The 115,343-nt window shown below is 38.8% G+C and carries 103 protein-coding genes, 1 tRNA gene, 2 pseudogenes and 1 riboswitch (2 of these 107 cut by a window edge); of the genes and pseudogenes, 97 read left to right on the forward strand and 9 right to left on the reverse strand.

From position 1 onward, the window contains the following. Both J0J36_RS01685 and recU read right to left on the reverse strand, forming a co-directional pair. Positions 1–800 carry the start of a transglycosylase domain-containing protein gene (locus tag J0J36_RS01685; RefSeq protein ID WP_019292634.1) on the reverse strand. Its footprint begins 1,285 nt before the window's first position, so the window shows 800 of its 2,085 coding nt (coding positions 1–800); its start codon is at positions 798–800; the stop codon falls past the left edge of the window. A gap of 31 nt (positions 801–831) precedes the next feature. Continuing rightward, positions 832–1,482, reverse strand: a complete 651-nt coding sequence (gene recU, locus J0J36_RS01690; RefSeq protein ID WP_019292633.1) for a Holliday junction resolvase RecU — start codon at positions 1,480–1,482, stop codon at positions 832–834. 271 nt (positions 1,483–1,753) lie between these two features. Between recU and J0J36_RS01695 the strand changes: the two genes are divergently transcribed. The 28 genes from J0J36_RS01695 (at position 1,754) to J0J36_RS01830 (ending at position 30,942) form a co-directional block, all read left to right on the forward strand. Further along, complete coding sequence (locus J0J36_RS01695) at positions 1,754–2,281, forward strand: SLOG family protein (RefSeq protein ID WP_029343522.1); 528 nt, start codon at positions 1,754–1,756, stop codon at positions 2,279–2,281. A 136-nt stretch (positions 2,282–2,417) separates the two neighbouring features. Further along, positions 2,418–2,810 carry a transcriptional regulator Spx gene (gene spx, locus J0J36_RS01700; protein WP_003133982.1) on the forward strand — a complete coding sequence of 131 codons (393 nt, stop codon included), beginning with the start codon at positions 2,418–2,420 and terminating at the stop codon, positions 2,808–2,810. Between the two features lie 23 nt (positions 2,811–2,833). Then, positions 2,834–3,115 (forward strand): UPF0223 family protein, encoded by a 282-nt coding sequence (locus J0J36_RS01705; protein ID WP_019292631.1) that lies wholly within the window; start codon positions 2,834–2,836, stop codon positions 3,113–3,115. Further along, on the forward strand, positions 3,081–3,869 hold the full coding sequence (locus J0J36_RS01710) for an inositol monophosphatase family protein (RefSeq protein ID WP_153924526.1): 789 nt from the start codon (positions 3,081–3,083) through the stop codon (positions 3,867–3,869). Before J0J36_RS01705 ends, J0J36_RS01710 begins: the two co-directional genes overlap by 35 nt. Positions 3,870–3,941: 72 nt before the next feature. Continuing rightward, on the forward strand, positions 3,942–5,225 hold the full coding sequence (murA, locus tag J0J36_RS01715; RefSeq protein ID WP_019292629.1) for a UDP-N-acetylglucosamine 1-carboxyvinyltransferase: 1,284 nt from the start codon (positions 3,942–3,944) through the stop codon (positions 5,223–5,225). Beyond that, positions 5,218–5,403 (forward strand): DNA-directed RNA polymerase subunit beta, encoded by a 186-nt coding sequence (locus J0J36_RS01720; protein ID WP_019292628.1) that lies wholly within the window; start codon positions 5,218–5,220, stop codon positions 5,401–5,403. Before murA ends, J0J36_RS01720 begins: the two co-directional genes overlap by 8 nt. 153 nt (positions 5,404–5,556) lie before the next feature. Next, positions 5,557–6,840 carry a trigger factor gene (gene tig, locus J0J36_RS01725; protein WP_019292627.1) on the forward strand — a complete coding sequence of 428 codons (1,284 nt, stop codon included), beginning with the start codon at positions 5,557–5,559 and terminating at the stop codon, positions 6,838–6,840. 155 nt (positions 6,841–6,995) lie between these two features. After that, positions 6,996–7,328, forward strand: coding sequence for a helix-turn-helix transcriptional regulator (locus tag J0J36_RS01730; protein WP_019294159.1), 333 nt, complete (start codon positions 6,996–6,998; stop codon positions 7,326–7,328). After that, the gene (locus tag J0J36_RS01735) at positions 7,325–8,002 is read left to right on the forward strand and encodes a type 1 glutamine amidotransferase domain-containing protein (RefSeq protein WP_019292625.1); all 678 of its coding nucleotides are present in this window, start codon (positions 7,325–7,327) and stop codon (positions 8,000–8,002) included. The genes J0J36_RS01730 and J0J36_RS01735 overlap by 4 nt, the downstream gene beginning before the upstream one ends. Further along, on the forward strand, positions 8,002–8,922 hold the full coding sequence (locus J0J36_RS01740) for an NAD-dependent epimerase/dehydratase family protein (RefSeq protein WP_206886739.1): 921 nt from the start codon (positions 8,002–8,004) through the stop codon (positions 8,920–8,922). Before J0J36_RS01735 ends, J0J36_RS01740 begins: the two co-directional genes overlap by 1 nt. Before the next feature lie 97 nt (positions 8,923–9,019). Then, positions 9,020–9,709 (forward strand): HAD family hydrolase, encoded by a 690-nt coding sequence (locus tag J0J36_RS01745; protein ID WP_019292623.1) that lies wholly within the window; start codon positions 9,020–9,022, stop codon positions 9,707–9,709. A gap of 51 nt (positions 9,710–9,760) precedes the next feature. Then, positions 9,761–9,832: transfer RNA gene (locus J0J36_RS01750), tRNA-Arg, on the forward strand. 186 nt (positions 9,833–10,018) lie between these two features. Next, positions 10,019–10,951, forward strand: a complete 933-nt coding sequence (gene rnz / locus J0J36_RS01755; protein WP_019335939.1) for a ribonuclease Z — start codon at positions 10,019–10,021, stop codon at positions 10,949–10,951. Next, on the forward strand, positions 10,932–11,579 hold the full coding sequence (locus J0J36_RS01760; protein WP_019335938.1) for an SDR family oxidoreductase: 648 nt from the start codon (positions 10,932–10,934) through the stop codon (positions 11,577–11,579). Before rnz ends, J0J36_RS01760 begins: the two co-directional genes overlap by 20 nt. A 32-nt stretch (positions 11,580–11,611) precedes the next feature. Beyond that, positions 11,612–13,846 (forward strand): single-stranded-DNA-specific exonuclease RecJ, encoded by a 2,235-nt coding sequence (gene recJ / locus J0J36_RS01765; protein ID WP_019335937.1) that lies wholly within the window; start codon positions 11,612–11,614, stop codon positions 13,844–13,846. Then, a complete protein-coding gene (locus tag J0J36_RS01770; RefSeq protein ID WP_003134000.1) occupies positions 13,836–14,348 on the forward strand; it encodes an adenine phosphoribosyltransferase in 513 nt (170 codons plus the stop codon). The genes recJ and J0J36_RS01770 overlap by 11 nt, the downstream gene beginning before the upstream one ends. A gap of 125 nt (positions 14,349–14,473) precedes the next feature. Further along, the gene (gene rpoE / locus J0J36_RS01775) at positions 14,474–15,034 is read left to right on the forward strand and encodes a DNA-directed RNA polymerase subunit delta (RefSeq protein WP_003134001.1); all 561 of its coding nucleotides are present in this window, start codon (positions 14,474–14,476) and stop codon (positions 15,032–15,034) included. 105 nt (positions 15,035–15,139) lie between these two features. Continuing rightward, on the forward strand, positions 15,140–16,855 hold the full coding sequence (gene mltG / locus J0J36_RS01780; protein WP_019335936.1) for an endolytic transglycosylase MltG: 1,716 nt from the start codon (positions 15,140–15,142) through the stop codon (positions 16,853–16,855). A gap of 24 nt (positions 16,856–16,879) precedes the next feature. Continuing rightward, the gene (greA, locus tag J0J36_RS01785) at positions 16,880–17,353 is read left to right on the forward strand and encodes a transcription elongation factor GreA (RefSeq protein ID WP_019292667.1); all 474 of its coding nucleotides are present in this window, start codon (positions 16,880–16,882) and stop codon (positions 17,351–17,353) included. A 119-nt stretch (positions 17,354–17,472) separates the two neighbouring features. Further along, the gene (locus J0J36_RS01790; RefSeq protein WP_019292666.1) at positions 17,473–17,925 is read left to right on the forward strand and encodes a CtsR family transcriptional regulator; all 453 of its coding nucleotides are present in this window, start codon (positions 17,473–17,475) and stop codon (positions 17,923–17,925) included. Next, positions 17,915–20,365, forward strand: a complete 2,451-nt coding sequence (locus J0J36_RS01795; RefSeq protein WP_029343521.1) for an ATP-dependent Clp protease ATP-binding subunit — start codon at positions 17,915–17,917, stop codon at positions 20,363–20,365. The genes J0J36_RS01790 and J0J36_RS01795 overlap by 11 nt, the downstream gene beginning before the upstream one ends. Before the next feature lie 122 nt (positions 20,366–20,487). Beyond that, on the forward strand, positions 20,488–21,045 hold the full coding sequence (gene hpf, locus J0J36_RS01800) for a ribosome hibernation-promoting factor, HPF/YfiA family (protein ID WP_003134010.1): 558 nt from the start codon (positions 20,488–20,490) through the stop codon (positions 21,043–21,045). 247 nt (positions 21,046–21,292) lie between these two features. After that, positions 21,293–23,626 carry a formate C-acetyltransferase gene (gene pflB, locus J0J36_RS01805; RefSeq protein ID WP_019292664.1) on the forward strand — a complete coding sequence of 778 codons (2,334 nt, stop codon included), beginning with the start codon at positions 21,293–21,295 and terminating at the stop codon, positions 23,624–23,626. A 238-nt stretch (positions 23,627–23,864) separates the two neighbouring features. Beyond that, entirely contained in the window at positions 23,865–24,470 is a 606-nt protein-coding gene (coaE, locus tag J0J36_RS01810) for a dephospho-CoA kinase (RefSeq protein WP_019292663.1), read from the forward strand. A 46-nt stretch (positions 24,471–24,516) separates the two neighbouring features. Then, complete coding sequence (locus J0J36_RS01815) at positions 24,517–25,707, forward strand: multidrug efflux MFS transporter (RefSeq protein WP_061413650.1); 1,191 nt, start codon at positions 24,517–24,519, stop codon at positions 25,705–25,707. Then, complete coding sequence (gene rpmG, locus J0J36_RS01820; protein ID WP_014024306.1) at positions 25,704–25,850, forward strand: 50S ribosomal protein L33; 147 nt, start codon at positions 25,704–25,706, stop codon at positions 25,848–25,850. The genes J0J36_RS01815 and rpmG overlap by 4 nt, the downstream gene beginning before the upstream one ends. 132 nt (positions 25,851–25,982) lie before the next feature. Beyond that, positions 25,983–27,206 (forward strand): FtsW/RodA/SpoVE family cell cycle protein, encoded by a 1,224-nt coding sequence (locus J0J36_RS01825; protein ID WP_019294148.1) that lies wholly within the window; start codon positions 25,983–25,985, stop codon positions 27,204–27,206. Positions 27,207–27,522: 316 nt separating this feature from the next. Next, positions 27,523–30,942: a pyruvate carboxylase gene (locus J0J36_RS01830; RefSeq protein ID WP_019292660.1), complete on the forward strand. Its 3,420-nt coding sequence runs from the start codon at positions 27,523–27,525 to the stop codon at positions 30,940–30,942. A gap of 45 nt (positions 30,943–30,987) precedes the next feature. Here the strand turns inward: J0J36_RS01830 and J0J36_RS01835 are convergent, their stop codons facing one another. Beyond that, a complete protein-coding gene (locus J0J36_RS01835) occupies positions 30,988–31,587 on the reverse strand; it encodes an ATP-dependent Clp protease proteolytic subunit (protein ID WP_003134020.1) in 600 nt (199 codons plus the stop codon). Between the two features lie 179 nt (positions 31,588–31,766). Between J0J36_RS01835 and J0J36_RS01840 the strand changes: the two are divergent. The 7 genes and pseudogenes from J0J36_RS01840 (at position 31,767) to J0J36_RS01870 (ending at position 36,428) form a co-directional block, all read left to right on the forward strand. Next, a pseudogene (locus J0J36_RS01840) lies at positions 31,767–32,174 on the forward strand (VOC family protein). Between the two features lie 29 nt (positions 32,175–32,203). Then, complete coding sequence (locus J0J36_RS01845) at positions 32,204–32,734, forward strand: hypothetical protein (protein ID WP_019292658.1); 531 nt, start codon at positions 32,204–32,206, stop codon at positions 32,732–32,734. Between the two features lie 161 nt (positions 32,735–32,895). Continuing rightward, complete coding sequence (gene spx, locus J0J36_RS01850) at positions 32,896–33,294, forward strand: transcriptional regulator Spx (RefSeq protein WP_003134024.1); 399 nt, start codon at positions 32,896–32,898, stop codon at positions 33,292–33,294. Between the two features lie 135 nt (positions 33,295–33,429). Beyond that, positions 33,430–34,203 carry a TatD family hydrolase gene (locus J0J36_RS01855; RefSeq protein WP_019294145.1) on the forward strand — a complete coding sequence of 258 codons (774 nt, stop codon included), beginning with the start codon at positions 33,430–33,432 and terminating at the stop codon, positions 34,201–34,203. Next, positions 34,200–34,745 carry a ribonuclease M5 gene (gene rnmV, locus J0J36_RS01860; protein ID WP_019292656.1) on the forward strand — a complete coding sequence of 182 codons (546 nt, stop codon included), beginning with the start codon at positions 34,200–34,202 and terminating at the stop codon, positions 34,743–34,745. Before J0J36_RS01855 ends, rnmV begins: the two co-directional genes overlap by 4 nt. Continuing rightward, positions 34,742–35,665 (forward strand): ABC transporter ATP-binding protein, encoded by a 924-nt coding sequence (locus J0J36_RS01865; RefSeq protein ID WP_019292655.1) that lies wholly within the window; start codon positions 34,742–34,744, stop codon positions 35,663–35,665. The genes rnmV and J0J36_RS01865 overlap by 4 nt, the downstream gene beginning before the upstream one ends. Beyond that, on the forward strand, positions 35,658–36,428 hold the full coding sequence (locus J0J36_RS01870; protein WP_019292654.1) for an ABC transporter permease: 771 nt from the start codon (positions 35,658–35,660) through the stop codon (positions 36,426–36,428). Before J0J36_RS01865 ends, J0J36_RS01870 begins: the two co-directional genes overlap by 8 nt. Positions 36,429–36,485: 57 nt before the next feature. Here J0J36_RS01870 and J0J36_RS01875 read toward each other — a convergent pair whose 3' ends face one another. Both J0J36_RS01875 and J0J36_RS01880 read right to left on the reverse strand, forming a co-directional pair. After that, positions 36,486–37,457, reverse strand: a complete 972-nt coding sequence (locus tag J0J36_RS01875; protein WP_019292431.1) for a LacI family DNA-binding transcriptional regulator — start codon at positions 37,455–37,457, stop codon at positions 36,486–36,488. Continuing rightward, positions 37,457–38,872 (reverse strand): sucrose-6-phosphate hydrolase, encoded by a 1,416-nt coding sequence (locus J0J36_RS01880; protein WP_019292430.1) that lies wholly within the window; start codon positions 38,870–38,872, stop codon positions 37,457–37,459. The genes J0J36_RS01875 and J0J36_RS01880 overlap by 1 nt, the downstream gene beginning before the upstream one ends. Positions 38,873–39,054: 182 nt before the next feature. Here J0J36_RS01880 and J0J36_RS01885 point away from each other — a divergent pair, with 182 nt between their 5' ends. The 4 genes from J0J36_RS01885 to J0J36_RS01900 all read left to right on the forward strand — a co-directional run bounded on the left by J0J36_RS01885 (position 39,055) and on the right by J0J36_RS01900 (position 43,531). After that, positions 39,055–40,992: a sucrose-specific PTS transporter subunit IIBC gene (locus J0J36_RS01885; protein ID WP_019292429.1), complete on the forward strand. Its 1,938-nt coding sequence runs from the start codon at positions 39,055–39,057 to the stop codon at positions 40,990–40,992. A 16-nt stretch (positions 40,993–41,008) separates the two neighbouring features. After that, positions 41,009–41,884 carry a fructokinase ScrK gene (gene scrK, locus J0J36_RS01890; RefSeq protein WP_029346182.1) on the forward strand — a complete coding sequence of 292 codons (876 nt, stop codon included), beginning with the start codon at positions 41,009–41,011 and terminating at the stop codon, positions 41,882–41,884. A 174-nt stretch (positions 41,885–42,058) separates the two neighbouring features. Next, positions 42,059–42,949: a 16S rRNA (adenine(1518)-N(6)/adenine(1519)-N(6))-dimethyltransferase RsmA gene (gene rsmA, locus J0J36_RS01895; protein ID WP_206886740.1), complete on the forward strand. Its 891-nt coding sequence runs from the start codon at positions 42,059–42,061 to the stop codon at positions 42,947–42,949. After that, a complete protein-coding gene (locus J0J36_RS01900) occupies positions 42,950–43,531 on the forward strand; it encodes a uracil-DNA glycosylase family protein (RefSeq protein WP_019292426.1) in 582 nt (193 codons plus the stop codon). A gap of 97 nt (positions 43,532–43,628) precedes the next feature. Here J0J36_RS01900 and J0J36_RS01905 read toward each other — a convergent pair whose 3' ends face one another. Further along, positions 43,629–44,075 (reverse strand): GNAT family N-acetyltransferase, encoded by a 447-nt coding sequence (locus tag J0J36_RS01905; RefSeq protein ID WP_040086628.1) that lies wholly within the window; start codon positions 44,073–44,075, stop codon positions 43,629–43,631. A gap of 109 nt (positions 44,076–44,184) precedes the next feature. Between J0J36_RS01905 and J0J36_RS01910 the strand changes: the two genes are divergently transcribed. The 8 genes from J0J36_RS01910 to yjeM all read left to right on the forward strand — a co-directional run bounded on the left by J0J36_RS01910 (position 44,185) and on the right by yjeM (position 54,155). Further along, the gene (locus tag J0J36_RS01910) at positions 44,185–45,306 is read left to right on the forward strand and encodes an AI-2E family transporter (protein WP_019292424.1); all 1,122 of its coding nucleotides are present in this window, start codon (positions 44,185–44,187) and stop codon (positions 45,304–45,306) included. A gap of 45 nt (positions 45,307–45,351) precedes the next feature. Further along, entirely contained in the window at positions 45,352–46,680 is a 1,329-nt protein-coding gene (locus J0J36_RS01915) for a hemolysin family protein (protein WP_004259258.1), read from the forward strand. A 112-nt stretch (positions 46,681–46,792) separates the two neighbouring features. Next, positions 46,793–48,253 (forward strand): DHA2 family efflux MFS transporter permease subunit, encoded by a 1,461-nt coding sequence (locus J0J36_RS01920; protein WP_153924532.1) that lies wholly within the window; start codon positions 46,793–46,795, stop codon positions 48,251–48,253. 66 nt (positions 48,254–48,319) lie between these two features. Next, on the forward strand, positions 48,320–49,114 hold the full coding sequence (pflA, locus tag J0J36_RS01925) for a pyruvate formate-lyase-activating protein (protein WP_019292422.1): 795 nt from the start codon (positions 48,320–48,322) through the stop codon (positions 49,112–49,114). A gap of 145 nt (positions 49,115–49,259) precedes the next feature. After that, positions 49,260–50,204: a manganese-dependent inorganic pyrophosphatase gene (locus tag J0J36_RS01930; RefSeq protein WP_014024319.1), complete on the forward strand. Its 945-nt coding sequence runs from the start codon at positions 49,260–49,262 to the stop codon at positions 50,202–50,204. Further along, complete coding sequence (locus tag J0J36_RS01935) at positions 50,204–50,968, forward strand: DUF1803 domain-containing protein (protein WP_019292421.1); 765 nt, start codon at positions 50,204–50,206, stop codon at positions 50,966–50,968. Before J0J36_RS01930 ends, J0J36_RS01935 begins: the two co-directional genes overlap by 1 nt. Before the next feature lie 2 nt (positions 50,969–50,970). Continuing rightward, complete coding sequence (gene pepT / locus J0J36_RS01940; RefSeq protein WP_019292420.1) at positions 50,971–52,212, forward strand: peptidase T; 1,242 nt, start codon at positions 50,971–50,973, stop codon at positions 52,210–52,212. A gap of 341 nt (positions 52,213–52,553) precedes the next feature. Next, positions 52,554–54,155, forward strand: coding sequence for a glutamate/gamma-aminobutyrate family transporter YjeM (gene yjeM / locus J0J36_RS01945; RefSeq protein WP_019292419.1), 1,602 nt, complete (start codon positions 52,554–52,556; stop codon positions 54,153–54,155). Between the two features lie 61 nt (positions 54,156–54,216). On the opposite strand, the gene J0J36_RS01950 is transcribed toward yjeM, so the two are convergent. Together J0J36_RS01950 and J0J36_RS01955 are read right to left on the reverse strand one after the other, a co-directional pair. Continuing rightward, on the reverse strand, positions 54,217–55,668 hold the full coding sequence (locus tag J0J36_RS01950; RefSeq protein ID WP_153924535.1) for a UDP-N-acetylmuramoyl-L-alanyl-D-glutamate--L-lysine ligase: 1,452 nt from the start codon (positions 55,666–55,668) through the stop codon (positions 54,217–54,219). Between the two features lie 193 nt (positions 55,669–55,861). Next, positions 55,862–56,740: a helix-turn-helix domain-containing protein gene (locus J0J36_RS01955; protein WP_019292417.1), complete on the reverse strand. Its 879-nt coding sequence runs from the start codon at positions 56,738–56,740 to the stop codon at positions 55,862–55,864. 281 nt (positions 56,741–57,021) lie between these two features. Between J0J36_RS01955 and J0J36_RS01960 the strand changes: the two genes are divergently transcribed. The 7 genes from J0J36_RS01960 to rpoC all read left to right on the forward strand — a co-directional run bounded on the left by J0J36_RS01960 (position 57,022) and on the right by rpoC (position 70,043). Continuing rightward, positions 57,022–57,522, forward strand: coding sequence for a hypothetical protein (locus J0J36_RS01960; RefSeq protein ID WP_019292416.1), 501 nt, complete (start codon positions 57,022–57,024; stop codon positions 57,520–57,522). Positions 57,523–57,530: 8 nt separating this feature from the next. Next, the gene (locus J0J36_RS01965; protein WP_019292415.1) at positions 57,531–58,085 is read left to right on the forward strand and encodes a hypothetical protein; all 555 of its coding nucleotides are present in this window, start codon (positions 57,531–57,533) and stop codon (positions 58,083–58,085) included. A gap of 113 nt (positions 58,086–58,198) precedes the next feature. Then, positions 58,199–59,917, forward strand: coding sequence for a polysaccharide biosynthesis protein (locus J0J36_RS01970; RefSeq protein WP_019292414.1), 1,719 nt, complete (start codon positions 58,199–58,201; stop codon positions 59,915–59,917). A 96-nt stretch (positions 59,918–60,013) separates the two neighbouring features. Continuing rightward, positions 60,014–61,897: a M13-type metalloendopeptidase gene (locus tag J0J36_RS01975; RefSeq protein ID WP_019292413.1), complete on the forward strand. Its 1,884-nt coding sequence runs from the start codon at positions 60,014–60,016 to the stop codon at positions 61,895–61,897. Next, positions 61,891–62,202 carry an MGMT family protein gene (locus tag J0J36_RS01980; protein WP_019292412.1) on the forward strand — a complete coding sequence of 104 codons (312 nt, stop codon included), beginning with the start codon at positions 61,891–61,893 and terminating at the stop codon, positions 62,200–62,202. Before J0J36_RS01975 ends, J0J36_RS01980 begins: the two co-directional genes overlap by 7 nt. Before the next feature lie 283 nt (positions 62,203–62,485). Beyond that, entirely contained in the window at positions 62,486–66,076 is a 3,591-nt protein-coding gene (gene rpoB, locus J0J36_RS01985; RefSeq protein WP_040086615.1) for a DNA-directed RNA polymerase subunit beta, read from the forward strand. Between the two features lie 319 nt (positions 66,077–66,395). Next, on the forward strand, positions 66,396–70,043 hold the full coding sequence (rpoC, locus tag J0J36_RS01990) for a DNA-directed RNA polymerase subunit beta' (RefSeq protein ID WP_019292410.1): 3,648 nt from the start codon (positions 66,396–66,398) through the stop codon (positions 70,041–70,043). 92 nt (positions 70,044–70,135) lie between these two features. Here rpoC and J0J36_RS01995 read toward each other — a convergent pair whose 3' ends face one another. Further along, positions 70,136–71,044, reverse strand: coding sequence for a diacylglycerol kinase family protein (locus J0J36_RS01995; RefSeq protein ID WP_019292409.1), 909 nt, complete (start codon positions 71,042–71,044; stop codon positions 70,136–70,138). A 246-nt stretch (positions 71,045–71,290) separates the two neighbouring features. Here J0J36_RS01995 and J0J36_RS02000 point away from each other — a divergent pair, with 246 nt between their 5' ends. From J0J36_RS02000 to J0J36_RS02210, 43 genes and pseudogenes are all read left to right on the forward strand, one after another. Beyond that, a complete protein-coding gene (locus J0J36_RS02000; protein ID WP_019292408.1) occupies positions 71,291–71,974 on the forward strand; it encodes an adaptor protein MecA in 684 nt (227 codons plus the stop codon). Between the two features lie 3 nt (positions 71,975–71,977). Then, positions 71,978–73,234, forward strand: coding sequence for a glycosyltransferase family 4 protein (locus J0J36_RS02005; RefSeq protein WP_019292407.1), 1,257 nt, complete (start codon positions 71,978–71,980; stop codon positions 73,232–73,234). A gap of 77 nt (positions 73,235–73,311) precedes the next feature. Continuing rightward, positions 73,312–74,082: a Fe-S cluster assembly ATPase SufC gene (sufC, locus tag J0J36_RS02010; protein WP_019292406.1), complete on the forward strand. Its 771-nt coding sequence runs from the start codon at positions 73,312–73,314 to the stop codon at positions 74,080–74,082. Positions 74,083–74,153: 71 nt separating this feature from the next. Continuing rightward, on the forward strand, positions 74,154–75,410 hold the full coding sequence (gene sufD / locus J0J36_RS02015) for a Fe-S cluster assembly protein SufD (protein WP_019292405.1): 1,257 nt from the start codon (positions 74,154–74,156) through the stop codon (positions 75,408–75,410). Beyond that, positions 75,410–76,621 (forward strand): cysteine desulfurase, encoded by a 1,212-nt coding sequence (locus J0J36_RS02020; protein WP_019292404.1) that lies wholly within the window; start codon positions 75,410–75,412, stop codon positions 76,619–76,621. The genes sufD and J0J36_RS02020 overlap by 1 nt, the downstream gene beginning before the upstream one ends. Positions 76,622–76,643: 22 nt before the next feature. Continuing rightward, entirely contained in the window at positions 76,644–77,099 is a 456-nt protein-coding gene (gene sufU, locus J0J36_RS02025; protein WP_019292403.1) for a Fe-S cluster assembly sulfur transfer protein SufU, read from the forward strand. A 24-nt stretch (positions 77,100–77,123) separates the two neighbouring features. Then, positions 77,124–78,521: a Fe-S cluster assembly protein SufB gene (sufB, locus tag J0J36_RS02030; protein WP_004259194.1), complete on the forward strand. Its 1,398-nt coding sequence runs from the start codon at positions 77,124–77,126 to the stop codon at positions 78,519–78,521. A gap of 219 nt (positions 78,522–78,740) precedes the next feature. Beyond that, a complete protein-coding gene (locus J0J36_RS02035; RefSeq protein ID WP_019292099.1) occupies positions 78,741–79,385 on the forward strand; it encodes a CPBP family intramembrane glutamic endopeptidase in 645 nt (214 codons plus the stop codon). A 146-nt stretch (positions 79,386–79,531) separates the two neighbouring features. Beyond that, complete coding sequence (locus tag J0J36_RS02040; protein ID WP_206886741.1) at positions 79,532–81,088, forward strand: ABC-F family ATP-binding cassette domain-containing protein; 1,557 nt, start codon at positions 79,532–79,534, stop codon at positions 81,086–81,088. Positions 81,089–81,253: 165 nt separating this feature from the next. Next, positions 81,254–82,429 carry an SLC13 family permease gene (locus J0J36_RS02045; RefSeq protein ID WP_153924539.1) on the forward strand — a complete coding sequence of 392 codons (1,176 nt, stop codon included), beginning with the start codon at positions 81,254–81,256 and terminating at the stop codon, positions 82,427–82,429. Positions 82,430–82,486: 57 nt separating this feature from the next. Continuing rightward, a pseudogene (locus tag J0J36_RS02050) lies at positions 82,487–83,132 on the forward strand (helix-hairpin-helix domain-containing protein). 19 nt (positions 83,133–83,151) lie between these two features. Further along, positions 83,152–85,362, forward strand: a complete 2,211-nt coding sequence (locus J0J36_RS02055) for a DNA internalization-related competence protein ComEC/Rec2 (protein WP_153924542.1) — start codon at positions 83,152–83,154, stop codon at positions 85,360–85,362. 154 nt (positions 85,363–85,516) lie between these two features. Next, a complete protein-coding gene (locus J0J36_RS02060; protein WP_029343492.1) occupies positions 85,517–86,293 on the forward strand; it encodes an alpha/beta hydrolase family protein in 777 nt (258 codons plus the stop codon). A gap of 195 nt (positions 86,294–86,488) precedes the next feature. Continuing rightward, entirely contained in the window at positions 86,489–86,704 is a 216-nt protein-coding gene (locus J0J36_RS02065) for a F0F1 ATP synthase subunit C (RefSeq protein ID WP_003135074.1), read from the forward strand. A gap of 54 nt (positions 86,705–86,758) precedes the next feature. Then, positions 86,759–87,472: a F0F1 ATP synthase subunit A gene (gene atpB, locus J0J36_RS02070; protein WP_004259176.1), complete on the forward strand. Its 714-nt coding sequence runs from the start codon at positions 86,759–86,761 to the stop codon at positions 87,470–87,472. Between the two features lie 13 nt (positions 87,473–87,485). Next, positions 87,486–87,992 (forward strand): F0F1 ATP synthase subunit B, encoded by a 507-nt coding sequence (gene atpF, locus J0J36_RS02075; RefSeq protein WP_004259173.1) that lies wholly within the window; start codon positions 87,486–87,488, stop codon positions 87,990–87,992. A 14-nt stretch (positions 87,993–88,006) separates the two neighbouring features. Then, positions 88,007–88,534: a F0F1 ATP synthase subunit delta gene (locus J0J36_RS02080; protein ID WP_153924545.1), complete on the forward strand. Its 528-nt coding sequence runs from the start codon at positions 88,007–88,009 to the stop codon at positions 88,532–88,534. Positions 88,535–88,599: 65 nt separating this feature from the next. After that, a complete protein-coding gene (gene atpA / locus J0J36_RS02085) occupies positions 88,600–90,108 on the forward strand; it encodes a F0F1 ATP synthase subunit alpha (protein ID WP_004259170.1) in 1,509 nt (502 codons plus the stop codon). 11 nt (positions 90,109–90,119) lie between these two features. Then, positions 90,120–91,001, forward strand: coding sequence for a F0F1 ATP synthase subunit gamma (locus tag J0J36_RS02090; protein ID WP_019292092.1), 882 nt, complete (start codon positions 90,120–90,122; stop codon positions 90,999–91,001). Between the two features lie 59 nt (positions 91,002–91,060). Continuing rightward, positions 91,061–92,470, forward strand: a complete 1,410-nt coding sequence (gene atpD, locus J0J36_RS02095; protein WP_004259151.1) for a F0F1 ATP synthase subunit beta — start codon at positions 91,061–91,063, stop codon at positions 92,468–92,470. A 17-nt stretch (positions 92,471–92,487) separates the two neighbouring features. Then, the gene (locus J0J36_RS02100; RefSeq protein ID WP_019292091.1) at positions 92,488–92,913 is read left to right on the forward strand and encodes a F0F1 ATP synthase subunit epsilon; all 426 of its coding nucleotides are present in this window, start codon (positions 92,488–92,490) and stop codon (positions 92,911–92,913) included. 184 nt (positions 92,914–93,097) lie between these two features. Beyond that, positions 93,098–93,769, forward strand: a complete 672-nt coding sequence (locus tag J0J36_RS02105; RefSeq protein WP_019292090.1) for a hypothetical protein — start codon at positions 93,098–93,100, stop codon at positions 93,767–93,769. A gap of 31 nt (positions 93,770–93,800) precedes the next feature. After that, positions 93,801–94,622 carry a hypothetical protein gene (locus tag J0J36_RS02110; protein ID WP_153924550.1) on the forward strand — a complete coding sequence of 274 codons (822 nt, stop codon included), beginning with the start codon at positions 93,801–93,803 and terminating at the stop codon, positions 94,620–94,622. An 88-nt stretch (positions 94,623–94,710) separates the two neighbouring features. After that, the gene (locus tag J0J36_RS02115; protein WP_019335710.1) at positions 94,711–95,628 is read left to right on the forward strand and encodes an NAD(P)-binding domain-containing protein; all 918 of its coding nucleotides are present in this window, start codon (positions 94,711–94,713) and stop codon (positions 95,626–95,628) included. A gap of 111 nt (positions 95,629–95,739) precedes the next feature. Continuing rightward, positions 95,740–96,444, forward strand: coding sequence for a histidine phosphatase family protein (locus J0J36_RS02120; protein ID WP_019292087.1), 705 nt, complete (start codon positions 95,740–95,742; stop codon positions 96,442–96,444). Continuing rightward, positions 96,428–97,213 carry a M15 family metallopeptidase gene (locus J0J36_RS02125; RefSeq protein WP_153924553.1) on the forward strand — a complete coding sequence of 262 codons (786 nt, stop codon included), beginning with the start codon at positions 96,428–96,430 and terminating at the stop codon, positions 97,211–97,213. Before J0J36_RS02120 ends, J0J36_RS02125 begins: the two co-directional genes overlap by 17 nt. Positions 97,214–97,244: 31 nt before the next feature. Then, entirely contained in the window at positions 97,245–97,649 is a 405-nt protein-coding gene (locus J0J36_RS02130; protein WP_019293617.1) for a hypothetical protein, read from the forward strand. Between the two features lie 139 nt (positions 97,650–97,788). After that, positions 97,789–98,826, forward strand: coding sequence for a heat-inducible transcriptional repressor HrcA (gene hrcA / locus J0J36_RS02135; protein WP_017368864.1), 1,038 nt, complete (start codon positions 97,789–97,791; stop codon positions 98,824–98,826). Between the two features lie 3 nt (positions 98,827–98,829). Further along, positions 98,830–99,402, forward strand: a complete 573-nt coding sequence (gene grpE / locus J0J36_RS02140; RefSeq protein WP_255566827.1) for a nucleotide exchange factor GrpE — start codon at positions 98,830–98,832, stop codon at positions 99,400–99,402. 77 nt (positions 99,403–99,479) lie between these two features. Then, entirely contained in the window at positions 99,480–101,306 is a 1,827-nt protein-coding gene (gene dnaK, locus J0J36_RS02145) for a molecular chaperone DnaK (protein ID WP_004259123.1), read from the forward strand. A 148-nt stretch (positions 101,307–101,454) separates the two neighbouring features. Next, positions 101,455–101,853 carry a Spx/MgsR family RNA polymerase-binding regulatory protein gene (locus tag J0J36_RS02150; RefSeq protein WP_019292082.1) on the forward strand — a complete coding sequence of 133 codons (399 nt, stop codon included), beginning with the start codon at positions 101,455–101,457 and terminating at the stop codon, positions 101,851–101,853. A 208-nt stretch (positions 101,854–102,061) separates the two neighbouring features. Further along, positions 102,062–102,763, forward strand: a complete 702-nt coding sequence (locus tag J0J36_RS02155; RefSeq protein WP_019292081.1) for a DeoR/GlpR family DNA-binding transcription regulator — start codon at positions 102,062–102,064, stop codon at positions 102,761–102,763. Continuing rightward, positions 102,760–103,686: a 1-phosphofructokinase gene (gene pfkB, locus J0J36_RS02160; RefSeq protein WP_153924558.1), complete on the forward strand. Its 927-nt coding sequence runs from the start codon at positions 102,760–102,762 to the stop codon at positions 103,684–103,686. The genes J0J36_RS02155 and pfkB overlap by 4 nt, the downstream gene beginning before the upstream one ends. Before the next feature lie 14 nt (positions 103,687–103,700). After that, a complete protein-coding gene (locus J0J36_RS02165; protein WP_019292079.1) occupies positions 103,701–105,605 on the forward strand; it encodes a fructose-specific PTS transporter subunit EIIC in 1,905 nt (634 codons plus the stop codon). Between the two features lie 111 nt (positions 105,606–105,716). Beyond that, on the forward strand, positions 105,717–105,959 hold the full coding sequence (locus J0J36_RS02170; RefSeq protein WP_003135050.1) for a type B 50S ribosomal protein L31: 243 nt from the start codon (positions 105,717–105,719) through the stop codon (positions 105,957–105,959). Positions 105,960–106,175: 216 nt separating this feature from the next. Beyond that, positions 106,176–106,727 carry a DUF177 domain-containing protein gene (locus J0J36_RS02175; RefSeq protein WP_153924561.1) on the forward strand — a complete coding sequence of 184 codons (552 nt, stop codon included), beginning with the start codon at positions 106,176–106,178 and terminating at the stop codon, positions 106,725–106,727. A gap of 101 nt (positions 106,728–106,828) precedes the next feature. Next, on the forward strand, positions 106,829–107,524 hold the full coding sequence (locus J0J36_RS02180) for a response regulator transcription factor (protein ID WP_019292077.1): 696 nt from the start codon (positions 106,829–106,831) through the stop codon (positions 107,522–107,524). Positions 107,525–107,611: 87 nt separating this feature from the next. Beyond that, on the forward strand, positions 107,612–109,102 hold the full coding sequence (locus tag J0J36_RS02185) for a HAMP domain-containing histidine kinase (RefSeq protein WP_019293246.1): 1,491 nt from the start codon (positions 107,612–107,614) through the stop codon (positions 109,100–109,102). 139 nt (positions 109,103–109,241) lie between these two features. After that, positions 109,242–109,409: riboswitch (Lysine riboswitch) on the forward strand. A gap of 88 nt (positions 109,410–109,497) precedes the next feature. After that, the gene (locus J0J36_RS02190; protein WP_019292075.1) at positions 109,498–111,069 is read left to right on the forward strand and encodes an ABC transporter permease subunit; all 1,572 of its coding nucleotides are present in this window, start codon (positions 109,498–109,500) and stop codon (positions 111,067–111,069) included. Continuing rightward, complete coding sequence (locus tag J0J36_RS02195) at positions 111,070–111,807, forward strand: amino acid ABC transporter ATP-binding protein (RefSeq protein WP_019292074.1); 738 nt, start codon at positions 111,070–111,072, stop codon at positions 111,805–111,807. Positions 111,808–111,946: 139 nt separating this feature from the next. Beyond that, the gene (murD, locus tag J0J36_RS02200) at positions 111,947–113,308 is read left to right on the forward strand and encodes a UDP-N-acetylmuramoyl-L-alanine--D-glutamate ligase (protein ID WP_019292073.1); all 1,362 of its coding nucleotides are present in this window, start codon (positions 111,947–111,949) and stop codon (positions 113,306–113,308) included. A 1-nt stretch (position 113,309) separates the two neighbouring features. After that, positions 113,310–114,404 carry an undecaprenyldiphospho-muramoylpentapeptide beta-N-acetylglucosaminyltransferase gene (gene murG / locus J0J36_RS02205; protein ID WP_153924564.1) on the forward strand — a complete coding sequence of 365 codons (1,095 nt, stop codon included), beginning with the start codon at positions 113,310–113,312 and terminating at the stop codon, positions 114,402–114,404. Next, a protein-coding gene (locus tag J0J36_RS02210; protein WP_019292071.1) for a cell division protein FtsQ/DivIB crosses the window boundary here: on the forward strand, positions 114,404–115,343 show its 5' portion. The gene runs 98 nt beyond the window's last position; 940 of the gene's 1,038 nt are visible here — the first part of the coding sequence; its start codon is at positions 114,404–114,406; its stop codon lies beyond the right edge, outside the window. Before murG ends, J0J36_RS02210 begins: the two co-directional genes overlap by 1 nt.

Raw genomic sequence — 115,343 nt, forward strand, 5'->3', positions numbered from 1 at the left:
TGAAGACCATCATCGATTGGTGTATTGATGGCTTCATCTCTTTGTTTCTCAGTGATTTTACCATTGCGGTACATCGCATTGATTACCAAATCGCGACGATATTTCGCAGCTTCTGGGTTTTTATAAGGATTATAAGTATTTGGTGCTTGTGGCATACCCGCAAGTAGGGCTAACTGTGCGATAGACAAGTCTGTTAACGGTTTATTATAGTAAGCTTGAGAAGCTGTCCCCATACCGTAATAACCATTCGCCATATTGACTTTATTGACATAAGCAGTAAAGATTTGCTCTTTTGACCATTTTTGGTCCAGCTGTAAGGCAAGCCAAGCTTCTTGAATTTTGACTTTCATGTTTTGGTCAGCTGAGTCAGTAGAGAAGAAAGACAGTTTAATCAACTGCATATCTAAGGTAGAACCACCTTGCATATGTCCACCACGTAAGTTATTGACTAAAGAACCAGCAATACGTATTGGGTCAACACCACGTGTATTGAAAAAGCGGCGGTCCTCAATCGAGGTTACAGCATTAACAAGCATGACAGGTATATTATCAGTCTGTACTAAATCACGTTGTTCCGCACCAAGAGTAGCAATTACTTTCTCATCCTTGTCATAAACGACCGTTGATGGGGGTGACTCTAATTTGCTCATATCTAATTTCGGCGCATCTTTTGCGTAATAAATAAAGAGCGCACCAGCAGCAACAAAAGTCAGAATAATTGTTGAAAAAATCAGAATTAAAGCCCATTTCAATGTTGAAATGAGAGATCTTTTAACTGCAGTGTTTTTATTTCGATTCATTTTTGATTTTTTTCGTTTGTTAGTAGGAATTTTAATTCACCTCGCAAAGTTGATTAACGATATCCAAGTAAGGGATTCTAGGAATCTGATTTGATGGGATTTGATAAGCATGTTGCTTAATATAATCAAGAGGAATAGACTTTAAGCCTTTTTTTTCTTGATAAAAACGAATCAAATTCTCAGATGGCAAGTAGTAAGTTTCGTCCAAAGAGGCAAAGTGTAAGAGCACAAAGGCAATGCCTTTTTGTTCAAGGACTTTGGACATATGGACGATTTGATGCTCATGAAAATTTTTCAGAGGAAAACTTGTCTTCTGATGGGTTTCCTTAGCTTCAAAATCAATATATCTTCCCTGATAGACGCCAGAATAATCTGTAGTTGAAGCCTGTCTAAAGTAGGCTTCGGTAATTTTAGCACGGCTACGTTGGGGATAGTCAACCTTTACAATTTGGATAGGAGTGGGTTTTTTATGAATCACAGCGATATCATGTGCAAGATAATAATCATTAGTCGCATTGATCTCTGCTTCAAAGTTCATACCACGTTTACCAAATTTTACTGCCGATTTAGATTTTACCATATTCGGAGTACTTTTCGCAGCGTTATGCACCACTTTTTTCTCTGTTTGTTTTCCTGAAAAATTTTTTATTTGTTTATTTAATCCTTGAGGATATTTTAGCATGTGTGTTTTTCCATATATTAAATTGTTACTTCTATTGTATAATGTAATTATAGCAAATTATTTGTCTTTTGGATTATTACAGTTAAAATGGTATTTTATTGTAGAGTTTGTGGCTAGTTTTTTTACTTTCAAATTTTAATAACAGCTATAAAAATAGCTCCTTTATTTTTCTTAAGTCGTATAAAAAGTATAAACGAGGAGAAAAGATGTTTTTTGATAATCAAGAAAAGAAAAAATATGATGTCTTATATTGTGCAAGGAAGGACCCGTTATGAAAACATTGCTTATTACAGGTTACACAGCTTTTGATTTAGGGATTTTTGATGAGAAGGATATCAAAATCAAAATTATCAAAAAAGCCTTTAAAAGAAGATTGGAAGCGTATCTGGACAAAGGATTGAAATGGGTTATTTTCACGGGTAATTTAGGCTTTGAATATTGGGCATTACAAGTTTCTAAAGAATTACAAACAGAATACGAGTTCCATATTGCAAGTATTTTTCCCTTTGAAACGCAGGGAAAAAACTGGAACGAGGCGAATCAAGCAAAATTGCGTGAATTTAAAGATGTAGATTATGTTAAATATGCTTACGAAGATTACGAAAATCCAAGTCAATTTCGTCAGTATAACGATTTTTTGCTCGAAAATTCAGATGGTTCTTTAGTTTTATATGACGAAGAAAACGAAACTAAGCTCCATTTTATTACGGATAAGATGCAAAAGACATCAAATTATAATATGGAATTGATTAGATTTGAAGATTTACAAGAAATTTGTGACGATATGAACAATATGTAACATAGACACAAATTCTTACACAATAGTAAAAAAACGCACTTTTTTTAATCTGTAATTTTTGGTATAATAAGTAACAAATAATAGCGCTGCTCAAGTTTAATAATTGGTTACAGCCTAGATAGAATGGGGAAAGAAAGTGGTTGATTTATACTTATCGCCTTCATGTACTAGTTGCCGTAAGGCACGTGCATGGTTGGACAAACACAGTGTCCCTTATACGGAGCACAACATTTTGACACAGCCGATGACAAATGATGACTTACGTAAAATTTTGTCAAAAACAGAAAACGGAACGGAAGATATTATTTCAATTCGGTCAAAAATATTTCAAAAGCTTGCTTTGGATCTTGATGAGTTGACCATTAACGAGTTGATTAATCTTGTAACAGAGTATCCAAACCTTTTACGTCGTCCGATTATCACAGATGATCGTTTGTTACAAATTGGTTTTAATGAAGACGAGATTCGTGCTTTCTTACCTCGTCATTATCGTCGTGCGGAAATGAAACGTGCCGTAAACGACTTCTAAATGAATAAGGGAGAGTGGAAATAATGAAAGCTAATTATCAATATCCACTTGATTTAAGTTGGAGTACTGCTGAAATGACTGCAGTGCTCTCTTTTTTCAATCAAGTGGAAAATTTTTATGAGAGTAAAGTGGACAAAGAAGAATTCTTGGAGGCTTATAAAACATTCAAGAAAATTGTACCTTCCAAGATGCAAGAAAAACAGCTGGGGCGAGAATTCGAAGAAAGCAGTGGTTATTCGCTTTATCGTGCCGTCAAGGAGGTACAAGCGAGTGAAAGACAATTTGTTCGCTTTGAAAAAGCTTAAACAAGCAAAAACTTGGGTGAGAGAAGCCGGTGCTTTTCTTCGTGATAATATTCATCAAACTTTGGAAGTTTCGCAAAAAAGTAATTTTAGTGATTTGGTGACAAATTTTGATCAGCGGGTTCAAGAAATCATCATTGAAGAAATTATGAAGAATTATCCTGAGGATAAAATTTTAGCCGAAGAAGCCGGACGAAATACAGCAGCTTTTGACCGTAGTCAAGACAATTTTTGGGTTTTAGATCCTATTGATGGTACGATAAATTTCGTGGTGCAGCAGGATAACTTTGCTGTGATGCTGGCTTATTATGAAAAAGGGCAGCCCCAATTTGGATTAATTCTTGATGTAATGGCGGACAAACTTTATTGGAATAACCCGCAAGAAGTATATTGCAACGATAGAAAACTTTCCTATAAACCGCAAGCATTTGAAAAAAGTCTGCTTTCAATCAATTCAATGATTTATCGTAAAAACTTATATAAACTAACGGACTTTAGTTTAACTACTTTAGGAGTAAGGATGTTAGGTAGCGCAGGAATGGCCTATGCGGACCTTCTTGAAGGAAAAACTGTCGCTTATTTTAGCCTTTTACAACCTTGGGATTATGCCGCAGGAGGTATTTTGACCGAAAAGCTCGGTTTTGTGACCAAAACCTTTGAGGGAGCAAAACCCAATCTTATAGACCGTCAGTACGTTTATAGCCTGCCTGCACATTTAGTTGAACAACTAATACAAAGGACAGACATAATCCTGTAAAGTTGACGAAAAGATTCATTGTGCTATAATTTAGGGTGTCTTTCAGAATAAAGAAATTATAGGAATGTATAAATGGATAAAATAATTGTCAAGGGTGGAAATACCCGCCTTAAAGGAACTGTAGAAATTGAAGGAGCAAAAAATGCTGTTTTGCCTTTGCTTGCAGCGACACTTTTGCCAAGCGAGGGAGAAATTATTCTTCGTAATGTTCCTATCTTGAGCGATGTTTACATGATGAACAATTTAGTGGATCATCTTGGAGTTGACTTAGAGTTTTCAGAAGAAAGCAAGACGGTTCACGCACAAGCAGCTTCTAAAGTAAAAACAAAAGCACCCTACGAATTTGTAAGCAAAATGCGTGCCTCTATCGTTGTAATGGGTCCAATTTTAGCTCGAAACGGGCATGCTCGTGTCTCAATGCCCGGAGGTTGCTCAATTGGTTCGCGTCCTATCGATCTCCACTTGCGTGGCTTTGAATTGATGGGGGCGGAAATTACTCAAGAAGCGGGTTACATTGAAGCTAAGGCTGAAAAGCTACGTGGTGCACATATCTATTTGGACTTCCCATCAGTAGGTGCCACACAAAACTTGATGATGGCTGCAACTCTAGCAGAAGGAACAACAACTTTAGAAAATGCAGCACGCGAGCCTGAAATTGTTGACCTTGCAAATTGGCTCAATAAGATGGGTGCAAATGTCAAAGGTGCTGGTACAGATACAATTATTATCAAAGGTGTTGAAAAAATGCATGGAGCTAACCACGCAGTTGTACAAGACCGTATCGAAGCTGGAACCTTCATGGTAGCAGCGGCAATGACACAAGGCGATGTGTTAATCAAAGATGCGGTTCGTGAGCACAACCGTCCCTTAATTTCTAAATTGATTGAGATGGGTGTGGAGTTTGTCCAAGAAGATGAAGGACTTCGTGTTCTAGGTCCTGAAATCTTAAAAGCAACAAATGTAAAAACTTTACCACATCCTGGTTTCCCAACAGACATGCAATCGCAAATGACTGCGGCTCAAGCTATCGCTAAGGGTGAATCAACAATGATTGAAACGGTTTTTGAAAATCGTTTCCAACATTTAGAAGAAATGCGTCGTATGGGCTTAACGGTCGATATTACACGTAACACAGCCATCATCCAAGGCACACGAAAATTACAAGGTGCACAAGTTAAATCAACAGATTTACGTGCAAGTGCAGCATTAATTTTGCTTGGTATGGTTGCGCAAGGTCAAACTACAGTACGTAAATTAAGTCACCTTGATCGTGGTTATTACCGCTTCCATGAAAAATTAAAATCACTTGGAGCAGATATTGAACGTGTTCCAGAACTTGAGGAAATTGATGATTAAAAAAACGATTAAAGTATTAGGCGTTCGCCTTTCATTAGTCTTTTTAGTTCTTGTACTTGTCCTTATAGCAGGTGCAGCGGGCTTGATGTTAGGCTATGGTGTGCTAGGCGGCGGACAAGCGTCCCGTGTTTTTAGTGGCGACCTATGGCAAGAAGTCATACAACGTTTAAATCCATAAAAGTTTGCTTTTGCAAGCTTTTTTTTTGACTTAAACTCAAAGAAAAGCGCGAAAAATAATTGTTCAAAAAGTTGAATTCACTCAGTTTTTATGCTATTCTAGAAAGGTATGAAATTTCTGAGCTCAAGGCTCATAAATAAGGAGAAATAATTAATGACTGCAAGTTTTGAAAAAACTGGTGTTAACACTGGTACACTCTCATTTTCAATCGACCAAGAAACAATCAAAAACGGTCTTGACAAAGCTTTCAATAAAGTAAAAGGTAATATCTCAGTGCCTGGTTTCCGTAAAGGTAAAATCAGCCGTCAAATGTTTAACCGCATGTATGGTGAAGAAGCTCTTTTCGAAGAAGCTTTGAATGCCGTATTGCCAACTGCTTATGATGCAGCTGTAAAAGAAGCAGGTATCGAACCTGTTGCTCAACCAAAAATTGATGTCACTAAAATGGAAAAAGGTTCTGACTGGGAATTGACAGCTGAAGTAACTGTTAAACCTGAAGTAGAACTTGGTGACTACAAAAACTTGGAAGTTTCAGTAGAAGCAACTAAAGATGTTGCTGATGAAGAAGTTGAAGCACGTTTGACACAAGAACAAAACAACCTTGCTGAATTAACTGTTAAAGAAGGTAAAGCTGAAAACGGAGATACAGTAGTTATCGACTTTGTTGGTTCTATCGATGGTGTTGAATTTGAAGGCGGAAAAGGTGCGAACCACAGTTTAGAACTTGGTTCAGGGCAATTTATTCCTGGTTTTGAAGAACAACTTGTTGGCACTTCAGCTGGCGAAGAAATCGATGTGAAAGTGACTTTCCCAGAAGACTACCAAGCTACAGATCTTGCAGGTAAAGAAGCAGTTTTCGCAACTAAAGTTAACGAAGTTAAAGCAAAAGAAGTTCCAGAACTTGATGATGAATTAGCAAAAGATATTGACGAAGAAGTTGAAACTTTGGATGAGCTCAAAGCTAAATTCCGTAAAGAACTTGAAGATGCTAAAGCTGAAGCTTATAACGATGCTGTTGAAACTGCAGCTATCGAAACAGCTGTAGCAAATGCTGAAATCAAAGAAATTCCTGAAGAAATGATTCACGAAGAAGTTCACCGCGCAATGAACGAATTCCTTGGTGGAATGCAACAACAAGGTATCTCTCCAGAAATGTACTTCCAAATCACAGGTACTACTGAAGAGCAATTGCACGAACAATACCAAGAAGATGCTGGTAAACGTGTGCGTACAAACCTTGTTATTGAAGCAATTGCTAAAGCAGAAAACTTCGAAACTACAGATGAAGAAGTTAAAGCTGAGATTGCTGACTTGGCTGCACAATATAACATGCCTGTTGAACAAGTTGAAAAACTTCTTCCAGTTGACATGCTCCAACACGATATCGCAATGAAGAAAGCTGTTGAAGCAATTACAGATTCAGTTAAAGTTAAATAATTGTTTTATATAAAAATAAAAACTCATAGCCTTTGGTGCTGTGAGTTTTTTTATTTTCTTAAAAAAAAAACGAATAGGTTGTCAATCCAATTTTTTGACAGTAAGGTTAGATAATGGTTTAATGGTTTAAAAACATAAACTAATAAGGAGTAATAATGAAATTTGAACATTTAAAACATGAACTAAGTGAAGTCAGCGACTTTTTAATTGCCTTAGGTGATGAAAAGAGACAAGCAATTATTATTAAGTTACTGGAGAAGAGTGATTGCAAAGGCATACAAGTTGGAGATTTAATCGAAGCAACAGGCTTATCGCGCCCCGCTATTTCACATCATTTGAAAATCTTAAGACAAGCAAAGATAGTTAATTATCGTTCAGAAGGAACAAGAAACTTTTACTATCTTGAACATGATACATCAGAAATTATGAAATTACAACATTTTCTGGATGAAGTAACAAGGATAATGAAAGGAAAGCAAGAAAAATGAATAAAGTTTTGATTGTCGAAACAAATATTAAGCGTTATAAGAATACCAATGAAGCGACAGGGCTTTGGCTGGGCGAGAGTGCAGAATTTGTTGATGAACTCCAAAAACATGGTATTGCTTATGACTTTGTTAGCCCAAATGGTGGCTATGTTCCACTTGACCCACGGAGTATGAAGTATATGGATGAAGCCATTTGGAACATTTATGAGCGGCAAGACTTTGTCGAAAGAGCTTTAAAAAAGACTTTGAAACCTGAGGAAGTAATCTCGCAAGACTATCGTGCCATATATTTCACAGGTGGCCACGGTGTGATGTGGGACTTTCCAGATAATCCAGAAATAAAAGGTATCGCCCAAGCTATTTATGCGCATGGTGGTTATCTCACTTCCGTTTGTCATGGTATCGCCGGTTTACTTAATCTTAAGAACCAAGAAGGTCAATACATCATTTCAGGGAAAAAGATAACGGGTTTTACAACAGCTGAAGAAGTTCTTGCAGGCAAGAAAAAAATCGTTCCTTTTCTCAATGAAGAGGTAGCCAAAAGCCGTGGGGCAACATGGTGCAAAAAAAGATTCTATAAAGATTTTGCCCTCCAAGATGGGCAACTTATCACGGGACAAAATCCGTTTTCTGTAAGGTCAGTCGCTAAAATGCTTATAAAGGAGATTGCATAATGCAAACAATACTAGGAAGTAATGGACAGATTGGTCAAGAGCTGGCCAAGGAACTTTTTAAAAAATATACAAAAGATATTAGGCTTGTGAGTAGAAAACCACGTAAAGTAAACCCAACAGATAGCTTGTTTTCGGCTGATTTACTGAAGGCTGAGGAAGCGCATGCAGCGATTGCTGGCAGTGAGATTGTTTATTTTACAGCCGGTTTACCGATGAATTCTGAGCTTTGGGAAGAACAATTTCCTCTGATGATGAAAAATGTCATTGACGCTTGTAAGCTGCACCAAAGTAAATTGGTTTTCTTTGATAATACCTATATGTACCCTAAAAATGCGGAAATACAATATGAAGACACTAAATTTGAACCGACGGGAAGAAAATCCACGGTACGTGCCCGATTAGCAGAAATGATAATTGAGGAGATAGAGCACCATTCGCTCGAAGCTGTAATCTGCCGCGCGCCGGAGTTTTATGGCCCAGGTCAGACGCAGAGTATAACAAATACAATGGTCTTCAATGCAATTAAAGAGAATAGAAAAATAAAAATTCCCTTGAGTGCTACTCGTTTGAGAACCTTGATTTGGACACCCGATGCTAGCCTTGCAATGGCTCTCATAGGGAATGATGCGGATGCTTATGGTCAAACTTGGCATTTGCCATGCGCACCAAGCTTGACTTATCAGGACATCATTACACTTTCAGAAGAAATCACAGGAAAAAAACTTCAATACACAATAATTAAGATGTGGCAATTCAAATTGGCGGCCCTTTTCAGTCAAAAAGCGAAAGAATTGCAAGAGCTTCTTCCGCGTTATGCAGAGGACAATGTATTTAATTCAGACAAGTTTAAAAAACATTTTCCAGAGTTTGAAGTAACAAGCTTTGAAGCAGGTGTAAAACAGGTGCTTTTAGAGAAATAGCCTTATGAAAAACTTCCTGATGGATCGTCTTAATTCATTTGATATCCAGAAGGCAAAATGATAAACTTTTAAAGAAAGAGGAAAGGGATTGAGAAGTATGAAAGAGATAAAAAATATTATTTTTGACTGGGACAATACACTCTTTCCTTTTAAAAAATATTGGGAAACAGCACACCGGAAAGTTTTTTTGGACTTGATTGATTTTCAGGATGAATTTTCTATAGATGATTTTATGGCAAAGTATCGTGAAGTGGATGAGCAACTCTGGCCTTTAGTTCACGAAGGGAAAATGACGATTGAGCAGCTGCGCGAAGAGCGTGTGCGCCAGGTCTTGGATTACTACGCAATTCACTATAAAGAAAACTTTGTGCGCCTGTTCTTTGACATTTTTTTGACAGCTTTACTTGAAGAGATAGAAGTTGATCAGAATTTATTATCTAAAATGCTAGAACTCTCTCAAAATTATAATATTGCTATTTTAAGCAATGGGGAGAGTGGAGAGCAAAGAGAAAAAATTAAACGTTTTGGCTTTGAAAATCTGTTTCCAGTTTATATTTCGGCCGAAACTGGCTTAACCAAACCTGATCAAGCAGCTTTTTATAATATTTTAGATAAGGAAGGCTTCGATCGTGAAGCAACACTTATGGTTGGAGATCTCCTTGAACATGACATTCTTCCAGCACAAAAACTTGGTTTAGCCACTGCTTACATAGGACATGACGATAAGGAAATCGCAGATAAAACCTATGAAAGCATCGAAGATTTCCTTGAAGATTTTTTGAAATAAAGAAACTTGAAATTTCCTTTGTTTTCCTGTAAAATGATAGAGTTATCAGTGCCGTCTGTAGTGTAATGGATATCACGCAAGATTCCGGTTCTTGCGATGGGGGTTCGATTCCCTCCAGACGGATAAATTTTTTATTTTGAGCGCTGTAAGACATTGTGAGAAGCACAATGTTTTTTACATTTTGATATTCTCTTTTCTGACTTAATGAACAGGTGGAAACTATGAGAGACAAGCATCAAAGTAGAAAATGTTTTTTATTTGATTCCAATAATGGATAGGAAAGAACATAATTAGAATATTGAGGAAGATATGGATATTCAATTTTTAGGGACGGGCGCGGGCCAGCCATCACGAACGCGAAAAACACAGGCTATCGCTTTGAAGTTACTCGATGAACGTAACGAAATATGGCTATTCGATTGTGGCGAAGCGACCCAACATCAAATTTTAGAAACATCAATTAAACCAAGAAAAATCACCAAGATTTTTATTACACATTTGCATGGCGATCATATTTTTGGTCTACCGGGTTTTCTATCTAGTCGTTCTTTCCAAGGTTCAAGTAAAGATGAGGAACATACGGACTTGGAATTATATGGACCAAAAGGTCTGAAAGACTTTGTGATGACGGCTCTGCGCATGTCGGGATCGCGTCTTGGATACAAGATTCACTTTCATGAAATTGAAACGCCTGGTAAGATATTTGAAGATCAAACCTTTGAAGTATATGCTGATACCTTAGATCATACAATTTTTTGTCTCGGCTATCGTGTAGTCGAAAAAGATCGTCCTGGAGAACTAGATGCAGCGGCTTTGAAGGCATCAGGTCTACCTTTCGGTCCCCTCTTTGGCAAAATAAAGAATGGTGAAACAGTAGAGCATGATGGGAAAGTTTTTCATCCAGAGGACTATATTGGCGCAGACAAGCAGGGGAAAGTTGTCACTATTCTTGGAGATACCCGACGTACACCAAGCGCTGTTCGTTTAGCGGTTGGGGCAGATCTTTTAGTTCATGAAGCAACTTATGAAGCAAAAGAGGCAAAAATGGCCCGCCGACACGGACATTCGACCTCAAAACAAGCAGCAGATGTTGCTCAGGAAGCTGGCGTAAAACGTTTGGTGCTCACGCATATTAGTGCACGCTATGTTGGCCCACTTGTGGCTCAGCTTGCGCAAGAAGCACGATCTGTTCATCCTAATTCGTATGTGGCAAAAGATTTTTATGAAGAAAAAGTTGAGTAAAAAGAATATTGTAATTACAGGAGCTAGCGGTGATATTGCACAAGCACTTGTTCAGCGTTTAGAGGATCATAACCTTATCTTGATCAGTCGCTCGCTTCCTCAGCCAGTCATGCCTGAAAAAGTAGATATTCTCATTAATAATGCAGGTTTTGGAGAGTTTACAGAGTTAAGTAACTTAACGGATGAGCAAATTGATGAAATGTTTAAGGTTAATACGTTAGATCTGATTAAGCGGACGCGTGATTTGCAACCACAGTTGCAAGTAATTAATATTGCATCCATAGCAGGAAAGTTACCTACAGCGAAATCGACCGTATATGCAGCTTCCAAAGCCGCTGTTCTCGCTTTTTCTGATGCTTTACGTTTAGAAAAACCAGATCTTATCGTGACAACAGTCAATACAGGGCCGGTCCGCACAAAATTTCACAAAGACAATATGGACTATTTGGAAAAAGTGGGCGAAAATGTGGTCAGTGCAGAATATGTTGCGGATAAGATTGAGCAGGTTTTAGGGAAAAATAAAAGAGAATTGAACTTACCTGTCCAGCTGGCTTTCGTTGCGAAAGTTCGTGCACTTTTCCCAAGTCTTGTAGATAATATAGGAAATAGGTTTTTTAATTATAAATAAATCTTCAAATAAGCAGTCGAAGTGGAGGAAACTTGATTAAATCAAAATATATATGGAAGTTAACTGAGTCAGACTTACCGGATGAGTTTCTTAAGTTAAGTAAAAAATATAAATTAGATACACTGGCAGCGCAAATTTTGTGGCAACGCGGCATAAGGGCAGAAGAGGAGATTCAAGCTTACTTGAATCCTGATCTTCAGCAATTACATGATCCGTTTTTGTTGCACGATATGGAAAAAGCCGTTCAAAGAATTTTGACTGCAATTGAAAATGGGCAAAATATCTTAATATACGGTGATTATGATGCGGATGGTATGACGGCAAGCTCCGTCATGAAATCAGCTTTAGATGAATTAGGAGCGGAAGTTCAGGTCTATCTTCCTAACCGCTTTACGGATGGTTACGGGCCAAATCTTGATGTCTATAAATATTTCATTCAAAATGAAGATATTGATTTGATTATAACTGTGGATAATGGTGTGGCTGGTCATGAAGCCATCGCCTATGCACAAAGTCAAAATGTTGATGTTATTGTAACTGACCATCACAGCATGCCAGAAGTACTGCCAGAAGCTTTTGCAATTGTACATCCTGAACACCCAGAATCAAACTATCCTTTTAAGTATTTGGCTGGAGTAGGAGTAGCTTTTAAAGTCGCAACAGCTCTTTTAGACTATATTCCTTCAGATATGCTTGATTTGGTGGCAATCGGAACAATTGCGGATATGGTTAGTCTTACTGATGAAAATCGTATTTTGGTGAGTCATGGACTAAAAGTATTAGCGAATACTGAGCGTGCAGGCTTGATGGAACTCATGCGTCTCTCAGGAACTGATTTTGAAAAGGTGAATGAGGAAACGATTGGTTTTCAAATTGCCCCTCGTTTGAATGCTCTGGGGCGCTTAGATGACCCAAACCCAGCGATTGAACTATTAACAGGCTGGGATGAAGAAGTGGCTGCCGAAATTGCGCAGATGATTGATGAAAAAAATAGCGAGCGTAAAGTAATCGTAGAAAATATCTTCAATCAAGCCCTCACAATGATAACGGACGAGCCCATACAAATTCTGCATCATAAGGATTGGCATAAAGGTGTTTTAGGTATCGTTGCCGGACGTTTACTTGAGCAATTTCACAAACCTATTATTATGTTGGCAGAAGAAGAGGGAGTTCTTCGAGGATCAGCACGTTCGATTGAAAATTTTAATATATTTGAAGCACTCAACGAACACCGTGAACTTTTTATGGCTTTTGGTGGCCACAAACAGGCTGCTGGGATGACTTTTGCTTTGGAGAATGTTGAAGCAATCAAGCAAGTGATGCTCGACTTTATTCAAGAAAACGATATCGATATGTCAGAAAAAAGTTCACTAGAAGTTCAGGGCAGTTTGCAGTTTGACGAGATTAGTTTAGAAACGATTAGAAGTTTAGAAAAGTTATCTCCTTATGGTATGGACAATCCGAAGCCTCATTTTCTCCTTACGGATTATCAGGTTGAGCAGGCACGTAGTATGGGAAAAGACAATAGTCATCTCAAACTTAAATTAGTACAAAATGGACAAGCTTTAGACGCGGTTTACTTTGGGCATGGAGCTGAAAGCCTAGAATTTGAACAAAGTGATACAGAACTTGTCGGTACCTTGTCTAGCAACACTTGGAATGGTACAACAACTGTTCAGCTTATGGTGGCTGATGCTAGAGTAAATGGTGTTGAGCTTCTGGATATTCGAAGTCGACAAGTTGAATTGCCTAAAAATACAATACGTTTTGTCCATAATGAAGTGAAAAATGGTACAATAGAAGAAGTGCTTATTATTGAGGAAGCCCCAACTGATAAGGAAGCCTTATCTGCTTTGACGGAATTAATACATGAGCAGGAATTTGAATTGATTTATTTCAAAAATACAATCAAGAAAAATTATTATTTGACGGGAGCGGGGACGCGTGAGCAGTTTGCGCGCTTCTATAAAGCAATTTATCAGTATCCTGAGTTTGATATACGTTTTAAATTGAAAGACTTAGCAAATTATTTGAAGATACCCGATATTTTACTGATAAAGATGATTCAAATATTTGAAGAACTGAATTTTGTCACTATTGACAATGGCATGATGAGTGTGAATAAAGCCGCCGAAAAGCGTGATATTTCTGAAAGTAATATTTACCAAGAGCTTCAAGAAATTGTTGCTTTTCAAGAACTTTTCGCCTTATCCCCTGTCAAAGAAATTTATAAAAAATTAAAAGAGGAAGATGCACATGCAACTTAAAGATTACATTGCAACGATTGAAAATTACCCAACAGAAGGTATCGTTTTCCGCGATATCTCACCACTTATGGCTGATGGAAATGCCTACAACTATGCAGTTACTGAAATTGTGCAATATGCACGCGATAAAGAAATTGATGTAATTGTTGGCCCAGAAGCGCGTGGATTCATCGTTGGATGTCCTGTTGCTTTTGCACTTGGTGTTGGTTTTGCGCCTGTGCGTAAACCAGGAAAATTACCGCGCGAAGTTATTTCAGCAGACTATGAAAAAGAGTATGGTACAGATACATTGACAATGCATGCTGACTCTATTAAGCCAGGACAACGTGTTCTGATTGTAGATGATCTCTTGGCAACAGGTGGAACAGTAAAAGCTACTATTGAGATGATTGAGCGTTTGGGTGGTATCGTTGTTGGGTGTGCCTTCTTTATTGAACTTGATGACCTTAAAGGGCGTGAAAAACTCGGTAACTATGATTATAAGGTATTGATGCATTATTAATTTCATCCTACCAAGCAAGACGGAAAACGACATATAATGAAACAGTTTAAATCCGTTTACATATTGACAATGAAGCGAATTTAATATAATATAGAAAAAGAAAATCTGAAAGAGAGCAAAAAAGTTTGAAAATTGAAGCATTAGAAGGACAAAATATCGAAGAACTTTCAATGATTGAAGTTGCTCATGCAATTTTGGAACAAAATGGTAAGGAAATGGCTTTTGCAGAAATCTTGAACGCCGTTCAAGACTACTTGAAAAAGTCGGACAATGAAATCAAAGCCACAATTGCACGTTTTTACACAGAAATGAATACAGATGGAAGCTTTATTCCATTAGGAAATAACATTTGGGCACTGCGCTCATGGTACGCGATCGACGAAATCGATGAGGAAGTAATTGCTCTTGATGAAATTGACGACGAAGAAGAAAAAACAACTAAAAAACGTACAAAAGTTAATGCATTCGGTATCGAAGATGAAGTGGATCCTGAAGATGAACACATCGACAAAGGAAACGATGCAGATGACATGACTTATGATGATGAGAATCCAGATGATGAAAAAGATGAGGTTCAAGCTTATGATGCTGAACTTGCTGAAGTTGAACTGGATAACGTGGATGAAGACGTTGAACTCGATGAAGAGGACGACGATGATGATGACAGCGACTCAGAAGAGAATTAAAATCTAAAAGAGTGAGGTCCCTGACCTCGCTTTTGTGAATATTACCCAACAAACTTACGCTTCACTATTTAAAAAAAGAGGGTGGCGTGATAAGGAGGATTAACCTTGGTAGAAAAAGATACGGAGAAGTTTTCGAGAGAAAGTTTCAAAGATAAAATCTTGCGTGAACTTGAAGAAGGAAATCGAGCCAACACGGATGGGACTTTTGAAAACTATGCCCGTGAATCCAACAAAGAACTTTCTTCAACCCCGAGTAGACATACTCGGCGAGAACGTGCTGATTTTTCGGATATTCAACGTCCAACACCATTTAAGTTGACAGAAGAACTGGAAAATCCAGAAGTAGAGGAACAAGCTAAAATTTCCGAAGATGTAGAATTTCCTGAAAAAGCTGTTTCTGATCAAGTGGAAACAGAAGCATCAGCACATGAAGAACGTCCAGACTTTGCAAGTGTTCGCGAGCAAATGCTCCAAGCGAGCCAAGGACAAAGTTATTCACGACTTAGACGCAAGACAAAAGAGTCTGATAAAGAAGTTGTTGATGAATATGAGCGACCTGAAGCACAAGCAAGTGATGCTGCAGAGTCTCTTGCCGAAGAGACGACTCACAGACAAAGAAGTCGTCGTGCAGCAGTAAAATCGGATGCGGAAGCTGAAGAAATGCAGCCCAAGTCGAAAGCGAAAAAATCGAAGAAGAAAGTTTCTTCTGGAAAGATTATTGCTGTTATCGTAGCTGTTTTAATTCTGGCTGCGGCAGGGACTGGTTTTTACGGTTATAATTTCATCAAAGAAGGTGTACAACCGCTCAATACTGCAAATACAACCAAACGCGCCATTAACATTCCAGCGGGAGCAAGCAGTAAACAAATCGGAGATATCTTACAACGAGAAGGTATTATCAAAAATGGTATGGTTTTCCAATACTATACTAAATTTAAAAATTTCAGTGGCTTTAAGAGCGGCTACTACAACTTGGCGCCTAGCATGAACTTGTCGGATATTGCAAGTCTTTTGGAGCAAGGAGGAACCGAACATCCTGTGGAACCAACTCTGGGCAAAATTTTGATTCCTGAAGGTTATACATTGGAACAAATTGCTCAAGCTGTTACAGTGAATTCTGCGGATAAAGATGAAAAAACACCTTTTACTAAAGATGAGTTTATGAAGACTGTACAGGATCAAGCGTTCATCGAAAAAATGAAAGAGAAGTTTCCAAAACTTCTTGCAAGCTTACCAAGTAAAGACAGTGGTGTGAAGTATCAACTTGAAGGTTACCTCTTCCCAGCAACTTATGAGTATACGAAAAAGACAACTGTTGAAAGCTTAATTGAGACCATGCTTTCAACAACTAATACACAGCTGGAACCTTTGTATGAACAAATACAAGCGAACGGACTTACGGTCAATGAAACCTTGAGTTTGGCTGCCATTGTCGAAAAAGAAGCGAATAGCGATGATGATCGCCGTAACGTTGCACAGGTCTTCTTTAACCGTAAAGATTTAGGGATGACGATGGATTCTAATACAGGAATCTTTTATGCTGAAGGTAAGCTAGGTAAGGATACGTCGCTTGATCAGCAAGCTGCAATTAATACACAATTAGACTCACCTTTCAATACTTACTTGTATCCAGGTTTTGGTCCTGGACCAATCGTGAGTCCAAGCTTGTCGTCAATCAAAGCAGTGCTTAACCCGACTGCGAATGATTATCTTTATTTCGTAGCAGACGTTGAAGGTAAGATTTACTTTGCGCAAACACTTGAAGAACAAAACATCAATGTTCAAAAGTATGTCAATGATGCGATTGCGTCGGGTAATTAATTAGAAATTTAAAAAGGATAAAAAATGGTAGAAAAAACTTTCCCCATGACCAAAGAAGGTCTGGAAAAATTAGAACAAGAATTAGATAACCTTAAATTGGTTAAACGCCCTGAAGTTATTGAACGCATCAAAATTGCACGTAGCTACGGTGACCTTTCAGAAAACTCAGAATACGAAGCAGCAAAAGATGAACAAGCCTTTATTGAAGGTCGTATCTCAACTGTGGAAACAATGATTCGTTATGCTGAAATCGTAGACAATGCTAATATTGACAAAAATGAAGTTGCTCTTGGTAAATCAGTTGTTTTCCAAGAAGTTGGAGATGACGAAGAAGAAGAGTACGAAATCGTCGGTACTGCTGAAGCAGATCCATTTTCAGGCAAAATTTCAAATGAATCTCCAATCGCTCAAGCCTTGATTGGCCGTAAAGTTGGCGATGTTGTGAAAATTCCGTTGCCTATGGGTGAAATCGAAGTTAAGATTGTTGATGTCAAATAAAATAAAAAAATCTGCTTTTAGCGGATTTTTTTATTTTAGAGACGTTTCAGCCACTATTTTTGGTAAAAAATTAAAATTTTCGATATAATAGTCAATAAAGGTCAAAGATTGGAGGTTCTATGTCTGCCCAAAATACTTCAGATATTATCGAAGCTTATTTGCGAAAACTGCTAGAAGAGGCACGTGAGATTGAGATTAAACGTGCAGATTTAGCCAGTCAATTTGACGTGGTTCCTTCGCAAATTAACTATGTGATTAAAACCCGTTTCACCCCATCTAAAGGCTTTGATGTTGAGTCGAAGCGTGGTGGTGGCGGCTATATCAAAATATTCAAATACCATTATTCGGCAAAGCATGAATTCTTGCTTGATTTAGCACAGAAGTTGCCTGCCAACTTGACCGAAAGTATGGCACAAGATGTCTTGCAACTTTTATTTGATGAAAACATTTTGACTGAACGAGAAGGAAATCTTCTCCTTTTGCTTTTAGCTGATAGTGATATTTCTAACAGTTGTCGAGCACAAATGATGATAAAAATACTACAGAGATTGGATCGTGATGATGAAATTTAATGAAAAGGACTTTACACCACAAGTCGTAAAAGTGCTTGAGAAGTCTGTCGACTATGCGCACAAGTTTAACTACGCGTGGGTTGAAAGCTCGCACCTATTGGCTGCCTTGGCTGAGGTCCCGGCTTCATTGGCATTTACGCTACTTAATTCAGAAAAGATTGATTTGGAAGAAATGTTAATCGACATCGAAGATTTTTCAAGTCAAGTGAAGACAAAAAAATCAGAAATAAAGCTTAGTCCAAGAGTCGAAACGATTATTGAGCAAGCACGAGCACTAGCTCAAAATAATGATAAAAACCGCATCGGAACCGAGCATCTCTTATATATGCTGTTGGCAAATGAAGCCAGCTTTGCAGGACAACTTTTACGTGAGCAAGACATCAATATCGTTAACCTCCGCAAAAAGCTAGAGCAAAAAGCATATCTACGTGTACCAGAGCGCCGTAAAGCGGTGACACCAGCTTCGAAAAGAAACCTGTCGGGGAAAGTGTCCGAAACAACGACGACACCTACTTTAGACACGGTATCAACAGATTTGACAAAAGCAGCCCGTGAAGGCAAGCTTGATCCCATGATTGGAAGAGAGCGTGAAGTTGAACGTCTTATCCACATTTTGAGCCGGCGAACAAAAAATAATCCCGTTCTTGTTGGTGAGCCAGGTGTTGGTAAGTCAGCGATTATTGAAGGCTTTGCGACACGTGTGGCTGCAGGAAATGTTCCTGTAGGTTTACGTGGTAGCCGCATTATGGCTTTAAATATGGCGATGGTCGTAGCGGGGACAAAATTCCGTGGTGAATTTGAAGATCGTTTAACGGCTATTGTTGATGAAGTGACACACGATAAAGATGTTATCGTCTTTATCGATGAACTGCATACAATCATTGGGGCTGGTGGCGGCATGGACTCGGTCAACGATGCCTCAAACATTTTAAAACCAGCATTAGCACGGGGCGAGTTCCAACTCATCGGTGCTACCACTTATCAAGAATATCAAAAATATATTGAAAAAGATGAAGCCCTAGAACGCCGTTTTGCCCGTGTCAATGTCGAAGAACCCTCAGAAGAGGAAACGGTTGCGATTTTACAAGGTTTGAAAGAAAAATTTGAGGCTTACCATATAGTCAAATTTGAAGAAGGGGCTTTGGAGCGTGCTGTCAGCTTGAGTAATCGCTATATGCCCAGTCGTCGTCTCCCAGACAAAGCTATTGATCTTCTTGATGAAGCAGCAGCCAAAGTTAAAATCACGAGTAAAACAAATTATACCAAGTTAGACGAGTTAAAAGCAGAATTAAAAGCGGAAGAACTGAGATTACAAAAAGCAGTTGTTGCTCTTGATATTGTTGAAGCGCAAGGGATTGAAAAAGATATTGAAAAATTAACGCACAAGATTGATAATTTTACAGTATCGGAAAATGATAATCCTTTGGTGGAGGAAAGCGATGTTTATGCTGTCGTTTCTAACCTTACAGGAATCCCACTCCAACAGATGACGAAGACAGAAAGTGAACGTCTGATTAACTTAGAAAAAGAGTTACATAAACGTGTGGTTGGACAGGAAGAAGCGATTTCTGCTGTTTCTCGTGCCATTAGACGTGCACGTTCAGGGATTGCCGATACGAGACGTCCTTTGGGCTCATTTATGTTCCTTGGTCCGACAGGAGTTGGGAAGACAGAGCTTGCTAAGGCTTTAGCGGAAAGTGTTTTTGGCAGTGAAGAAAATATGATTCGTGTAGACATGAGTGAATTTATGGAAAAATTCTCGACATCGCGTCTTATTGGAGCACCTCCTGGATATGTAGGTTACGATGAAGGTGGGCAATTGACAGAGCAAGTCCGTAATAAGCCTTATTCTGTTATTCTCCTTGATGAAGTCGAAAAGGCCCACCCTGATATTTTCAATATCATGTTACAAATTTTGGATGATGGTTTCGTTACAGATACCAAAGGACGTAAAGTTGATTTCAGAAATACGATCATCATTATGACATCTAACTTGGGTGCAACGGCTATTCGTGATGATAAAACGGTTGGTTTTGGGGCTAAATCAATTTCAACGGATTATCCAGCTATGAAAGCAAGAATCATGGAAGAGCTGAAGAAACAGTACCGTCCAGAATTTCTCAATCGTATCGATGAAACTATCGTTTTCCATTCACTGACAGAAAAAGAGATTGAACAAGTCGTGAAAATCATGAGTAAATCTCTTGTATCGCGTTTGAAAGATCAAAATATCAAAGTAAAATTTACACCTGCTGCTTTGAAAGTTATTGCTGATAAAGGATTTGATCCTGAATACGGTGCCCGCCCATTGCGTAAAGCTCTGCAACGTGAGGTTGAAGACACGCTCAGTGAACAATTGCTTGCCGGCGAAATTCATCCAGGGGATACGATTTCGATTGGTTCTTCTAATAAAAAGATTAGAATAAGTGTTATTGATTGACTTGTAAGCGATTATATATTATAATTAAATTAGAAATAAAGAAAGGACGGTTCTTAAAACTTGACTGTCCAGCGCCTGCAAAACAGTGAAGGTTCAATACAAGAGCCGTTAAGGTAGACTCTATGATCAAATATAATATCCGTGGTGAAAATTTTGAGTTAACAGATTCAATCCGCTCATATGTTGAAGATAAGGTTGGAAAACTTGAAAAATACTTTAACGATGGTCATGAAGTAACAGCCTATGTAAATCTTAAAGTTTACTCCGACAAACGTTACAAAGCAGAAGTTACAGTTCCTGCTAAAAATGTAACTTTGCGTGCAGAAGATACAGCAGCTGACATGTATGCAGCTATTGACTTTGTTGAAGAAAAACTAGAACGTCAAATTCGCAAGTATAAAACACGTGTAAACCGTAAATCTAAGATTAATGTTCCTACCGGACAAGCTTTCGGAGACGAGTTTGCACCACTTGATGAAGCTGAAGAAGTAAATGAAGATCAAGTAAAGATTGTTCGTACAAAACATGTTTCCTTGAAACCAATGGATGCTGAAGAAGCAGTCCTTCAAATGGACATGTTAGGACATGATTTCTATATCTTTACAGATGCAGATACAGACAGTACTAATGTCGTTTACCGCCGTGAAGATGGCAACATTGGTTTAATCGAAACCAAATAAGATTTAAGTACAGAAACTGTATCAAGAAAAAAGTCAAGCAAAAAAGCTTGGCTTTTTTTGTTATCTCTGTACTTCTGTGACATTTTGCATCTGTAATCGTTTACCATAAATATAACAGTTTAACTTAAAATTCAAACTGTACTAGTAAAGAAAGTGCAAACATTCCCATATATCCCTTGAAATTAGTAAACTGTATGATATAATAAAAGCGTAATCTGAAACAGAAAGACCAAAGGAGATTTTCTACATGAAAACAGAAACTAAAGAAATCTTTGAGCAAGCCTGGGAAGGTTTCAAAGGATCAGACTGGCAAGATAAAGCAAGCGTTACGCGCTTTGTTCAAGCCAACTACAAACCTTATGATGGAGACGAAAGTTTCCTCGAAGGACCAACAGAACGTACGCTTAAAGTAAAAGATATTATCGAAACAACAAAAGCGCACTATGAAGAAGTAGGATTCCCATTCGATACTGATCGTGTGACTTCTATTCACAAAATTCCTGCTGGTTACATCGATCCTGAAAACAAAGATCTCGAATTAATCTACGGTATGCAAAACAGCGAACTTTTCCGTTTGAACTTCATGCCAAAAGGTGGTCTTCGTGTAGCAGAAAAAATCTTGACAGAACACGGACTCAGCGTTGATCCTGAATTGCACGAAGTGTTGGATACAACAATGACTTCTGTAAATGATGGTATCTTCCGTGCTTATACATCAGCTATCCGTAAAGCACGTCACGCACACACAGTAACTGGTTTGCCAGATGCTTATTCACGTGGACGTATCATCGGTGTTTACGCACGTCTTGCACTTTACGGTGCAGACTACTTGATGAAAGAAAAAGCACGCGAATGGGATGCAATCACTGAAATCACAGAAGAAACTATCCGTCTTAAAGAAGAAATCAATATGCAATACCAAGCACTTGATCAAGTTGCTAAATTTGGTGATCTTTATGGACTTGACGTTCGTCGCCCAGCCCTGAACACTAAAGAAGCTATCCAATGGATCAACATTGCTTACATGGCTGTATGTCGTGTTATCAATGGTGCGGCTACATCACTTGGACGTGTGCCAATCGTTCTTGATATCTTTGCTGAACGTGACCTTGAACGTGGTACTTTCACTGAACAAGAAATTCAAGAATTCGTTGATGATTTCGTATTGAAACTTCGTACAATGAAATTCGCGCGTGCTGCTGCTTATGATGAACTTTACTCTGGTGACCCAACATTCATCACAACATCAATGGCAGGTATGGGTAATGACGGTCGTCACCGTGTTACAAAAATGGACTACCGTTTCCTTAACACATTGGATACAATCGGTAACGCTCCAGAACCAAACTTGACAGTACTTTGGTCTGATAAATTACCGCATGCCTTCAAACGTTATGCAATGTCAATGTCTCATAAACACTCTTCTATTCAATATGAAGGTGTAGAAACAATGGCTAAAGAAGGCTACGGCGAAATGTCTTGTATCTCATGTTGTGTATCACCACTTGACCCAGAAAATGAAAACGAACGTCACAACCTCCAATACTTCGGAGCGCGTGTTAACGTTCTGAAAGCGATGCTTACTGGTTTGAACGGTGGATATGACGATGTTCATAAAGACTACAAAGTGTTCGACATCGAACCTGTAACTGACGAAATTCTTGACTATGATACAGTTATGGAAAACTTTGACAAATCATTGACTTGGTTGACTGATACTTATGTGGATGCAATGAACATCATCCACTATATGACTGATAAATACAACTATGAAGCTGTACAAATGGCCTTCTTGCCAACACGTGTTCGTGCGAACATGGGCTTCGGTATCTGTGGTTTCGCCAATACAGTTGACTCACTTTCAGCAATCAAATATGCGAAAGTTAAAACTATTCGTGATGAAAACGGCTACATCTATGACTACGAAGTTGAAGGCGACTTCCCACGTTACGGTGAAGATGATGACCGTGTAGACGATATCGCTAAACTTTTGATGAAGATGTACTACGAAAAACTCGCTTCACACAAACTTTACAAAAATGCTGAAGCTACAGTTTCACTCTTGACAATCACTTCAAACGTGGCTTACTCTAAACAAACAGGTAACTCACCAGTTCATAAAGGTGTATTCCTCAATGAAGATGGTTCAGTGAACAAATCTAAAGTAGAATTCTTCTCACCGGGTGCTAACCCATCAAACAAAGCGCGCGGTGGATGGCTCCAAAACTTGAACTCTTTGGCGAAACTTGAATTTGCTCATGCAAATGACGGTATCTCATTGACAACTCAAGTTTCTCCACGTGCACTTGGTAAAACACGTGACGAACAAGTAGATAACTTGGTTCAAATCCTTGACGGTTACTTCGGACAAGGTGGACAACACGTTAACCTTAACGTTATGGACCTTAAAGATGTTTACAGCAAAATTATGGCTGGCGAAGACGTTATCGTACGTATCTCTGGTTACTGTGTAAACACTAAATACCTCACACCAGAACAAAAACAAGAATTGACTGAACGTGTGTTCCACGAAGTTCTTTCACAAGATGATGATGAAGTAATGCACACATCAAACATTTAATATCTATTGAAATGTAGAAACAATCTCTCCTTTGGGAAGGTTGTTTTTTGCTTATTTATATAAATTAAGCAAATTCTGTTTTTTTTTTAACGATAATACTTACTTTCTGCAGTGGAAGAGGTAGTGAATGGACAATTACAACAGTCCGAAGCCCTTTCTGGACTGGAAAAATATCGTTTTTGCTTCATGGGGGCGTAATTACTGAATATCGTATCATGAGTTGTGCTATAATAAAGCTATGAAGAAAGTAATCGGTTTGACAGGTGGAATAGCTTCTGGGAAATCAACGGCGGTTGATTTTTTGCGTTCTCAGGGCTATCCGATCATTGATGCGGATCAAGTGGTTCGTGAATTACAAGCCCCAGGTGGCTCCTTATATCAGTCGATTCTACAAGAATTTGGCCCTGCCTACTTTGATGAGAAAGGACTTTTGGTTCGGCGAAAGTTGGGCGACTTAATTTTCTCAAATGATGAAGCGCGAGAAAAACTAGCTTTGCTCCAAAATCATATTATTCGCCAAGAACTCTATAAGAGACGTGAAGCACTTTTGAAGGATGATAAGGTTCAAAAGGCCATAATTATGGATATTCCCTTACTCATCGAACAGGCTTATGATGGTTTTGATGAAATATGGTTAGTCGCTGTTCCAGAAAGCATCCAAATTGAGCGTATCATGAGTCGGGATAATATGACAAAAGAAGAGGCAGAAGCGCGTATCAAAGCTCAAATGCCTTTGTCAGAAAAGAAGAAGTATGCCACACGTATTATTGACAGTTCAGGAACAATTCCTGAAACTTATGAAAAAATCACAGAACTGTTAAAAGCAGTAGAAAAGAGGGATTAAAACGAGTAAATCAACAAAAAACAGAAAAGTTAATTGGAAACAAAATTTGTGGATCACATGGATTGGCTGTTTTATTGTGGGCTCATCTTTTTCACTGGTGATGCCATTTTTGCCCCTTTATATTCAAAGCCTAGGAGTGACAGGTTCTAATGTAGAGCTGTTTTCTGGTATTGCTTTTGCTTCGACAGCTTTGGTCTCAGGCTTAGTTGCTCCTATGTGGGGAAAATTAGCGGACAAATACGGCCGGAAACCCATGATGGTCAGAGCTTCTTTTGCCATGACCTTTACCATGTCTGCGATTGCTTTTTCTCATCATATGGGTGGCTATTGGTGGCTCTTGCTCATGCGCAGTCTTATGGGCTTCTTTTCAGGATTTATTCCCAACTCGACAGCAATGATCGCTTCTCAAGCACCGAAAGAACGTTCAGGTTATGCCCTGGGCGTCTTATCCACTGCAATGATTACGGGAACTTTGATTGGCCCTTCTATCGGTGGTTTATTGGCACAATGGTTTGGGATGGCGAATGTCTTCCTTATCGTTGGGAGTCTGCTAGCTCTTGCAACAATTCTGACTGTCTTTTTTGTTCATGAAAACTTTGAACCTGTAACGAAAGATAATATGTTATCTACAAAGGAAATTGTCAATCGTGTAAGTAACAAGCATATCCTTTTTGGCTTACTTATTACCAGCTTCATTATCCAAGTCACCACACAATCAATAGAACCATTTGTGACCCTTTACATCAAAACATTGACTACAAATACAAATAACTTAATGTTTATCTCAGGTCTTATTGTATCTGCAGTTGGCTTATCTGCAATGATGTCTTCTAGTACATTGGGTAAATTAGGAGACAAATATGGCGCACATCGACTGATTTTAATCGGTTTAGCTTTTAGTTTCGCTATGTATTTACCGATGGCTTTTGTAGAAACCCCTCTTCAATTAGGAATCTTAAGATTTATGCTGGGGTTCGGCACGGGTGCTCTGATGCCTTCCGTCAATTCCCTTTTGGCTAAAATCACCCCTAAGGAAGGTGTGTCACGGATCTTCGCCTATAACCAAATGTTTTCTAACTTTGGTGTTGTTGTAGGTCCGATCGTTGGATCAGCAATTGCAGGTTGGGTTTCCTATCGGATGGCGTTTATTGTGACAAGTCTTTTCGTAGTTGTTAATTTCTTTTGGTCCTTGGCTAATTTCCGGAAATATTTAAGAAAACGGAGCATCGTAGAATGAGAGTGAAAATAACTTTAGCTTGCACAAGTTGTAAGAGTAAAAATTATATTAGCAGTAAGAATAAAAGCAGCAACCCTGATAAAGTCGAAACGATGAAGTTTTGTCCAAAAGAGCGCATGGTTACATTACACCGAGAAGTTTAAGTGCTATGAAGTATTTTTCATTCTAGAAAAACCATTTATTTTTAAAATAATTGCACATCTGTAAAAATGAAACTGAAAAAATGGTATAATAAAAAATGTTAAAAAATAATAGAAATGAAATGATAACATAAAATGAATGATGGATTGAAGAAAGCAAACTTCCTGAACTATTCTATTTTGATTCCCTACCTGATAATGTCAGCTGTAGGTATCGTGATGGTTTTTTCAGCAACAGTCCCATATCAGCTGGCGAAGGGACTTTCACCTTATAAAATGGCAATCAACCAAGGCGCGTTCATGTTGCTGAGTTTTGTTGCTATTGCAGTGATTTATCGGATGAAACTCCGAGCTCTTAAGAGTAAAAAAATGATTGGCTGGGTTTTATTTCTTTTGATCTCAGCCATGATTTATTCGCGTGTCGGTCCAAATACTTCTGCAAATGGCGCACACGGCTGGATTCCCATCCCAGGTGTGGGAACGATTCAACCTGCTGAATATGCAAAATTTTTCGTTGTGTGGTATCTGGCTTCTGTCTTTTCCGAAAAGCAGGATGAAATATATGAAAAAGATATCGCAGCAATTTTCAAAGGGAAAACCATTTGGCAAAAACTATTTGGTGGATGGCGCTCTGCGATTCTCGTAATGTTAGGGATTTTGGTTATCATGCCAGACTTGGGTAATGCTTCTATTATGGCGATGATTACAGGAGTAATGATTGCTTCGAGTGGAATCTCTTGGCGTTGGTTTAGTGGCTATGGCAAGATAATTTTGGGAGCTATGGTTGCCTTTATTGCCTACCTTTATGCCGTAGGTGGCGATGTTATCCCGGGACACTATGTCAATGCACGTTTTAAGGCAATGGTTAATCCTTTCGGAGGCTTGTCAACATATGGTCACCAAATGGCCAACTCCTATTACGCCGTAAGTAATGGCGGATGGTTTGGTCGTGGACTCGGAAACTCTATTGAGAAAAACGGTTTTCTACCTGAAGCGCACACGGACTTTATCTTCTCGATTGTCATTGAGGAGCTGGGTCTAATCGGAGGGATTCTTGTTCTCGGCGTATTGTTCTTTATGATTGTTCGTATCTTAATGGTCGGTATCCGTGCAAAAAGTGCGTTTAATTCGATGATCTGTATCGGTATTGGTTCTACCCTTTTGATTTCAGTATTTATCAATATTGGGGGAGCCTTTGGAATTATTCCGGAAACAGGGGTAACATTCCCATTCCTATCGCAAGGAGGATCATCATTCCTTGTGTTGTCTTTGGGGATTGCTTTCGTACTCAACATTTCGGCAGATGAAAAACGTAGAGAAGTCAGAGAGCTTTCAAGTACATATGCTAGAAATGTTTAATATTAAATGCTAAAGTTAAGAAAAAGCTAATCAAATTAGCTTTTTTTATAAAGTTTGTATGTTGTGAAAATTCATAATTTGGTTGCTGATGCTTTCTAATACTCAATGCCTCTATCTTGCTAAAGCAAGAAGAGCCAAACGCAAACTCTTATGGAGATTTGCTAGAGTCTTACTACTTCCTTCGCAAAAAATGTTTTTACTGCGTCAGGTCGTAATACTCATGCCTCTATCTTGCTAAAGCAAGAAGGAAATTGAATTATAAGGTATCGTCAACCATATTACACAACATATTTAGGAAATAAAGATAGGAGATTGTATGAAAAAACTGCTCGTTGCCAACCGTGGTGAAATTGCCATTCGTGTTTTTCGTGCCTGTAATGAACTGGGTTTGTCCACTGTAGCCATCTATGCAAAAGAAGATGAGTACTCGGTACACCGTTTCAAAGCAGACGAAGCATACTTAGTCGGACAAGGTAAAAAACCGATAGATGCTTACCTTGATGCGGATGATATTATTCGTATTGCTCTAGATGCAGGAGCAGATGCAATTCACCCAGGATATGGTTTACTTTCTGAAAACTTAGAATTTGCGACTAAGGTCCGTGAAGCTGGCTTAGTTTTTGTAGGGCCAGATTTAGAACATTTGGATATTTTTGGCGACAAGATTAAAGCCAAGAAAGCAGCGGATTTAGCGCAAATTCAGGGTATACCAGGAACTGATGGCGCTGTTGACTTAGATGGGGCTCTTGCCTTTGCTGAAACATACGGTTATCCTGTCATGATAAAAGCAGCACTCGGTGGTGGTGGACGTGGAATGCGTGTTGCTCGCAATGACGAAGAGATGCGTGACGGTTATGCGCGTGCCAAGTCTGAAGCACAAACAGCTTTTGGTTCAGCAGAAATTTACGTTGAAAAATATATTGAAAATCCAAAACATATCGAAGTACAGATTTTGGGAGATACACATGGCAATATTGTTCATCTTCATGAGCGAGATTGTTCTGTGCAACGCCGTAATCAAAAAGTCATCGAAATTGCACCAGCTGTAGGCTTAGAACCAGAATTTAGAAATGAAATCTGTCAAGCAGCTGTCCAACTTTGCCAAGCTGTGGGTTATGTTAATGCAGGGACAGTTGAGTTTTTAGTTAAAGATAACCAATTTTACTTTATTGAAGTTAACCCACGGGTCCAAGTAGAACATACGATTACGGAGATGATTACTGGTGTAGATATTGTTACAGCACAAATTCTTATTGCTCAAGGCCAGGATTTGCATCAAGATATCAAAATTCCTGCACAGGATGAAATTCCATGTCTAGGTGCAGCCATCCAGTGCCGTATCACGACTGAAGATCCCGAAAATAATTTCCTTCCAGATACAGGAAAAATTAACACATACCGCTCACCAGGCGGATTTGGTGTACGTCTTGATGTAGGTAATGCTTATGCAGGATATGAAGTGACGCCTTATTTCGATAGTCTTTTAGTCAAGGTTTGTACTCATGCGACAGATTTTGAAGAGGCGGTGCATAAGATGCAGCGTGTCTTGCGTGAATTCCGCATTCGTGGGGTAAAAACGAATATTCCGTTTTTGGAAAACGTTATTGAGGACGAGCAGTTTACCAGTGGTCAAGCAACGACAACCTTTATTGACAATACACCGCAACTCTTCAAGTTTTCTCGCAAACGTAATCGCGGTACAAAAATCTTGAAATATATTTCGAATATTACCGTGAATGGATTCCCAGGGATTGACAAAACAGAGAAGCGTTATTTTGAACCTGCTCGTCAACCTGAAATTGAGCTTCTCCAGAAAACAACAACAAAGAATATCCTTGATCAAGAAGGTGCTGCAGCCGTAGTAGACTTTGTTAAAGGTTCACATGAAGTTTTGCTCACAGATACAACTTTTCGGGATGCACACCAAAGTCTTTTAGCCACACGCTTGCGTCTACAAGATATGAAGGGGATTGCAACCTCTGTAGATCAAGGTCTTTCTGACCTATTCTCTGTAGAGATGTGGGGCGGGGCAACTTTCGATGTCGCCTACCGTTTCTTAAATGAATCACCTTGGTATCGCTTAAGAAAATTGCGTGAACAGATGCCCAATACACTTTTCCAAATGCTGTTCCGCGGCTCAAATGCAGTAGGTTATCAAAATTATCCTGATAATGTTATTCAGGAGTTTATTCAAAAAGCAGCAGCTGAGGGAATCGATGTTTTCCGTATTTTTGACAGTCTTAACTGGCTGCCGCAAATGGAAAAATCTATCCAAACTGTACGTGACACGGGTAAAATTGCTGAAGCAACGATTTGTTATACTGGCGATATCTTAGATAAAACACGTCAAAAATATGACTTGAAGTATTATAAAGACCTAGCTAAAGAATTGGAAGCTAGCGGTGCTCATATTCTTGCAATTAAGGATATGGCTGGTCTTCTGAAGCCACAAGCTGCCTATGTACTGATAACAGCACTGAAAGAAACAGTTGATTTGCCGATTCATTTGCATACACATGATACGGCAGGTAATGGTATTATTACCTATTCAGGTGCGATTAAGGCAGGTGTAGATATCGTCGATGTGGCGACCGCATCACTTGCTGGTGGCACATCGCAGCCTTCTATGCAGTCACTCTATTATGCCTTGGAGCATGGTGGACGTCATGCGGCTTTGAATATTGCTAACGCGGAACAAATTGACCATTATTGGGAAGATACGCGTCGTTATTATGCACCTTTTGAAGCTGGAATTACGAGCCCGCAAACAGAAGTTTACAGACATGAGATGCCAGGGGGACAATATACCAATCTTAAAGCACAATCTGCTGCAGTTGGCTTAGATGCTCGTTTTGATGAAGTCAAAGCTATGTATAGCAAAGTGAACATGATGTTTGGTGACATTATTAAAGTGACTCCAAGTTCGAAAGTTGTGGGTGACATGGCACTCTTTATGGTGCAAAATGATCTCACAGAAGAAGATGTTTATGCAAAAGGCGCAGAATTAAACTTCCCAGAGTCAGTTGTTTCCTTCTTCCAAGGAGATTTAGGTCAACCTGTAGGTGGTTTCCCAGAGAAACTTCAATCGCTGGTTCTCAAAGGTAAACAAGCGTTAACAGATCGTCCCGGTCTTCACGCGCCAGCCGTTGACTTTGCACAAGTGGAAAAGGAACTCTCAGACATATTAGGTTACCCAGCTGAAGAACATGAAGTTTTAAGCTACATTATGTACCCACAAGTCTTCTTGGATTATCAAAAAATGCAAGATGCTTTTGGCTCAGTAACCTTGCTTGATACGGAAACCTTCCTCCATGGTATGCGTATGGGTGAGCAAATCGAGGTGCAGATTGAGAAAGGTAAAACTCTGATTATTCGTCTTGATGAGATTGGTGAGCCAGATGTTTTAGGAAATCGTGTGCTCTTCTTTAACCTTAATGGTCAAAGACGTGAAATTAGTGTAAATGATCAATCGATCAAAACACAAATTGTTGCGAAGCGTAAGGCTGACAGCACCGATCCACAACAAATTGGTGCAACCATGCCGGGATCTGTTTTGGATATCCTAGTGAAAAAAGGAGATCAGGTCAAAAAAGGACAAGCACTGATGGTTACAGAAGCAATGAAGATGGAGACGACCATCGAAGCACCGTTTGATGCTACGATTGAAGAAATTCATGCCGTAGCAGGAGAAGCGATTCAGACGAAAGATCTTCTTATCGAACTACGTGAGCAATAAAAGAAAAACGTTCAACTCTTAGGTTGAACGTTTTTTTGTTTTACTTTACTTTAAGCTGTTGGCTTCCATGATTTCGTCAATGAAACCATAATCCAATGTTTCTTGGGCTGTCATCCAGTTGTCACGTTCTGCATCAGCATGTACTTTTTCCATAGACTGACCAGAGTTTTCGGCCAAAATCTTTTCTAAAGTACGACGTGTTTTGAGCAAGTGTTCTGCTGCGATAGCCATATCGGTTTGTTGTGTACCACCACCAGTACCGCCCATAGGTTGGTGGATCATGTATTCAGCATGCGGCAACATGAAACGTTTGCCTTTTGTACCACTAGAAGCAATGATTGTACCCATAGATGCAGCAATACCCATAACAATTGTTTGAACGTCAGATTTGATGAAGTTCATAGTATCAACAATTGCAAGTCCAGCAGAAACAGAACCACCAGGTGTGTTAATGTAGAGGTAAATATCCTTTGTGCTGTCTTGGGCATCCAAGAAGAGGAGTTGTGCGATGATTGAGTTGGCCATACCATCCTCAACTTGGCCTGTCAACATGATGATACGGTCTTTCAGTAGACGGCTATAAATGTCATATGCGCGTTCACCACGGCTTGATTGCTCGATGACAGTAGGTACTAAATATCCCATAGATAAGTCTCCTTTTTCAATGTTTTATTCTATTATAAATCAAAGGTCAAAAAAGGTCAAAAAATAAGTACGATTAAAAAGGAGGAAATGAAGATATCTTTTCAAAAGTAAAATGTTTCAAAGAAAGGAACACTTTTATCTGTCGGAGTATATTATAATAGAGTCAAGGAGATAAAAAGATGAAAGTTGAACATATCGGAATTTGGGTAAGAGACTTAGGGAAGATGAGGCATTTTTATTAAACCTTTTTTTCTGCAAGGGCGGGTCAGCAATATCACAACTCTAAAACAGGCTTTACTTCATATTTTATGAGTTTTGAAGAAGGGGCACGTGTAGAGCTCATGCATCGTGCAGATATTGAAAAGATAATGCCTGAAGGTCTGGGTTTTGCTCATCTTGCTTTACAGGTGGGAGATGAAGCCGAGGTAGACAAGCGGGCTCAAGAATTTTTAGAACAAGGTTTTGAAGTTTTATCTGGACCACGGAGAACTGGCGATGGCTATTATGAAGCCGTTATTCTCGATCCTGAGGGAAATAAGATCGAAATAACAGCTTGGCTATATAAATTCTGGAGAAATGAGTTTTAAAACATTAGTCATTTTGTTATAATAATAGTATGAATTCAGAACTTATTATTTCTATGATTATTGCTATGATTGCGGGTGCTTGGCTTTTTATTGCGGGCATGTATATCTACAAACGTTTTGACGAAAATCGCTATAAGAAGCGCTTAGCCATTGAGAAACTCTTACGCGAAATTGAAGTCAGAAACACCTTGAATCAAAAAATTATCGAAATCTTGAACCGTCCGATTATTGGAGATGATGAAGAAATCGTTAATCCCCGTAGTGATGTAAAAGTGCCGTTTTACGACTATAATTTTTTGAAAAATTATACTTCAATGTATAATTTGTACATCCCCGCTTATTTCTTAAGTACTTTCTTTAAAAATCTATCCCACCATTTGGCTGTTTTCGAAGATGAACAAGATTTGAAAAATGGCGGCTATATTTTCAAAGAAGCACGTCCTATTTTTGAAAATTTTTCGGTCGAAATTACGGAAGATATTGAGAATAAGAAAAAAGAACTGGAAGAAGCAAAGAACATTTATCCATCTATGTTAAAACGCCAGTATTATAACATTTAAATACTTTTTTTAATCTGTCCAATAGGACAGATTTTTTTAGAATAAAAAGGGAAAGGGTCTTTTTTTTGTCTGTCAATTGTGCTATAATAGCAAATGCTAATACCGCTAGGTATTATAAATAAGATCATGGATTGTTCCATATTAATATAAAGGAGAGAGGGATGCTTACTATTTATACGGCCCCATCTTGTACGAGTTGTAAAAAAGCTAAAACTTGGCTTACTTATCACAATATTCCATTTCAAGAACGTAACCTCATTGGCGACCCACTTTCAGCAGAAGAAATTAGTCGTATTCTTGAAAAGTGTGATGATGGTGTGGAAGGGCTTATTTCTAGCCGTAATCGCTTTGTGAAGACCTTAGGCGTTGATTTTGAAGACTTGTCGCTTTCAGCAGCCATCAAAATCATTTCAGAAAATCCGCAAATCATGCGCCGTCCAATCATTATGGATGAAAAACGTCTACATGTGGGATACAACGAAGAAGAAATCCGTGCTTTTTTACCGCGTACAGTACGTATTTTAGAAAATGGCGGCGCTCGTTTGCGCAATGCCATCTAAAAGCAAATGCAATTATTATAAACACCCCGAGCGGGTGTTTTTTGCTGCATGCTTTTAGTAAAGGAAAATTTTCTTTTTAAAATAGAGCGGTTTTTCTAAGATAAGATTTGCTTTATTTTGGGTTATAATAGAAGAATGGATATTTTTGACACGCACACACACCTCAATTCAGATGAATTTATTGGTAGAGAAAAGGAAATTATTACTCAGGCACATGAGCTAGGGGTTCATCGCATGAATATTGTCGGAGTGGATCGTAAAACAAATGATTGGGCGATAAAGCTTGCTACAGAACATGAAGAATGCTATGCTACGATTGGTTGGCATCCAGATGAATGTGGAAGCTTTGATCAAGCTGCAGAGCAGTATCTGCTGGAAAATTTGCAAAAAAATAAGGTGCTTGCAGTGGGCGAAATTGGCTTAGATTATCATTGGATGGTCGAATCAAAAGAACTGCAAGAACAAAGTTTTCGGCGCCAAATTCAAATTTCAAAAGAAGCAGATGTTCCTTTTGTGGTACACACACGTGATGCTTTAGCTGATACTTATGAAATTATAAAGTCTGAGGGCGTTGGCTCTCGTGGAGGAATCATGCACAGCTTTTCTGGTACCTATGAAGAGGCCCGACAGTTTCTGGAGCTTGGTCTAATGCTTTCTTTCTCAGGTGTTGTGACATTTAAAAAGGCTCTTGATGTCCAAGAAGCAGCTACAAAGCTTCCTTTAGATCGCATACTTGTGGAAACTGATGCCCCTTATCTTTCACCAATGCCTTATCGCGGTAAGGAAAATCAGCCAGGCTACACACGTTATACAGCAGAGAAAATTGCGGAACTTCGTGGACTTAGCTTGGAAGAAGTGGCTGAGCAAACCTATGCAAATGCACTGAAAGTTTTTGGTTTGACCTCATGAAAGAAAAAATCGAAAAAGTTATCGTCGTTGAAGGGCGAGATGACACAAGAAACCTGAAGCGCTTTTATGATCTGGATACCTATGAAACTGGTGGAAGTAGTATAGACGCGACTGATATCGAGCGGTTAAAGGTCCTCCAAGAGAAACGAGGGCTTGTTGTTTTTACTGATCCAGATTTTCAAGGGGAACGCATCCGTAAGATTATTATGCAAGCTATTCCTGAGGCGCAGCATGCCTTTTTGAAACGTGAAGAAGCACGACCTAAAGGTAAAGGTTCTCTCGGAGTAGAACATGCCAAGTATGAAGATTTGCAAAAAGCTTTGGGACACTTGACAGGAGGCGCGAATATCGAGCCGACTGTGGTTCAAGCAGATCTTATTAACTTTGGTCTTGTCCTCCGCTCTGATAGTCGCCAACGTCGGGAATATCTCTGTGAAGAACTCCGCATAGGTTATGCTAATGGCAAGCAAATCCTCAAAAGACTTAACATGTTTGGGATTGAGCTTCAACAAATAGAAGAAATAATGAAGGGCTATAAATGAAAAAAGCACTTGAAATAAAAAACTTAAGAAAAGTATATGATTCCGGTACGGAAGCCTTAAAAGGTATTGATTTAGCAGTTGAAGAAGGAGATTTTTATGCCTTGCTTGGTCCTAATGGGGCAGGGAAATCAACTACTATCGGTATTATTACTTCACTCGTGAATAAAACGTCTGGAACAGTTAAAGTCTTTGACTATGATATTGATAAAAATCTAGTGCAGGCTAAGCAACAACTCGGACTTGTGCCCCAAGAGTTTAACTTTAATCAGTTTGAAACGGTTCAACAAATCTTAGTCAATCAAGCCGGATACTATGGTGTTCCTCGTAAGGAAGCGCTCAAACGCTCAGAAAAGTATCTCACACAGTTGGAACTTTGGGAAAAGCGTAATGACCGTGCAGGACGTCTTTCTGGTGGGATGAAACGTCGTTTGATGATTGCGCGTGCCTTGATGCATGAGCCTAAGCTCTTGATTTTGGATGAGCCAACAGCGGGTGTTGATATTGATGTGCGCCGCTCAATGTGGGAATTTCTCGCACAACTCAATGCTTCAGGTACAACAATTATTCTGACGACACACTATTTGGAAGAAGCAGAAATGCTTTGCCGAAATATTGGAATTATCCAATCTGGACAAGTAATTGAAGATACAAGTATGAAAAACTTACTATCGAAATTACAGTCGGAAACATTTATTCTCGATATTAAAGCGGAAGGGCAAGCACCAGAGCTTATTGGATATGAGATGAAATTGGTGGATTCCCAGACCTTGGAGCTTAAGATTGAACGCAACCAGGGCATCAATGTTGCTTTTGAGCAACTAACTGCACAAGGTGTTCAGGTCCTCTCCATGCGCAATAAATCAAACCGTCTAGAAGAGCTTTTTGTTAAGCTTACTCATGAGGAGGGAAAAAATGTTTAAACTCTACTGGACTGCAGGAAAATCTCTTGCTATCAAGGAAGTCACACGTTTTATGCGTATTTGGGTGCAAACTCTTGTGCCACCAGTGATTACGACCACACTTTATTTTATTATCTTTGGTAAAATGATTGGTTCACGAATCGGTGATATGCATGGTTTTTCTTATATGCAATTTATCGTGCCCGGACTTATCATGATGTCTGTTATTACTAGCTCTTATGCGAACGTTTCTTCGAGTTTCTTTTCGCAAAAATTTCAAAAAAATATTGAAGAATTACTCGTCGCTCCAGTGCCTACACATGTGATTATTTTAGGCTTTGTGGCCGGCGGAAGTCTTCGAGGTATTTTCGTTGGGACGTTAGTGACTATCATTTCGTTGCTTTTTGTTCCTTTAGTTGTGAAGTCTTGGCTCGTAATTATTGTAACTCTGTTGTTGACGGCTTTCCTCTTTTCCTTGGCTGGGCTTCTTAATGGTGTCTTTGCGCGTTCTTTTGATGATGTTTCGATCGTGCCAACATTTGTCTTACAACCTTTGACTTATCTCGGTGGTGTCTTCTATGCTATCTCTATGTTACCCCCAATTTGGCAGGACATTTCGAAAGTCAACCCGATCGTATATATGATTTCAGGTTTCCGTTATGGCTTTTTAGGTGTGCAAGATGTTGCCCTGTGGATTAGCTTGCTTGTGCTACTTGGTTTTGTCATTGCTCTCTATGCCGTTTGCTATTACTTTATTGAACGTGGTCGTGGTTTGAGATCTTGAAAGTAAGATAAAGAAAGTTAGAATAAAAAAGCGAAAACCGATTGGTTTTCGCTTTTTTTATTCTTCTTCGAAAGGCTTTCGTCCTTGATGTAAAGTTATAGGAAGTTTATATGAGTTTTCGACTGTTTCTCCTTGGATTTTACGAATAACTAAGTCGACTAAAAGCTCCGCCAAATCTGTAATGGGTTGCTTCACTGTCGTCAAGTCTGGATGATATTCCCTGATAAACTCTGTGCCGTCAAAGCCAATGATACTTATATCTTTGTTCATTGCCGCCGCTAGATTTTTCACAAGAAGTGCTGTTAAGTCATCTGTGCAGAAAATCCCGTCAAAGTCAGATTTTTTTAAAATTCTCTTGATTTCTTCTTTTTTATTCAGAAAAGTTAAACTTGTTGGGATTTTAATCACATGAGGTTCTAAGTCATGCTTTTTCATCACAGAGAGATAGCCTTCGCGTCTGAGGCGCGTGGGCGAATTAGTATTGTCACTGCCGGTAAAAATAGCAATTTTTTTGTTCCCGTTTTTTATCAAAGTTTCTGTTGCTAAACGACCGCCTTGCAAATTATCTGAACTAACGATAGTAGTTTGTGCAGTGAGGATGCGGTCAAAAGATACGATAGGTGCGTGGATTGCAGTATAATCGTTAGTACTTAAATTATGACTTCCATAAATGATGCCATCCACTTGGTTAGAAAGAAGTAAAGTTAAATAATCTCTTTCTTTCCTTTCGTCGTGCTCAGTTGTTGCCAGCATGGCTTTATAACCTCTTCGAAAGAGCGCCTGTTCAATTTTTTCGATTAATTCTGCATAGAATACATTCTGGATATTAGGAAAAACGAGTCCAATTAATTTTAAAGATTTCCCTTGTAAAGAGCGGGCTGCAGCATTTGGGACATAATGTAAGTCACGCATTGCGGCCTCAACCTTAGCAATAGTTGTGTCGCTTAAGTACCCTTTGTTATTAATCACACGCGAAGCGGTTGTCAAACTTACACCCGCTTTTTTTGCAACATCTTCAAGTTTAACCACTAATTCAGTTCCCACATTTTAATATTTATCGGTTTTTCACTTTGTATAAAATACTGTTCTTTGTTAGGAAATACACGCCCCGATAAGACTTTCTCTCCATCATTAATAAAAATTTCAAAAATAGATTTATCTATAAATAGATTAACTTTTTCTATTTTAACATTTACTGTCCTTTTTTCATAATTTCTTTTAACCGTGAAACAATCATTTTCCTTGTCAATATGGATTTCCAGTGCACTTTCATGAGAAGCGTTTGCCATGATATTCAAATGGTGTGATTCTTCAGACTTGAGGTCAATTTCCATTTCAAAAACATTATGAGTCGAAATCAGCTCTTCTTTGAGTAAAAACTCTTTTTTCTTTTTGCGTAGAGTTTTCATTTCATCTACAGGAGTTTGATAAAGCTTTCCGTCTTTAACACTTAGTTTTTTGACCATAGACAAGGCGCCTTGCACGCCAAACTGATCTGTCGGATAAGTTGTATCTGGTAAACCTAACCAAGAAATAGCATAAGCAGAGCCGTCAGGAGCATTAAAAGCCTGTGTGGCATAACAGTCAAAGCCATAATCAAGATTTTCTATCCTATTGTCGCCCATTAACCGGACTTCTTTATCAACAGAAAAAGAATCGGCAATAAGATAGGTATTGGGATAAATATTGCCATAAGAGCAGATTGATTGATCCAAGCCTTGGGGGCAGAAGATGAGGACCGGTGTGTTATTTATAAAGATAAGATTGGGACATTCGATCATATAGCCCATCTTTTCTGAAGTAAAATTCAAAAATCCTAAGTCCTCCCAAGCTGTTAATTGCTCATTTTTAGAGCGATAAATCTTTATTTTTCCTTCTTCGGCGACAGATTGTGCACCAATCAGCATATAGTGTTTCTTTTGGTGTTGAAAAATTTGTGGATCTCGAAAGTGATCAGTTGTTTCTGAGAAATTGGGATAGATTATAGGCTCTGGCAACTTTTCTAGCTGATTTTCTTTATCCAACTTAGCACCAAGTTGATAAGGTATGCGTGTCCAATCCTCTTTACGATGATTTCCTGTGTACATGATAAAAAGTGCATCATCAAGAGGAAAAGCAGAACCAGAAAAAGCACCAGCGTTCTCAAATTTCGTATCAGGGTAGAGAATGAGTCCTGATTTTTCAAAGTGCACCAAATCTGTAGAAGTCAAATGTACCCATGACTTCAAACCATGCACAGCGCCAAATGGAAAATGTTGGTAAAAGAGATGCCATTTGCCATTAAAAAATGAAAAACCATTGGGGTCATTGAGAAGACCGGTTTCTGGCTCAATATGAAAAGTTGAGTGCCAAGGGGATTGAGCAACACGTTCGCGTAAGGTCTTTAATTCATCCTCAGAATAGCTTTCATAAGCACGGTATCGTTCAGTGGTAGTCCATGTCATTTCTTGTATTTCCTTATCGTCATATTTTATTTTTATGATAAACGTTTTTCATGTAAAAGTCAATTTATAGACTTGATTATTTTAAGTAATGTTTTATTTTATGTTAAACGCTTGACATATTTTTTGTAAAGTGATTAAATGTGTTATGTAAGCGACACCAAAATAAATTTTAGGAGAAAACTATGAACCACAAACAAGTTGCTGAACGGATTATTTCTGCTGTGGGAGAAGAGAATATTCAAGCAGCAGCACATTGCGCAACCCGCTTGCGCCTTGTACTGAAAGACAGCTCATTGATTCATCAAGAAGCCTTAGACAATGACCCAGATCTCAAAGGAACTTTTGAGACGGCGGGACAATATCAAATCATTGTGGGACCTGGTGATGTCAATAAAGTCTATGAGGAATTTGTCAAACTTACAGGAGTAAAAGAGGCGTCGACAGCTGATTTAAAAGAGATTGTAAACAGCCAAAGCAAACCAAATCCTGTGATGGCATTAGTCAAACTTCTTTCAGATATCTTTGTTCCTTTGATTCCCGCTCTTGTTGCAGGTGGTTTATTGATGGCACTCAATAACGCTCTTACCGCTGAGAATCTTTTTGCAGCAAAATCAGTTGTTGAAATGTTTCCAGCTTGGAAAGGATTTGCAGATATTGTCAATGCTATGAGTGCAGCACCATTTGCCTTTATGCCTGTTCTTATAGGATTTTCGGCTACCAAACGTTTCGGAGGAAATCCCTATCTTGGTGCTGTTATCGGGATGATAATGGTGATGCCATCGCTTGTCAATGGTTATGCGGTGGCCACAGCTATTGCAAACAATGAAATGACCTACTGGAATATATTTGGTTTAAATGTTGCTCAGGCAGGTTATCAAGGTCAAGTACTTCCTGTTATTGGGGTATCTTTTGTCCTTGCAAAGCTGGAAAACTTTTTCCATAAACATTTGAACAACGCAGTTGACTTCACTTTCACACCATTGCTTTCGGTAATTATTACAGGATTTCTCACTTTTACCATAATTGGTCCTGCACTTCGTTTTGTATCAAATGGTTTAACAGATGGCTTGGTTGGCCTTTATGACACCTTAGGTGCCTTAGGGATGTTCATATTTGGCGGCTTTTACTCACTGATTGTTTTGACAGGTTTACACCAAAGCTTTTCAGCAATTGAAACCATGCTTATCACTAACTATCAGCATTCGGGTATTGGTGGGGACTTTATTTTTCCGGTTGCAGCCGCAGCCAACATGGCACAAGCAGGTGCAACCTTCGCGATCTTCTTCCTGACAAAAAATATTAAAACAAAGGCGCTCGCAGCTCCAGCTGGTTTTTCCGCCCTTTTAGGGATAACTGAGCCTGCCCTCTTTGGGATCAACCTAAAACTTAAATATCCATTCTTTATTGCACTTGGTGCTTCCGCTGTTGGTTCATTATTTATGGGGCTTTTCCATGTGCTGGGTGTAAGCTTAGGCTCTGCCGGTTTGATTGGGTTTATCTCCATTAAAGCAGGCTACAATCTGCAGTTTATGTTCGCTATTTTGATTAGCTTTATCCTTGCATTCATCGTTACTTTGATTTACGGACGACAAGTTGAAAACAAAAAAATTGAGAAGCCTCAGGTAGAGAATCCAATTTCTGAAATGCAAGATATAGAAAACTCTGAAAAGGAAGCAATTTTCGTACCAATCAATGGCACAGCTTTTCCACTCTCGCAGGTCAATGATCCTGTCTTCTCCACAGAAAAAATGGGCAAAGGTGTCGCTATCCAACCTGCAGATGATCATGTCTTTGCGCCAGCAGATGGAGAAATTGTGATTGCTTACGAAACGGGTCATGCCTATGGGATGAAAACCGAAAGTGGAGCAGAAATCTTGATTCACATTGGTATTGATACGGTCACGTTGAAGGGCAAAGGCTTTAGCCAAAATGTGAAGGCAGGCCAAAAAGTTAAAAAAGGAGACTTGCTTGGAACATTTAACAGAAAGACTATCAAGGAAGCTGGGTTGGAGGATATGGTAATGATGATGATTACAAATTCGTCTGATTATAACGATATTTTAGTGTTAAAGGAATATGCAGAAGTAGTAAAACAGGAAAAAATTCTTTCATTAATTTGAAGAAAGGGAGTAGAAGTTGACAATGTATTATGGATCTATAGAAGCTGGTGGGACAAAGTTTGTGCTCGCCGTTGCGGATGATCAGTTCGAGCTTGTAGATAAAATTAGAATATCTACCACAACACCCGAGGAAACAATTGCTGCTACAGTGGATTACTTTAAATCAAAAAATGTTGTGGCAATTGGCTTGGGATCATTTGGTCCCATTGATATTAATATCAAGAGTAAAACTTACGGCTATATTACATCAACACCGAAGGCAGGTTGGGCAAATACGGATTTGGTTGGGCTTTTAGAAGAGGCACTTCATGTTCCTATAGCTTTTACTACTGACGTAAATGCATCGGCTTATGGTGAAATGATGAATACTGCTCTTGAAAATCTAGTCTACTTTACTATTGGTACAGGGATTGGCGGTGGCGCTATTCAAGGCGGTCACTTTATTGGTGCTACAAGCCATGCTGAAATGGGCCATCAAATGGTTAAACGCCATCCAAACGATCTTTATTTTAAAGGTATTTGTCCGTTTCATGGTGATTGTTTGGAAGGACTGGCTTCAGGTCCAAGTCTTGAGGCCAGAACAGGGATTTCGGGTGAAGAACTTCCTGCAGACAGTCTTGAGTGGGAAATCTTGGCCTACTATATCGCGCAAGGCGTGCTTAATGCAACTTTAACATTAGCACCTGATGCTATTATACTAGGCGGTGGGATTATGGAGCAGCCCAATATGCTCGCACATGTTCAAAAAGAATTTGTGAAACTTCTGAATCATTACGTTGCTCTCCCATGTCCGATAGATGAATATTTGCGACTGCCGAGTGTTTCGGAAAATGGCTCCGCAACCCTTGGGAACTTTGCTTTAGGTAAAGCAGCCTTAGAGCTTGTGGAGTGAGATGTTGGGCTTTCTCTAAATAGTATTCGTGGCTCACAAGCTAAAGTTAAGGAGAAAAAGTATGTTTTGCTTAGCTTATTTGCATTTACGGCTATAAAAAGATAAAACGGAAATTCTTTGATTTCTGTTTTTTCTTTAAAAGCAGTTCGTCGGCTTTTCTGCTATAATAAAGCTATGACAACTTCAAATATAGATCGTATCTCAAATGTCATTCGCACACAGGATATTCTTCGTCGGCATGACTTTAACTTTAAGAAAAAATTTGGTCAAAACTTTTTGACGGACCATAATATTTTGACAAAAATTACGGCAACTGCTGAACTTTCAGAACAAGTAAACGTGATTGAGATTGGACCAGGTATTGGTTCACTCACGCAGTATTTACTTGAAGAGGCAGCAGAAGTAATGGCTTTTGAAATTGACAAAACTTTGATTCCAATTTTGGAAGAAACTTTGGCGCCGTATGATAACTTTCAACTTGTAAATGCTGATGTTTTGAAAGTTGATATGCGTGAGCACATCAAGAATTTCAAAAATCCTGACTTGCCTATAAAAGTCGTAGCAAATCTTCCTTATTACATTACAACACCAATTCTCATGCACTTGATTGAATCTAAGATTCCCTTTACTGAGTTTGTAGTGATGATGCAAAAAGAGGTTGCGGATCGTATTGTGGCTAAACCAAGCACAAAGGCTTACGGCTCGCTTTCGATAGCGGTGCAATATTATATGGAAGCACAAGTCGCTTTCACTGTGCCGCGCACAGTTTTTGTTCCAGCGCCTAATGTAGATTCAGCTATATTGAAGATGACACGCCGCGAGCAGCCTTTGGTTGCTGTGAAGGATGAAGATTTCTTCTTTAAAACCATGCACTCAACCTTTGTTCACCGTCGTAAAACCTTGATGAACAACTTACAATCTGCTTTTGGTAAGGATAAAAAACCAGAAATAACTGAACTTTTGGCCCAGGCGGATATTTCGCCTACCATTCGTGCCGAAGCACTTTCAATACCAGAATTCGCACGATTAGCCGATGCTCTACTTCCTCTCAAAGAAGGAGAATAAATGGATAAGCTGTCAAAAATTTTTCAAGCTATAAAAGAAGATCCGCAAAATACTTTGTATACTGCACAAGGTATTGCCCCGCTCTACTCCGTACACCATGAAGCAAAAATCCTTATTGTAGGTCAAGCACCAGGAATTCGAGCACAGGAGAGCCGTCTTTTTTGGAACGATCCTTCTGGGGATCGTCTTCGTGAATGGCTAGGGATTTCTTATGAAGAATTTTACAGCTCATCTAAGCTCGCCATCTTGCCTATGGACTTTTACTTTCCAGGTAAAGGAAAATCTGGTGACTTACCACCCCGCAAAGGCTTTGCGGAAAAATGGCATCCTTTATTGATTAAAGAAATGCCGCAGTTGGAGCTTATTGTCCTCATTGGTTCTTACGCGATTCCTTACTATCTTAATGTGCCGAAGAAAACACGTATTACTGATGTTGTGCGTGATTTTGAGAATTATCTACCGGAATATTTTCCACTTGTGCATCCTTCACCACGTAATAATATTTGGTTGCGGAAAAATCCATGGTTTGAGGCACAGGTCTTGCCGGAGCTAAAAATAAGAGTAAAAAACCTCCTTGCTTGAAGCAAGGAGGTTTAGTTTTGTTTAAGGAAGAGTTAATATAATGCATATAAATAAAGGAAAGCGCTCTCCAACGGTGAATAGGTGAGCGCTTATTTTTTTATTTAATTTCAAAAAACATGGTAACATGCTCGATTCCAGCTTCTGTAAAGGTTTCGCCTTGCGCTTGAAAGTCGAATTTTTCATAGAGGCCTTTGGCGCTAAGTTGTGCATGCAAAGTTAAAAGAGTAATTCCTGCTTGATTGCAAAAATCAAGAAGACTTTGTAAGAGGACATTTGCATAACCTTTGCCACGTTCCTCTTTTAGAACGGCCATTCGTTGGACCACAGCGTGTTTCTTATCTTCGCTATCCACCAAAAGACGAACAGTCGCTAAGGCTTTACCATTTTCGTAACCTACAAAGTGCACGGAATGTGCCTCATCAATAGGACTGCCAACTTCTAAATCAAAAGGAACACCTTGCTCCTTTACAAAAACAGTGTTACGAATACGTAATGCATCACAGTATATTTCCGACATGGTGTCACGGGTTTGCTTGATTTGCATAAATTTCCTCCCGAAATCTTGAATTTGCGTAAAAATCTTATTTCAATTATAATATAAATAGCTTTAAAAAAAAAGAAAGGGCTTCGTTTGCCCTTATTAGTAGGATATTATGTTTAAAAACAGTAAATTATTTTTTTGGACAGTAGAAATTTTAGCAGCGACCCTGCTTATTTTTATGCTCATGCAACTGGAATTTCTCTTCCAACCGGTCAAAACTCTTTTGGCCCTGCTCTTTATTCCCTTCATCATCGCGGGTTTTCTTTACTACATCTTCAAACCTGTAGTGACTTATATGGAAACCCGTTGGAAAATTAAACGTTTCTTTGCGATTTTGATTGTTTTGATTACTTTGCTTGGACTTGTGGTTTGGAGTATTGCATCCATCATCCCTAATGTAGTTTCGCAGTTAAGTAGCTTGATTGATGCCAGTACGAAAGCATTTCCTGAGTTTCGTCATTGGATTGAATCTTTACAAAATGATCCACGTTTTGCTCACATTTACCGTCAGCTGGACATTAATGGCATGATTAGTAATATTAATTTATCTTATACTGATATTCTGAATAATTTGCTTAAAAATTTAACGGACAGTGTTGGAAGCATCGTAAGTATCATTTCCTCTGTGGTTATGGTTGCTATCTTAGTTCCTATCCTACTTTACTATATGCTAAAAGATGGTGAAAAATTGCTTCCTTCTTTAAAACGTACAATTTTTCGTGAAGATCCACTTGGTTTTGTTGAGCTCCTCGAGAAGATGAATGCGACAATTTCTCGTTATATTTCGGGCGTGGCTTTGGATTCGCTCTTGGTTTTCATCTTTGTCTTTGTAGGTTACATGTTGTTCGGTATTCCTTACGCCTTCTTGTTTGCCAGCTTTTCGGCTATTACCAACTTAATTCCTTATGCAGGACCCTATATCGGAGTTTTGCCGGTAATTTTTACTTTGGCATTTACTCAACCTTGGACAGCTGTACTCGCTGTCGCTTATGTTTTAATCCTGCAACAGATTGACGGGAACCTTGTTTATCCTAAAATCGTTGGGAATGCTGTACGCGTTCACCCTGTGACGGTTATGGTTTTGATGTTGGTTTCAGGAAGTTTATATGGGATTCTAGGTATGATTATTGCCGTACCTGTCTACTCATTAGTTAAAGAAATTGTGAAGTTCCTTGCTGGCTTATGGCATAATCATCGTGAGCAAGAAAAGAAAAAAATATTTCAAAACGATTAAACTATGATATAATAGTTTTCATATTACTAAAAAATAGGAGTAAAAATGGCACACCCTGACCCCGAGAGCACCTCGATAATTTTACAGATTTTATTACTTGTTTTTCTTACTGCTTTGAATGCATTCTTCTCAGCAAGTGAGATGGCACTCGTTTCTCTATCGCGATCGCGTGTAGAGCAAAAGGCGAGTGAAGGCGATGAGCAGTATCAATATTTGCTTAGTGTAATCGATAATCCGACACACTTCCTGTCCACCGTTCAAGTTGGGATTACCTTCTTGAATATCGTAGCGGGGGCAAGTTTGGCTGATACATTAGCTGCACAGCTGGCACCGTTGTTTGGTGATACAAGCTTTGCCCAAACCTTAAGTAAAATCATTATCTTGGTTATTTTGACTTTCTTTACGATTGTATTTGGTGAGCTTTTCCCTAAACGTATCGCTCAGGCTCTTAAAGAAAAAGCAGCTTTGAAAATGGTTCGTCCCTTGATGGCGATTGGTGTAGTTTTAAAACCTTTCATTTGGTTGTTGACCATTACGATTAATGGGCTGGCAAGAATTTTCCCAATCAAGTTTGACAGCAGTGATGATGACATGACACGTGATGAGATTGAGTATCTCGTGCACACGGATGAAACGGCCTTAGATGATTCTGAACGTGAAATGATTACAGGTGTTTTCAGTCTTGATGAACTTGTAGCACGTGAAATTATGGTTCCACGTACGGATGCCTTCATGATTGATATCAATGATGATCCGCGTGAAAATATTGAGAAAATGCTCAGCGAGTCATACTCTCGTGTGCCTGTTTATGATGATGATAAAGACAACATCTTAGGGATTATTCACACCAAACGTATCTTAGCTCGAGGCTTTGCTGACGGTTTTGATAACATTGATTTCCGTGAGATGTTGCAAGAACCACTCTTTGTTCCTGAAACAGTCTTTGTGGATGACTTGATGCTCCAGATGCGTAACACCCAAAATCAAATGGCTATTTTGCTGAATGAATATGGGGGCGTTGAAGGTATCGTCACACTTGAAGATTTGATTGAAGAAATCGTCGGAGAGATTGAAGACGAAACGGATATTGCAGAAGCAGAAGTTCATAAGATCGGTGAGAACATGTATGTGGTTCAAGGTAAAATGACCATCAATGACTTTAATGACGAGTTTGGCACACATTTGGTCAACAAGGATGTAGACACAATGGCTGGTTTCTTCCTCTCAGAAACAGGACAAATTCCAGAAAAAGGACAACAAGTGATGTGTAAGATTGACAACTTAGAAGATCATTTCTCACTCACAAGTCTGGAAGTAGATGGAAATCGTATATTAAAACTTCGTGTGGAGTTCGATGTAGAGCTTCCTGAATAAAAGTAAAAGATAGATTAAAATTAATCTATCTTTTTATTTTACTGTCCTGACTTTCTGAAAAAAACTATGATAAAATGTAAAAGAAATGAAGATATAGAACAGAGGAGGGAATATGAAAAGAAAAGAACATTTGGCTATTGTTATAGCTATTTTTATTGCAACATTTATGACATCTGTTGAGGTTACGATTGTGACCACAGCTATGCCAACCATCATTTCTCAGTTGAAAGGACTAGAACTCCAAAGCTGGGTATTTGCTATTTATTTACTTATTTCGGCTATTGCAACACCAATCTATGGAAAACTTGCGGATAATCTGGGGCGAAAAAATATTTTTATCTTTGGACTTGTCTCTTTTGTGATTGGTTCGATACTTTGTGGTATTGCCCCCAACATGCTGTTCCTCATTATTTTTCGAGCGATTCAAGGTCTCGGTGCAGGAGCTGTGATGCCTTTAACCTTCACAATTATTGCTGATTTATTTGATTTTGAAGAGCGTGCAAAAATTATGGCGTTGAATAATACAGCTTGGGCGATTTCGGCTTTAGTAGGCCCGTTGCTTGGCGGATGGATTGTTGATACGTTGGGCTGGCACTGGGTTTTCTTCATCAATGTGCCCTTGGGATTGATCACACTTTTACTTACAATTTTTGGTTATAAGGATGTACACGAAAAAACAGCAAAACAACCGATGGACTGGGCAGGTATTGTCTCTCTATCTGTACTTTTAGTTTCATTATTACTGATGTTTCAAGAAATGTCAGCTTCCACAATCAATTGGCTATTAGAAGTTGTGCTCCTCTTCTTGATTGTTGCGGCCAGCATCATTTTTATTCGTACAGAGAAAAAAGCAGTCGATCCTTTATTTAATTTAGAAATGTTTAAAACAAGGACTTTCAGTATTCAGATTATTATTTCAATGCTTTTAAGTGGCTGCTTGATTGCTTTCAATATTTATTTTCCTATTTGGCTACAAGCCATTTACCGCGTTCCAGCCTTTGTTGCAGGTCTTGCATTAACACCTACATCATTGTTTTGGATGGTAACCAGTTTCTTTGTTGGTTTTCTTTTACGACGTTTTGCGCCGAAGAGACTTTATGCCGTTTTAGTGGGTATTCTTATCCTTGTCTACATTCCCTTGGTTCTTTCAAGTGTTGCTTTCCCAATCGAAGGTTTTTACATTATTTCTGCTTTTACAGGAAGTGTGATGGGGGTTATACTTTCAACAACGACACTTTTGGCACAAAAAATGGTTCCTGCTGAAATGGTTGGTCAAGCAAGTTCTCTCGTTGTGCTAGGACGAACTTTGGGTCAGGCAATGATGACCGGGATATTGGGGCTAGCTTTTTCCTTAGGTATCAATGCGGGGCTCAGTAAATTTCCAGAAGTCAGCTTTAAGAATGTCAACGAATTTATTAGTACAGCTTCCAACGTAGTCGTTCCCGAGAAAATTCATGGTCAATTAGAACAAATCGTTCTTGGAGCTTTGCATAATATTTTCTTCTTGGCCTTGCTTCTCTGCGTGATTACTTTTGTGGTTAACCTGTTTGATGATGGAAAATTAAGAGCCTAGAAAAGGATTTGATAATAAGAGAGATTTGAGGTATGATAAAAGCATACTGAAGAAGAGGAAAAGCTTATGACTGATACATATATTGAAGAAGCCAAAAAAGTAACCGGCCTGATTCACTCTACCGAATCCTTTGGATCTGTAGATGGTCCAGGAGTACGTTTCATTGTTTTTATGCAAGGTTGTCAAATGCGCTGCAAATATTGTCATAACCCAGATACTTGGGCGTTGAAAAACGAAAAAGCAACGACACGTACGGTAGAAGATGTGATGGACGAAGCACTTCGTTTCCGTGGTTTTTGGGGCGAAAAAGGAGGTATCACTGTATCTGGTGGGGAAGCCATGTTGCAAATTGACTTCGTCATCGCTCTTTTCCAATACGCTAAAAGTTTGGGTATCCATACCACATTAGACACTTCAGCACGGCCATTTAGAACGGATGAATATATCACCTCTCGTATTGATGAACTTCTTGAAGTCACAGATCTTGTCTTGCTGGACTTGAAAGAAATTGATTCAAAACGTCACAAGGCCTTGACGGGACACCCTAATGAAAATATTTTAGAATTTGCCCGCTACCTTTCTGACAAGGGGCAAGCCATGTGGATCCGTCACGTGCTTGTACCAGGTGAAACGGATATTGATGAAGATTTAGAAAAGCTAGGGGAATTTGTTAAAACCTTGGATAATGTTCTGAAATTTGAAATCTTACCTTATCATACGATGGGGGAATTCAAATGGCGCGAACTAGGCTGGAAATATCCACTTGCTGGTGTTAAACCGCCGACAAAAGAACGTGTGTCCAATGCAAAATCAATCATGGGTACAGAAACTTATCAAGAATATTTAGAGAGAATTAGATAAAACTTGAAGGCCGCATTTGGCTTTCAAGTTTTTTCGGTGCCAAGATTAAGGCAAGAACACTTCCAGTAATAGATTGAAAGCGTGCGTAAATCCTCTTTTTTTGATATAATGAAGCGAATATAAATATATAAATGAGGTAAAAGAAATGTCAGATAAAATTTTTGTCTTTGGTCATCAAAAACCAGATACAGACGCAATCGCATCATCTTATGGTTTCTCATATTTGAGCAACCATCGTCCAGTTGGCGCTTTGAATACAGAGTGTGTTGCATTAGGTACACCTAATGAAGAAACGCAATTTGCGTTGGACTATTTTGGTGTAGAAGCACCACGTGTTGTAACATCAGCAGCAGCTGAAGGCGTGGATACAGTTATCTTGACGGATCACAATGAGTTCCAACAATCAATCGCAGATATTGCTTCATTAAATATCTTTGGTGTGGTGGACCACCACCGTGTGGCTAACTTCAATACTGCTTCTCCTTTGTTCATGACAATTGAACCTGTTGGCTCAGCTTCTTCAATTGTTTACCGCAAATTCCTTGAAGCGGGTGTTGAGATTCCCCGTGAAGTAGCAGGTCTCTTGCTTTCAGGTTTGATTTCAGATACCTTGCTTTTGAAATCACCAACAACACATGCAACTGACCATAAAGTTGCAGAAGAATTGGCAAAAATTGCTGGTGTTGATCTCCAAGAATATGGTATGGCTATGCTTAAAGCTGGCACAAACTTGGACAACAAGTCAGCAGATGAACTCATTGATATTGATGCAAAAACATTTGAACTTAATGGCAGTCGTATCCGTATCGCTCAGGTAAATACAGTTGAAATTCAAGATGTACTTTCACGCTTACACGATGTCAAAGTAGCCATCAAGAAAGCAATGGAAGTTGAACATTATGATGACTTTGTCTTCATGATTACAGATATCGTAAATTCTAACTCAGAAATTGTCGAAATCGGTAGCCACAAAGATAAAGTTGAAGCAGCTTTCCACTTTACGTTAGAAGACGACCATGCTTTCTTAGCTGGTGCCGTTTCACGTAAAAAGCAAGTTGTACCACAACTTACTGAAGAGTTTAACAAATAATGCCTATTCGCGTTTTTAATGAAAATAGGCTGACTTGTCAGCCTTTTTTCTTAAAACTGATTAATTACCTGCACGTGCATGAAGAGGTAACCTTACGCCAAATTCATAAAGTTTTTGAACAAGAGAAAAACTTAGATCGCCAGCTTGATAGCTTTATTGCTGCTGGTTTTATCTGGCGCAAGGATAAACGTTATGGCAATAATTTTAAAGTTTTTACTGATGCTGACTTTGATCTTTCTTCAAAAACAATGCCTGTAGCTGTTAATATCTATGAGAAACCATTTTTTGTGGCAGTTGGAAGTCAAGTGGAGCAGAGACTGGAGCAGTCTATTGTCCAGCAAAAACTTCAAAATAAAACCAATACAATCACGCTACATTTTTCAAGTCGGTATGATTTGACCACAGATAGCTTATTTAACTATTTTTACAAGGTGGCGCATCACTTACCGCTTACAATACTTGAACAAGAAGTATATCAGCTTATGGGCGATGTTGATCCAGAGTATGCTCTGAAATACATGACCAGTTTTTTGCTCAAATTTACGCGTAAAGATATTGTCAAAGCACGTCCAGATATTTTCATCAGAGCCTTAGAAAAATATGGCTACATCTCCGCAGTAGGTGAACGAGAGTTTACGTCAAATCTTGCGTTTGACGATACACTTCAACTTGAAGAAATTCATTATGATTCTCCTCAAGACTTCATCTCTGCCCAAATCCAACAAACAAAGGTATTAAAGAACTTCATTTCCATAGGAGGATAAAAATGAAATACGAAAAATTGTTACCCCGTTTCCTTGATTATGTTAAAGTAAACACACGTTCAGATGAAAATTCAACAACTGTACCATCTGTTCCTGCTCTTGTTGATTTTGCTCATAAAATGGCAGATGAGATGCGCGAAATTGGTATTCAAGATGTACACTATCTTGAATCAAACGGTTATGTTGTAGGGACTATCCCAGCAACTACAGACAAAAATGTCCGTAAAATCGGTCTGATTTCTCACATGGATACAGCAGACTTTAATGCAGAAGGTATCAATCCGCAAATTCTTGAAAACTATGATGGAGAGTCTGTGATTAAACTTGGTGATTCTGGTTTCAGTCTTGATCCAGCAGAATTCCCAAACTTGAAAAACTACAAAGGTCAAACTTTGATTCATACAGATGGTACAACACTTTTGGGTGCTGATGACAAGTCGGGGATTGCTGAAATCATGACTTTGGCTGATTATTTAATCAATATCAATCCTGATTTTGAACATGGTGAAATCCGTATTGGTTTTGGTCCAGACGAAGAAATCGGTACAGGGGCTGACCGTTTTGATGTTGAAGATTTCAATGTTGACTTTGCTTATACAGTTGACGGTGGACCCCTTGGTGAATTGGAATATGAAACATTCTCAGCTGCCGGTGCTGTTTTAGAGTTTCAAGGTAAAAATGTTCACCCAGGTACAGCCAAAAATACAATGGTTAACGCTTTGCAATTAGCAATGGATTACCATGCGCAATTGCCAGAATTTGATCGTCCCGAAAAAACAGAAGGTCGTGAAGGTTTCTTCCACCTTTTGAAATTAGACGGAACTGTCGAAGAAGCACGCGCACAATATATTATTCGTGACCATGCAGAAGATAAATTTAATGAGCGCAAAGCCTTGATGCAAGAAATTGCTGATAAAATGAATGCTGAACTTGGCTCTGAACGCGTAAAAGCCACAATCAAAGATCAATATTACAACATGGCTCAAGTTATTGAGAAAGACATGTCAATCATTGATTTAGCCGAAGAAGCAATGAAAAACTTGGATATCGAGCCAAAAATCGAACCTGTTCGCGGTGGGACAGATGGTTCTAAGATTTCATTTATGGGCTTGCCAACACCGAACATCTTTGCTGGTGGTGAAAACATGCACGGTCGTTTTGAGTTTGTAAGCTTACAAACTATGGAAAAAGCAGTAGATGTACTGCTCGAAATGCTTAAACTCAATAATAAAGTTGAAAAATAAAGCATAATAAGCTAAAATAGTTCTTAAGGTTGGGAGGAATAGCTTTCCAACAGTGATTTTTTCGAGAGAATTTACTTTTCTTAATTAAATAAACCAATAAACAAGTCGCCTTTGGGCGACCTGTTTTAGGTTTTTCTTAGAATTGTCGCACAATTATAACGAATTCTAGTTATGATTGTTCTATTCTATCTTTTGTAAAAGACAATATAATTCACTGTTGAGAGTTCTGGTCAAACTTCCCACTCGCCTTTACTTATGGTAATTATACAAGTACTTTAAGTTACTTGATTTACAAATATTTTCAATCAGTCAATCTGATTATAAAAAAAGGAGGACATTTGATGTCTGATAAAGCAAAAGGGAAACTTTCTCTTGTCGGCTTATGCCTGATGATCTTCACATCAGTATATGGATTTAACAACATCCCACGTGCATTCTACATGATGGGTTATGCTGCAATTCCATGGTATATCGTGGGTGGATTATTCTTCTTCCTGCCCTTTGCCTTCATGGTAACTGAACTTGGTTCAGCTTTCAAAGAAGAAAAAGGTGGGATCTATTCTTGGATGGAGAAAGCAGTTGGTCCAACTTTCGCCTTCGTCGGAACATTTATGTGGTACGCTTCATATTTGGTATGGATGGTCAACGTTTCAAATGGTATCATGGTACCAATCACAAACATGATTTTTGGTAACTCGCTTCATGTGCCAGATCCATGGATTCTCTCAATCATTGCTATGATTTGGGTTGCTGCAATCACTTTCTTTGCACTTCGTGGTTTGGATGCAGTCAAAAAATTCGCTACACTTGGTGGTATTGCTGTTCTTTCATTGAATGCGATTCTCTTGATTTGCGCACTCTTAGTCCTTATTCTTAATGGACATCCAACAACGCCAATTACTGCTGAAGCTTTTGTAACCAGCCTTAATCCTAACTTCAATAACAGTTCTGCAATTGGCTTTATTGCCTTCATGGTATTTGCTATCTTTGCTTATGGTGGTGTTGAAGCAGTTGGTGGTTTGGTTGATGAAACAGACCAACCTGAGAAAAATTTCCCTCGTGGTGTTGTAACGTCAGCGCTTATCATTGCAATCGGTTATTCTGTAATGATTCTCTGTGTTGGTTTCTTCATGAATTACCAAACAGGCGGTGCATTTTACGAAGGCGTAAAAGCTGGAACAATTAACCTTGGTAATGCAGGTTATGTAACAATGCAATACCTTGGTGAAGCGCTTGGTGCTGCTTTTGGTATGAGTCATTCAGGTGCGGTAGTTATCGGTTCAATTCTTGCCCGTTACATGGGTCTTGCAATGTTGCTTTCATTAATGGGTGCTTTCTTTACATTGATCTACAGCCCAGTTAAACAAATTATTTCTGGTACACCAGATAAACTTTGGCCTGGTCGCTATGGACAACTTGATAAAGAATCAGGTATGCCAAAATTTGCGATGGTTATCCAATTCGTAATTGTCTTTGTTATCATCTTGCTGAACATGCTCATCAACCTTGGTGGTGGTGCAGAAGCAGCGGCGAAATTCTTTGCAATCTTGACAAACATGGCCAACGTTGCGATGACATTGCCTTACCTCTTTATCGTTATTGCCTATGCAAAATTCAAACTCAATGATAATATTGAAAAACCATTTACGCTTTATAAATCTAAAGGTGTAGCGATGGCGGCTGTAACGGTAACATTTCTTGTTGTTGCTTTTGCAAATGCCTTCACAGTAATCCAACCTATCACAGATTACTTTGCTTTGCCAGTTGCTGAACGCTCTGCAGTCCTTGGAGATACAATCCAAACAGTCGTATCAATGATTGCTGGTCCAGTTATCTTTGGTTTGGTAGCCTTCTTTATGATGAATCGCTACAAAAAACGTTACCCTGCAGAATATGCCTCATTAACAGAACTTTCTGAAGATGAATTACATAATGCTAAATAAAAAATAGCAGCTTAGGCTGCTTTTTTTTATTCCAAAACATAAAATGCCGATGAGGCAATTTTTAAATAAATTTTTCTGCTACGGCTCTATCACCAGGATAAGGTTCACGTTTATCATTGACTAACTGGAACTTGTCTGCACCCTTTCCAGCAATAATAACAGCATCATTTTGATCTGTCACACGTTGAATGGCTTGTTTTATTGCCTCTGCACGATCTGCTTCAAAATCACAGGAGCGTGAAACATAACTTGCAATTTCATCAGCAATGGCTTTAGGATCTTCGTGGTTAGGATCATCTTGAGTGAGAATGACTTCTAAGCGTTCGTGTGCTTCGATAACTTGGCCAAAATCCTTACGACGACTTTCACCTTTATTACCCGTAGCTCCTAAAACCAAGACGATTTTACCGTTATGATGAGGTTCAACAACAGACACTAAGTTTTGCAAACTAATACCGTTATGGGCGTAATCAACATAAATTCTTGCACCATTTTTTGTAGTTAACATCTCCATGCGTCCAGGTACTACGGCTTTTGCTAAGCCGTTTTTAATTTGTTCGATTGTGGCTCCTAGATGTTGGGTTGCTAAAGCTGTTGCTAAGGCGTTTTCTTGGTTAAATTTTCCAAGTAAACGAATGTCAAAATGGTCAGCTATTTTACCACTTGTTGTAAAATCGTGTGCATGAGATTCGATGATTTGATTGTCAGATTTTTCACCGTAAAAATCATGCGGGATTTTAAGATCTGCTAACTCTTGCTTAATTACATTAAAATGGGTCATTTCACTGTTGGCTACAAAGTAACCGGAATGATGTAAAAGTTGTCGCTTGCAGTAAAAATAATCTTCAAGTGTAGGATGTTCGACAGGTCCGATGTGATCGGGAGAGATATTAAGGAAGACACCAACATCGAAGTTAATAGCATAGACACGTTCAGTTTTATAAGCTTGTGAGCTTACTTCCATCACAAGGTGTGTCATTCCATTATCCGCAGCTTGGCGCATCATTTTGAGTAAGTCAAGACTTTCGGGTGTAGTTAACTCAGATTTGAAGAAATTTTTCCCATCAAGAGTTGTTTCTGCTGTAGAAAGTAAGGCTGTTTTTTGTCCGTTCATTTCATCTAAGATTGATTTAGCGAAGTAAGCAGAAGTTGTTTTTCCTTTTGTTCCGGTCAAAGCTAATATTTGGAGTTCATTTTGTGGATAATCATAAAATGATTGAGCTAAGAGACTCATTGCACGCTTCACATTTGAAACAATGATTGCAGGTATTTCCACTTCATAATCTATTTCAGAAATGTAGAAAGGTGCTGCTATGTTTTCTAGATATTCTGCTTTAAAATTTAGACCTTTCGCAAAAAATAGGGTTGATGCAGAAGTGTTTCGGCTATCATAGCTTAATTGATCGAAGGTGAAATCTTCTTCCCAGTTATAGTAATATTCCTTTTTAAAGACAATTTCGTGAAAGTTTTCGTCTTTTTTCAGAATTTCTAAAACATCTTGTATTTTGAGCATGGGTTTTTCTGCCTCCTTTATTTATACCATTTAACTCCGGAAGAGAGCTAAATTATAAGGCACTTCACTTAAATGTGGATAGGTGCTTTTTTCTTATTCGTAGGCTTAATTATACCATTTTCACTTATATTTTTGTAACTTGATAATCGCTTTATGTTTCGTGAACAAGAGAGGATAGTGCTATAGGAAGCGTTTATCTTGTTTTTACCACAGTCTCTAAGCTTTTAATTTCCTGTTCAAGTTTCAGAGCAATTTGATAGGATTCACATCGTTCAAAAATATATTGACATTTTTTCATTGTTTCTATAGCGCTCGTATCTCCAAAAACCACTTCAAAATGCGCTTTTTGATATATGAAATTTACTCTTTCAAAAAGATCGATTTCTGGAATGTTTAAAGAAGCAATAAAATCAAGTAACTCTTCTGCTAAATATTTCTGTCTATTTTTAATAAAAATCTCGAGGAAGATTATTCCAGTTTTTATTTGAGCTTTTTGGGTAAGAGGATGAATGTTTCTGCATCGTGCTGTTTTGAGTATTTTATGGCTAAACTTTGATAAGGTACCTAAGTCTAGAAATCCAGCTATGTCACTCAACAAATCAAATTCATATTCGCCCCATATTTTGATGTTAATTAAGTAGTGTTTAATGACAGTAAGACTTTTAGAAGAGAGGTGATAATGGGGATCTATCTGCTTCATGGTTGCCTCTAAGCGAAATTTATCCAAGTTTAATCTTTGAGTGGAAGATGAGCTTTGTATAAGTGATTTTTCATATTTTTGGATAATTTTTTGAAGATGGAGCGTATTACTGTTTAGATGAGCCATATCACGTTCTTCAAACCAGTCCAAAGGATTGAGTTGGGTATTAAGATGATGGAAAAATTCGTGAGGTGCTACATTTATATTATTCAAGAGATAGAGCAAAACAATGCAAGAAACATAACTGCGTCCATTTTCAAAATTAGAAAGTTGGGAAGTGGAGATGCAGTCCTTCGCCGCTTCCTTAAGGGCGAAATTTTTAGAGGTACGAAAATAACGATATATTTCTCCGATGGGCAGTGTTTTTTTCATAAAAGACTCCTATATTTTTAATATCTTTATGCTTTGAAACTGTGGTAAAAGAGCAAGAAAAAGCTTGTTTATGGCAATTTTTCTATTAACTAAGTCGACAAAGAACTGTCAATATATAGTAATTTAAGCCTAAGTTATAACTGTCTTTAGCTGTAATGTTGTTATAGACTAACTATAAGCGATATAAATGGGTAGGGTTAATCAAGTACTTCAAGTATTATTCGTATCTTTGCTGAAAAATTCACACATAAAAAAATCATAACCACAGAAAGGAAAATTTAATGAAAAAACAAACTAAAAAAGGGATAGTTGGTATGATTGCACTCACTCTCTTATTTTCGACAGTTGGGCCGTCTGTGACAGGGCTAGTACAAGCGAATGATATTCAACTAAATCAACAACAAAGTGAAAATTGGAATTCGCTTGAACAGATTACATTTGACGAGTCTGACTTGGCTTTTTTACAACAAAAAGAAAAAGAATTGATGGCAAGTCAAAACGTGCCATTATTGGCACCGCGTGCTTTTTCTATCCGAATGGTCGGAAGGAATTTGGAAGGCTTGTGGCATCGTTCAGCAGGGATGCGCAGGGCTTTAACTGCGGTAGGGTTTGGTTGGACACAAATTAAGGCTATCGCGCGTGGCGTATATGTCTATAGCTATAGAGTCATTGCGGCTAAAATAGCAACAGTTGCAGCTTGGAACTGGGCCGTTGGCGCTGTTATTGGTGTTTCAGCAGGAGCAGCCATCTATACAATGGGAAATTTCCGACTTTTTTATTAATCATCCTTATGAATAAAAATAACCAAACTTATATTTTTAGCGCTCTGGTTTTCCTTGGTGGTAGTTTTCTCATCTTTGTTTCAGAGGAAAGTGTATTCACGGATTTTGATTCACTTTTAGGGTTTCTTGCGGTAATTCAGAGCAGTTTCATTCTGAATTACATTGGTATATTCATCTTCCAAAACGTGGCATTCATGGAAAGAACAGTGGAGCTGAGCTATTACAAAAAACAACTGCCAAAAATTCAGGCTCTTTCTTACCTGATGGCCCTATCTTGTTTTACTGTAGCTTCGTCCATGGATTTAACCGTAGTCTTGGCAATAGTCTTCTTAATGATGACGAATACGGTAATCCGGGCTTATTTTATCAGTATACGCATGTTAAAGTTAATGTATATCCAACGACAGATAAAGGAGTATTTTTTTAGAGGACTTCTGGGCTTAGCTTTTATCCTGCTTATAACTTATTTTAATTTTTATACCGTGACATTTTTTTCTGTGCTACTTTTATGTCAAACGTTCTGGAATTTCAAGTTAATTATATCTCACGGTTCTAGTAAATAAAGGAACTAAACTTATCCATCTAGAATTTGTAGTTCGAAATAGAACTTATTTTGTCCAAGGAGTGTTATAAACTTTTATTGTCAAAAATCCCTACTTCATGGTAAAATAGAAAAATGAATAGTACAGAAATGACTGATAATCTCAGCATGGAAGAAAAGCTCCAGCAAATGGATGCGGAAACCAAGCGTAAAGAGATTCGAGACAATAAAGCAGCACAGCAGGATACAATGATGCGCGGGACCTTGTGGTTTACTTTAGCGGATATTTTATCACGTCTTCTGGGTGCGATTTACATCATTCCGTGGTTTGCGTGGATGGGAGAACACAATAATGAAGCCAATGCCCTTTTCTCAATGGGGTATAATATTTATGCGCTCTTTCTCTTGATTTCAACTGCAGGTCTTCCTGTAGCTATTGCGCGTGAGGTAGCCCATTATAATGCGATGGGAGATGAAAATCTAAGCAATCGTTTAGTTCGTCATATCTTTATTTTTATGGTTGGGCTTGGTATTGTAGCAGCTGGTGTGATGTATATCGGTGCACCAGCATTAGCAGCTATGTCAGGTGGAGGAGAAAACCTAACAGAGGTGATGCGCTCGCTTTCGCTCGCCATTCTAATTTTCCCGGCCATGTCAGTCATTCGAGGATATTTCCAAGGGCTTAATGATATGAAGCCGATAGCTTTGAGCCAAATTTATGAACAGGTTGTCCGTGTAATTTGGATGTTAGTATTTACGTTTATGATTATGAAGCTTGGCTTCTCAGGTGGAGATTGGACACAAGCAGTTGTCCAATCCACAACAGCAGCCTTTATCGGTATGTTGGGCTCATGTGCTGTCTTGCTCTGGTATTTGATCAAAAACAATATGCTTGGCAAGATTATTAACCCAGGCCCAAGTATTACAAAAATTAGTGCTTGGCGCCTGCTTTCACAAACCATCTATCAAGCTATCCCGTTTGTCGTTATTGGCTCAGCTATTCAAATTTTTAAAATTGTGGACCAAGCGACCTTTGTTACGGTCATGCGGTGGGTATCTGACTATAGTGATACACAGCTTTTAGTTTTCTTCTCATACTTTTCTGCTAATACCGACAAGTTGACAATGATTCTCATTGGTGAAGCGATGACTTTAGGAGCTGTGGCTCTGCCACTTATTGCCTCTAACTTTGTTAAGAAGAATTATAAAGAAACAGCGCATTTGATTTCTTACGATTTTCAACTGTTTGTGGCCTTTATGTTGCCTGCGGTCCTAGGCATGACAATTTTAGCTGCACCAATCTATACACTGTTTTATGGTTCAGTAAATAGCTTGCAGCTTGCACTGTTTATCTGGGCTGTCCTCCAAAGCTTCTTGCTGGCTTTGTACACGATGGTTGCCCCAATCTTGCAAGCTTTGCATTATTCTAAAGTAGCGATGCGTTACTTCATTATTACTTTAGTGATCAAATTGATTTTGCAAGTGCCGTCAATTATGATTTTCCACTCTTATGGTCCGCTTGTGGCAACGACTATTGCTTTTGGATATGGCACATGGATTATTATTCGCAAGATTCATGAAGTTACGGGTTTCCGAGTTAAAAGTACTTTGAAAGGAATTATTGGAATCTCAATTATTACGGCTATTATGGCCGTTGTGACTCTGGTTCTTTATGGGTTGATTTCGTTGATTTTGATGCCACTTTCTCCAGGTCATTTCAAAGCCTTGCTCGTGATAGCTGTAGCTGGTGGCGGTGGATTCTTCACCTACATTTATATTGCAGCCAAAGCTGGCTTACTTGAAAAATTAATGGGGAGCCGAGGCACAAGACTTCGTCAAAAACTTCATATTTAAAAAAAATAAATAAAGCGAATTTCAGAATGCAGAGCTGTTCGGAAGTTTGCTTTTTCTTTTATGTTATAATATAAAAAACGTTTTCAGGAGGTTATAATGACACGAATACAAGATGATTTATTTGCAACAGTAAATGCCGAATGGCTTGAACAGGTACAGATACCAGCTGATAAACCTCGTATCTCTGCTTTTGACGAATTGGTATTGGAAAATGAAAAAAACTTAACAGCCGATTTGCAGCGCATGTCTGTGGAACTTCCAGAAGATAATCCTGAACTGCTAGAGGCTATAAAGTTTTACAATAAGGCAGGAGATTGGAAAAGTCGTAACAAAAACGATTTCTCTGCCGTTATTAGAGAGATGGATAAGGTAACAAATCTTAACTCATTCGAGGATTTTCGTACGCATTTACTTGATTTGATTTTTCATTCTCAAGCCCCATTACCTTTCTCAATCAGCGTTGATGCAGATATGAAAGATGCAGTGCACCACTCTCTGGGCTTCACTGGTCCTGGACTTATTTTGCCTGATACTACTTACTATGAGGAAAGTCATCCTCGTAAAGCTGAACTTTTGAGTTTTTGGCAGGAAAACTCCAAGGAAATATTAGAGCATTTTGGACAAAAAGATGCCCAAGAAATCGCGGCTAAAGCAGTGGCTTTTGATGGCCTTTTGGTGGAATCAGCAAATACTGCGGAAGAGTGGGCTAAATATGCGGAGCTTTATAATCCGGTTCCTTTTAAGGAGTTTGTAGGACATTTTAAAAATATAGATTTTGACTCATTTATTAAGGGCTTGGTTAGCACTGAACCGGAGAAAATCGTTGTCTTTGAAAGTCGTTTTTATGACTCTTTTGACCATATCATCAACGAAGAAAATTGGCCTTTAATTAAAGCGTGGATGTTGGTGAAAATCGCGCGTAAGGCAACTGGCTTACTTTCAGATGAATTACGACTTTTAGGGTCTGCATATGGACGTTTTTTATCGAATGTATCAGAGGCAAGGAGTCAAGAAAAACATCAGCTCGATATAACGGAGAGTTATTTCAGTCAAGTGATTGGCCTTTATTACGGTCTAAAATATTTTGGAGAAGAAGCTAAATCAGACGTTAAGCACATGACTTCTGAGATGATTAAAGTTTATCAAGAACGCTTAGATAAAAATGAATGGCTCAGTCGTGCAACGATTGATAAGGCTATTGAAAAATTGAGTGCAATTACTGTGTTCATAGGCTACCCGGACAAACTTCCAGAAATATATAGTCGTTTTAAAGTTGGAAATGGGAGTCTCTACGAAGATGCCTGTCATTTTGATGAATTGCTCACTGCACGTCACTATGAAAAATTTAGTGAAGAAGTTGATAAGAGCTTGTGGCATATGCCGGCTCATATGGTTAATGCTTATTATAGTCCCGACAGCAATACGATTGTTTTTCCGGCAGCTATCTTACAGGCACCTTTCTACAGTCTTGAACAGTCAGCTAGTCAAAATTACGGTGGTATTGGTGCAGTAATTGCCCATGAAATTTCACATGCTTTTGACAATAATGGAGCACAGTTTGACAAGTATGGCAATCTCAATAAATGGTGGACAGACGAAGACTATGAAGCTTTTGAGAAGAAACAAGAAGAAATGATTGCAGCTTTTGATGGACGAGCAACTGAAGCTGGTCCAGCAAACGGCAAGTTGATTGTTTCGGAAAATATTGCCGACCAAGGAGGAATCACGGCAGCGATGACTGCTGCGCAAAAAGAAGAGGATGTTAATCTTACAGATTTCTTTAGCCAATGGGGGAAAATTTGGCGTATGAAAGCCAGCATGGAATTCCAGCAAATGCTTCTTTCAATGGATGTTCATGCCCCAGCAAAATTGCGCGCCAATATTCCACCGACAAACTTAGAAGAATTTTATCAGACTTTTGAGGTGCAAGAAAGCGACGGGATGTATCGCGCGCCTGAGCAACGTGTGAAAATATGGTAAAGGACTTTGAAGACCTTAAGCCGGAAACGCAGCGGATACTTAAAGAAATCAAAGCGGTACCCTATGGACAAGTGAGTTCATACAGAGATATTGCACTACGGGCAGGCCTTATAAATGGTGCGCGGCAAGTTGCCAGAGCGCTTCACGGTCTATCGGAAAGCCATCACTTACCTTGGTGGCGAATCATCAGATCAGATGGCACTATAGGGATGCACGGTGAAGGGCGTCTAGAACAAATTCGTTTGTTAAAATTAGAAGGTGTTGAGGTGACGGATAGAGGTAAAGTTAAGCTGAAAGAAAAGTAATTCAAGGGCATTTAGACCTTGTAAAGACAGTCGATAAATGATATAATATAGGGTAATGGTTTGTCGACAAATTCTGTGGGAAATATTGTCCCCACGGGTTTTGTAAGCAACGAAACGTCAAGTTTTCGTTGCTTTTTTGCCGTTTCTGAACTGTAAAAAATCTAAAAAGTAATGAAAAAGACAAACTACTGACTTTTCAGAATTTTTCATAAGAAACTTAAAATCGACAAATCTTGTATAACACATCCAGAAAAACTGGAAAAATAGAATGAGGAGAATCAACTTGGCAGGACATGACGTAAAATACGGTAAACACCGTACAAGACGCAGTTTTTCACGAATCAAAGAAGTAATTGGTTTGCCGAACTTGATCGAAGTTCAAACAGCAAGTTATCAAAACTTCCTTGACGAAGGTTTGGCTAACGTCTTCAAAGAAATGTTTCCAATTGACAACTTTGCGGGCACAATGGAGCTTGAATTTGTTGGATATGAAATGAAAGCCCCTAAATACACTGTGGATGAAGCCCGTGCTCACGATGCAAACTATTCTGCACCGATTCATGTGACTTTCCGCCTTGTAAATAAAGAAACAGGCGAATTGAAAACACAAGAAGTTTTCTTCGGTGATTTCCCACTTATGACTGAAATGGGTACATTCATCAACAACGGTTCTGAACGTTTGATCGTCAGCCAGTTGGTACGTAGCCCGGGTTCATACTTCCACCTTAAAACAGATAAAAATGGTTTGGAATCTTATGGTCATACAACTATTCCTAACCGTGGTGCGTGGTTTGAATTAGATACAGACGCTAAAGGTGTTGGTTATGTACGTATTGACCGTACACGTAAGTTAACATTTACAACAATGTTGCGTGCTCTTGGTTTTGGTAGTGACGATGAAATCCTTGAACTTATGGGACCAAGTGAACTCCTCAATACAACATTGGGCAAAGACGTTCACAAAAACCCATCAGACACACGTGTTGAAGAAGCACTTAAAGACATCTATGACCGCCTCCGTCCTGGTGAACCTAAAACAGCGGACAGCTCTCGTGGACTTTTAATTGCACGTTTCTTCGACCCACGTCGTTACGACTTTGCACCTGTAGGTCGTTATAAATTTAATAAAAAGCTTGCGCTTAAAAACCGTATTCTCGGTTTGACTTTGGCAGAGCCAATCGTTGATCCTGAAACAGGAGAAATTCTCGTTGAATCTGATACTCTTGTAACACGTGATGTTTTAGATTCTATCGAAAACCTTTTGGATAATGGTCTCAATACAACAGTTTATCAACCATCTGACGATGCTGTTATTCCTGAGCCAATTGAACTTCAAACATTGAAAGTTTACTCTCCAAAAGATCCAGAACGTGTCGTGACATTGATTTCTAATGGTCAAATTCCTGCAGAAAATCGTGTGTTGATGCCAGCTGATGTGATTGCTAACATCAACTACTGGTTAGGTCTTTCTGAAGGTATTGGTAAAGTAGACGATATTGACCACTTAGGAAACCGTCGTATCCGTTCAGTTGGTGAATTGCTTCAAAACCAAGTCCGTATCGGTCTTTCACGTATGGAACGTGTTATCCGTGAACGTATGTCATCTTCTGAAAATGAAAATATGACACCTCAAGGATTGATTAACATCCGTCCTGTAACTGCTGCAATCAAAGAATTCTTTGGTTCTTCACAGTTGTCACAATTTATGGACCAACACAATCCTTTGTCAGAGCTTTCACACAAACGTCGTTTCTCTGCCTTAGGTCCTGGTGGTATCTCACGTGACCGTGCTTCATATGAAGTACGTGACGTTCACTACACTCACTATGGCCGTATGTGTCCGATTGAAACACCTGAGGGTCCAAATATCGGGTTGATCAATAACTTGTCTTCTTATGCCAAAATCAATGAATATGGTTTCATCATGTCACCATACCGTCGTATTGATCGTGCAACGGGAACAGTTACGGATGAAGTAGAGTATTTAACAGCTGACGAAGAGGACAACTACACTGTTGCCCAAGCTAACTCACCATTGACTGATGACAACAAATTTGTCAACGAAACAGTAATGGCCCGTCACGTTGGTAACAATATTGAAGTTGATGCTTCAACTGCAGACTATATGGACGTTTCTCCTAAACAGGTTATCGCCGTAGCAGCTGCTTGTATTCCTTTCTTGGAAAACGATGACTCCAACCGTGCCCTTATGGGTGCCAACATGCAACGTCAAGCCGTTCCATTGATTGATCCACATGCACCTTGGATTGGTACAGGTATGGAACATCAAACAGCACGTGATTCAGGTGCTGCTGTGATCGCTAAACATGATGGTACCGTTGAATATGTAGATGCTGACGAAATCCGTGTACGTCGAACATCAGGTGAACTTGATATCTATAACATTATGAAGTACCGTCGTTCAAACTCAGGAACTTCATATAACCAACGTCCACTTGCTGAACTTGGTGATAAAGTTGAAGCCGGCGACATCATTGGTGATGGACCATCAATGGAAAATGGGGAAATGGCGCTTGGCCAAAACCCACTCGTTGCTTATATGACTTGGGAAGGTTATAACTTCGAGGATGCCATTATCATGTCTGAACGTTTGATTAAAGATGACGTTTATACATCTATTGCTATCGAAGAGTATGAATCAGAAACACGCGATACAAAGCTTGGCCCTGAAGAAATTACACGCGAAATTCCAAATATTGGTGATGAAGCCCTCAAAAACTTGGACGAAGACGGTATTATCCGTATTGGTGCTGAGGTTGAAGATGGGGACTTGCTCGTTGGTAAAGTAACACCAAAAGGTGAAACTGATCCTACACCTGAAGAACGTCTTCTTCGTGCTATCTTTGGTGAAAAAGCACGTGAAGTTCGTGATACATCACTCCGTGTTCCTCACGGTGGTGGCGGTATCGTTCACGATGTACGTGTATTCACACGTGAAAATGGTGATGAATTGCCATCAGGTGTGAACAAGTTGGTTCGTGTCTTCATCTCACAAAAACGTAAAATCCACGTTGGGGATAAGATGGCCGGACGTCACGGTAACAAAGGTGTCGTTTCAAATATCGTTCCTGTAGAGGATATGCCTTACTTGCCAGATGGTACACCAATCGATATCATGTTGAATCCATTGGGTGTCCCTTCTCGTATGAATATCGGACAAGTTATGGAACTTCACTTAGGTATGGCTGCACGTACATTGGGTATTCACATTGCATCACCGGTCTTCGATGGTGCAAGTGATGAAGATATCTGGAATACCGTTAAGGAAGCTGGAATGGCTGATGATGCCAAAACAGTACTTTATGATGGACGTACAGGTGAAGCTTTTGATAACCGTATCTCTGTCGGTGTCATGTACATGATCAAACTTCACCACATGGTTGATGATAAACTTCACGCACGTAGTGTTGGTCCTTACTCACTCGTTACACAACAACCGCTCGGTGGTAAAGCGCAGTTCGGTGGACAACGTTTCGGGGAAATGGAAGTTTGGGCCCTTGAAGCTTATGGTGCGGCAAATGTTCTCCAAGAAATTTTGACTTACAAGTCAGATGATGTTATTGGACGTACACGTGCTTATGAAGCTATCGTTAAGGGTGAACGTATTCCTAAACCAGGTCTTCCTGAATCATTCCGTGTCCTTGTAAAAGAATTGCAAGCACTTGGTATGGATCTTAAAGTCCTTGATGGTGAGAAAAATGTCCTTGACCTTCGTGAACTTGATGATGAAATCGAAGTTCGTCAAGAAAATATTGACATTACGCCAGAAATGCTTGAAGCTCAGGAGCAAATTGTTACTGAAGCAGTGGAAACTGAACAAGCATTGATTAGCGAAGCAAAAGAAGAAAAATAATTGTTCTTTTCTGTGAACAAGAAGTTTATTAGGAATAAGAAATAGCTTTTCGTAATAAATTTAAGATAAAAACCTTTTAAGGTAAACCGCTGTGCAAGTGTGCTAGGCGGTAATGTAGAACTGTATTTGGATGGATAACTTCTATTTTAAAAATAAGTCCTACATTGCTGCCTATCACATGAGCTTTGATCCGTTAGATTGAAGATTTTCGGGCAAGATTGTGTTTTAAAAGATACAGCTAGCGGTCTTCACAGTAATGTTTGTCAAGAGCCAAACATTCAACAGAAAAGAAATAAATACAAAGAAAGTGGAGAAAACATTGGTCGATGTAAATAAATTTGAGAGCATGCGAATTGGTATCGCATCTCCACAAAAAATTCGTTACTGGTCATTTGGTGAAGTCAAAAAACCAGAAACCATCAACTATCGTACGCAAAAACCTGAACGCGAAGGTCTCTTCGATGAGCGTATCTTTGGTCCACAAAAGGACTGGGAATGTGCTTGTGGTAAGCTTAAAGGCGTTTTCTACAAAAACCAAGTCTGCGAACTCTGTGGTGTTCAAGTAACGACAGCTAAATCACGTCGTGAACGTATGGGGCACATCGAGTTGGCAGCACCAACTTCACACATCTGGTATTTCAAAGGGATTCCATCACGTATGGGGCTTGCACTTGATATGAGCCCACGTGCTCTTGAAGAAGTTATTTACTTCGCAAGTTATGTCGTTATTGATCCTAAGGAAACAGATCTTGAAAAGAAACAACTTTTGACAGAGCGTGAATATCGTGAACAACTTTTGAAAAATGGTTTTGGTTCATTTGTTGCGAAAATGGGTGCTGAAGCTATCCAAGATTTGCTTAACGATGTTGATATTGATGCAGAAGTTGCTGAACTTAAAGAAGAATTGAAAAATGTTAGCGGACAACGTCGTGTTAAAATCATTCGTCGTTTAGACGTATTAACAGCCTTCAAAAAATCTGGTAACAAATTAGCTTGGATGGTACTTAATGTGCTTCCAGTTATTCCACCAGATCTTCGTCCAATGGTTCAATTGGATGGTGGACGTTTTGCCACATCTGATTTGAATGACCTTTATCGTCGTGTTATCAACCGTAACAATCGTTTGAAACGTTTGATGGAGCTTAATGCCCCTAATATTATCGTCCAAAATGAAAAACGTATGTTGCAAGAAGCTGTTGATACATTGATTGACAACGGTCGTCGTGGTCGTCCAATCACAGGTGCCGGTAATCGTCCACTTAAATCTCTCAGCCATATGCTGAAAGGTAAACAAGGGCGTTTCCGTCAAAACTTGTTGGGTAAACGTGTTGACTACTCAGGTCGTTCAGTTATTGCAGTTGGTCCAACACTTAAAATGTACCAATGTGGTGTCCCACGTGAAATGGCTATCGAACTCTTCAAACCATTCGTAATGTCCGAATTGGTTAAACGTGAAATGGCTGCCAACATCCGTGCGGCTAAACGTAAAGTTGAACGCCAAGATGCTGAAGTTTGGGATGTCCTTGAAGAAGTTGTTAAAGAACACCCTGTTCTTCTTAACCGCGCACCGACGCTTCACCGCTTAGGTATTCAAGCGTTCGAGCCAGTACTTATTGATGGACGTGCAATGCGTTTGCACCCGCTGGCTTGTGAAGCCTACAATGCCGACTTTGACGGTGACCAAATGGCGATTCACGTGCCATTGTCAGAAGAAGCGCAAGCCGAAGCACGTTTGCTTATGCTTGCTGCTGAACACATCCTTAACCCTAAAGATGGTAAACCAGTCGTTACACCTTCTCAAGATATGGTCTTGGGTAACTACTACTTGACAATGGAAGCAAAAGGACGTGAAGGAGAAGGTATGATCTTCTCTAATCCTGAAGAAGTTGAAATTGCAATGCGTAACGGATATGTCCACTTGCATACACGTATCGGTATTGCAACACAATCAATGAATAAACCTTGGACAGAATTCCAAAAAGGTAAAATCTTGATTACAACTGTCGGTAAAGTAATGTTCAACTCAATTATGCCTGAAGGAAATGAAATTTATCCAGAAGGTATGCCTTACTTGAATGAAAATACCGATGAGAACATCACAACTCAAACGGACGACCGTTTCTTCATGGAACCTGGTGAAGATATCCATAAACGTTTAGCTGAAATTGATACAGTATTGCCATTCAAGAAAAAACACTTGGGTAATATTATCGCTGAAGTCTTCAAACGTTACCGCACAACAACAACTTCTGAGTTCCTTGACTTGCTCAAGAACTTAGGTTACCACCAATCAACATTGGCTGGTTTAACAGTTGGTATTGCGGATATCCCAGTGGTTCCTGAAAAAGCAGAAATCATTGGTGCTGCACACAAACGTGTAGAACAAATCACTAAACAATTCCGTCGTGGTTTGATTACTGATGATGAGCGCTACAATGCGGTTACTGATGTTTGGCGTGGTGCAAAAGATACACTTGAAAAACGCTTGATTGAAGAACAAGATTTGACTAACCCGATCGTTATGATGATGGACTCTGGTGCCCGTGGTAACATTTCCAACTTCTCACAATTGGCCGGTATGCGTGGTTTGATGGCTGCTCCTAATGGTCGTATCATGGAATTGCCTATCATTTCTAACTTCCGTGAAGGTCTTTCTGTCTTGGAAATGTTCTTCTCAACTCACGGTGCGCGTAAAGGTATGACCGATACAGCCCTTAAGACTGCCGATTCTGGTTATCTTACACGTCGTTTGGTTGACGTTGCTCAAGATGTTATCATCCGTGAAGTGGATTGTGGTACAGATCGTGGACTCTTGATTTCTGATATTGCCACTGGTAAAGAAATGGTAGAACCGTTGGTTGAACGTCTCGAAGGACGTTACACACGTAAAACAGTTGTACATCCAGAAACTGGTGAAGTAATTATTGGCGATGATCAATTGATTACAGAAGATATCGCGAAGCAAATCGTTGCTGCAGGTATCAAAGAAGTTACAATCCGTTCAGTATTTACATGTAAAACACCACATGGTGTATGTAAACACTGTTACGGTAAAAACTTGGCAACAGGTGAAGCCGTTGAAGTTGGTGAAGCTGTTGGTACAATCGCCGCTCAATCAATCGGTGAACCTGGTACACAGTTGACAATGCGTACATTCCACACGGGTGGTGTTGCGTCAAGCTCAGATATCACTCAAGGTTTGCCTCGTGTACAAGAAATCTTTGAAGCACGTAACCCTAAAGGGGAAGCAATCATTACCGAAGTTACTGGTACGGTTGAATCTATTGTGGAAGATGCTGCGACACGTACACGTGAAATCACAGTCAAAGGTAAAACAGATACACGTTCATACACAGTATCAATGGCTGATGTGCTCATGGTTGAAGAAGGTGAATTTATCCACCGTGGTCACCAATTGATCCAAGGTTCAATTGAACCTAAGCACTTGCTCCAAGTACGTGATGCTTTATCCGTTGAAACTTACTTGCTCGGTGAAGTTCAAAAAACTTACCGTTCACAAGGGGTTGAAATCGGGGATAAACACATCGAGGTTATGGTTCGCCAAATGCTTCGTAAAGTCCGTGTAATGGATACTGGTGATGTGGATATCTTGCCTGGTGGACTTATGGATATTTCTGACTTTGAAAAAATCAATGAAGAAGCCCTCCTTTCTGGTAAAACACCAGCGACAGCACGACCTGTTCTTATGGGGATTACCAAAGCATCATTGGAAACAAATTCATTCTTGTCTGCTGCATCCTTCCAAGAAACAACACGTGTCTTGACCGATGCTGCAATCCATGGTAAAGAAGACCACTTACTTGGTCTTAAGGAAAATGTCATTATCGGTAAGATTATTCCTGCCGGTACAGGTATGTTCCGTTACCGTAATCTTGAGCCATTGTCAGATTTGTCAAATGCTCCTGAGGTCACTGTTTCAGAAACTGAAATTGAAGAAGTAAAATAAAATAAAAAATAGCGATGATTATATCGCTATTTTTTTGTAAAAGAAAAACGGAAGATGAACTCTTATTGAAAAGATAGTCTTCCGTTTTATTATTAACAAATAATCTTTCTTTTTTCAGAAGTTAGAGTCAAAGTGTCATTGGCTTGGATAGTAAAAGACTCTCCATCGATTTGAACGGGTTGAACGGACTGCGATGTTACTGCAGCTGCTGTGGAAACACTATGATGGAAAAGGTTATTGTCTAAATGTTTTCCCTTAAGCAGACTAGGAATTAACGAAAATATTTTCGGGATACTATATCTGTCCAACTCAACCAAATGAATTTCTTGGCTGAGATTAGTCGCTTCAGGTGCAATTTGAATACCACCGCCAAAATAGGGATGCTTAGTAAAGGTCAAGAGAAAGGCATTATCAAACTTAAAAGCATTTTTCATGTTATAAACGCTAAGCTCAAACGGTTTTTTGCTAAATAAAACATGAAGGGCGGTCAGAAAGTAAGAAAGCCTTCCTAACTTGAGTGCATTAAGTATGCTTTTCATACGTCCACTGTTAGTTGCTTTGACAATGGCTGCATCTAAACCGATTCCTACATTATTGAGCGCGTAGCCAGAAAACGATTGCGATTTATAATGGATAACATAAAAGTCTTTGGTCTTATCTTGGCGAATATTTTCGAAGGCTTGGATAGGATCAAAAGAAAGCCCCAAACTGCGGGCAAAATCATTACCTGAACCAGAAGGAATGTAACCAAAGGACAGATTATCAGGTAAAGCATTGAGAGCCAAAGAAATGGTACCATCACCACCTAAGATGACAAGCCGGTCTTCTGCTGATTTCTCTTCCAAGATTTTTTGGATAAAAGCTGCTTCTTGCCCAGTATGTTCGGTCGCAAAGAGTTTGTAAGAGAGGCCCTCTTTTTCGAGATAGGGCAATAAAAGTTTCAATGAACGCTCCCCTTTGCGTGAACCGGCATTGGGATTGGCAAGAATGTAATAAATCATAGAACTATTTTATCAAAAAAATATATTTTAGAGGTAAATAACATAACAATTTCCAATGATACAAAAAATTTCGTAAGAGTAACAAAGTAAAAAAAGAAAGTTTTCGAGTGAATGGCAAAAAACGCGAACAGCCTTTTATATGTTATAATTAGAAGAAACAGTTAAATATAATTAAAAATATTTCTGCAATGAAAACTAAAAGTTATGGTTCTCATGCAGGTTAATGAAGAATAATAGGTTAAAAATATGCAATATGAAGAAATAAACGAAAAAACGATAAAGATTAGCCTAACCTTTCAAGATTTGGTTGATCATGATGTCAAACTCTCTGATTTTTTTACGAACCAGTCAATGGTTGAAAATCTTTTTTATGAATTAGTAGAAGAACTAGGACTTGAGGAAAGGTTCTCATCAGGACTTTTAACTTTCCAAATTCAACCTTTCCCTAAAGGGGTGAATATTATTGTTACTGAAGAAAATATTGATATTGATCCCAATAATCTCCCTGATGATCCCGAAGAATTTGAGCAGCTTATGACGGATTTCTTTGGACGTGTGGAAGATTTAAAACAAAATGGCGGAACAATGGCAGATACAAGTACAACTGAAACAAAAGAAACAAAAGTAGAAAATAAACCAGATCCAGATTTTGTCTTCTATTCTCTAGAATTTGAAAACATGTCTCAACTTTTGACAGCAGTAAAAAATGTTAAAATTGATGCAGAGGAATCTGAACTTTATAGCTATGAAGATAAGTTTTATTTGATTATTTTGGACAATCAAAAGTCAAAAGGAAAGACAGCAGTAAGTTCGATGCGTGCCCGAATGTTAGAATACGGACAGGAAACAATCAACAGTCGCGAAACACTACAAGAATACGGCGAGATACTAATCAATACACGTGCTTTGGAAGTTCTCTCAAAAATTTAAGATATGATAGATACCATAAAAGAAATCCCGATTAAGGGGATTCCCTTCACAGTAGAGTTCTTCATTGTGCTCTTCGTGACATTTGGAATGTCCTTGATTTTCACCCCATTAATGACCTTTGTTTCACGCCGAATTGGAGCTGTAGATAAGCCTAACAAGCGACGTGTCAATACTAAAATAATGCCCTCGGCAGGGGGACTAGCTATTTTTGCATCCTTTGCAATTGCGACACTTTTTATCCTCCCGATGATCGTTTACCCACAACTTCCCCTAATGAGCCCCAAACAGTTGGCGGAAGGAATTAAGCCTCATTTTGTGACTTATATCAACTACATTGCACCTTTTATTGTAGCAGGTGGTATTGTTGTCCTTACGGGATTGATTGATGACATCAAAGAAATCTCCCCTAAGATGAAGATGGCTGGGTTGCTTCTCGCTGCTTCAATCACATGGTTTTTTACCCATGCACGCTTTGACAATCTTAAAATTCCTTTCGGTGGTCCTTTTCTTGAGTTTCCCGCTTGGTTATCCTTTATTTTTACCGTTTTTTGGATTGTGTCGATTACAAATGCGGTTAATCTGATCGATGGCCTAGATGGTTTAGCCAGTGGTGTCTCCGTGATTTCACTCTTTACCATGGGGATTGTGTCTTACTTCTTTTTACCAGGTTCAAGTATCTTCTTGCCTATTACCATTTTTACCTTAGTTGCCGCCATTATGGGCTTCTTCCCATATAACTATCATCCAGCGATTATCTATCTAGGAGATACTGGTGCACTGTTTTTGGGATTTATGATATCGGTTGTGTCCCTGCAAGGTTTAAAGAATGCAACGGCAGTAGCTGTTCTAACACCACTTTTGATTTTAGGTGTTCCATTAACAGATACAATCGTGGCAATGGTGCGGCGAAAACTGAATAATCAAAGAATTTCTAGTGCGGATAAAATGCACCTGCACCACCGTTTGATGTACATTGGCTTCACTCATCGAGGCGCTGTATTAGTTATTTATGGCATAGCTGGAATTTTTGCCTTTATTTCCTTGATCCTACAAGTTTCCAGCCGGATCGGTGGTATATTCTTAATTATTGCTTTGCTGCTTGGACTGGGGCTGTTTATTGACTTGGTCGGTATACTTGGCAAAGACCGTCAACCTTTCCTCAATGTTTTGAGGTTCATTGGCAGTTCGGAGTATCGAGAGCAAGTTATAAGTAAGAAACATAAAAGAAAATATAAACACGACAAAACAGAACGGAAATGAGCTTTTCGTCTGTTTTTTTTGTTATAATGGAGGGTGAAGTGTAAAAGATATTTTACTTATGAATTGAAGGAGTTAGAATGGCAACTTTAGAAATTAAAAATCTTCATGTGAGCATTGAAGACAAAGAAATCCTTAAAGGTGTAAACCTCACTATTAATACCAATGAAGTACATGCAATCATGGGTCCAAACGGTACAGGGAAATCAACCTTGTCAGCAGCAATTATGGGAAATCCAAGTTACACAGTCACTGAAGGAGAAATTCTATTTGACGGTGAAAATGTCCTTGAATTAGAAGTCGATGAACGCGCTCGCCTTGGATTATTCCTTGCGATGCAGTACCCTTCTGAAATTCCAGGAATTACAAACGCTGAATTTATGCGTGCAGCCATTAATGCTAAACGTGCAGAAGATGACAAAATTTCTGTTATGGATTTCATTAAAAAATTGGATAAAAATATGGAATTACTTAACATGAAAGAAGAGATGGCAGAGCGTTACCTCAATGAAGGCTTCTCTGGTGGGGAGAAGAAACGTAATGAAATCCTCCAACTCTTGATGTTAGAACCAACTTTTGCTATTTTGGATGAAATTGACTCTGGGCTTGACATCGATGCGCTTAAAGTAGTCTCAAAAGGCGTGAACGCTATGCGTGGCGATAATTTTGGTGCCCTTATCATCACCCACTATCAACGTTTACTCGACTATATTACCCCAGATGTCGTTCACATCATGATGGAAGGCCGCGTTGTTATGACAGGCGGAGCCGAACTTGCGAAACGTCTTGAAAAAGAAGGATATGCTAAAATCTCTGAAGAATTAGGGATTGAATATAAGGAAGAAGCATAGGTTGAGGTCGTATGAGGTGTTAAGGGACAGAAAGTCATACATCACCAAATACATCATGGAGATACAATTAAATGAATGAAAAAATAAAAAATTTCTCGCTCATGCATGCTGAACCAAACTGGTTATCAGAGCTTCGTCAAACCGCCTTTGAGGCTATGACAGGGTTAGAGATGCCCAATATTGAGCGTGTGAAATTCAATCGTTGGGGCTTGGATAATACAGAAATAGGGGATTCTGAGCCAAGTGGAAACGTTCCAAGCTTTACAGAATTACCAAATCACCCACTTTTGGTACAAGTAGGCAGCCAAAATGTTATGGAGCAAATGCGTCCAGATTTGGCTGAAAAAGGTGTTGTTTTCACTGATTTTGCTTCAGCGATGGAAGAAATTCCTGAGATAGTCGAAACTTATTTCGGCAAAGCTGTGAGTTATACAGAAGATCGTTTAGCAGCAAGCAATGTTGCCAGTTTCAACTCTGGCGCGGTTCTTTATATTCCGGACAATGTTGAAATTGACGTGCCTGTAGAAGCAAAGTTCTATCAGGATTCTGAGTCAGATTTGCCTTTCAATAAACACATCTTAATTATTGCTGGTCGTAACAGTAAGCTTGATTATTTGGAACGTTTGGAAAGTATCGGTGATGGCAACGTTAAGGTCACAGGTAATCTTTCTATCGAAGTTATTGCCCTTGAAGGTGCGCAAGTGAAATTTGCGGCTATTGACCGTTTAGGAGAACATGTCACAGCTTATATCAGTCGTCGCGGGCATTTAGCAAATAATGCTACAATTGATTGGTCTATCGGAACAATGAATGATGGCAATGTTATTTGTGATTTTGACAGCGATTTAAAAGGTGATGGAAGCCACTCACAAATCAAAGTTGTTGGATTATCTATGGGTAAACAAATCCAAGGGATTGATACTCGTGTGACAAACTTTGGCCGTAATTCAGTAGGGCATATCTTGCAACATGGTGTTATTCTTGATCGAGGCACATTAACTTTTAATGGAATTGGTCAAATCATGCGCGGGGCTAAAGGGGCGGATGCGCAACAAGAAAGCCGAGTATTGATGCTTTCAGACCGTGCTCGTAGTGATGCCAATCCTATTTTGCTCATTGAGGAAAATGACGTAACTGCAGGACACGCAGCTTCTATTGGTCAGGTTGATCCTGAGGATATGTACTACCTTATGAGTCGAGGCTTAGATGAAACAACAGCCAAACGTCTTGTTATTCGAGGTTTCCTCGGTGCAGTTGTAACTGAAATTCCAATTAAAGCCGTTCGTGATGAATTTATCTCAATTATCGAGAGAAAGTTGGCAATCTAATGATTGACTTAACAAAAGACTTTAAAATTCTTAATCAAAAAGTTAATGACGAACCATTAGTCTACTTGGACAATGCAGCCACCACCCAAAAGCCACAGCAGGTGTTGGATGTTTTGACAAACTATTATGAGCATGATAATGCCAATGTTCATCGCGGGGTTCATACGCTTGCAGAGCGTGCAACTGCAGATTATGAGGCAGCACGTGAAAAGGTTCGAAAGTTTATTCATGCTGCGTCTACGAAAGAAGTATTGTTCACTCGTGGAACAACAACGAGTTTAAACTGGGTCTCAAAATTTGCGGAGCAAACCTTAACAGCAGGTGATGAGATTATTATTTCCGTTGCGGAGCACCACTCAAACTTTGTCCCTTGGCAACAAGTTGCTGAAAAAACGGGAGCAATTCTAAAAATTGTCTATCTGAAAGACGGTGCTTTAGACGTTGATGACTTAAAAGAAAAACTGACGACCAGAACAAAATTTGTAAGCTTAACACATGCCTCAAATGTCCTAGGTTCAATCACTCCGATTAAGGAAATTGCTGAGTTAGTTCATCATCACGGTGCCTATTTTGTCGTTGATGGTGCGCAGTCTGTTCCGCATATGAAAATTAATGTCCAAGAGTTGGATGTAGATTTCTTTGCTTTTTCGGGGCATAAAATGTGTGGTCCAACAGGAATTGGTGTTCTTTATGGAAAAGAGACTTTGCTTAATCAAATGAATCCTATCGAATTTGGTGGAGAAATGATTGACTTCGTTTATGAAAGTCACTCGACATGGACGGAGTTGCCATGGAAGTTTGAAGCGGGCACACCAAATATTGCGGGAGCTATCGCACTCGGGGCAGCTATTGACTACCTTGAAGCAATAGGAATGGACAATATTCATCGGTATGAGCAAGAGCTTGTAGCTTATGTGATGCCTAAACTAAAAGCGATTGAAGGTTTGGAAGTTTATGGTCCAGAAGCTGTTGAAGAGCGCAGTGGTGTGATTGCCTTTAATATCCGAGGACTCCATCCTCACGATTTGGCGACAGCTTTGGATATGGAAGGTGTGGCTGTACGTGCTGGGCATCATTGCGCACAGCCTTTGCTTAATTATCTTGGTCAAGCGTCAACAGCACGCGCAAGTTTTTATATTTATAATACAAAAGCAGACTGCGATAAACTGGTGGATGCTCTTTTGAAGACAAAAGAGTTTTTCGGCTTATAGTATTCAAAAACGGAGAAAAAGAATGGCACTTTCAAAATTAGATAATTTATACCGTGCAGTAATTCTTGATCACTCTTCTGCGCCACGCCATGCAGGTGAATTACAACAGGCTTGTGTTGTTGATTTAAATAATCCAACCTGTGGAGATGTCATTCGCTTGACTGTTGCGTTTACAGAAGATAAGATTAGCGATATTGCCTTTAGCGGGCACGGTTGTACAATTTCAACAGCATCTGCCTCAATGATGACGGAAGCTGTGATTGGCAAGACAAAAGCCGAAGCTTTGGAATTGGCAAAGATTTTTTCAGAAATGGTGACAGGACACGTTGAAGAAGCGCAGGAGCGTTTAGGAGATGCACAATTCCTTGCAGGAGTGTCGAAATTTCCGCAGCGAGTAAAATGTTCAACGTTAGCCTGGAATGCCTTGAAAAAAGCGATTGAGACAGATGGTACCGCGACTGTATCTGAATCTCACTAAAATGCAAATAAAGAGAGGAAAATAATGACAGAAGAAGTTCCAGTATTAGAAGAATATAAATTTGGTTTTCATGATAATGCTGAATTAGTCATGTCTACAGGAACAGGTCTGACAGAAGATGTGATACGTACAATGTCGGCCGCAAAAGAAGAACCAGAATGGATGCTGGATTTCCGCCTCAAGTCCTTCGAAGCCTTCAAAAAATTAGATCTCCCAGAATGGGGGCCTGATTTATCAGACATTGATTTTGATGATGTGGTGTATTACCAAAAACCCACCGATAAACCTGCCCGTACTTGGGAAGAAGTTCCTGATGAAATTAAGGAAACCTTTGAAAAAATTGGTATCCCAGAAGCAGAGCGTGCTTACCTAGCAGGAGCATCAGCACAGTATGAGTCAGAAGTTGTTTATCACAACATGAAGGAAGAATTTGAAAAACTTGGTATCGTCTTTACCGATACCGATTCTGCTCTGAAAGAATATCCGGAGCTTTTCAAAAAATACTTTGCAAAGCTCGTGCCACCAACAGACAATAAATTAGCTGCTTTGAATTCAGCAGTTTGGTCTGGAGGAAGTTTCGTTTATGTGCCTAAAGGTGTAAAATGTGAAATTCCAATCCAAGCCTATTTCCGTATTAATAACGAAAAGTCTGGTCAGTTTGAACGTACTTTAATCATTGTTGATGAGGGTGCTTCTATCCAATATGTGGAAGGTTGTACTGCACCAACATATTCATCAGCCAGCTTACATGCTGCTGTTGTTGAAATCTTCTGTGAAGAAGGTGGATATATGCGTTATTCAACCATTCAAAACTGGTCAGATAATGTCTATAACTTGGTAACAAAACGAGCTAAAGCAGAGGCAAATGCAACTGTGGAATGGATTGATGGTAACTTAGGCTCACGAGTCTCTATGAAGTATCCAGCTGTCTATTTAGACGGTCCTGGGGCACGTGGTACAATGCTTTCAATCGCCTTTGCTAACGCAAATCAAGAGCAAGATACAGGTGCCAAAATGATTCATAATGCACCAAATACAAGCTCATCGATTATTTCTAAATCCATTTCTAAATCTGGTGGAGCTGTAAATTATCGTGGACAAGTAACCTTCAACAAAAATTCTGCACATTCTAAATCACATATTGAATGTGACACGATTATTATGGATGATATTTCAAAATCAGATACAATTCCATTTAATGAGATTCATAACTCACAAGTTGCCTTGGAACATGAAGCCAAAGTATCTAAAATCTCAGAAGAACAGTTATACTATTTGATGAGCCGTGGTTTAACAGAAAAAGAAGCCACAGATATGATTGTGATGGGCTTTATTGAACCCTTTACTAAAGAACTCCCAATGGAGTATGCAGTAGAACTCAACCGATTGATTTCTTACAGCATGGAGGGTTCAATCGGATAAAGAAAAAGCACAGCTTTTTCCCGATTGAAACAGCTCTCAGACATCTTGTCTGAAACAATCTCAATATCAAACTAAAAACTCCTTATATAAGGAGTTTTTTTAGAATTGTTATATAATTTCAACACAAAAACATCTTATCTCAATAAAAATATATTGACAAACGATAATTAATCTTATAAAATAAGTCCATCAATATTTATGAAAATTAGGAGTAGAACTATGGAAGTAAAAAGCAAAGAGATAATAAAAGCACTCATTGGCTTCGGCCTTCTTTATATCGGATTTTATCTTATGGGATCTGTAAATTTACATATCGGTCTTTTTCAAGAGTTGACATTGTTAGTATTTAGCCTTTTAGCTGCTGCTCTTATCTTTAAAAACTCCGCACTGGAATGGTTTAGAAAGCCAGAAGGTAAGTATCTTAAAATAATTATTCTTTGCTTTTTTGCAAATGTTATTTGGTCATTTATTGGTGGAGCTTTGGTGCAGATAATCTTTGGCTTAGCCGGAAATCATGGCAACGAGGCCATTGGAAATCTAGCGCTCCTACCTTTTGTACCTTTTATGTTGATGGGAGAAGAACTTTTTTCGATAACTCTTCTGGAAACTTTTCGTAAAAAATTTGCTTGGCCGACATGGATTAGTACCTTGCTGACAGCTTTTATTTTCGGTATGGTTCATTTTCAAACTTATTTTGGCGGGGATGTACTAAGAACAATTGTTCAAATCTTACTCGTGCAGGGAGCTGCCCGTTTGATATTTAACTATGCTTATCTGAAAACAAAATCAATCTGGACTTCTTGGATAGTGCATCTTATCTTTGATATTGTTATGTTAACAGTACCTCTTTTTTTACAGAAATAGTAAGCTGATCCTCTGGATCAGTTTTTACTTATCTGAACGAAATAATAAATGAGGAATAATCTTTACTTAAGGGTATACTCAACTTCCTACTTTTAACTTTTTGTGTTAAACTATTAGACAGTATGTAAAAAAGAAAGAGCTGTAATATGAGTATTATCAATGTAAAAAATTTATCGCATGGCTTTGGTGAGCGCGTGATTTTTGAAAATGTGTCTTTCCGTCTTCTTAAAGGCGAACATGTCGGGCTGGTCGGTGCGAATGGTGAAGGTAAATCAACCTTTATGAATATCATCACAGGAGCTTTACAACCCGATGAAGGTAAAGTAGAATGGTCAAAAAAAGTTCGCGTTGGTTACTTAGATCAACATGCAGTCTTACAAAAAGGGCAAACAATCCGTGACGTTCTTTCAAGTGCCTTTCAGTATCTTTTTGATATTGAAGCGGAAATTAATGATCTGTATTTGAAAATGGGAGATGTGACCCCAGAAGAAATGGATCAACTTTTGGAAGAAGTCGGCGAACTACAAGACATTCTAGAGCAAAGTGACTTTTATCAAATTAACTCTAAAGTGGAGGAAATCGGACGCGGACTTGGTCTTCATGAAATCGGCTTTGAGCGAGATGTTGAAGATCTGTCTGGTGGCCAACGTACCAAGGTTCTTTTGGCAAAACTCTTGCTGACGAAACCCGAAATCCTGATGTTGGATGAGCCAACAAACTATTTGGATGAAGAGCATATTGCATGGCTTAAGCAGTATCTCTTAGATTACGAAAATGCCTTTATCTTGATCTCGCATGACATTCCTTTCTTAAGTTCTGTTATTAACATCATTTACCATATGGAAAATGGTTCCTTAGATCGTTATGTTGGCAATTACGAAGCCTTCCAGTCTGTCTATGAAATGAAGAAAAAACAAGAATTGGCAGCATATAAACGCCAGCAATCAGAAATTGCAGATCTTAAGGATTTTGTTGCACGAAATAAAGCACGTGTAGCGACAAGAAATATGGCAATGTCCCGTCAGAAAAAACTAGATAAAATGGACATGATTGAATTAAGTGCAGAGCGACCAAAACCCCAATTTGATTTCAAAAAAGGTGCAACTTCAAGTAAACTTATTTTTGAGACTAAAGATTTAGTTATTGGATATACAGAGCCTTTGTCACGCCCACTCAACTTACGGGCTGAACGCGGCCAGAAGATAGTTTTTACAGGGGCAAACGGGATTGGTAAAACAACTCTCTTGCGTAGCATTTTGGGAGAAATACAAGCCATTGACGGAGAAGTTCAACGTGGTGAAAAATTAGAAATTGGTTATTTTGAACAAGAAGTGAAAAGTGATAATGGGAAAACATGTTTAGAAGAGATTTGGGATACTTTTCCGGCAATGAACCAAGCGGAAGTTCGGGCTGCGTTGGCACGTTGTGGCTTAACAAAAAAACATATTGAAAGTAAAGTTGCGGTTTTAAGTGGTGGTGAAAAAGCTAAAGTTCGCTTGTGTAAATTAATTAATGCTGAAAGTAACGTTCTTGTCCTTGATGAGCCAACCAATCATTTGGATGTGGATGCCAAGGATGAACTCAAACGTGCCTTACAAGAATATAAGGGAACAATTCTTTTAATTTCACATGAACCAGAATTCTACCAAGATGTTGCAACTGAGACTTGGAATTGTGAATCTTGGACGACAAAAGTACTGTAAACAGTACTTTTTATTTATTTAAAGCAACTTTTTTAGAACCGATAATCCTTGCTGTATTTTTTCTTCTAAAAAAAAATCCGTTTTTTTATAATCTTTTTCGTAATTTCATGGAAAAAAGTTGTATAATTGTAGGAGTGCAATTAATCAGTTTTTTAAGGAGAAAACATGGAACAGCAAATCACAAGAAAGCCAGACAATGCTTTCAAAAAGTTGACCCAGTTTTTTATTGTTGATAAGGTCTTTCTTGTATCGTTTATTATCGCCGTTATTTCAGTGAGTATGGGTGGAATACAGACTGAATTTTTTGATAACAAAGTCATTGTAACAGTTTTTGGTTTAATGTTAGTTATTGCTGGTTTTCGATCTACTGGTATTTTGTCCTATATGGGCCAAACATTGGTTAAAAGAAGTAAAACAACGCGTCAGCTTGTACGATTCACCACAATGCTGGCCTTCTTTTTTGCCGTATTTTTTACTAATGATCTTACCATATTGACGATTTTACCGCTCTACTTGACGATTACTCGAGAAATAAAAAATCGTAAGTCTGTTTACATTGGAGCCGCGATGATTGTACCTGCTTGTCATACAGGCTCAAGTCTTTTACCGCAAGGTAATCCTCACAATCTTTATTTATATTCTTTTTATCAAAACCCAGCACATCATTTGGGGCAGTCATTGACAAATTTAGAATTTTTTAAAGGAACAGGCTTACTATGGCTCGCAGGCTTTCTGCTCTTGAACTTGGCTTGTCAATTTATTGACAACGAACCCTTAGTCATTGAAACAAAAGTAAACAAGTTCAATCGATTAGAAACCTCAATCTTTATTGCTTTAATGATTTTAATGGCCGCAGCTGTATTTGGTTATGTTAACTTTTATCTTGCTGTAGCTATTGTTGCTGTAATTGTTCTTTTCTATCGTCCCGAACTTTTTAAGGGTGTTGATTACCATTTACTTCTTACCTTTGTTTTCTTCTTCTTGATTGTAGGAAATATCGCAAATATTCAAGTACTTACGGACTTTATTAGCAATACCTTTGTTGGCCCACAGATGTCCTTCTTAGGCACAGTCTTTATGAGCCAGAGTATCTCTAATATCGCAGCACCAATTCTTATATCACCTTTTACTCCTCATGCCGTTTCTGTCGTTATCGGAGCAGATATTGGTGGTATAGGGACGATGGTAGCTTCAATGGCAACGTTGATTGCCTATAAAATCATTCGCGTTCAAGCACGTGGTGAAACGGCAGGATTTGTAAAATACTTTGCCTTAGTAAATGCTGGTTTTCTTGCTGTTTTAGTAGTTGTAGGTCTGATTATCGTGAGTTTTGGAATTTAAAAAAATTTTTATAAAAACATGTAGTGAAAAACTGCATGTTTTTTCGTATTTAGAACTATGAAAAAAATATCAGAATATGTAAAAGAAAATTGGAAAATCGTTGTTGGAATTGTTTTGGCAGTAACTATTTTAGGGGCTTTTTATTGGAATAAAAAAGTTTTAGATATCCCAAAGCAAGAAGAAAAGCATTCCGAATGGGCGGAGCTGAGCAAGGAAAAAGAAGCTACAGGAAAGAAAAAAATAGAAAAAGACGAAGATGAGAATGAAATCGTCGTTGATGTCAAAGGTGCTGTCAAAAAGCCAGGCATCTACAAGTTATCCTCCAAAAAGCGTGTATCTGATGCAGTAGCAAGTGCTGGGGGCTTTACAGAAGAAGCAGAAAGGAAGGGAATAAATCTGGCAAAAAAATTACAAGATGAAGCAGAGGTCTATGTTCCAGTGAGAGGAGAAACAGATACAAATCACTTGTTAGAAACCAAAGATAATACCAGTAAAACAACTGAAAAAACTAAAATTAATATTAATACAGCTGATTTAACTGAATTGCAGCAGCTTAGTGGTGTAGGAGCAAAAAAAAGCGCAAGATATTCTGGATTACCGTTCTGAAAATAGTTCTTTTGAGTCAGTGGAAGAATTGACCAAGGTAAGTGGCTTTGGTCCTAAAACATTAGAAAAGTTAAAAGAAGCAATCACTGTAGACTAAGAAAGGCTCTGGCAGTTAGATGAAACAAAAATTTACGCTTATCTATTTAGTCTATCTCTTAGTTTTTGTTTATTTTCTTATTTTCAGTTTTTCATGGCCTTTACTTATTCTTAGTTTGTTTAGTCTCTTCATCGCTTTTTATCGTCAATACTATAGTTTGTTAGCTCTTTTACTGTGCTTTAGTTTCTTCTTACTCATGGTAAAAAAAGAGACAGAAGTACAAGAAATACAACAACCAGAAAAAATTTCGAAGATTACCCCTTATATGGATACTCTTCAAGTGAATGGAAATAGGCTCAGTTTCAGGGGAGAAGTGAACGGAAGAGATTTTCAAGCTTTTTACACATTGACTTCGGAAAAAGAAAAAGAATACTTTAAAAATCTTAGGATAAAGGGGATTTTTTACATTGAAGGCACTTTAGATATCCCAGAAGAGCAAAGAAACTTTTCAAGTTTTGATTACAGAAAGTATTTAAGAACGCAAGGTATTTACCGACTTCTTAAAATAGAAAAAATTGAAGGATTTGAAGAAAAACATGACTTTGATTTACGGCTGGTACGCCGAAAAGCCATTCTTTGGACACAAGAACATTTTCCTTCTCCCATGTCGTCCTATATGACAGGGCTTCTTTTTGGTTGGTTGGATAAAGACTTTGAAGAAATGGGGGAGCTTTATACTAGCCTCGGTATTATCCATTTATTTGCCCTGTCAGGGATGCAGGTGAATTTTTTTATTGAACTTCTTCGAAATATTTTATTAAGGCTAGGTTTATCAAGAAAGTTGGTCTATTTTATCCAAATTCCCTTTTCGATATTTTATGCTTTTCTTACTGGCTTATCTCTCTCAATCTTACGTGCGCTTCTTCAAAAAAATATACCTATTAAAAATTCAAGCGATAGATTTTCTATCACTTTTCTTCTTTTAATGATATTCAGTCCATATTTCCTACTGACAACAGGAGGACAACTGACGATGCTCTATTCTTTCTTAATCACATTTTTTTCACAAAAATTCAATGAACTAAAAGGATTAAAAAGAGCATTACTTGATTCTACTGTTCTAGCTGTTGGGGTACTTCCGCTTTTGATTTTTCACTTCCATTCTTTCCAACCATTATCGATTATATTGACTTTATTATTTAGTCTGATTTTTGATTTTTTACTTTTGCCAGGTTTACTTTTTGTCTTTCTCCTTTCTTTAGTCGGCATTGATCTTACATTACTTAATCCTTTTTTTATTATTTTAGAATCAATAGTAAGACTGGTTGGCAGTTTATTTGATAAACCGATTGTATTTGGCAAACCAAATCTTATTTTTTTACTTTTGCTTTTTATGCTAAGTGGACTTGCACTCGATTTTTACAGAAAAAGAAACTGGAACTTAGTTGTAATAATTGTTCTTTTCTTTCTTTTTTTCCTTGTTAAGAATCCTAAACACCCAAGCATTACAATGGTAGATGTGGGCCAAGGAGACAGTATTCTCTTGCAAGACAGGTGGAACAGTCAAAATATCTTAATTGATACTGGCGGTAGATTAAAAATAAGAGCTGATGAGCAGTGGAAGGAGGGAATTTATAAGAGCAATGCTGAAAGTACACTTCTACCTTATCTGAGAGCGAGTGGAGTGAGCAAAGTAGATGTTCTGATTGTGACACATCCAGATGAGGATCATATTGGTGACTTGGAGAGTGTAGCTCAGAAAGTACCAATAAAAAATATTTATGTCTCAGCTAGTGCATTAGAGAAGAAAAATTTTGTTAAAAAACTAAGCAGCTTAAAAAGTCAGATTCACATTGTGCAAGAGGGAGACAAGCTCCCCATATTTAACAGTTATCTCCGGTTTCTAACGACAGGAGGTGAAGGAAAAAGCGATAATGATAATTCTTTAGTAACGTTTGGTGAATTTTATGGGAAGAAATTTCTTTTTACAGGTGACTTAGAAGAAGAGGGAGAGGTTAAACTCCAGAAAGAATATCCACATTTAGAGGTTGATATCCTAAAAGTTGGACATCATGGCAGTAAGACTTCTACAAAGGAAGGTTTTTTAGAAGCGATTAAGCCTAAGGTTGCTCTTATTTCTGCTGGAAAGAATAATCGATATAAACATCCGAGTCAAGAAACGCTTCACCAATTAACTGCACGAGGAATAAAAATTTATCGGACAGACCAGCAAGGAGCAATCCGTTTCCTTTATAAAAAAGGCACTTGGCAAATTCAAACAGTAAAGTAAGTTTGGGTACAAAAAATGTTACATACTATATGACAAAACAGCGTTGCTTTTTGATTGAATAGCAATGAGAATAAGGCGATATGTAATAATTCTTATGTTATAATAGTAGGAAACGTTTACTTGAATCATAAAAGTAAACGGGATGGGAGGAAAAATGGCTATTATAAATATTGAATATTACTCCGAAGTACTGGGGATGAATCGTAAGTTTAATGTGATTTATCCAGAAGCTAGTAAAACAGGTGTAAAAGATGGAAAAGATATTCCAGTGCTTTATCTATTGCATGGGATGTCTGGAAATGAAGATTCATGGCTTATAAGAACGGGGATTGATCGTTTGATTCGTCATTCTCAACTTGCCATTGTCATGCCTTCAACTGATTTGGGCTTCTATACTAATACTAATTATGGTATGAGATATTTTGATGCAATTGCAAAGGAATTGCCACAAGTGGTACATAATTTCTTTCCTAACTTGAGCAGCAAGAGAGAAAAGAATTTTATCGCAGGTTTGTCGATGGGAGGTTATGGCGCATTCAAGCTGGCTTTGGCTACGAAAAACTTCAGTTATGCAGCAAGTTTATCAGGAGCGTTAGATATGACTGACCTAAAAGAACAAAGTGCTGAGAATGAAGCTTATTGGACCGGAATTTTTGGTGACCTTGATCACTTTAATGATAGTGAAAACAGCATTCTCTATCTTGCAGAACATCATGAAGGTGAAAAGCCCAAGCTTTACAGTTGGTGTGGGGAACAAGATTATCTTATCTCTGGAAATAATAGAGCGGCTCAACTTCTTGAGGAAAAAGGCTTTGACCTTCGTTATGAAAAATCGCCGGGTACACATGAATGGTACTATTGGACCAAACAAATCGAGACCGTTTTAAAATGGCTTCCTATTGATTATAAGGAAGAAGAACGTCTAAGTTAAACAGCTTAAAATAAAAATATAAAACCTTGAAACTTAAATAAATCCTAAAGAAAACGTTTGCTCAAAAAAGGCCGAACGATTTATAGAAAAATGTTTGATAATCTTAGGTTAAGTTTTGACAAACGGATTGAATAGGACTATAATTTCATAGTAATAAAAATTTGCGAAAAATCGCACATAGAAAGAGGTCATTAAATGACAACAATCTCAATTGAAGCTCTTAAAGCAGTAGCTATTGGTATTAGTGCACTTGGTGCCGCTATCGGTGATGGACTTATTGTTTCAGCATTTATTAATGCTGTTGCACGCCAACCAGAAATGGAAGGCAAACTCCGCGGAAGTATGTTCCTTGGTGTTGCCTTTGCCGAAGGTACATTCTTCATCGCCTTAGCTATGGCTTTCTTGTTCTAAAAATCGTTGATTTAACTTTTATACTCAACAATTATTTAGAAAGGAAGACTAGCTATGGAATCAACATGGACTTTTAATGTTGGACCAGTAACTTTTGACGGTGTCATTCTATATATGACAGCTTTGACCGTTTTAATTGTCTTTGGTCTGATTTATTGGGCAAGTCGCAATATGCAACTGAAGCCTACAGGTAAGCAAAACGTCCTTGAGTGGGTAGTTGACTTTATTAACGGCATCGGACGTGAAAATCTAGGTGCTAAAGAGTCACCAAAGTATGCCCTCATGAGTTTTACACTCTTTTCTTTCCTTTTGATTTCGAATATTATTGGGCTAGTTACTAAAATCACTGCACCGGGTGACATCAGCTTATGGCGCTCTCCAACAGCAAACTCAACAGTTGACTTGACTTTAGCAGTCTTAGTCATTGTACTCGCCAATACCCTTGGTGTGAAACAGTTTGGCTTTAAAGGCTATATTAAAAATGCCTTTTGGAAAGAACCTAAAGCAATGCTTCCGATGACTATCATGGAAGAGTTTACAAATGCCCTTTCTATGGGACTTCGTCTTTACGGTAATATCTTTGCCGGAGAAGTTCTTCTAGGGATTATTGCTGGAATGATCGATTCTGGTTGGTTTATTCTTCCTGTGACATGGATTTTAGCAATGGCTTGGATAGCATTCTCAATCTTTATTTCATCTCTTCAGGCTTATGTATTTGTTCTTTTGACAAATCTTTACATTAGCCACAAAATTTTAGCAGAACACTAGGAAAGGAGTAGAAATGCTTACTACATTATTAGAAACTGCTCCGAATACAGTTCTTGGTAATATTATCGTTGTCAGCGGTGCATTCATCATCTTGCTGATCTTGGTTCGTAAATTTGCGTGGGGTGCTATTACAGGTATCTTTGAAGAACGTGCAAATAAAATCAACAACGATATTACAACTGCAGAACTGTCAAAAAAAGAAGCAGAAACATTATTAGCGCAACGTGAAAATGAACTTGCAGGTTCTAAAGAAGAAGCTGCCAACATTATCCAAACTGCCAATGATACAGCTAAACAAAATCGTGCAAATATCTTGGCAACAGCCAATGAAGAAGCTGCGAATGTGAAAAAACGTGCCCAAGAAGATATTGAACAAGAACGCAAAGAAGCGCTCAGTTCAGTTAAAGGGGATGTTGCTGATATTTCAGTACAAATTGCTGAAAAACTCATCGGTCAATCTTTGGATTCACAAGCACAATCAGAACTTATTGACAGCTATATTGCTAAGCTTGGCGAATAGGGGGTTGGTTGAAAATGACAACAGTCAATTCTCAAAAATACAGTAAAGCCTTGCTTGAAGTTGCAGAGGAACAATCTCAATTAGAAGTTATTCTTTCTGAGGTTAACGAACTGACACAACTTTTTAAAGAAGATGATCTTGCTTCTTTCTTCGGAACGGAAGTATATTCTACAGCAGCAAAATCAGAAGTTATTGACAGTATCAAAGAAAATTCATCACCACTGATGAAAAATTTCCTTGCTACTGTTCGTGCAAACGGACGATTAGCTGATTTAGCAGAAATTCTTGCTGAAATTAAAAATACAGCAGATGATATGTTTAGAATTGCTGATGTAGAGGTCATTTCAAGCGTGAAATTAACCGAAACACAAATCGAAAAATTTGTTGCTCTCGCTAAATCGAAATTTGATTTGAACGAAGTAACAATCGTGAACACAGTAGATGAAAAGATTGTCGGTGGATTTATTGTAAATTCACGTGGAAAAATCATTGATGCTTCTGTCAAATCACAATTGGCAAAAATTGCCAAAGAGATTCTCTAAGAATCTCCTTTGAGAAAAAATTCTCAGCCATTTAACATGAAAACTCAGAAAGGAGCAAAATACATTTGGCAATCAAAGCGAATGAAATCAGCTCACTGATTAAACAACAAATTGAAAATTTTACACCAGATTTTGAAGTTGCTGAAACTGGTGTCGTCACTTATGTTGGTGACGGTATCGCCCGTGCTTACGGCCTTGAAAATGCGATGAGCGGTGAGCTTGTCGAGTTTGACAACGGCGTATATGGTATGGCGCAAAACTTAGACAGTACAGACGTTGGTATTATCGTACTTGGTGATTTCCTTAGCATCCGCGAAGGAGATACAGTAAAACGTACAGGTAAAATCATGGAAATTCAAGTCGGTGAAGAACTCATCGGCCGTGTTGTAAATGCACTTGGACAACCCGTTGATGGCTTAGGCGATATCAATACAGGTAAAACACGTCCTGTTGAGGCTCCAGCTTCAGGTGTTATGCAACGTAAATCTGTTTCAGAACCACTCCAAACTGGACTTAAAGCTATTGATGCACTTGTACCAATCGGTCGTGGTCAACGTGAGTTGATCATCGGTGACCGTCAAACAGGTAAAACATCTGTAGCTATCGATGCAATTCTTAACCAAAAAGGTAAAGACATTATCTGTATTTACGTTGCCATTGGTCAAAAAGAATCGACAGTTCGTACACAAGTTGAAGCACTCCGTAAACTTGGAGCAATGGATTATACAATCGTTGTAACAGCTTCAGCATCACAACCTTCACCATTACTTTATATTGCACCTTATGCGGGTGCAGCTATGGGTGAGGAATTCATGTACAATGGTAAACACGTTCTGGTTGTTTATGATGATTTATCTAAACAAGCCGTGGCTTACCGTGAACTTTCACTCTTGCTCCGTCGTCCACCAGGTCGTGAAGCTTACCCAGGGGATGTATTCTACCTCCACTCACGTCTTTTGGAACGTGCGGCACAATTGAGCGATGACTTAGGTGGTGGTTCAATGACAGCCTTGCCTTTCATTGAGACACAAGCCGGAGATATCTCTGCCTACATCGCTACAAACGTTATCTCAATCACAGATGGACAAATCTTCCTCGAAAACGACCTTTTCTATTCAGGTATTCGTCCAGCCATCGATGCCGGATCTTCTGTATCACGTGTTGGTGGTGCCGCTCAAATCAAGGCAATGAAAAAAGTTGCCGGAACACTCCGTTTGGACTTGGCATCATTCCGTGAACTTGAAGCATTTACACAATTCGGTTCTGACCTTGATGAAGCAACACAAGCTAAATTGAACCGTGGTCGTCGTACAGTTGAAGTCTTGAAACAGCCGTTACACAAACCATTGGCTGTTGAAAAACAAGTTCTTATTCTTTATGCATTGACACATGGCCATCTTGATGATGTTCCCGTAGAAGATATTCTCGATTTTGAAGAAAAAATGTTTGATTTCTTCGATGTCAACTATGCTGAACTTTTACAAGTCATCACAGATACTAAAGATTTGCCAGATGAAGCAAAACTTGACGATGCAATCAAAGCCTTCAAGAAAACTACAAATTACGTTAAATAAGGAGGTTCATTATGGGCGCTTCACTTAGCGAAATTAAATCAAAAATTGCTTCAACCGAAAAAACAAGTCATATCACTGGTGCCATGCAAATGGTATCTGCAGCGAAATTGCAAAAATCAGAAAAGATTGCGAAAACTTATCAGGTTTATGCAGATAAGGTGCGTCAAGTGACAACCGACTTGGTTGCTGCAGATCGTGGCCCTTCTAAAAATCCGATGATGACTAAACGTCCCGTTAAGAAAACAGGATATTTAGTTATCACTTCGGATCGTGGCCTTGTAGGAGGTTACAACTCTAATATCTTGAAGTCAGTCATGAATAAATTACGTGAAAAACACCAGGGACCAGAAGAATATTGTATTCTTGCTTTAGGTGGGACAGGAGCAGATTTTTTCCGCTCTCGTAACGTAGAATTATCTTACGAATTACGTGGTTTGACTGACCAACCAAGTTTTGAAGAAGTTCGTGAAATTGTACGTCAAGCTGTATCTCGCTATCAAAATGAAGAGTTTGATCAACTCTATGTTTGCTACAATCACCATATCAATTCATTGACAAGTGAAGCACGCATGCAAAAAATGCTTCCGATTACATTTGATGAATCAGAGGAACCAGAAGATGAAGCACCAGTATCATTGGTGAGTTTCGAACTGGAACCAAGCCGCGAAGCTATTTTAAATCAACTTTTACCTCAATATGCTGAAAGCATGATCTATGGTGCGATTGTTGATGCTAAAACAGCTGAACATGCTGCTGGTATGTCCGCAATGCGTACAGCTACAGATAATGCTAAAACAGTGATTAACGATCTGACAATACAATATAACCGCGCGCGTCAAGCAGCAATTACACAAGAAATTACGGAAATTGTTGCAGGAGCCTCAGCGCTTTAAGCATGTGGTAACCTTTCTTAAAGAATTAAAGACAGAAAAATAAACTAGGAGGAAAAATATTGAGTTCTGGTAAAATTACTCAGGTCATTGGTCCCGTTGTCGACGTTGAATTTGCGTCAGGCGCGACTCTTCCTGAGATTAATAACGCACTCATCGTTTATAAAGATGTAGACGGCGTTAAAACTAAAATCGTCCTTGAAGTGGCGTTGGAACTTGGTGATGGTGCCGTACGTACCATCGCTATGGAATCAACTGATGGCTTAACACGTGGACTTGAAGTTCTCGATACAGGTAAAGCAATCAGCGTACCTGTCGGTCAAGAAACACTTGGACGTGTCTTCAATGTACTTGGAGATGCTATCGATGGTGGCGAAGCGTTTGCTGAAAATGCAGAACGCAGTCCTATCCATAAAAAAGCGCCATCTTTTGATGAACTTTCAACAGCAAATGAAATTCTTGTTACAGGGATTAAAGTTATTGACTTACTTGCCCCATACCTTAAAGGTGGTAAGATTGGCTTGTTCGGGGGTGCCGGAGTTGGTAAAACCGTTCTTATCCAAGAATTGATTCACAACATTGCCCAAGAACACGGTGGTATTTCCGTATTTACTGGTGTTGGGGAACGTACTCGTGAAGGAAATGACCTTTACTGGGAAATGAAAGAATCAGGCGTTATTGAAAAAACAGCCATGGTCTTCGGTCAAATGAATGAGCCACCTGGAGCACGTATGCGTGTTGCTCTTACTGGTTTGACAATTGCTGAATATTTCCGTGATGTAGAAAAACAAGACGTTTTACTTTTCATTGATAATATCTTCCGTTTCACCCAAGCCGGTTCAGAAGTATCTGCCCTCTTAGGACGTATGCCATCAGCCGTTGGTTACCAACCTACGCTTGCAACCGAAATGGGTCAACTTCAAGAACGTATCACTTCAACAAAACAAGGTTCTGTAACTTCTATCCAAGCGATTTATGTCCCAGCCGATGACTATACTGACCCTGCGCCAGCAACAGCCTTCGCTCACTTGGATGCAACAACAAACTTGGAACGTCGTTTGACACAAATGGGTATCTACCCAGCCGTTGATCCATTGGCTTCTTCATCACGTGCGCTTACACCTGAAATTGTTGGTGAAGAACACTATGCAGTAGCTATGGAAGTACAACGTGTGCTCCAACGTTATAAAGAATTACAAGATATCATTGCTATTCTTGGTATGGATGAATTGTCTGATGATGAAAAAGTATTGGTTAACCGTGCACGTCGTATCCAATTCTTCCTCTCACAAAACTTTAACGTTGCCGAAACATTTACTGGTGTACCAGGATCATATGTACCAATTGAAAAAACTGTTGAAGATTTCAAAGCGATTCTTGACGGTAAATACGATTCAATCCCAGAAGATGCTTTCCGTGGTGTAGGTCCAATCGAAGACGTTCTTGAAAAAGCTAAAAAAATGGGTTATTAAGATAGGAGGTTGCTGAAATGAGTGAAAATGTCATGGCTATTCAAGTCATCACTCCTGCGGGTGTCGTTTATGATCACCATGCAACCTACATTCTTGCGCATACGATTGGTGGAGATATGGGGATTTTACCCAACATGATTTCCACAATCGCTGGTTTACAAATCAGTGAACTTAAGGTGCGCCGTCCTGATGATGTGAAGCACGTTGATTATATTGCTGTTAATGGCGGTATTATTGAAGTGAAGGATAGTATGATTACAGTGATCGCAGACTCTGCTGAGCGTAATCGTGATATCGATGTTCCACGTGCCGAACGTGCAAAACTTCGTGCTGAAAAAGAGCTTGAAGAAGCTAAAGCGGCACATAAGACTGATGAAGCTAAACGTGCCGAAGTTGCACTTCATCGCGCGATTAACCGATTGAATGTATCGAAACACAATTAATAAAAGAATAAAAAACATCCTTAGGATGTTTTTTTGTTATTTAATATAAATGTAAAAAAAACAGCAAATTAAAATGTTAAAATGTAAATAATAAGTCTTTTTTACTGTTTGATGAATAAATAGTTACGGATGATGGATTTTTGGAACAATTTAGAAATGTAGAATTGAGAAGAGAGAGGGAATTATGGGAAAGGAGGAAAGTGTGGCATTGGATCATTGCCAAGAACTGATGGAAATAGTCGAAACAATAGAAGACAAACTCCATCAACTTGAAGTTATAAAGATCGAATTTCGTCAAGAAATTCAGTACAAAATTAATTACCGCTCGGCTTTACTTGCGTTCAGCTTTCCTGTCCTTATCTTAGCTTTTTATATTATAAACGATTTTTCTTTTATACATGGTCATGGGCAACTGGATCGTTCCGCTTTAGAAACCTTCTTAATCACGTTTATGTTGAGCTTTGCCTTATGGGCTCTGGGAATTTTTCTAAATGATATTTTCAAAAAGATATTTGGAAGTAATACACTTCCCATTGGGCGAAAAGCTCTTGTTAAGCAACTTTTTCCTAAATACAATCAAAAAAGTCAATGTCTGATTGATAGTCTAGAGGAATTGTTGGGATCTGAGACATTAATAAGTACTGAACTCCCTGAAAAGTATCTGAATGTCAAGAGCTTGAACTATATTATTGAGGTCTTAAGTGTAGAAGATGTTCAAACTTTGCATGAAGCAGTTGAACTATTAGAGCTAGAAATAAAAAATTCTCGTGTTGAGCAAAGTTTAATGGCTGAGCCAAGTATCCGTCGAGCGCAAGAAGCGATAGCAACCCAGCATACGTTCAAACAAGGTGTATAGTAGAAATAATGAGAAAGGAGGCAAAAAGCGAATGAGAAAGAAAAGATATTGTATAATTTTAGCAACCACCATAGTATTAGGGCAAACAATCATTCTGAACCCGAGCCAAGCTTATTCTGCATCAGTTTCACGTGTCCAAGCCGAAGAACTGCAGGACAAAAGTGCCAATAATTCGTTAACCGAGGAAGCAAATACAGGCGGTGGATCGACAACACCTGAAAACCCTCAGCCTATTACGCCGACAATGCCTCCGATCGTTCCAGAAACACCAGATATTACACTTCCGCCAGTAACCATAGGTGAACCTGTTCCTATCACACCAACAGTCCCCATAATTCCGGATAATACTCTTCCTTTGGTACCTGTAGGCGAACCTGTGCCGATTACACCTACAGCACCTCCAATTGTACCAGAGCAGACGGATAATAGTTTACCTTCAATTTCACTCACAACACCAGAAAAAGTAGAGGTACAGAACCCGGAGTCGGATACAGAAAGAGATCAACCTCTTAAAAATCTGGAAGCACATAATCAAGATAAAAAGGATACAACAGAAGTTACCCCAGCAGAAACTATAAAGCCACAAGAAATAGAAAATAAGAATACAACTACTCAAGTTTCTACCAAAGGAGAACTTCTTTATACCTGGGGGGAAGCAAATATCCCACTGATGTCACAACATACCTCTATCAATTCACTTGATGATGCGGATAAGGATGCTGTAACGCGTAAACATGCCATAGCTGTGCATGCAGCTGGGACAGGAGGAGTAGTTACAGGAATAGGGACCTCTGTACTCCTTCTCGGAATCCTCAAGAAAGCCAGTTGGCTAAAACAAATCTTTGGTAAATAAAAGAAAAAATCTCTGAAAAAAGGGATTTTTTTTGATACAATGAAATAAACAATGAGGAGAAATCCTCTAAAATTTAAAGGAGATTCAGATGCGTAAAGTAGGTATAATTGGGTTAGGGAATGTCGGAGCAATGATTGCTCAAATGATTGTTCAAGCAGGCTATGTTGATGAATTAGTCCTTATTGATAAAAATACTGCAAAATCTAAAGCGGAAGCTTTTGACATGCTTGATGCAGCTAGCCTACTCAATAGTCATACAAAGATTACTGTAGGCGATTATCCAGACCTTTCTGATGCAGAAGTCGTTATTTCTGCTTTGGGCCATATCAAAGCTCTTGATGCCCAAGATCGTTTCCAAGAGTTGAAAATTAATACACCCATGGTCAAAGCAGTGGCAGATGAAATTAATGCTTCAGGCTTTAATGGTGTTTTCTTAATCGTAACCAACCCTAATGACGTGATTGCACAGCTTTATTCACAAGCTCTTAACCTTCCCAAAAACCAAGTTTTTGGAACAGGAACATATTTAGATTCGGCTCGTTTGCACCGTTATATTGCTGAAGAAGCAGGTGTAGATGCGAGAAGTGTGAGCGGCTATATGCTTGGTGAACATGGTGATTCACAATTTGCAGCGTGGTCAACAGTAAATATTGGTGGCGTACCATTTGAAAAAACAGCAGTGACAAACAATTTTGACCTTGAAAAAATCGAAGATTCAGCACGCCATGGCGGTTTTGTCGTATATGAAGGAAAGGGCTATACGAACTTTGCTATTGCTGCAGCTTCAGTGAGTCTAATGAATCTCATTTTATCTGATGCCAAAGCAGTTGTGGTCTGCTCGCATTACGATGCTGAACTTGATGCGTATTTGTCAACGCCAGCACTTGTTGGACGCGATGGTGCACAAGCTTATCCTGGATTTATCGAAAGCATCAGCAAAGAAGAAGCGGATAAATTGAAAGACTCAGCACGTGAGATTCAAGAAAAAATCAAAAAATTTAGCTAAAAATAGCCTATAGATAGAAAATCTCTTATATAAGAAGAGGTTTTTTTCTCTGTTCAATTGCTTTGAAATAAAGTATAATTAAAGATATATAATAGAAGATAAGGTGAGTTCATGGTTGAGGTTTATTTAGTAAGACACGGAAAAACAATGTTTAATACAATCGGTAGAGCCCAAGGTTGGTCGGACACACCGCTCACTGCTGAAGGTGAACGTGGTGCTATGGAACTAGGGCTAGGCTTCAAAGCTAAAGGGTTGAAGTTTGATCGAGCTTATTCTTCTGACTCTGGCAGAACAATACAAACGATGGGCTTTATCTTGGAATACTCCGAGAATAAAGATATTCCTTATAAGATGGACAAGCGTATTCGTGAATGGTGTTTTGGTTCTTTTGATGGGGGATATGATGGCGAACTCTTTGATGGGGTTCTTCCTATTATCTTTGCTGAAAAAGGTATGCAAGAGACAGGGAAGTTCCCTTCAGATGAAGAACTAGCGCGTGCTATTTATGAAGTCGATACTGCAGGATGGGCGGAAACTTGGGAAGAACTCTCTGGACGTATTATGAATGGCTTTTCTGATATGGCAACTGAAGCAGAAGCAGCGGGAGCGAAAAATATCGTCATAGTTAGTCATGGGATGACGATTGCAAGCTATATCAAAATGCTTCGTCCAGATAAAGAACGTCCGCATAATTTGGATAATGGTTCCGTGACACATCTGACTTTTGAAAATGGAAAATTTGAAGTAGGAGATATCGGATCAATGGAGTATCGCAAACTTGGAGCAGAAATCATAAAAAATGCAAAGAAGAACTAAAAAAAGAAAACTCAAAAAAAGTAGAGTAATTGGAAGTTTCATTATTCTCTTGGTCTTCATTGGACTATGTGTATTTGCTGTAAGTAAACTCAAGACACAAGTCACGAAAAAAACGGCTGAGCCAAGACAAACTTCACCTTCAAGTTCGCCAGCTGAAAGTAAGGCAACTGATTTACCGGAAGCTCATCGTTCTGACTGGAATCTTGTTCTGGTAAACAGGGGAAATCCAAAAGAGGAACTCTCCCCAGAGCTTACAACTGTTGGCACTGTGCAGGTTGATCAACGTATCGCAGATGCTCTTGTTAAATTTTTAGCAGCAGCGCAAGCTATTGATCCCTCAGAACACTTGATTTCGGCATATCGCTCAGTGGCTTATCAAGAACAACTCTTCAATACTTATGTGGAAAATGAAATGGTTGGTGCTGCAGGATCAGTCAATAACACAGGGCAACCTATATCTCGTGAGCAAGCTGAAACTAATGTTAAGACTTATTCACAGCCTGCAGGTAGCTCAGAGCACCAAACAGGCTTAGCTGTTGATATGTCGACAGTAGATGCTTTGAACCAAAGCCCTGAAGATGTAGTCGCACAAGTGAAGAAAATTGCACCTGAGTACGGTTTTGTACTACGTTTCCCGGAAGGCGGAAAAGCATCCACTGGTGTGGATTATGAGGATTGGCATTTTCGTTATGTAGGTGTGGATAATGCCAAATATATGACAAAACACAACCTTACACTTGAAGAATATTTGAAGTTATTGCCCCAGTAAAATAAAGGGCGTTAAAAGGAGTCACACAACAATGTTGAATAAAGCCTACTTGATTTTATATGCTAATATTGCCTTATTTCTCTATACTTTAATGATTATTGCACAACGGCTTTTAGCATCACCCAATACCTTTACGACGGTTTTTCAAAATACAAGCCGCACAATAACGGGATTTATCAATAAAACTCTGGCTCCAGTAGCCCAATGGCAAAATATAATAGAAATACTCTTGGTTTTCCTTCTCATCTTACTCATACTCCGCTTTTTCAATGTGGGATTATGGATTTTAGAGATAGCGGCTGTGCTGGTAATTGTTGATTGGGGCTATCAATATCTCATGCATCAGCAAAATCTAGCGCTATTATTTCCACTAGCTGTCATGCTTGTTAGTCTCTTTAGCATCCGTTTCATTGCTAAAGAAGTAGGATTTATTTAAAAAAAACAAAAATTAGCACTCTATAAAAAAGAGTGCTAATTTTTGGTTTTTTTGCTTGACAAGATAGGAGATAAGGGTTATAATAATATTGTTAGCACTTGAGGGTGGTGAGTGCTAAAAGCGAAGAAAGGAGACAAAGATGATTACAGAACGGCAACAACAGATTTTGGATTTGATTGTCTCACTTTACGCTAAAGAGCACACGCCCGTTGGTTCTAAAGCTTTATTGGAACAGATTAAAGCATCAAGTGCGACAATCAGAAATGATATGAAAGCCTTGGAAAATCTTGGACTCATTCAAAAAGAACATACATCAAGTGGGCGTGTTCCTAGTATTTCAGGTTACAAATACTTTGTAGAAAATGTATTGCGCTTGGAAGAATTTACACAAAATGATCTTTTTCAAATTATGAAATCCTTTGATGGTGAGTTTTATCGCTTATCGGATTTATTTGAAAGAGCAAGTGAAGTTCTCTCAAGATTGACCGGCTTAACTTCTTTCGTACTTAATGTTCCTCAGAAAGAGCAAGTCTTACAGTCCTTTGAACTTGTCACTTTAGATAATCACTCGATGTTGACAGTGATGACCTTAGCGACAGGCGAACTTCGGACAAATCAGTTTGTACTCCCCAAAAGTATGAGTGAACATGACTTGCAAGTCTTTACACGGTTGATTAAAGAACGTTTAGTGGGTAAGAAAGTTCTTGATGTGCATTATGCGTTGAGGACGGATATCCCACAGATAGTACAGCGTTACTTTAAAACAACTGGTGATGTCTTGGAGCTCTTTGAATCCGTCTTTGCAGATTTGTTCACAGAACATTTGACAAGTAGCGGACGTGAATATGTCTTTGATTTTGCCACAGACAATCTTTCTGAGCTTTATAAAATTTTAAGCGATGATACACGTATGGCTCAAGAAATACGAGAATTAACAAGTACAGATGAGATGCGTTCGGTTGTCATTGACAATATGTCTTATTTTGCTAACCTAACGTTGATCAGTCAAAAGTTTGTTATTCCATATCGTGGTTTAGGAACGCTGACAGTCATTGGTCCTGTAGAACAAGATTATCAGAAAACCTTGAGTACACTGGACTTACTTGCGAAAGTCTTAAGTATGAAACTCATGGACTATTATCGTTACCTTGATGGTAACCATTATGAGATAAGTTAATATATGAAATTATTTAAAAGAAAAGGAAACAATATGGCTGAAGAAAATAAAGAAGAATTAAAGAAAAAAGATCAGGAAGAAGAAGTTGTCGAAGAGCTTACTGAAGAAGCACTTGAAGATATCGTCGAAGAAGAAGTTTCTGAGCTTGATGCAGCTGTAGCAAAGGCTGAAGAATGGGAAAATAAATTTCTCCGTATTAGCGCAGAAATCCAAAATATTCAACGCCGTGCCAACGAAGAACGTTCTAGTATCTTGAAATATCGCTCACAAGATTTGGCGAAAAAGATTTTGCCAAGCTTAGATAACTTGGAGCGTGCACTTGCTGTTGAAGGATTAACAGAAGATGTCAAAAAAGGTTTAGAAATGACGCGAGAAAGCTTGATCAACGCACTTAAAGAAGAAGGCGTTACAGAAGTCAAAGTAGACGGAGCCTTTGATCCAAACTTCCATATGGCTGTGCAAACTGTCCCAGCTGATGATGAGCATCCTGCAGATCATGTCGTTCAAGTCTTCCAAAAAGGCTACCAAATCCATGATCGTATCCTTCGTCCAGCAATGGTCGTTGTTGCACAATAAGAAACAAGAAGTGACCGAAATGTCCTTAAACTATAAGAATAGATAAAAACAATAAAATAAAAAAAGAGGTAAAGCATATGTCTAAAATTATTGGTATTGACCTTGGTACAACAAACTCAGCAGTAGCAGTTCTCGAAGGAACTGAAGCAAAAATTATTCCAAATCCAGAAGGAAATCGTACAACACCATCTGTTGTCGCTTTTAAAAATGGTGAAATTCAAGTTGGTGATGCTGCAAAACGCCAAGCCGTAACAAACCCAGATACAATCATCTCAATCAAATCTAAAATGGGTACAAGTGAAAAAGTTTCTGCCGGTGGTAAAGAGTACACACCTCAAGAAATTTCAGCAATGATTCTTCAAAACTTGAAAGCAACAGCTGAAGCATACTTGGGCGAAAAAGTTGAAAAAGCAGTTATTACAGTCCCAGCATACTTCAACGATGCACAACGTCAAGCAACAAAAGATGCTGGTAAAATCGCTGGTCTTGAAGTAGAACGTATCGTTAACGAACCAACAGCAGCAGCTCTTGCTTACGGTATGGACAAACAAGACAAAGATGAAAAAATTCTTGTCTTTGACCTTGGTGGTGGTACATTTGACGTTTCAATCCTTGAACTAGGTGATGGTGTCTTCGATGTATTGTCAACAGCAGGTAACAACAAACTTGGTGGTGATGACTTTGACCAAGCTATCATTGATTACATGGTCGCAGAATTCAAGAAAGAAAACGGCATTGACCTTTCACAAGATAAAATGGCCCTTCAACGTTTGAAAGATGCAGCTGAAAAAGCGAAAAAAGACCTTTCAGGTGTAACTTCTACTCAAATTTCATTGCCGTTCATCACAGCTGGCGCTGCTGGCCCACTTCACTTGGAAATGACACTTACACGTGCTAAATTTGACGAATTGACTGCTTCATTGGTTGAAGCAACACGCGAACCTGTACGTCAAGCCCTTTCTGATGCTGGTCTTTCAACTTCTGATATCGATGAAGTTCTTCTTGTTGGTGGTTCAACTCGTATCCCAGCAGTTGTTGATCTTGTTCAAAAAGAAACAGGTAAAACACCAAACAAATCTGTTAACCCAGACGAAGTTGTTGCTATGGGTGCAGCAATCCAAGGTGGTGTCATCACTGGTGACGTTAAAGACGTTGTCCTTCTTGACGTAACTCCACTTTCACTTGGTATTGAAACAATGGGTTCTGTATTTACAAAACTTATCGAACGTAATACAACAATTCCAACATCTAAATCACAAGTCTTCTCAACTGCAGCAGATAACCAACCAGCAGTAGATATCCACGTCCTTCAAGGTGAACGTCCAATGGCAGCAGATAACAAATCATTGGGTCGCTTCCAATTGACAGATATCCCTGCCGCACCACGTGGTGTGCCACAAATCGAAGTCACATTCGACATCGACAAAAACGGTATCGTATCTGTTAAAGCAAAAGATTTGGGTACGCAAAAAGAACAAACAATCGTTATCAAATCTAACTCAGGTCTTTCTGACGAAGAAATCGATAAAATGATGAAAGATGCTGAAGCAAATGCTGATGCTGACGCAAAACGTAAAGAAGAAGTAGACACACGTAACGAAGCGGATGCTCTTGTTTTCCAAACTGAAAAAACAATCAAAGAACTTGAAGGTAAAGTTGACGAAGCAGAAGTTAAAAAAGCAGAAGATGCTAAAGAAGAGTTGAAGAAAGCTCTTGAAGGTGAAGATATTGCCGATATCAAAGCTAAATCAGAAGCACTTAGCGAAATTGCGCAAAATCTCGCAGTAAAACTTTACGAACAAGCCAGCGCTGAACAAGCAGCAGCAGAAGGACAAGAAGCTGGATCAGAAGAAGGTCCTAAAGATGACAATACTGTTGATGGTGACTTTGAAGAAGTTAAATAAAACCGTAGTTCATAAAATAAAAAAGTTCGAGATATTGATGCTCGGCTTTTTTATTTTTTCTGAAAACCGTTTCATTTGTTTTCAATCTCATAAAATAAGATAATAAAAATAAGAAAGAGAACCTGGACGTGATAGAAAGGAGGTCGGCATGCTTAAGATTTATACCATCTCCTCTAATCAGGAGACGAAAGCAGTAGAGAGCTGGCTCTATGCCCATAAAGTCAAGTTTGTCGAAGTTGATCTTCTCAAAGAACTGGTTTCGACTGAGGAAATTCTCCGAATTGTTTCTTTAACTGAACATGGAGTTGAAGAGATTATCGCAACAGAAACACGGGCTTACACACGTTTGAACCTTAATTTCAATGACTTGAAGTTAGAAGATTTTATGGAGCTGTTAGAAGAAAATGCTACTCTATTGAAAGTTCCACTTATGTTGGATGAAAAACAACTTCAAATCGGTTTTGATGAAGATAAGATGCAAAGGTTTTTAGAAAAGCCAAGTAAAAAAGTTACTGACATAGAACAGCAAAAAATGCAAACAGGCTAGGTTCTCTAAAGAGCAAAGGAAGCGTAATTCCTGGCTCTTTTTTTATTTAAGGATAGTACATGAAGGAAATCTATATAAATAAGGATAGTACATGAAGGAAATCTATATAAATTTTTTTTCTTTTTTTGTAGTTTTTGGAAGTTTTTGATTGACTTTGAAAGAAAATGGTGTATAATATAAATGTAAACGAATTCAGGAGGAGGGTCATATGCTCGCGACGGAACGCAAGGAAAAAATAATGAGCTTGCTCAAAGAGCAAAGAACAGCGACTTTAGAAGAACTTTCAACAATAACTCAAGCTTCTGTCTCGACTTTAAGGAGAGATCTCAATGAGCTTGAAGAAGAAAATGCCTTACGTCGTGTTCATGGAGGCGCAGAACTCCAACAAGATCTTTCAGAAGAGTTATCTATCTTTGAGAAATCTTCCAAAAACGTTCAAGAAAAAGAAAAAATCGCAACTATAGCTTTTGAAAAGATAAAAGAAGGCGACATTATTTACTTGGATGCTGGAACTACAGTTGCGCCACTTTGCCATTTGCTTAATCAGTCGGGCAAGCGTGTCACTATCGTGACTAATTCGATTAGCCATTTACCAAAATTAACCAGTGAAAACCTCATCGTTTATTTGCTTGGTGGTCGAGTGAAACGTCAAACTGATGCCATCATTGGCAGTTCGGCCATCGCTCAACTTAGTACTTACCGTTTTAATCTTGCATTTATCGGAGCTAATGCTTTTGATGAAGAGCTGGGGGCTATGACACCGGACAGTGAAGAAGCAGCGATTAAGTCACAGGCCATTCGTCAAAGCCGGACAAGCTATCTCCTCCTGGACAGTAGTAAAATCGGTCAAACAAGCTTTGTTAAGTTTGCAGAAAGTGACCAAATAAAACTTATAACGGAGAAATTATGATATACACAGTAACACTAAATCCAGCATTAGATTATTTCATGGATTTTGATCAGGCTAAACTTGGACAAGTCAACCGAGCGACAGAAACGCGTATGCTTCCTGGTGGTAAAGGAATTGTTGAAAGTCGCATGATGTCCCTTTTAAAGGTAGAAAATACGGCTCTTGGTTTTCTTGGTGGTTTCCCTGGGAAATTCATTCAAGATTATCTTGAAAATATCGGAAGTCAGTCCGATTTTACTCCAATTGCAGGAACAACACGCATTAATACAAAAATCAAAGTCAATGCGCAAGAGGAAACCTCCTTTGATGCTGCTGGACCAGACTTATCAGATGCTGAAATTCAGGCCTTCCTAAGTAAATTTGACGATCTACAAAGTGATGACATTGTCGTTTTTGCTGGTACTATCCCTAAAGCTTTAGGGGAAGACTTCTATGAAGTTTTGATTGAGAAAGTAAAAGCCAGAGGCGCACAGTTTGCTATTGATGTTGACGGACAAAAGTTGCTGAAAACATTGAAATATGAGCCACTCGTCATCAAACCTAATCGTGAAGAATTGGAAGAAATCTATTCTGTTAAGTTTAAATCCAAAGAAGATATTATCCCTTATGGTCAAAAACTTTTGGCAGAAGGAGTACAAAATGTCATGATTTCTATGGCAGGTGATGGTGCTTTACTCTTCACAGGTAAGGAAACTTATTTTGCCGCTCCAATCAAAGGAGAGTTGAAAAACTCTATCGGTGCAGGAGATTCAACAGTTGCAGGTTTCCTGGCCGAGTGGAGCCGCAGTCAGGATACTTTAGCTGCCTTTAAACAAGGTGTTGCCTGTGGTACAGCTAAGGTCTTCTCAGAAGATATGCCGAGTGAAAGCTTCTTAAAAGAATGCTTTGAAAAAGTAACAATCGAAAAAATAAACGAAGATTAGAAAAGAGGATGATTATGGAAATCAAAGATTTACTCAAAACAGAAGTCATGATTTTGGACCTTCAAGCAACGACTAAAGAAGCTGCTGTGGATGAAATGGTAAACAAGTTAGTCGCAGAAGGTTACGTCAGTGATTTTGATACATTTAAAGCTGGAATTATGGCTCGTGAAGCGCAAACTTCAACTGGTTTGGGCGATGGTATTGCCATGCCACACAGCAAGAATAAAGCTGTCAATGAAGCTGTTGTCCTATTTGCAAAATCAAATGCAGGTGTGGATTATGCAGCCCTAGACGGACAACCTGTCAATCTTTTCTTCATGATTGCAGCACCAGAAGGCGCAAATGACACACACTTGGAAGCTTTAGCACAACTTTCTAAGTTCCTCTTGCAAGCTGGATTTACAGACAAAGTAAAAGAAGCAAAATATCCGCGTCAAGTGTTAGAGCTTTTCTCTGAAGATACAGAAGAAATTGAGCAAGTCACTGATAGCGAGCATTATGTTTTAGCCGTAACAGCATGTACGACAGGTATTGCACATACTTATATGGCTGAAGAAGCACTTAAAAAACAAGCTGCTGAAATGGGCATCGCTATTAAAGTTGAAACAAATGGGGCGCGTGGGATTGACCACAAGCTGACTGCTGAAGATATTCAAAAAGCTGACGGTATCATCGTTGCAGCGGATAAGAAAGTGGAAATGAACCGTTTTGCAGGGAAACCGATGGTGCAAGTTCCTGTCGCTGCCGCTATTCGTCAACCCGAAGAACTCATTAATAAGGCAGTTTCTGGTAATGCACCAAAATTTGAAGCTGATGCCGCTGATGAGGCAAAAGAAGAAAGCTCTGGCGGTATTGGTAAAGCATTCTACAAACACCTTATGGGTGGTGTATCTGCAATGTTACCATTCGTTGTTGGTGGTGGTATCTTGATTGCTCTTGCCTTCTTGATAGACCAATCAATGGGTGTTCCTAAAGATCAATTGGCCAACCTTGGTTCTTATCATCCGATTGCGGCTTACTTTAAAAATATCGGGGGCGCAGCCTTTGCTTTCATGCTTCCAGTCCTAGCTGGTTTTATCGCCAACTCAATTGCAGATAAACCTGGTTTAGTTGCAGGTTTCGTTGCGGGTTCAATGGCTGCCTCTGGTCTTGCCTTTGGCAAACTTGATCCGGCTACAATGATTCCATCAGGTTTCCTTGGCGCTTTAGTTGGTGGTTTCATTGCTGGTGGTGTCATTATCCTCTTGCGTAAGCTCTTGACTGTCTTGCCTAAATCGTTAGATGGGATTAAAGCAATCTTGATTTTCCCACTTTTAGGGACATTCATCACAGGATTGCTCATGCTTTTCATCAATATTCCGATGGCAGCAATCAATACAGGCCTTTCAAACTTCTTGAACAGCCTTAATGGAGCATCAGCTTTAGTTCTTGGTATTATCGTTGGTGGTATGATGGCAGTTGACCTTGGTGGACCAATTAACAAAGCTGCTTATATCTTCGGTACAGGAACATTGGCCGCAAGTGTTGCTACTGGTGGCTCAGTCGTTATGGCAGCAGTTATGGCTGGTGGTATGGTTCCACCTCTTGCAACTACAGTTGCCGTCCTCTTCTTCAAAAATAAATTTACAAAAGAAGAACGTCAATCAGGTTTAACAAATATTGTTATGGGACTTTCATTTATTACAGAAGGTTCCATCCCATTTGGTGCTGCTGACCCAGCACGTGCTATTCCTTCATTTGTTGTTGGTTCAGCCTTAGCAGGTGGACTCGTTGGTGCGGCAGGTCTTAAATTGATGGCACCACACGGGGGTATCTTCGTCTTAGCTCTAACAAATGGCCCACTTTTATACCTTCTCTTTGTTTTGATTGGTGCTCTTGTTTCTGGTTTGATGTTCGGTTATTTGAAAAAAGAAAAATAGTATTTTAAATAACAAAAAAGCTTGAATTTCAGCAACAAATCTGTTAGAATATTAAGGTCTAACAAACTTTGGTCTGGCAAACAGTCCAAGGCAGAAAGGAAATTTTGCAAAATGAAAAAAGACATCCATCCTAATTACCAACCTGTTGTGTTCTTGGATACAACTACTGGTTTTAAATTCTTGAGCGGTTCAACTAAAGGTTCGAAAGAAACTGTTGAATGGGAAGACGGAAACACTTATCCATTGATTCGTGTGGAAATCTCTTCTGACTCACATCCATTCTACACTGGCCGTCAAAAATTCCAAGCAGCGGACGGACGTATCGCTCGTTTCAACAAGAAATATGGAAAATAAAAAAGTGCTTCGGCGCTTTTTTATTATCGCTCTAATTTGCTATGGTAAATCAAGTCCAACTGTAAGCAAATTCTGAACATCTTTTAGTTCATTGGGCTATAAAAATTAAAAAAAATATCATATAATAGAAACAGATAGTATACACATATAAAATTAAAGGCATGCGTGAATATGCCTTCTTTTAAACTCACTATAAAGATAAAGGAAAAATAAAATATGAAATGGTCTATTTTAGAAGTATCAAAAAAGAAAATAATTAAATTCGAAGAAGCGCTTGATTTAACGCAAGAACTTAAGCAACGCTCAGAAGAAATCCTTGATGCAAAACCTGTAAATGTTCAAGGACAAATCGCCTATGACGATGGCATCTATTACTTGGATTATACACTTGAAGTGGATTTGACTTTACCATCATCACGGAGCTTGAAGCCAGTAGAGTATCTTATGTCAATCGCTGTGAATGAAGCCTTCACCACAGATGAGTTTCTTAAAAAGAATGAAGATTTACTGGACAGTGACATAATATTTACATTGGAAGTAGATTGGATTAGTCTATCAGAATCGGTAGCTGATAATATTCTTTTAGAAATTCCCTTGCAAATTTTAGCAGAAGATGAGAAAGCTGGAGCCACAAGTTTACCTTCTGGCAAGAACTGGACTGTCTTGTCTGAAGCAGACTATCAGAAACAAAAAGAAGAAGAAGCAGATAAAGAAAATAAATCACCTTTTGCAGGATTGGCAGATTTCTTTTCCGAAGAAAAAAATTAAGAAAAATCTCATAAAACACTTGCAACAAAATTACAATTATATTATAATTTCATTATAGAGGAAATAAAATTAAAAAGAAAAGATATTAATGAGGCTAAACTATGAATTCATCTAAACGTATTTTGATTATCGAAGACGATAAAAACATTGCGAGATTTGTTTCACTTGAGCTTGAACACGAAGGATATCAAACTGCGGTTCAAGACAATGGTCGTAAAGGTCTTGAAGAAGCAATGTCAAAAGATTATGATTTGATTTTGCTCGACTTAATGCTCCCAGAGCTGGATGGCTTTGAAGTTGCACGACGCTTACGCCGTGAAAAAGATACACATATTATTATGATGACTGCACGTGATTCAACTATGGACCGTGTAGCAGGTCTTGATATTGGAGCGGATGACTATATTACAAAACCATTCGCAATTGAAGAATTGTTAGCGCGTGTCCGTTCACTCTTCCGTCGTGAAGACCATATCCACACGATTGAAAAATCAGACAATACTTCATTCCGTGATTTGGTAATTGATAAAACAAACCGCACTGTACATCGCGGAAAAAAAGTTATTGACCTTACACGTCGTGAATACGATTTGCTTTTGACCCTGATGCAAAATGTGGGTGATGTCGTAACACGCGAATACTTGGTTTCTGAAGTATGGGGTTACGAAGAAGGTACAGAAACAAACGTTGTTGACGTTTATATCCGCTATTTGCGTAACAAAATTGACGTGGAAGGCCGCGAAAGTTATATTCAAACGGTTCGTGGTATGGGATATGTCATGCGTGACCGCAAATAATATAGGGAATATATAAGAAGATTTCTAGTGGTTTTGCCACTAGATTTATTCCTTTTATGGCGATGTAAAGAAATAGAAAAATGCGACATGGTAAAATTTTTTGATTCGAAGAAGAAAAAAGCAGAAAATCTGCCCGAGCGTAAGCGAAGCATCATGCTACGTTGGGCCTTTGCAAATACGATTTTTTGTTTTATAACCTTCACTATTTTTACAGTATTAGTTTATCAACTGACCATAACAACCTTCATCAATTCTGAAAAAGAGGACATGATGAAAGCTCTGGACAATGTTGAGCAAAGTTTGTCCCAATCGGAAAGCAAACTGTCGGAGGACAATCTTGCGAATTATTTGGCTTATGCCAAAGACTACACAGCATCCAGTCAGGGAAAAGAAAATGAGCTAGAAACACTTGGAAGTATGATTGGTTCTAGGAAGTCTTTTTATGTCTTTGATGTCGGTGAAAATTTGATTTATTCGACCAATTCGTATGGTTTCCCGCTAAGGAAAGATGTGGGGGATTCTACTCATGCTGTACGTACATTTGGTGAATATTCTGGTTATTTGGTTGAACGACCCGTTCATTCTAAGAAAACAGGGAAACTGATTGGCTATGTGCAGGCTTTCTATGATATGAGTTATTATTACAGCGTGCGAACAAAGCTGCTGATTGCCTTGATTATCTTAGAAATTATTGCTCTCTTTATTGCTCAGTTTGTCGGTTATTTTATGGCAAGTCGCTATATCAAGCCTCTAGAGCGTTTGCACGATGCGATTACTACACGTGCCAATAATTTGAAGGCGGATTTCAAACCTGTAGTGATTCAAACAGGCGATGAAATTGAAGAACTGGCGACTGTTTATAACGATATGATGATTAAGCTTAACGATTACGTTGATCAGCAGAAACGTTTTGTTTCTGATGTCAGTCACGAGCTACGTACGCCACTTGCAGTTTTAGATGGTCATTTGAATCTCTTGAATCGATGGGGGAAAAATGATCCTGAAGTGCTTGAGGAGTCTTTACAGGCCAGTATAGAAGAAGTTAGCACGATGAGAACGATGTTAGAGGAGATGCTTGCATTGGCCCGTCTTGAAAGCATTGATTTTCAAGATGAAGATCTGATCTGTGATCCAACAGAAGTTTCTAATTTTCTTAAGAAAAACTTTCTCCTTATTCATCCTGATTTAAATTTAACTGTTGAGAATTACTTGACGCCGGGTAGTTTGGCTCATATTTATCCCAACCATTATGAACAAGGCTTAAAAATTTTGATTGATAATGCGATAAAATACTCGCCTAAAGATCGCCAAGAAGTGAAAATCCATCTAGAAGAAGATGACAAATACATTATTACGACAGTTGAGGATCGTGGCTATGGCATTAGTCAAGAAGATTTAAAACATGTCTTTGAGCGCTTTTTCCGTGCCGATAAAGCACGAAATCGAGATATAGGTGGAACAGGTCTTGGTCTGTCTATTATCCAACGCATAGTGGAAAACTATGACGGGGATGTCAGTGTGACTTCCATTGTAGGCGAAGGATCGAAATTTACTTTAAAAATTCCTAAGATTAAATAAATATAAAAAGCCTACTGAGTATCTAAAAGTACTTGCTAGACTTTTAATCTTAATCTTATTTCTTGAGTTTTTTGATAATTCGAGAAAATTGTTGACATTCGTTTAAAAAAAGGTTAAGATTTAAAATACAATATACAAATAAAATGATAGAGGTCGCAATGAATAGGATGTTTTACTGAGCTGGACAAGCGTTGAAGTAAAACGGAGGAGACATTGCCGAAACGAATTCACTCGTCCAAGTGAGTTTGTTGGGGCAGCAAGGGATACTTGCTGAACTGTCGCAGTTTTGCGGAGTGCTATTCGTTACTTACTGATAATATGAATCACGTACAACGTTTAGCAACCTCTCTGTGTAAAGGTTGCTTTTTATTTGGAAAAATGAAAGAGAGAGTATTATGAGAAGAAAAAACTTATTCTTACTTGTCGCGACGTTGTTTACGGTATTATTTATCGGTAGTTCAAAAGTGAGTGCAGAACAGTTCCGTGTCGGAATGGAAGCTGCATATGCCCCTTTTAACTGGACACAATATGATGATAGCAACGGTGCTGTCCCTATTGATGGTGTAGATGGTCAATGGGCTAATGGTTACGATGTACAAGTTGCAAAAAAACTTGCTGATAAGTTAAATAAAGAATTAGTAATCGTCAAATCAAGTTGGGATGGCTTGCTGCCAGCTCTAAAATCCGGAAAAATCGATGGCATTATTGCAGGAATGTCGCCAACTGCGGAACGTAGAGAACAAATCGCCTTTTCAGAACCGTATTACACATCTAACCTTGTAATGATGGTCAAAAGTGGCGGTCCCTTTGCTCAAGCATCGAGTTTAGCAGACTTCTCTGGTGCAAAAATCACTGCTCAGCTGGGAACTTTTCACTATAACATGATTGACCAGATTGAAAGTGTTAACAAGCAAACAGCAATGAAAGATTTTTCAAGCATGCGTGTGGCTTTACAAAGTGGAGCCATCGATGGTTATGTAGCTGAACGTCCCGAAGGAGTGACAGCAGAGAAAGCAAATCCAGACTTCAAAATGATTGAATTTGGCGAAGGAAAAGGTTTTGTCACAAACTCTGATGATACAACAGTCGCAGTAGGTTTACGTAAAAATGATCCCAACTTACCTGTAATTAATAGCTTTTTGACAGGTTTTACACCTCAAGACCAAAAAGAACTGATGGATGAAATGATTGCTGCTCAACCAGAAGCTAAAATACAAGGCGCTTGGTATGATCAAATTATCAGTATTGTAAGAGATAACGGCAAACAGTTTCTTAATGGTACAGGGATGACCTTATTCATCTCTTTGATTGGTACGATTATTGGTACGGTTTTAGGTCTTCTTATTGGCGTTTATCGTACTATTCCAGAAATTAGTAATAAATTTTTAGCCTTTTTACATAAAGTATTTGGCTGGCTTATTTCAGCTTATATTGAAATTTTCCGTGGTACACCAATGATTGTTCAAGCAATGGTGCTTTACTATGGAACAGCTCTAGCTTTTGGCTTGAGTTTGGATCGGACCTTAGCTGCGCTAATTATTGTGTCCATCAATACAGGTGCTTATATGTCGGAGATTGTACGTGGCGGTATTTTCTCTGTGGATCAAGGGCAATTTGAAGCCGCGCAAGCTATCGGAATGACGCATGGGCAAACTATGCGCAAGGTTGTTTTACCACAAGTCTTGCGAAATATTCTTCCAGCAACAGGAAATGAATTTGTCATTAATATCAAAGATACATCAGTCTTATCTGTAATTTCAGTAACTGAGCTCTTTTTCCAAGGGACAACAGTGGCGCAACAAAACTTTATGTATTTCCAAACCTTTGCTGTCATCTGTGCAATTTACTTTGTCTTAACATTTACAGTAACACGTATTCTACGCTTTGTAGAAAGAAAAATGGATGGACCAGACGCTTACGTCCCAATCCAAAATCAAATGCAAGTACAAGAACCGGGGGACGCTTAAATGACAGCAATCTTAGAAATCAATCATTTAAAAAAATCATTTGGCAGTAATGAAGTGTTAAAAGACATTCACTTAACGGTAAATCAAGGCGAAGTTATTTCGATTATTGGTTCATCTGGAAGTGGTAAATCGACATTACTTCGTTCAATCAATTTATTGGAGAAGCCATCTGGTGGGGAAATAATTTATAAAGGTGAAAATGTTTTAGCAAAAGGCTTCGATATTCCTAAATATCGCACGCATCTGGGCATGGTTTTCCAAAGCTTCAACTTGTTTAACAATATGAATGTTATCGAAAATGTTATGGCTGGGCAAGTTACAGTATTGAAAAAAAGCCAAGAAGAAGCTCGGACTATTGCGCTCGAGAATCTGGAAAAAGTGGGCATGGCAAGCTTTGCTAATGCCAAACCTGCACAACTCTCCGGCGGACAAAAACAACGTGTGGCGATTGCTCGTGCGATTTCTATGAATCCAGATGTGATATTATTTGACGAGCCGACTTCAGCGCTTGATCCTGAAATGGTAGGCGAAGTCTTACAGACAATGAAAGGACTGGCTGAAACAGGCTTAACAATGGTTATCGTTACACATGAAATGGAATTCGCGCGTGATGTAAGTGATCGTGTAATTTTCATGGATAAAGGGGTTATTGCTGAAGAAGGACGACCAGCGGAAATCTTCGGAGCTCCGAAAGAAGAGCGGACGCGAGCTTTCCTTTCACGCTTCTTGAAAGCTTAAATAAAAAGAGCAAGCTTATGCTCTTTTTTTCTTTGCAAAAGACCTCTTATTTTCACAGTAAAACTTTCAAATACAAACTCTATATTGAAAAAATAGGTAAATAGCGGTAAAATAGAGGGAAGTAGAAAGAATAGGAACAATGAAAAAAATCAAAACTTTTGAAGAAAAAAAAGTACTCATCCTCGGATTAGCAAAATCAGGAGAAGCTGCAGCCCGCTTGCTTCATACTCTAGGTGCACACGTAACTGTAAATGACGGAAAGGCTTTTGAAGAAAACCCTGCCGCGCAAGCCCTCTTGGAAGAAGGCATTGAAGTTATCTGTGGTAGCCATCCCCTTGAACTTTTAGACGAAGATTTTGATTTTATGGTAAAAAATCCAGGTATTCGTTATGATAACCCAATGATAAAGAAAGCATTGGAGAAAAAGATTCCAGTTGTTACGGAAGTTGAACTTGCTTATCTTGTTTCGGAAGCTCCAATTATTGGGATTACTGGAACCAATGGTAAGACAACAACAACAACGCTGATAGCAGATATTTTAAATGCGGATGGTCAGTCTGCAAAATTAGCAGGAAATATTGGTTTTCCCGCTTCTGAAGTAGCTGCCCATGCGAGTGCTCAAGATACTTTGGTAATGGAACTCTCAAGTTTTCAACTGATGGGAATTGTAGACTTCAAGCCTCAAATCGCTCTCATTACCAATATCTTTTCATCGCATTTAGATTACCATGGCTCTCAAGAAGCTTATGAAGCTGCCAAATGGCGGATTCAAGAAAACTTAACTTCCGAGCAATACCTCATTCTCAACTTTAATCAGGAAAAATGTCGTGCTCTAGCAGAGCACACAGCAGCTCAAGTTGTGCCATTTGCAACTGAAAATAAAGTTGATGGCGCTTATGCGCTGGAAGGTAAACTTTATTTCCGAGATGAATTCATCATGGATGCAGCTGACCTAGCTTTGCCTGGGGAACATAATTTAGAGAATGCTCTGGCAGCAATAGCTGTTGCCAAGCTTTCGGGTGCTAAAAATCATGCAATTATTGAAGTGCTGACAAGCTTTTCAGGTGTGAAACATCGCTTGCAGTATCTTGGTGAACTTGCAGGACGTAAAGTCTACAATGATAGCAAAGCCACAAATATACTGGCAACAGAAAAAGCTTTGTCAGGTTTTGAAAACAGTCGCTTATGGCTCTTAGCTGGCGGACTAGACCGTGGCAATGGTTTTGAAGACCTCGCGGATTCTGTAACAGGGATTAAAGGTATGGTTCTTTTTGGGGAGACTGCACCAAAGCTGCAAGAGCTTGCAGATCGCTTGCAGATTCCAACACTCCACAGTGAAAATGTCGCAACAGCTCTTAAAGCAATCTTTAATAAGACGGAAGAGGGGGACACTATTTTACTTAGTCCTGCTTGTGCCAGCTGGGATCAGTACAAGACCTTTGAAGAACGTGGGGATATGTTTATTAAAGCTTTCGAAGAATTGAAAGGTGAATGGAAATAGTATGAAAATTATTGTAACTGGAGGCGGAACGGGAGGTCATATCTATCCTGCGCTGGCCTTTATAAAGCATCTGAAAACTATAGAGCCAGACTCGGAGATCCTCTATGTAGGTACAGAACGCGGCTTGGAGAGTAAGATTGTGCCTGCCGCAGGCGTGCCCTTTAAAACTGTGGATGTACAAGGTTTTCGTCGTAGCCTTTCTTTAAATAACTTTAAGACAATCTACAAGTTCCTGAAATCTACATCAGATGCGAAGAAAATTGTTAAGGATTTTAAACCTGATGTGGTTATTGGAACAGGAGGCTATGTGGCTGGACCGGTACTTTACGCAGCAGCTAAGCTCAATGTGCCGACTATCGTTCATGAACAAAATTCAATTCCAGGAATTACAAATAAATTCTTGAGTAAATATGTGGACAAAGTTGCGGTCGCCTTTGAAGCAGCCAAGCCCTTCTTCCCAGAATCCAAAACAGTTTTTGCTGGTAATCCACGTGCTCAGGAAGTTGCAACTTTAAAAGCTACCGATATTCTGGAAACAGAATATCAACTTCAAAAAAGTAAGAAAACGGTAGTTATTTTTGGAGGGTCACGAGGCGCTCAAACAATTAATGAGGCGGTAAAAGCTGCTCTACCAAAGTTTGCAGAAGCGGATTACCAAATCGTCTATGCCTCAGGACAAATCTACTTTGATGAAGATCATGAAGAGTTTGAAAAATATGCTGATGCTGCAAATATAGCGATTCGTCCATATATTTCAAATATGCTCGAAGTTCTTGCGTCATCAGATTTAATATTATGTCGAGCAGGTGCGACAACGATTGCTGAAATTACTGCACTTGGTTTGCCAACGATTTTTGTACCTAGTCCAAATGTCACAGCAGACCACCAAACAAAGAATGCTCAAGCTCTTGTAGATATCGGTGCTGCTAAGATGATTAAAGATGTCGATCTTACAGCAGATATAATGCTTGCCAGCATTTCTGAAATCTTTTCTGACGAAGAGCTTTACCAAGCTATGTCTATAGCCAGTGAAAAAGCAGGAGTACCTGATGCTAGCGATCGACTATATCAACTTGTGAAAGAAATTAAAAAATAATGAGTGAAGAAAACCTTACGCCTTGGCAAAAGAAACATCTTGAATATCAGCGCCGCAAAGCAGATGAAAATCAAGAGAAGTCTGAAGAACCCAAAAAACGGAAGTTTTTTAAGAAAAAAGAAGATAGTGAAGCAGATTCTCCTGAAGTTCAGGAAGAAATCGAGCAACAAGAATCTTTTGTAGAAGCAGAAGAGTCTGAGCAAGGATACTCAGATGATTTTGTTGAGGATTTTGAAGAACAAGAACCGGAACCTTCTTTTTTTGAAGGAAGTTTCGAAGTGTTCAAAAAGATGTGGCCCGTCTTATTCTTGGCAATCTTATTGTTTTTAACTTCGATTTACGCGGTGTCCCCGATAAGCAAAATTGGGACATTTACGGTTTCAGGTAATAAAAATGAGTCTTTTGAATCTATCGTACAGGCTTCACGTTTGAAGCCAACGGATAGGATTTATGGTGTGCTCAGAAATAAAAGAGCTATTGAGAACAGTATTGTTCAACAATTTCCACGTGTCAAATCTGTCAACTTGCACGTAAGTTTTCCTAATAATATCGAGGCTAAAGTCACGGAGTTCGAAAAAGTTGCTTATGTAGAACAAAAGGGTAAAACTTACCAAGTGTTAGAAAGTGGTCATATCCTCAAGAATCAAGAAATAGCTAAGGATAAACTTTCGAGCCTTCCGATACTAAAAAACTTTTCCGATGAAGAAGTCGAAAAGTTTATTACAGCCTATATGAAATTGAAGCCTGAAATACGTGGTTTGATTACGACGGTTACAAAAACACCGACTAAAGCAACCAAAGACTTTATCGCTTTAGATATGTCAGATGGTAATCAAGTACGTGTTTCTCTCAGTCAAATTACCGAGAAGGTTCCTTACTATCCAAGTATTGCGAAGCAACTTCAAGCGCCACAAGTGATTGATATGGAAGCAGGAATTT

This window comes from Lactococcus sp. LG1074 (genome assembly GCF_017309525.1).
Taxonomy (GTDB): Bacteria; Bacillota; Bacilli; order Lactobacillales; family Streptococcaceae; genus Lactococcus; species Lactococcus petauri.

Coding starts and splice junctions, on each gene's coding strand:
- recU (WP_019292633.1), bottom strand. CDS start 1,482: ATGCTAAAATATCCTCAAGGATTAAATAAACAAATAAAAAATTTTTCA.
- J0J36_RS01695 (WP_029343522.1), top strand. CDS start 1,754: ATGAAAACATTGCTTATTACAGGTTACACAGCTTTTGATTTAGGGATT.
- J0J36_RS01705 (WP_019292631.1), top strand. CDS start 2,834: ATGAAAGCTAATTATCAATATCCACTTGATTTAAGTTGGAGTACTGCT.
- murA (WP_019292629.1), top strand. CDS start 3,942: ATGGATAAAATAATTGTCAAGGGTGGAAATACCCGCCTTAAAGGAACT.
- J0J36_RS01720 (WP_019292628.1), top strand. CDS start 5,218: ATGATTAAAAAAACGATTAAAGTATTAGGCGTTCGCCTTTCATTAGTC.
- tig (WP_019292627.1), top strand. CDS start 5,557: ATGACTGCAAGTTTTGAAAAAACTGGTGTTAACACTGGTACACTCTCA.
- J0J36_RS01730 (WP_019294159.1), top strand. CDS start 6,996: ATGAAATTTGAACATTTAAAACATGAACTAAGTGAAGTCAGCGACTTT.
- J0J36_RS01735 (WP_019292625.1), top strand. CDS start 7,325: ATGAATAAAGTTTTGATTGTCGAAACAAATATTAAGCGTTATAAGAAT.
- J0J36_RS01740 (WP_206886739.1), top strand. CDS start 8,002: ATGCAAACAATACTAGGAAGTAATGGACAGATTGGTCAAGAGCTGGCC.
- J0J36_RS01745 (WP_019292623.1), top strand. CDS start 9,020: ATGAAAGAGATAAAAAATATTATTTTTGACTGGGACAATACACTCTTT.
- rnz (WP_019335939.1), top strand. CDS start 10,019: ATGGATATTCAATTTTTAGGGACGGGCGCGGGCCAGCCATCACGAACG.
- J0J36_RS01760 (WP_019335938.1), top strand. CDS start 10,932: ATGAAGAAAAAGTTGAGTAAAAAGAATATTGTAATTACAGGAGCTAGC.
- J0J36_RS01770 (WP_003134000.1), top strand. CDS start 13,836: ATGCAACTTAAAGATTACATTGCAACGATTGAAAATTACCCAACAGAA.
- greA (WP_019292667.1), top strand. CDS start 16,880: ATGGTAGAAAAAACTTTCCCCATGACCAAAGAAGGTCTGGAAAAATTA.
- J0J36_RS01790 (WP_019292666.1), top strand. CDS start 17,473: ATGTCTGCCCAAAATACTTCAGATATTATCGAAGCTTATTTGCGAAAA.
- J0J36_RS01795 (WP_029343521.1), top strand. CDS start 17,915: ATGAAATTTAATGAAAAGGACTTTACACCACAAGTCGTAAAAGTGCTT.
- hpf (WP_003134010.1), top strand. CDS start 20,488: ATGATCAAATATAATATCCGTGGTGAAAATTTTGAGTTAACAGATTCA.
- pflB (WP_019292664.1), top strand. CDS start 21,293: ATGAAAACAGAAACTAAAGAAATCTTTGAGCAAGCCTGGGAAGGTTTC.
- coaE (WP_019292663.1), top strand. CDS start 23,865: ATGAAGAAAGTAATCGGTTTGACAGGTGGAATAGCTTCTGGGAAATCA.
- rpmG (WP_014024306.1), top strand. CDS start 25,704: ATGAGAGTGAAAATAACTTTAGCTTGCACAAGTTGTAAGAGTAAAAAT.
- J0J36_RS01825 (WP_019294148.1), top strand. CDS start 25,983: ATGAATGATGGATTGAAGAAAGCAAACTTCCTGAACTATTCTATTTTG.
- J0J36_RS01830 (WP_019292660.1), top strand. CDS start 27,523: ATGAAAAAACTGCTCGTTGCCAACCGTGGTGAAATTGCCATTCGTGTT.
- J0J36_RS01835 (WP_003134020.1), bottom strand. CDS start 31,587: ATGGGATATTTAGTACCTACTGTCATCGAGCAATCAAGCCGTGGTGAA.
- J0J36_RS01845 (WP_019292658.1), top strand. CDS start 32,204: ATGAATTCAGAACTTATTATTTCTATGATTATTGCTATGATTGCGGGT.
- spx (WP_003134024.1), top strand. CDS start 32,896: ATGCTTACTATTTATACGGCCCCATCTTGTACGAGTTGTAAAAAAGCT.
- J0J36_RS01855 (WP_019294145.1), top strand. CDS start 33,430: ATGGATATTTTTGACACGCACACACACCTCAATTCAGATGAATTTATT.
- rnmV (WP_019292656.1), top strand. CDS start 34,200: ATGAAAGAAAAAATCGAAAAAGTTATCGTCGTTGAAGGGCGAGATGAC.
- J0J36_RS01865 (WP_019292655.1), top strand. CDS start 34,742: ATGAAAAAAGCACTTGAAATAAAAAACTTAAGAAAAGTATATGATTCC.
- J0J36_RS01870 (WP_019292654.1), top strand. CDS start 35,658: ATGTTTAAACTCTACTGGACTGCAGGAAAATCTCTTGCTATCAAGGAA.
- J0J36_RS01880 (WP_019292430.1), bottom strand. CDS start 38,872: ATGACATGGACTACCACTGAACGATACCGTGCTTATGAAAGCTATTCT.
- J0J36_RS01885 (WP_019292429.1), top strand. CDS start 39,055: ATGAACCACAAACAAGTTGCTGAACGGATTATTTCTGCTGTGGGAGAA.
- rsmA (WP_206886740.1), top strand. CDS start 42,059: ATGACAACTTCAAATATAGATCGTATCTCAAATGTCATTCGCACACAG.
- J0J36_RS01900 (WP_019292426.1), top strand. CDS start 42,950: ATGGATAAGCTGTCAAAAATTTTTCAAGCTATAAAAGAAGATCCGCAA.
- J0J36_RS01905 (WP_040086628.1), bottom strand. CDS start 44,075: ATGCAAATCAAGCAAACCCGTGACACCATGTCGGAAATATACTGTGAT.
- J0J36_RS01910 (WP_019292424.1), top strand. CDS start 44,185: ATGTTTAAAAACAGTAAATTATTTTTTTGGACAGTAGAAATTTTAGCA.
- J0J36_RS01915 (WP_004259258.1), top strand. CDS start 45,352: ATGGCACACCCTGACCCCGAGAGCACCTCGATAATTTTACAGATTTTA.
- J0J36_RS01920 (WP_153924532.1), top strand. CDS start 46,793: ATGAAAAGAAAAGAACATTTGGCTATTGTTATAGCTATTTTTATTGCA.
- pflA (WP_019292422.1), top strand. CDS start 48,320: ATGACTGATACATATATTGAAGAAGCCAAAAAAGTAACCGGCCTGATT.
- J0J36_RS01930 (WP_014024319.1), top strand. CDS start 49,260: ATGTCAGATAAAATTTTTGTCTTTGGTCATCAAAAACCAGATACAGAC.
- J0J36_RS01935 (WP_019292421.1), top strand. CDS start 50,204: ATGCCTATTCGCGTTTTTAATGAAAATAGGCTGACTTGTCAGCCTTTT.
- pepT (WP_019292420.1), top strand. CDS start 50,971: ATGAAATACGAAAAATTGTTACCCCGTTTCCTTGATTATGTTAAAGTA.
- yjeM (WP_019292419.1), top strand. CDS start 52,554: ATGTCTGATAAAGCAAAAGGGAAACTTTCTCTTGTCGGCTTATGCCTG.
- J0J36_RS01950 (WP_153924535.1), bottom strand. CDS start 55,668: ATGCTCAAAATACAAGATGTTTTAGAAATTCTGAAAAAAGACGAAAAC.
- J0J36_RS01955 (WP_019292417.1), bottom strand. CDS start 56,740: ATGAAAAAAACACTGCCCATCGGAGAAATATATCGTTATTTTCGTACC.
- J0J36_RS01960 (WP_019292416.1), top strand. CDS start 57,022: ATGAAAAAACAAACTAAAAAAGGGATAGTTGGTATGATTGCACTCACT.
- J0J36_RS01965 (WP_019292415.1), top strand. CDS start 57,531: ATGAATAAAAATAACCAAACTTATATTTTTAGCGCTCTGGTTTTCCTT.
- J0J36_RS01970 (WP_019292414.1), top strand. CDS start 58,199: ATGAATAGTACAGAAATGACTGATAATCTCAGCATGGAAGAAAAGCTC.
- J0J36_RS01975 (WP_019292413.1), top strand. CDS start 60,014: ATGACACGAATACAAGATGATTTATTTGCAACAGTAAATGCCGAATGG.
- J0J36_RS01980 (WP_019292412.1), top strand. CDS start 61,891: ATGGTAAAGGACTTTGAAGACCTTAAGCCGGAAACGCAGCGGATACTT.
- J0J36_RS01995 (WP_019292409.1), bottom strand. CDS start 71,044: ATGATTTATTACATTCTTGCCAATCCCAATGCCGGTTCACGCAAAGGG.
- J0J36_RS02000 (WP_019292408.1), top strand. CDS start 71,291: ATGCAATATGAAGAAATAAACGAAAAAACGATAAAGATTAGCCTAACC.
- J0J36_RS02005 (WP_019292407.1), top strand. CDS start 71,978: ATGATAGATACCATAAAAGAAATCCCGATTAAGGGGATTCCCTTCACA.
- sufC (WP_019292406.1), top strand. CDS start 73,312: ATGGCAACTTTAGAAATTAAAAATCTTCATGTGAGCATTGAAGACAAA.
- sufD (WP_019292405.1), top strand. CDS start 74,154: ATGAATGAAAAAATAAAAAATTTCTCGCTCATGCATGCTGAACCAAAC.
- J0J36_RS02020 (WP_019292404.1), top strand. CDS start 75,410: ATGATTGACTTAACAAAAGACTTTAAAATTCTTAATCAAAAAGTTAAT.
- sufU (WP_019292403.1), top strand. CDS start 76,644: ATGGCACTTTCAAAATTAGATAATTTATACCGTGCAGTAATTCTTGAT.
- sufB (WP_004259194.1), top strand. CDS start 77,124: ATGACAGAAGAAGTTCCAGTATTAGAAGAATATAAATTTGGTTTTCAT.
- J0J36_RS02035 (WP_019292099.1), top strand. CDS start 78,741: ATGGAAGTAAAAAGCAAAGAGATAATAAAAGCACTCATTGGCTTCGGC.
- J0J36_RS02040 (WP_206886741.1), top strand. CDS start 79,532: ATGAGTATTATCAATGTAAAAAATTTATCGCATGGCTTTGGTGAGCGC.
- J0J36_RS02045 (WP_153924539.1), top strand. CDS start 81,254: ATGGAACAGCAAATCACAAGAAAGCCAGACAATGCTTTCAAAAAGTTG.
- J0J36_RS02055 (WP_153924542.1), top strand. CDS start 83,152: ATGAAACAAAAATTTACGCTTATCTATTTAGTCTATCTCTTAGTTTTT.
- J0J36_RS02060 (WP_029343492.1), top strand. CDS start 85,517: ATGGCTATTATAAATATTGAATATTACTCCGAAGTACTGGGGATGAAT.
- J0J36_RS02065 (WP_003135074.1), top strand. CDS start 86,489: ATGACAACAATCTCAATTGAAGCTCTTAAAGCAGTAGCTATTGGTATT.
- atpB (WP_004259176.1), top strand. CDS start 86,759: ATGGAATCAACATGGACTTTTAATGTTGGACCAGTAACTTTTGACGGT.
- atpF (WP_004259173.1), top strand. CDS start 87,486: ATGCTTACTACATTATTAGAAACTGCTCCGAATACAGTTCTTGGTAAT.
- J0J36_RS02080 (WP_153924545.1), top strand. CDS start 88,007: ATGACAACAGTCAATTCTCAAAAATACAGTAAAGCCTTGCTTGAAGTT.
- J0J36_RS02090 (WP_019292092.1), top strand. CDS start 90,120: ATGGGCGCTTCACTTAGCGAAATTAAATCAAAAATTGCTTCAACCGAA.
- J0J36_RS02100 (WP_019292091.1), top strand. CDS start 92,488: ATGAGTGAAAATGTCATGGCTATTCAAGTCATCACTCCTGCGGGTGTC.
- J0J36_RS02105 (WP_019292090.1), top strand. CDS start 93,098: ATGGGAAAGGAGGAAAGTGTGGCATTGGATCATTGCCAAGAACTGATG.
- J0J36_RS02110 (WP_153924550.1), top strand. CDS start 93,801: ATGAGAAAGAAAAGATATTGTATAATTTTAGCAACCACCATAGTATTA.
- J0J36_RS02115 (WP_019335710.1), top strand. CDS start 94,711: ATGCGTAAAGTAGGTATAATTGGGTTAGGGAATGTCGGAGCAATGATT.
- J0J36_RS02120 (WP_019292087.1), top strand. CDS start 95,740: ATGGTTGAGGTTTATTTAGTAAGACACGGAAAAACAATGTTTAATACA.
- J0J36_RS02125 (WP_153924553.1), top strand. CDS start 96,428: ATGCAAAGAAGAACTAAAAAAAGAAAACTCAAAAAAAGTAGAGTAATT.
- J0J36_RS02130 (WP_019293617.1), top strand. CDS start 97,245: ATGTTGAATAAAGCCTACTTGATTTTATATGCTAATATTGCCTTATTT.
- hrcA (WP_017368864.1), top strand. CDS start 97,789: ATGATTACAGAACGGCAACAACAGATTTTGGATTTGATTGTCTCACTT.
- grpE (WP_255566827.1), top strand. CDS start 98,830: ATGAAATTATTTAAAAGAAAAGGAAACAATATGGCTGAAGAAAATAAA.
- dnaK (WP_004259123.1), top strand. CDS start 99,480: ATGTCTAAAATTATTGGTATTGACCTTGGTACAACAAACTCAGCAGTA.
- J0J36_RS02150 (WP_019292082.1), top strand. CDS start 101,455: ATGCTTAAGATTTATACCATCTCCTCTAATCAGGAGACGAAAGCAGTA.
- J0J36_RS02155 (WP_019292081.1), top strand. CDS start 102,062: ATGCTCGCGACGGAACGCAAGGAAAAAATAATGAGCTTGCTCAAAGAG.
- pfkB (WP_153924558.1), top strand. CDS start 102,760: ATGATATACACAGTAACACTAAATCCAGCATTAGATTATTTCATGGAT.
- J0J36_RS02165 (WP_019292079.1), top strand. CDS start 103,701: ATGGAAATCAAAGATTTACTCAAAACAGAAGTCATGATTTTGGACCTT.
- J0J36_RS02170 (WP_003135050.1), top strand. CDS start 105,717: ATGAAAAAAGACATCCATCCTAATTACCAACCTGTTGTGTTCTTGGAT.
- J0J36_RS02175 (WP_153924561.1), top strand. CDS start 106,176: ATGAAATGGTCTATTTTAGAAGTATCAAAAAAGAAAATAATTAAATTC.
- J0J36_RS02180 (WP_019292077.1), top strand. CDS start 106,829: ATGAATTCATCTAAACGTATTTTGATTATCGAAGACGATAAAAACATT.
- J0J36_RS02185 (WP_019293246.1), top strand. CDS start 107,612: ATGGTAAAATTTTTTGATTCGAAGAAGAAAAAAGCAGAAAATCTGCCC.
- J0J36_RS02190 (WP_019292075.1), top strand. CDS start 109,498: ATGAGAAGAAAAAACTTATTCTTACTTGTCGCGACGTTGTTTACGGTA.
- J0J36_RS02195 (WP_019292074.1), top strand. CDS start 111,070: ATGACAGCAATCTTAGAAATCAATCATTTAAAAAAATCATTTGGCAGT.
- murD (WP_019292073.1), top strand. CDS start 111,947: ATGAAAAAAATCAAAACTTTTGAAGAAAAAAAAGTACTCATCCTCGGA.
- murG (WP_153924564.1), top strand. CDS start 113,310: ATGAAAATTATTGTAACTGGAGGCGGAACGGGAGGTCATATCTATCCT.